This is a genomic window from Lysobacter sp., from assembly GCF_035655815.1.
Classification (GTDB): Bacteria; Pseudomonadota; Gammaproteobacteria; order Xanthomonadales; family Xanthomonadaceae; genus Lysobacter_J.
Window position 1 is genome coordinate 57,672 of record NZ_DASRTS010000078.1, and the last position, 81,395, is coordinate 139,066.

Annotated in this window: 68 protein-coding genes, 3 tRNA genes and 1 pseudogene (1 of these 72 only partly in view); 28 read left to right on the forward strand and 44 right to left on the reverse strand. The window is 67.6% G+C overall.

What is annotated here, in order from left to right; all coding sequences use genetic code 11:
• The 10 genes from VFE83_RS19075 to VFE83_RS19120 form a co-directional block, all read right to left on the reverse strand.
• Positions 1-434 carry the beginning of a calcineurin-like phosphoesterase family protein gene (locus VFE83_RS19075; protein ID WP_324909119.1) on the reverse strand. The gene continues 1,159 nt to the left of window position 1, outside the view, so only the first 434 of its 1,593 coding nucleotides appear in the window; its start codon is at positions 432-434; the stop codon falls past the left edge of the window.
• Positions 435-509: 75 nt separating this feature from the next.
• Positions 510-1,139: a bifunctional phosphoribosyl-AMP cyclohydrolase/phosphoribosyl-ATP diphosphatase HisIE gene (gene hisIE / locus VFE83_RS19080; RefSeq protein WP_324909121.1), complete on the reverse strand. Its 630-nt coding sequence runs from the start codon at positions 1,137-1,139 to the stop codon at positions 510-512.
• Positions 1,129-1,905, reverse strand: coding sequence for an imidazole glycerol phosphate synthase subunit HisF (gene hisF / locus VFE83_RS19085; RefSeq protein WP_324909123.1), 777 nt, complete (start codon positions 1,903-1,905; stop codon positions 1,129-1,131). The genes hisIE and hisF overlap by 11 nt, the downstream gene beginning before the upstream one ends.
• A complete protein-coding gene (hisA, locus tag VFE83_RS19090; protein ID WP_324909125.1) occupies positions 1,899-2,651 on the reverse strand; it encodes a 1-(5-phosphoribosyl)-5-[(5-phosphoribosylamino)methylideneamino]imidazole-4-carboxamide isomerase in 753 nt (250 codons plus the stop codon). The genes hisF and hisA overlap by 7 nt, the downstream gene beginning before the upstream one ends.
• A 29-nt stretch (positions 2,652-2,680) precedes the next feature.
• The gene (gene hisH, locus VFE83_RS19095; protein WP_324909127.1) at positions 2,681-3,280 is read right to left on the reverse strand and encodes an imidazole glycerol phosphate synthase subunit HisH; all 600 of its coding nucleotides are present in this window, start codon (positions 3,278-3,280) and stop codon (positions 2,681-2,683) included.
• 43 nt (positions 3,281-3,323) lie between these two features.
• Positions 3,324-4,403: a bifunctional histidinol-phosphatase/imidazoleglycerol-phosphate dehydratase HisB gene (hisB, locus tag VFE83_RS19100; protein WP_324909129.1), complete on the reverse strand. Its 1,080-nt coding sequence runs from the start codon at positions 4,401-4,403 to the stop codon at positions 3,324-3,326.
• Complete coding sequence (gene hisC / locus VFE83_RS19105) at positions 4,400-5,506, reverse strand: histidinol-phosphate transaminase (RefSeq protein ID WP_414674789.1); 1,107 nt, start codon at positions 5,504-5,506, stop codon at positions 4,400-4,402. Before hisC ends, hisB begins: the two co-directional genes overlap by 4 nt.
• The gene (gene hisD / locus VFE83_RS19110) at positions 5,503-6,804 is read right to left on the reverse strand and encodes a histidinol dehydrogenase (protein WP_324909246.1); all 1,302 of its coding nucleotides are present in this window, start codon (positions 6,802-6,804) and stop codon (positions 5,503-5,505) included. Before hisD ends, hisC begins: the two co-directional genes overlap by 4 nt.
• 26 nt (positions 6,805-6,830) lie before the next feature.
• A complete protein-coding gene (gene hisG, locus VFE83_RS19115) occupies positions 6,831-7,745 on the reverse strand; it encodes an ATP phosphoribosyltransferase (protein ID WP_324909131.1) in 915 nt (304 codons plus the stop codon).
• Between the two features lie 12 nt (positions 7,746-7,757).
• Positions 7,758-8,078, reverse strand: coding sequence for a YerC/YecD family TrpR-related protein (locus tag VFE83_RS19120; protein WP_324909133.1), 321 nt, complete (start codon positions 8,076-8,078; stop codon positions 7,758-7,760).
• A gap of 284 nt (positions 8,079-8,362) precedes the next feature.
• Here VFE83_RS19120 and VFE83_RS19125 point away from each other — a divergent pair, with 284 nt between their 5' ends.
• Positions 8,363-10,162: a diguanylate cyclase gene (locus VFE83_RS19125; protein WP_324909135.1), complete on the forward strand. Its 1,800-nt coding sequence runs from the start codon at positions 8,363-8,365 to the stop codon at positions 10,160-10,162.
• A 46-nt stretch (positions 10,163-10,208) separates the two neighbouring features.
• Here VFE83_RS19125 and VFE83_RS19130 read toward each other — a convergent pair whose 3' ends face one another.
• Together VFE83_RS19130 and hisS are read right to left on the reverse strand one after the other, a co-directional pair.
• On the reverse strand, positions 10,209-12,098 hold the full coding sequence (locus VFE83_RS19130; RefSeq protein ID WP_324909137.1) for an HAL/PAL/TAL family ammonia-lyase: 1,890 nt from the start codon (positions 12,096-12,098) through the stop codon (positions 10,209-10,211).
• A gap of 138 nt (positions 12,099-12,236) precedes the next feature.
• Complete coding sequence (gene hisS, locus VFE83_RS19135; protein WP_324909139.1) at positions 12,237-13,619, reverse strand: histidine--tRNA ligase; 1,383 nt, start codon at positions 13,617-13,619, stop codon at positions 12,237-12,239.
• A 184-nt stretch (positions 13,620-13,803) separates the two neighbouring features.
• Between hisS and VFE83_RS19140 the strand changes: the two genes are divergently transcribed.
• Both VFE83_RS19140 and VFE83_RS19145 read left to right on the forward strand, forming a co-directional pair.
• Positions 13,804-13,880 (forward strand) — tRNA-Pro (locus VFE83_RS19140).
• A 146-nt stretch (positions 13,881-14,026) separates the two neighbouring features.
• Positions 14,027-14,878 (forward strand): D-hexose-6-phosphate mutarotase, encoded by an 852-nt coding sequence (locus VFE83_RS19145; protein ID WP_324909141.1) that lies wholly within the window; start codon positions 14,027-14,029, stop codon positions 14,876-14,878.
• A gap of 254 nt (positions 14,879-15,132) precedes the next feature.
• Here the strand turns inward: VFE83_RS19145 and VFE83_RS19150 are convergent, their stop codons facing one another.
• The 10 genes from VFE83_RS19150 to VFE83_RS19195 form a co-directional block, all read right to left on the reverse strand.
• Entirely contained in the window at positions 15,133-16,410 is a 1,278-nt protein-coding gene (locus VFE83_RS19150; protein ID WP_324909143.1) for a glutamate-5-semialdehyde dehydrogenase, read from the reverse strand.
• Entirely contained in the window at positions 16,407-17,576 is a 1,170-nt protein-coding gene (proB, locus tag VFE83_RS19155) for a glutamate 5-kinase (protein ID WP_324909145.1), read from the reverse strand. The genes VFE83_RS19150 and proB overlap by 4 nt, the downstream gene beginning before the upstream one ends.
• Before the next feature lie 97 nt (positions 17,577-17,673).
• Positions 17,674-18,966 (reverse strand): argininosuccinate lyase, encoded by a 1,293-nt coding sequence (argH, locus tag VFE83_RS19160; protein ID WP_324909147.1) that lies wholly within the window; start codon positions 18,964-18,966, stop codon positions 17,674-17,676.
• Between the two features lie 111 nt (positions 18,967-19,077).
• On the reverse strand, positions 19,078-20,022 hold the full coding sequence (gene argC / locus VFE83_RS19165) for an N-acetyl-gamma-glutamyl-phosphate reductase (RefSeq protein WP_324909149.1): 945 nt from the start codon (positions 20,020-20,022) through the stop codon (positions 19,078-19,080).
• A complete protein-coding gene (locus VFE83_RS19170) occupies positions 20,015-20,647 on the reverse strand; it encodes a GNAT family N-acetyltransferase (protein WP_324909151.1) in 633 nt (210 codons plus the stop codon). Before VFE83_RS19170 ends, argC begins: the two co-directional genes overlap by 8 nt.
• 96 nt (positions 20,648-20,743) lie before the next feature.
• Entirely contained in the window at positions 20,744-22,072 is a 1,329-nt protein-coding gene (locus tag VFE83_RS19175) for an acetylglutamate kinase (RefSeq protein ID WP_324909153.1), read from the reverse strand.
• 161 nt (positions 22,073-22,233) lie between these two features.
• Positions 22,234-23,322 (reverse strand): acetylornithine deacetylase, encoded by a 1,089-nt coding sequence (locus tag VFE83_RS19180; protein ID WP_324909155.1) that lies wholly within the window; start codon positions 23,320-23,322, stop codon positions 22,234-22,236.
• An 81-nt stretch (positions 23,323-23,403) separates the two neighbouring features.
• Complete coding sequence (locus VFE83_RS19185) at positions 23,404-24,600, reverse strand: argininosuccinate synthase (RefSeq protein WP_324909157.1); 1,197 nt, start codon at positions 24,598-24,600, stop codon at positions 23,404-23,406.
• A 134-nt stretch (positions 24,601-24,734) separates the two neighbouring features.
• On the reverse strand, positions 24,735-25,742 hold the full coding sequence (locus VFE83_RS19190) for an N-acetylornithine carbamoyltransferase (protein ID WP_324909159.1): 1,008 nt from the start codon (positions 25,740-25,742) through the stop codon (positions 24,735-24,737).
• Between the two features lie 647 nt (positions 25,743-26,389).
• On the reverse strand, positions 26,390-26,854 hold the full coding sequence (locus tag VFE83_RS19195) for a hypothetical protein (RefSeq protein ID WP_324909161.1): 465 nt from the start codon (positions 26,852-26,854) through the stop codon (positions 26,390-26,392).
• Between the two features lie 162 nt (positions 26,855-27,016).
• On the opposite strand from VFE83_RS19195, the gene cysS reads away from it, so the two are divergent.
• From cysS to VFE83_RS19210, 3 genes are all read left to right on the forward strand, one after another.
• Entirely contained in the window at positions 27,017-28,567 is a 1,551-nt protein-coding gene (cysS, locus tag VFE83_RS19200; RefSeq protein WP_324909163.1) for a cysteine--tRNA ligase, read from the forward strand.
• Between the two features lie 103 nt (positions 28,568-28,670).
• Positions 28,671-29,123: a SufE family protein gene (locus VFE83_RS19205; RefSeq protein ID WP_324909165.1), complete on the forward strand. Its 453-nt coding sequence runs from the start codon at positions 28,671-28,673 to the stop codon at positions 29,121-29,123.
• Positions 29,124-29,133: 10 nt separating this feature from the next.
• Positions 29,134-30,408, forward strand: coding sequence for an MFS transporter (locus tag VFE83_RS19210; RefSeq protein ID WP_414674790.1), 1,275 nt, complete (start codon positions 29,134-29,136; stop codon positions 30,406-30,408).
• Between the two features lie 10 nt (positions 30,409-30,418).
• Here the strand turns inward: VFE83_RS19210 and VFE83_RS19215 are convergent, their stop codons facing one another.
• Together VFE83_RS19215 and dksA are read right to left on the reverse strand one after the other, a co-directional pair.
• Positions 30,419-33,289, reverse strand: a complete 2,871-nt coding sequence (locus tag VFE83_RS19215) for an ATP-binding protein (protein ID WP_324909167.1) — start codon at positions 33,287-33,289, stop codon at positions 30,419-30,421.
• A gap of 247 nt (positions 33,290-33,536) precedes the next feature.
• Complete coding sequence (gene dksA, locus VFE83_RS19220; protein WP_324909251.1) at positions 33,537-34,619, reverse strand: RNA polymerase-binding protein DksA; 1,083 nt, start codon at positions 34,617-34,619, stop codon at positions 33,537-33,539.
• A 264-nt stretch (positions 34,620-34,883) separates the two neighbouring features.
• Between dksA and yidD the strand changes: the two genes are divergently transcribed.
• Genes yidD through VFE83_RS19235 form a run of 3 tightly spaced genes read left to right on the forward strand, consistent with a single transcriptional unit; the run spans position 34,884 to position 37,332 of the window.
• Entirely contained in the window at positions 34,884-35,135 is a 252-nt protein-coding gene (yidD, locus tag VFE83_RS19225; protein WP_324909169.1) for a membrane protein insertion efficiency factor YidD, read from the forward strand.
• Positions 35,120-36,466 (forward strand): dihydroorotase, encoded by a 1,347-nt coding sequence (locus VFE83_RS19230; protein WP_324909171.1) that lies wholly within the window; start codon positions 35,120-35,122, stop codon positions 36,464-36,466. Before yidD ends, VFE83_RS19230 begins: the two co-directional genes overlap by 16 nt.
• Complete coding sequence (locus tag VFE83_RS19235) at positions 36,463-37,332, forward strand: M23 family metallopeptidase (protein WP_324909173.1); 870 nt, start codon at positions 36,463-36,465, stop codon at positions 37,330-37,332. Before VFE83_RS19230 ends, VFE83_RS19235 begins: the two co-directional genes overlap by 4 nt.
• A 793-nt stretch (positions 37,333-38,125) precedes the next feature.
• Here VFE83_RS19235 and VFE83_RS19240 read toward each other — a convergent pair.
• The 8 genes from VFE83_RS19240 to efp all read right to left on the reverse strand — a co-directional run bounded on the left by VFE83_RS19240 (position 38,126) and on the right by efp (position 45,496).
• The gene (locus VFE83_RS19240; protein WP_324909175.1) at positions 38,126-38,284 is read right to left on the reverse strand and encodes a hypothetical protein; all 159 of its coding nucleotides are present in this window, start codon (positions 38,282-38,284) and stop codon (positions 38,126-38,128) included.
• A gap of 88 nt (positions 38,285-38,372) precedes the next feature.
• A complete protein-coding gene (locus VFE83_RS19245) occupies positions 38,373-40,004 on the reverse strand; it encodes a diguanylate cyclase (protein ID WP_324909177.1) in 1,632 nt (543 codons plus the stop codon).
• Positions 40,005-40,144: 140 nt separating this feature from the next.
• On the reverse strand, positions 40,145-41,086 hold the full coding sequence (gene folE2, locus VFE83_RS19250; RefSeq protein WP_324909179.1) for a GTP cyclohydrolase FolE2: 942 nt from the start codon (positions 41,084-41,086) through the stop codon (positions 40,145-40,147).
• A 133-nt stretch (positions 41,087-41,219) separates the two neighbouring features.
• A complete protein-coding gene (locus VFE83_RS19255) occupies positions 41,220-41,930 on the reverse strand; it encodes a phytoene/squalene synthase family protein (RefSeq protein WP_324909181.1) in 711 nt (236 codons plus the stop codon).
• Positions 41,927-42,604: a phosphoglycolate phosphatase gene (locus tag VFE83_RS19260; RefSeq protein WP_324909183.1), complete on the reverse strand. Its 678-nt coding sequence runs from the start codon at positions 42,602-42,604 to the stop codon at positions 41,927-41,929. Before VFE83_RS19260 ends, VFE83_RS19255 begins: the two co-directional genes overlap by 4 nt.
• Before the next feature lie 37 nt (positions 42,605-42,641).
• The gene (gene ubiG / locus VFE83_RS19265) at positions 42,642-43,364 is read right to left on the reverse strand and encodes a bifunctional 2-polyprenyl-6-hydroxyphenol methylase/3-demethylubiquinol 3-O-methyltransferase UbiG (RefSeq protein ID WP_324909185.1); all 723 of its coding nucleotides are present in this window, start codon (positions 43,362-43,364) and stop codon (positions 42,642-42,644) included.
• Between the two features lie 64 nt (positions 43,365-43,428).
• On the reverse strand, positions 43,429-44,772 hold the full coding sequence (locus VFE83_RS19270; protein ID WP_324909187.1) for a TRZ/ATZ family hydrolase: 1,344 nt from the start codon (positions 44,770-44,772) through the stop codon (positions 43,429-43,431).
• A 157-nt stretch (positions 44,773-44,929) separates the two neighbouring features.
• Positions 44,930-45,496 carry an elongation factor P gene (gene efp, locus VFE83_RS19275; protein WP_324909189.1) on the reverse strand — a complete coding sequence of 189 codons (567 nt, stop codon included), beginning with the start codon at positions 45,494-45,496 and terminating at the stop codon, positions 44,930-44,932.
• Between the two features lie 124 nt (positions 45,497-45,620).
• On the opposite strand from efp, the gene epmB reads away from it, so the two are divergent.
• A complete protein-coding gene (gene epmB / locus VFE83_RS19280) occupies positions 45,621-46,649 on the forward strand; it encodes an EF-P beta-lysylation protein EpmB (protein WP_324909191.1) in 1,029 nt (342 codons plus the stop codon).
• Between the two features lie 140 nt (positions 46,650-46,789).
• Positions 46,790-48,862 (forward strand): EAL domain-containing response regulator, encoded by a 2,073-nt coding sequence (locus VFE83_RS19285; RefSeq protein ID WP_324909193.1) that lies wholly within the window; start codon positions 46,790-46,792, stop codon positions 48,860-48,862.
• 197 nt (positions 48,863-49,059) lie between these two features.
• Here VFE83_RS19285 and htpX read toward each other — a convergent pair whose 3' ends face one another.
• The gene (gene htpX / locus VFE83_RS19290) at positions 49,060-49,968 is read right to left on the reverse strand and encodes a protease HtpX (protein WP_324909195.1); all 909 of its coding nucleotides are present in this window, start codon (positions 49,966-49,968) and stop codon (positions 49,060-49,062) included.
• Between the two features lie 86 nt (positions 49,969-50,054).
• On the opposite strand from htpX, the gene gluQRS reads away from it, so the two are divergent.
• The 3 genes and pseudogenes from gluQRS to phaR form a co-directional block, all read left to right on the forward strand.
• Positions 50,055-50,984 carry a tRNA glutamyl-Q(34) synthetase GluQRS gene (gene gluQRS, locus VFE83_RS19295; protein WP_324909197.1) on the forward strand — a complete coding sequence of 310 codons (930 nt, stop codon included), beginning with the start codon at positions 50,055-50,057 and terminating at the stop codon, positions 50,982-50,984.
• A 63-nt stretch (positions 50,985-51,047) separates the two neighbouring features.
• On the forward strand, positions 51,048-51,788 hold the full coding sequence (gene phbB / locus VFE83_RS19300; protein ID WP_324909199.1) for an acetoacetyl-CoA reductase: 741 nt from the start codon (positions 51,048-51,050) through the stop codon (positions 51,786-51,788).
• 176 nt (positions 51,789-51,964) lie between these two features.
• A pseudogene (gene phaR, locus VFE83_RS19305) lies at positions 51,965-52,432 on the forward strand (polyhydroxyalkanoate synthesis repressor PhaR); the annotation flags it as partial.
• A 118-nt stretch (positions 52,433-52,550) separates the two neighbouring features.
• Here the strand turns inward: phaR and VFE83_RS19310 are convergent.
• Both VFE83_RS19310 and VFE83_RS19315 read right to left on the reverse strand, forming a co-directional pair.
• Positions 52,551-53,492, reverse strand: coding sequence for a M48 family metallopeptidase (locus tag VFE83_RS19310; protein WP_324909203.1), 942 nt, complete (start codon positions 53,490-53,492; stop codon positions 52,551-52,553).
• Positions 53,493-53,542: 50 nt separating this feature from the next.
• Complete coding sequence (locus VFE83_RS19315; RefSeq protein ID WP_324909205.1) at positions 53,543-55,402, reverse strand: formylglycine-generating enzyme family protein; 1,860 nt, start codon at positions 55,400-55,402, stop codon at positions 53,543-53,545.
• A gap of 100 nt (positions 55,403-55,502) precedes the next feature.
• Between VFE83_RS19315 and rnd the strand changes: the two genes are divergently transcribed.
• Positions 55,503-56,603 (forward strand): ribonuclease D, encoded by a 1,101-nt coding sequence (gene rnd, locus VFE83_RS19320; RefSeq protein ID WP_324909207.1) that lies wholly within the window; start codon positions 55,503-55,505, stop codon positions 56,601-56,603.
• Positions 56,604-56,611: 8 nt separating this feature from the next.
• Here the strand turns inward: rnd and ppk2 are convergent, their stop codons facing one another.
• Positions 56,612-57,580: a polyphosphate kinase 2 gene (gene ppk2, locus VFE83_RS19325; protein WP_324909209.1), complete on the reverse strand. Its 969-nt coding sequence runs from the start codon at positions 57,578-57,580 to the stop codon at positions 56,612-56,614.
• Between the two features lie 170 nt (positions 57,581-57,750).
• On the opposite strand from ppk2, the gene VFE83_RS19330 reads away from it, so the two are divergent.
• Positions 57,751-57,826, forward strand: a tRNA-Ala gene (locus tag VFE83_RS19330).
• Between the two features lie 126 nt (positions 57,827-57,952).
• Positions 57,953-59,011, forward strand: a complete 1,059-nt coding sequence (locus VFE83_RS19335) for a serine hydrolase domain-containing protein (protein WP_414674791.1) — start codon at positions 57,953-57,955, stop codon at positions 59,009-59,011.
• A gap of 11 nt (positions 59,012-59,022) precedes the next feature.
• Here the strand turns inward: VFE83_RS19335 and VFE83_RS19340 are convergent, their stop codons facing one another.
• From VFE83_RS19340 to VFE83_RS19360, 5 genes are all read right to left on the reverse strand, one after another.
• Positions 59,023-59,715, reverse strand: coding sequence for a M15 family metallopeptidase (locus tag VFE83_RS19340; RefSeq protein ID WP_324909253.1), 693 nt, complete (start codon positions 59,713-59,715; stop codon positions 59,023-59,025).
• A gap of 19 nt (positions 59,716-59,734) precedes the next feature.
• Positions 59,735-61,300, reverse strand: a complete 1,566-nt coding sequence (locus tag VFE83_RS19345; RefSeq protein ID WP_324909213.1) for a serine hydrolase — start codon at positions 61,298-61,300, stop codon at positions 59,735-59,737.
• Positions 61,290-62,522 (reverse strand): diaminopimelate decarboxylase, encoded by a 1,233-nt coding sequence (lysA, locus tag VFE83_RS19350; RefSeq protein ID WP_324909255.1) that lies wholly within the window; start codon positions 62,520-62,522, stop codon positions 61,290-61,292. Before lysA ends, VFE83_RS19345 begins: the two co-directional genes overlap by 11 nt.
• Before the next feature lie 136 nt (positions 62,523-62,658).
• Positions 62,659-65,736 (reverse strand): TonB-dependent receptor, encoded by a 3,078-nt coding sequence (locus VFE83_RS19355; RefSeq protein WP_324909216.1) that lies wholly within the window; start codon positions 65,734-65,736, stop codon positions 62,659-62,661.
• Positions 65,737-65,747: 11 nt separating this feature from the next.
• Positions 65,748-67,199 carry a transglutaminase-like domain-containing protein gene (locus VFE83_RS19360; protein WP_324909218.1) on the reverse strand — a complete coding sequence of 484 codons (1,452 nt, stop codon included), beginning with the start codon at positions 67,197-67,199 and terminating at the stop codon, positions 65,748-65,750.
• A 366-nt stretch (positions 67,200-67,565) separates the two neighbouring features.
• On the opposite strand from VFE83_RS19360, the gene VFE83_RS19365 reads away from it, so the two are divergent.
• From VFE83_RS19365 to VFE83_RS19410, 10 genes are all read left to right on the forward strand, one after another.
• Entirely contained in the window at positions 67,566-68,963 is a 1,398-nt protein-coding gene (locus VFE83_RS19365; RefSeq protein ID WP_324909220.1) for an SH3 domain-containing protein, read from the forward strand.
• Between the two features lie 94 nt (positions 68,964-69,057).
• On the forward strand, positions 69,058-70,155 hold the full coding sequence (locus VFE83_RS19370) for a dipeptide epimerase (RefSeq protein ID WP_324909222.1): 1,098 nt from the start codon (positions 69,058-69,060) through the stop codon (positions 70,153-70,155).
• A gap of 109 nt (positions 70,156-70,264) precedes the next feature.
• A complete protein-coding gene (locus tag VFE83_RS19375) occupies positions 70,265-71,113 on the forward strand; it encodes a MurR/RpiR family transcriptional regulator (protein ID WP_324909224.1) in 849 nt (282 codons plus the stop codon).
• A gap of 11 nt (positions 71,114-71,124) precedes the next feature.
• The gene (locus VFE83_RS19380; RefSeq protein ID WP_324909226.1) at positions 71,125-71,904 is read left to right on the forward strand and encodes a hypothetical protein; all 780 of its coding nucleotides are present in this window, start codon (positions 71,125-71,127) and stop codon (positions 71,902-71,904) included.
• A gap of 67 nt (positions 71,905-71,971) precedes the next feature.
• Complete coding sequence (locus tag VFE83_RS19385) at positions 71,972-73,237, forward strand: dicarboxylate/amino acid:cation symporter (protein WP_324909228.1); 1,266 nt, start codon at positions 71,972-71,974, stop codon at positions 73,235-73,237.
• 55 nt (positions 73,238-73,292) lie between these two features.
• Positions 73,293-73,369: transfer RNA gene (locus VFE83_RS19390), tRNA-Arg, on the forward strand.
• 76 nt (positions 73,370-73,445) lie between these two features.
• Positions 73,446-74,978, forward strand: a complete 1,533-nt coding sequence (locus VFE83_RS19395; protein WP_324909230.1) for an aldehyde dehydrogenase family protein — start codon at positions 73,446-73,448, stop codon at positions 74,976-74,978.
• A 157-nt stretch (positions 74,979-75,135) separates the two neighbouring features.
• Positions 75,136-76,194, forward strand: coding sequence for a quinone-dependent dihydroorotate dehydrogenase (locus VFE83_RS19400; RefSeq protein ID WP_324909232.1), 1,059 nt, complete (start codon positions 75,136-75,138; stop codon positions 76,192-76,194).
• 45 nt (positions 76,195-76,239) lie between these two features.
• A complete protein-coding gene (gene murB, locus VFE83_RS19405; RefSeq protein WP_324909234.1) occupies positions 76,240-77,280 on the forward strand; it encodes a UDP-N-acetylmuramate dehydrogenase in 1,041 nt (346 codons plus the stop codon).
• A 76-nt stretch (positions 77,281-77,356) separates the two neighbouring features.
• Positions 77,357-78,262 carry a DMT family transporter gene (locus tag VFE83_RS19410; RefSeq protein WP_324909236.1) on the forward strand — a complete coding sequence of 302 codons (906 nt, stop codon included), beginning with the start codon at positions 77,357-77,359 and terminating at the stop codon, positions 78,260-78,262.
• An 89-nt stretch (positions 78,263-78,351) separates the two neighbouring features.
• Here the strand turns inward: VFE83_RS19410 and VFE83_RS19415 are convergent, their stop codons facing one another.
• From VFE83_RS19415 to ispG, 3 genes are read right to left on the reverse strand one after another with little or no spacing between them, the layout of a single operon-like run.
• Positions 78,352-79,257 (reverse strand): hypothetical protein, encoded by a 906-nt coding sequence (locus tag VFE83_RS19415; protein WP_324909238.1) that lies wholly within the window; start codon positions 79,255-79,257, stop codon positions 78,352-78,354.
• Positions 79,155-79,868: a phosphatase PAP2 family protein gene (locus VFE83_RS19420; protein ID WP_324909240.1), complete on the reverse strand. Its 714-nt coding sequence runs from the start codon at positions 79,866-79,868 to the stop codon at positions 79,155-79,157. Before VFE83_RS19420 ends, VFE83_RS19415 begins: the two co-directional genes overlap by 103 nt.
• The gene (gene ispG / locus VFE83_RS19425; protein WP_324909242.1) at positions 79,861-81,138 is read right to left on the reverse strand and encodes a flavodoxin-dependent (E)-4-hydroxy-3-methylbut-2-enyl-diphosphate synthase; all 1,278 of its coding nucleotides are present in this window, start codon (positions 81,136-81,138) and stop codon (positions 79,861-79,863) included. Before ispG ends, VFE83_RS19420 begins: the two co-directional genes overlap by 8 nt.
• Before the next feature lie 108 nt (positions 81,139-81,246).
• On the opposite strand from ispG, the gene VFE83_RS19570 reads away from it, so the two are divergent.
• Positions 81,247-81,395 (forward strand): DUF2218 domain-containing protein (locus VFE83_RS19570; protein ID WP_414674792.1); only part of this gene is annotated, 149 nt, incomplete at its 3' end.

The following is an 81,395-nucleotide window of genomic DNA, read 5'->3' on the forward strand; positions in this document are numbered from 1 at the left end:
TCGCCGAACACCAGCATGCGCAGGTCGCCCTTGGTCATGCGCTGACCACGCAACGGAAAGTCATGGCTTGTCGCCGCAGGAGTTGCCGCGATGCCGCCATAGCGGAGCGACGGCGAGCCCTGCGGAAATACGTGATGCCAGAACTCCGGCAGGCCGTTCCGGCCGCTGGGGACGGCGTGCGTCGGCGGCTTGATCACGAACAGCGTGGTGCCCTGCGCCACAGGCAGCGTGTATCGGCCCTGCGGGTCGGTGATCGCCAGCTCGCGGCCGTTCGACACCTTGATTCCGGGAATGCCGCGCTCGCCTTGATCGCGCTGGCCGTTGCCGTTGCGATCCTCGAACACGACGCCCGTCGCCTGCGAAGGCGCTTGTGCGGATGCCGCAGCGGAGCAGACGAGCAGGCACAGCAAGGCCGGGGACAACAAGCGGTTCATGGCGGTTCGCGCGAGGATCGGTCGCGCGATTATCCGGAGCTTTCCTGACGATCGGAAGCGCGTGGGGAGGCGGGATCAGTGCCCCGCGTGGCGCTCCCGCAACAGCGACTCGATGTCCGCCAGCCCCAGGCCGCGCGCACGCAGCAATACCAGCAGGTGGTACAGCAGGTCGCCGGCCTCGCCGAGCAGTTCACGTTCGTCCTGCGCCACCGCGGCCAGTGCCGTTTCCACGCCCTCCTCACCCACCTTCTGCGCGATGCGGCGAATGCCGCCGTCGAACAGGCGCGTGGTGTAGCTGCCCGCCGGCCGTTCGCGTTCACGCGTGGCGATCAGCGCATCGAGATCCTGCAGGAATGACCCCTTGGCAACTTGCGCAGACGCGCCAGGAAAGCAGCTGTCCCGCCCGAGATGGCATGTGGGCCCGTGCGGACGGGCCAACACCAGCAGCGTGTCGGCGTCGCAATCGGCCTCCACCGAGACCAGGTCCAGGTAATGGCCCGACGTCTCGCCCTTGGTCCACAGACGCTGGCGGCTGCGGCTGTAGAAGGTCACGTGGCCGCTGCGTAGCGTGGTCTGCAATGCCTCGGCATTCATGTAGCCCAGCATCAGCACGCGCAGCGTGTCGGCGTCCTGCACCACGACCGGCAGCAGGCCGCCCTGCTTCTCCCAGGCGAGAGAGTCGAGCGACGTCAGTTCAGCCTGCATCGCGCACCTCGATACCCTGCGCACGCAGGTCGCGCTTGAGCTGCGGAATCGGAACGGCGCCGGAGTGGAACACGCTGGCGGCCAGCGCAGCGTCCACATCGGCTCGCATGAACACTTCGGCGAAATGCGCGATGGCGCCTGCGCCACCCGATGCCACCAGCGGCACTTCGCAACGCTCGCGTACCGAAGCAAGCTGCTCGATGTCGTAGCCGCTGCGCACGCCGTCGCTGCCCATGCAGTTGAGCACGATCTCGCCCGCGCCGCGCTGCTGCGCTTCGACCACCCAGTCGAGCGTGCGGCGCGCAAGGGCTCGCGTCCGCGTCGGATCGCCGGTGTACTGGCGCACGCGCCACTCACCGTCCTCATCGCGCAGGCTGTCGACGCCAACGACCACGCATTGCACGCCGAAGGCGTCGGCGATTTCGCCGATCAGTTCGGGCCGCTCCAGCGCAGGCGTGTTGATCGAAATCTTGTCCGCTCCCGCATGCAGCACGGCACGTGCGTCGTCCACCGAACGGATGCCGCCGGCCACGCAGAACGGAATGTCGATGGCGCGCGAAACGCGCTGCACCCACTCGCGATCGACACTTCGGCCTTCGGGACTGGCCGTGATGTCGTAGAACACCAGTTCATCGGCGCCCTCGTCGCGATAGCGCAAAGCCTTTTCGATGATGTCTCCCATGTCGACGTGGTCGCGGAATCGCACACCCTTCACCACGCGGCCATCGCGTACGTCCAGGCAGGGAATGATGCGGCGGCTCAGCATGCGCCCGCCTCCGCGAGTGCATCGCGCAGATCGAAGCGTCCGTCCAGCAACGCCTTGCCGAGTACGGCGCCGGCGCAGCCCGCCGCGCGCGCGGCGCGGACGTCGTCGATGTCGCGGATGCCACCGGACGCCTGCAGCGCGAGCTGTGGCGCGGTTTCGCGGACCAGGCAGTAGAGGTCCAGGTTGGGGCCGGACAACATGCCGTCACGCTCGATGTCGGTGCAAAGGAGGTGACGCAATCCGGCGTCAGCGTAGCGCCGGAGCATCGGGATCAGCTGGACGCCGCTGGCCTGCGTCCAGCCGGACACGGGCAACTGCCATTCACCGGCCGCATCCTTGCGCGCATCCAGCGCCACGGTGATCCGGTCCGCGCCGAAGGTTTCGATCCAGCCCGCGACGATGTCCGGTGCGCGCACGGCCAGCGACCCGACCACCACCCGCTGCGCACCTGCATCGAGGATCGCGGACACGTCATCCTGCGAGCGCACGCCGCCGCCGGTCTGTACGAGCAGGCCGGTCGTCTGCCGGATGCGCTGCAGCAACGGCGCCAGCGTATAGCCGCCCGCCCGCGCCGCATCCAGGTCGACCAGGTGCAGCCAGCGCGCGCCGGCCTCCGCATAGCGCTGTGCGAATTCGAGCGGATCGTCGCCGTAGCGCGTTTCCTGCGCGTAATCGCCCTGGCGCAGCCGCACCACGCGACCGTCGCGCACGTCGATGGCGGGATACGGTTCGAATGCGGTCGGCATGACGCGACGCGGGAGGTTCCAGCAACTGCTCATGCCAAACGCTCCGAAAGGAAGTTCCGCAACAGGCGCGCTCCCACAGATGCGGACCGTTCCGGGTGGAACTGTGCGCCCCAGCAGCGATCGCGCCGGACCACTGCGGCGAAACGCTCGCCATGCTCACTGGTGGCCAGGGTGTGCTCGCTGACCGGCGCGGCATAGCCATGCACGAAGTACGCGTGCTCGCCGTCCCCGATGTCCCTCAGCAGCGTGTCGTCGCGGCTGCGATGCAGGGTGTTCCAGCCCATGTGCGGCACGCGCAAACCGGGGCCACCGGCCATCTTGCGCACCTTTCCCGGAATCAGGCCGAGGCATTCCACATCGCCCTCTTCCGACGAATCGAACAGCAACTGCATGCCCAGGCAGATGCCCAGCAGCGGCTGGCGCAGCCCGCGGATCAGCTCGACCAGATTCAGCTCGCGCAGTCGCGCCATGCCGGCTGGCGCCGCACCCACGCCGGGGAGGATCACGCGATCGGCCGCACGGATCGCGTCGGGCTCCGCGGTAAGACGAGCGTCCACGCCGAGGCGTTCGAGGGCATAGCGCACAGAGCCGATGTTGGCACCGCCGGAATCGATCAGGACGACGTTCATCGTGGTGCTCCGGCGAAGCGCCTACGGAAACCTCGCACTCCCATCACAGCGTTCCCTTCGTGCTCGGCAGCTCTCGCCCTTCGCGTTTCACCGCCTGTCGCAGTGCGCGCGCTACGGCCTTGAAGCAGGCCTCGACCTTGTGATGGTCGTTGTCGCCCTGCACGCGCAGGTTGAGGTTGAGCCCGGCGCCGTCGCACAGCGAACGGAAGAAGTGCGGCACCAGTTCGGTCGGCAGGTCGCCGACGCGCTCGCGCGCGAACGCTCCGTCGAACACGAAGTACGGCCGGCCCGAGAAATCCAGCGCGGCACTGGCCAGCGATTCGTCCATCGGCAGCGTGAAGCCGTAGCGGCCGATGCCGCGCTTGTCGCCCAGCGCCTCGCGCAGGGCCTGGCCCAGCGCCAGCGCGCTGTCCTCTACGGTGTGGTGTTCGTCGATGTGCAGGTCGCCCTCGCAGCGCAGCTGCAGCGCGAGGCCGCCGTGCTTGCCGATCTGTTCGAGCATGTGATCGAAGAACCCCAGACCGGTGTGGACCTGCGGATCCGCCACGCGGTCCAGGTCGAGAACGACGCTGATGCGCGTCTCGCGCGTATTGCGGGTGACGTTGGCGGTGCGCGGCGCGTCGGCCAGTACGTGTGCAATGCCGTTCCAGTCCCAGTCGCCGCCGAACTGCTCGGTTCGCAGCTGGAATGCACGGATGCCGAGGTTGCGCGCGAACGCGTTGTCGGTTTCGCGATCGCCGACCATCGCCGAGCGCGACCAGTCGATGCCGCGATCCCGCAGCAGCGGCAGCGCCAGGCCGATGCCCGGCTTGCGGGTGGGCGCATTCTCCGCCGGCAGGCTGCTGTCGATGAGCACGTCGCGGAACGCGATGCCCTGGCTCTCGAACACCTGCATCATCAGCCGGTGCGGACCTTCGAAATCCGCCTGCGGGAAGGCATCGGTGCCCAGCCCGTCCTGGTTGGTCACCATGACGAACTGATAGCCGGCATCGCGAAGGCGCAGCATCGCGGGGATCACGCCAGGCACGAAGCGCAGTTTCTCGAAACGGTCGATCTGGAAGTCGGACGGTTCCTCGATCAGCGTTCCGTCGCGATCCACGAACAGGATGGGCGTGGCGCTCATGCCGCCTCCCCGCGCAACACGCGAAGCACGGCTGCGTTCTGTTCCGGCGTACCCAGGCTGATGCGCAGCGCATCGCCGAGCTGCGCGGCGGCGCGCATGTCGCGCACCACTACGCCCGCCGCAAGCAGCCGTTCGAACGCCGCCTGCGCATCGTCGAAGCGCACCAGGACGAAGTTCGCCTGCGATGCGTACACGCGCCTGATGCCGGGCAATGAGGGCAGCCGTTCGAGCAGGGCGTCGCGTTCGGCACGCACGGTTTGCACGCGTGTACGGGTGATCGCGGCGGAGGCAGGAGACAGCGCCTGCAGGGCCTGCTCGACGCAGCTGGCCGGCAGCGGATACGGCGCCTGGCAACGGCGCAGGACCTCGATCAGGTCCGCATCGGCGATCACGCTGCCGATGCGCGCGGCGGCCAATGCGTGCGCTTTGGACAGTGTCCGCAGCACGACGACGTTGCGGTGCCGGTCCAGCAGGCCGATGGCAGATGGCCCATCGGCGTATTCCACGTACGCCTCATCCACGACGACCAGTGCACGGCCGTCGAGCGTGCGCGCGAGCGACGCGATGTCATCCAGCGGCAGCAGCGCGCCGCTCGGATTGCCCGGCGAGCACAGGAACACCAGGCGTGCGCCCTGCCCGATCGCAGCGTCCGCGACAGCCGCGAAATCGCACTGCCATGCGCCGTCCCGCTCGCGCAGCGGCACATCGATCACGCGCGTGCCGTGCAGTCGCGCGCTCACCGCGTACATGCCGAAGGTGGGCGTGGTCACGACGATGGCATCGCCACCCGGCCGACACACGGCCCGCACCAGCAGGTCGATGCCTTCGTCGCTGCCGCGGCCGGCCAGGAGCTGCCCGGGCGCGCATCCGTAGAGCGCCGCCAGCGCGTCGCGCAGCGTCTGCGGCTGCGGGTCGGGATAGCGTCGCAGCGTGCCCGCGGCATCGGCGCCGTTGGGCCAGGGAGATTCGTTGGCGTTGAGCCAGATGCGGCCGTCCAGCTTCTCTGTGCGAGCCGAGCGATAGCCGGTGAAATCGCGCAAATCCTCGCGGACCAGCGAGAGCGGGCTGGTCGAGGCGGCGTCGGTGTCGAGCATCGCGTTCATGCCGCCACCGCCCGCAGTCGCAATGCGACCGCCTGCAGGTGCGCATCGAGGCCTTCGGCACGCGCCAGCTCAACCGCGCACGGACCGATCGCCCGGATGCCTTGCGGCTGCACTTCCTGCACGGTGATGGCGACCTGGAAACTGGCGACGTTGAGGCCGCCGCTGAAGCGGGCCGCACCGCTGGTCGGCAACACGTGATTGGTGCCGCTGCAGTAGTCGCCCAGCGCCTCCGGCGCCCAGTCGCCCAGGAAGACGGAACCGGCTGCCTGCACGCGCGGCAGCCATGCGCGCGCATCGCGCAGCGCGAGGATCAGGTGTTCGGGCGCATAGCGGTTGCTGACCTGCAAGGCCTGATCGATGGACTCCACCCGGATCGCGCTGGACGCCTGCAATGCGCGACGTGCGATGGCGGCGCGCGGCAACGCTTCCAGTTGCGCCGCGACCTGCTCCGTCACGGCGTCCAGCAGGGTGTCGTCGTCGCTGAGCAGGATCACCTGCGAGTCGGGACCGTGCTCGGCCTGCGACAGCAGATCGGCCGCCACGAACGCCGGGTTCGCACCCGCATCAGCGATGACCAGCACCTCCGACGGCCCGGCCGGCATGTCGATGGCGACACCATCCTGGTCCATCGCCACCTGGCGCTTGGCTTCGGTCACATAAGCATTTCCCGGCCCGAACAGCTTGTCGCAGCGGGGAACGCTGGCGGTGCCGTAGGCCATTGCGGCGATCGCCTGTGCGCCGCCGATCTTGAACACGCGCTCCATGCCGCAACGGCGTGCCGCGTACAGCACCGCCGGATCGGCCGTGCCGTCACGACGCGGCGGCGTGCACAGCACGATCTCGGGACAACCGGCCAGCTGAGCGGGCACGCCGAGCATCAGGGCGGTGGAGGGCAGCGGCGCGGAGCCGGCCGGCACGTACAGGCCCACGCGCTGGATCGGCCGCAGCACGCGTTCGCAACGCACGCCGGGCGCGGTATCGACCGCGTACGCGGCGGACATGCCGGCGCGGTGGAAGTCGGCGATGCGCTCGCCGGCCTCGTCGATGGCCTGGCGCAGCTCTGTCGACAATGCGGCGTCGGCCGCGGCGAATTCCTGTTCGCTCACCGCGAACTCGGCAAGCTCCAGGCCGTCGAAGCGCGCACCGTACGCACGCAGCGCGGCGTCGCCGCTGTCGCGTACCTCATCGATGATCGCGGCCACCGCGGTGGCGGTCGCGCTGGAAGTGATCTGCGCGGGTCGGCGCAGCAGTTGCGCCTGCGCCCGCGCATCGAGCGCGTTCCACTCGACACGGCGCATCAGCGTGGTCTCGGCGGCGGAGGCGCTCATGCCAGCATGCCCTCCACCGGCAGCACCATCAGCCCACGCGCGCCGGCGCGCTTGAGCTCCTCCAGGCGTTGCCAGGTCACCGCGCCGTGGCAGAGCGCCTGCAGCGCAAGGTCGTCGTTGTCGTCCAAGCGCATGACCGTCGGCGCCTCCGCGTCGGGCAGCAGCGGCAGCAGATCCGGCAGCACGCGCCGCGGTGCCTGGAACAGCAGCAGCTTGCTGTGGCGGATGCGCAACGCGCCATCGAGGCGGCGCAGCAGCAGTTCGGCGAGTTCGCCGCGCACGGAATCTAGCTCGTGCGCGGGTCCGGCCAGCACCGCCTCGCTCTCCAGGATGGTCTGCACGGGCTTGAGCTGGTTCGCCGCCAGCGTGGCACCGCTGGAGACCAGGTCGCAGATCGCGTCGGCCTGGCCCAGGCGCGGCGCGATCTCGACCGAGCCGGACAGCATCACGATGTCCGCGGCGATGCCCTGCTCCTGCAGCCACTGGCCGAGCAAGGCCGGATAGCTGGTCGCGATGCGGCGGCCGGCCAGCTGTTGCGCCCCTTGCCACTCCCAGCTGTCGGGCACGGCGATGGACAGCCGGCAGCCGCCAAAACCGAGTGCGCGCCATTCGCGGAACGTCGGTGCGGCGCCATTGCCGCCGCGCCCGCGATCCTGCTCGAGCAGCACGTTGCGGCCAACCACGCCTAGGTCGCATACGCCCTGGTCGATCAGGCCAGGGATGTCGTCGTCGCGCACCAGCAGCAGATCGATGGGCAGGCTCTCGCCGTAGCAGAACAGGCGGTCGCGGCTCTCGCGCCAGCTCAAGCCACAGGAGGCCAGCAGCGCACGGGCGGGCTCGGCCAGTCGGCCGGACTTCTGGATGGCGATGCGCAGGCGATCACGCGCCGGCGTGTTGGGGGACGGGCTCATTCGATGACTCGGTCAGTCGGCGGCGACGGGCTGGTCGCACACGCGGGAGGCAGCAATGCCGTAGCCGCCGGCGCCCCGTTCCAGGGTGCGGGCGACGCGGCCGATGGTGGTGACGCTGACCTGCGTCCGCTCGTGGATCTCGCGATACGGCACGCCCTCCTGCAGCAGGGGTACCACGCGCCAGCGGTCAGTCATGGCTTCCAGCTCAGCGGGCGTGCACAGGTCCTCGAGGAAGGCCTGGACCTCCTCCACCGTGCGCAGGCTCAGCAGCGCCGTAGCCAAGAAGGCAAGGTTGTCTTCGGCGCGTTCGGATTCGGCAGGGCGTCGCTTCATGGGCTACTGGCCAATGGGTTAATGTATTAACGTGCTAATACATTAAAGCAAGCCGCGTCGTCGGCCGTCAACCTGGCCCCGCCGCCGACCGCCCGCGTCCTGAACAAGCCGTTCACACCGTCTGGAGTGATAGTGGCGTCGACGTCACCGGCGCCCCGCGCGCCCTGGACGGTGCGCCACGAACCACGCAAGGACGCACCGCGGTCGGCGCGCGATGTCGGCCTGGATCGGTGATGCAAGGGGATGTGATGCGAAGCGGCCTGCGGTGGCTCTGCACATGGCTCGTGAGCGCCTGCCTGCTGTCGGCGGCCGCGACGGCGCGCGCGCAGGACGCCGCGCTTGTTGCCGGACCGTCGCAAACCCACCTGTCGCTGTCGCCGTCGCTGACGCATCTGTGCGACCGCGAGGCCACCCTCGATCTCGATGGCGCGGTGCAAGCCCTCGCGCAGCAGCGATTCGAGCCCCTGCCCGATGGTCGCACCACCCTCGGCTTCCGCCAGGGGGCGTGCTGGTTCCATGTGCGCGTGCTCAACCGCAACGCGGCCGAGACGCGCTGGCTGCTGATGCAGAACTTCGCACTCGCCGATCGCATGGACCTATACGTGCGGCACGCGGATGGACGGGTGGTGCACCAGGCCAGCGGCGACAGCCTGCCTTTCGAACAGCGCGCGGTCCGGTATCGCCATCCGAACTTCTGGCTGGAACTGCCGACAGGCCAGCCCGTCGATCTGTTCCTGCGCGTGCAGAGCCAGAACTCGATGCAGGTGCCGCTGACGCTGCACACGCCGCTGGCCTTCGCGGCAACGGTGCGAGATGGACAGCTGGGCATCGGCCTGTACTACGGCATCCTGATCGCGCTGTTCTTCTACAACCTCGCGCTGTGGCTGATCCTGCGCGACGCCAGCTACTTCTGGTACCTGTTCCACCTGTCGGCGTTCGGGCTGGTGCTGTTCACGCTCAACGGCCTCGGCTTCGAATACCTGTGGCCGCATTCGCCCTGGCTGGCCGACAAATCGGTACCGCTGTCGATCTGCCTGTCGCAGATCGGCGTGCAACAGTTCACCCGCGTGTTCCTGGGACTACGCCAACGCTGGCCAAGGGGCGACTTCATCAGCCGCGCGCTGATCGCGTTCTTCGTGCTGCTGGCCATCGTGTCGACCTGGCTGCCGTACCGGTTCACCTCGGCCATTACCACCACATCGGTACTGCTGAGCGTGGGCTGGATCGTCGTGGTGTCTGTGGCGGTGCTGCAGCGTGGCTACGCGCCGGCGCGCCTGTTCCTGATCGCCTGGTCGATGTTCCTGCTGGGCTCGGTGATGTTCGCGGCGATCGCCTTCGGCGCGCTGCCCAAGAACTTCTTCACCGAATACGGCGTGCAGATCGGCTCCGCGCTGGAGATGCTGCTGCTGTCGGTGGCGCTGGGACAGCGTTACGCCGCGCTTCGCAACGAGAACGAGCGGATCGTGAGCGAAGCCCGGGACCAGCTGGAACACAAGGTCGAACAGCGCACCGCCGAACTCCGCAGCGCGCTGGTGCAACTGGAGGACGCGCATGCGCGACTGCGCGAATCAAGCCAGCGCGACGCACTGACCGGCCTGCACAACCGCAGCCATTTCCGCGATCGCTTCGAAGCACTGCTGCGCCAGTCGCGCGAGCACCGGCGGCCGCTGTCGCTGCTGATGATCGACCTGGACAACTTCAAGCAGATCAACGACCGCTACGGCCATCTGATCGGCGACGAATGCCTGCGCTGGGCGGCGCGCACGCTGGGGCACGCGTTGCGCCCGCACCACGATGCGCTGCTGGCCCGATTCGGCGGCGAGGAGTTCGTCGTGGTACTGCCGGGCCTGGATCTGGCTGCCGCGACGCGCGTGGCCGAGGACCTGCGCCAGCATCTACGTGAGCAGCCGTTCCGCAGCGGGCCTCACGCCATCACGGTGACCGCCAGCATCGGCGTGCACGCCATCGAGACCGTCGCGGTGGCGGCGATCGATCCGCTGCTGCAACTGGCCGATCAGGCGCTGTATCGCGCGAAAGCAGACGGACGCGATTGCGTGCGCACGTCGCAGGTGGAGGCAGCCTGAGGTTGCCACTGACGATCGCGCCAACAGGCGGCGCGATCCGACGCGATCAGGCCCCGCGGGCAGCCGCCAGCACGGTCCCGTCGCGCACCAGCTGCACCGCCATCGCAACTTCGCCGTCGAGCGCGCGGTCGCGATCGAGGAACGGGATCGCAGCACGGATCGCGGCGTGCGCGGCGGCGATGGCGCGACCGGGCTGGAACTCATCCGCTGCGGCCAACTCGGCACGCAGGCCTTCGACCTCATCGAGGAAGGCGTCGTATTCCAGCGTTCCCGCCAGCGGACCGCCCTGCACCTTCGCGGCGAGCGCACGCGCGTCCGCGCGATCGGCCAGATCGCGTGCGGCGTTGATCATGTCGCGACGCAGGTCCAGCGCCTGCGCAGCGGTGTACAGCTCCAGCGCCAGCACCTTGCCCAGGTCCTCGGCCATCGCCAGCACATGGCGCGCCTCGTTGGCGCCCATGGACACGTGGTCCTCGGCGTTGGCGCTGGTCGGAATCGAATACACCGACGCAGGATGCGCACGGCTGGCCAGGTCGTTGACGATGGCCGCGGCGGTGTATTGCACGATCATGTGCCCGGACTCGGTGGAATCCTCGTTGCCGATCAGGAACGCCGGCAGACCGTCGTTGGTGGCCGGGTCGACCAGCTTGTTGAGGCGGCGCTCGGAAATGCTGGCCAGCACGGGAATGGCCGCCTTCACGTAGCTCATCGCCAGCGCCAGCGGCATGCCGTGGAAATGCCCGGCGGAGATCACCTGCTCCTCGACATGCGCCTTGCGCGCATCAGGGAACACGATGGGATTGTCGGTCAGCGCGTTGAGCTCGATCTCGAACACGCGCGCGGCCTGCGCCACCGCGTCGCGCACGGCGCCGTGCACCTGCGGGATGCAGCGCAGCGAATAGCTGTCCTGCGGCTGGTGCTTCTTGCCGCCGCGAAACGGACGGAAACGCGTGTAGAACTTCTCGCGACCGTGGCGCTGCGTCAGCGGCACCCAATCCCAGCCGATGTCGAAGCGCAATGTCTGCGCGGCGGGCGTATCCCAGCTGCCCGGCTGCCATGTGCGGAAACGTGGCACGAGGTGATACGGAATATCCGCCAGCGTCGAGCCTTCGAGCAACGCACGCAGGTTGGCGGCGCTGCGCACCTGGCCCGGATGCGGACGCAGCGCATGTACTTCTTCCGCGAATGCGCCCAGGCGTCCGGCGAAGGCGTCGATGGTCATGGCCGCGGCCAGGTCGGCCGTGTCGAGCAGGTCTTCCAGCTTCGCCAGCGCCAGCACGCCGCAGGCAAGCATCTGCGCAGTGCCGTTGTTGAGCGCCAGGCCTTCCTTGTACGACAGCGTGATCGGCGCCAGGCCGGCACGTCGCAGCGCTTCCGCGCCGGGCACGAGTTCGCCCTGGAAGAACGCTTCGCCACCGCCCAGCAACACGATGGCCAGGTGCGACAGCGGCGCGAGGTCGCCGGATGCACCGACCGAACCCAGCTGCGGCACCACCGGCACGATGCCGGCGTTGAGCATCGCGGTCAGCGCCTGCAACGTTTCGACCCGGATGCCGGAGTGGCCGCGCATCAGCGTGTTGATGCGGATGCACAGCATCGCGCGGACGACCTCGGGCGCGAACGGTTCGCCCACGCACACGGCATGGGTGACGATCAGGTTGCGCTGCAGTTCCTCATGCAGCGTCTCGCCGGACTTGGGCGTGCCGGGCAACTCTTCGCGCAGGCGATGGTTGCCCAGCAGACGGTCGGCGTTGCTGCCGAAGCCGGTCGAGACGCCGTAGATCGGCTCCTCGCGGCCGACCTGCTCGGCCAGGAACTCGGCCGCGCGCGCCACCGCGGGCAACTGTTCGGCGGCGAGCTCCACGTGCGCGCCATAGGCCACGTCCACCAGTTGCGCCCGCGTCAGCGAACGGCCATCGAGTCGGATCGGTTTCATCGTGTGTTCCGGTAAGTGCCTGACGCAGAGTTACGCAGATGACGCGGAAGGAGGCGCCGCACGGTCGGTATCGCGACCGGCCAGACCTTCATTGCTTGCTCGTCCGTGCCCATCTGCGGAACCTGTGTCCAAAAGAGTTCAGCGTCCCGCCAGCGCCTGTGCCTGCTCGAGCTCCACGCGCAGGGTGCCGGCCAGTTCCTCGCGCGCGACTTCGAACTGCTCCTCGCGCAGCAGGTCCTTCACCGCGACCACACCGCGGGCACGCTCGTCCTCGCCCGTCAGCACGACGAAGCGGATGCCGGCGCGCGAGGCGTACTGGAACTGCTTGCCGATCTTGCGCGGCTCCATCTGCATTTCGGTGTTGATGCCGGCCGAACGCAGGCGTCGCGCGATGTCCAGCGCATCCGGCAGCGAATCGGCATCCATCAATGCCACCATGGCCTGCACGGTGCTGCCGCTGGACTTGCCGAGCAGGCCCGCTTCGCGCAACTGCCAGAACAGGCGCGTCAGGCCGATGGAGATGCCCACGCCGGGCAGCTTCGACTTGGTGTAGTGGCTGGCGAGGTTCTCGTAACGGCCACCCGAGCAGATCGAGCCGATCTGCGGATAGTCGTTGAGCGTGGTCTCGTAGACCGTGCCGGTGTAATAGTCCAGGCCGCGCGCGATGGAGAAATTGAGCGCGTAGGCGGACTCGGGCACGCCGAGTGCACGCACCAGTTCCAGCACCTCGCGCAGTTCGGCAACGCCTTCGCGCAGCGCCTGGCTGCCCTCGCCCAGCGCATCGAGCTTCGCCATCGCATCGGCATGCGAGGTCGAACGCACCTTCACGAACTCGAGGATGCGCTCCACCGCCGCGGCATCGAGGTTGAAGCCCTCGCCCAGCAGCGTCTCGCGCACGTAGTCCTCGCCGCGCTTGTCGAGCTTGTCGACCTCGCGCAGGACCAGCGCCTGCAGCTCTCCGTCGGCCACGCCCTGCGCCTCGAAGAAGCCACGCATCAGCTTGCGGTTGTTGAGCTGGATGGTGAACGCGCCGATGTCCAGTTCGGAGAACACCGAGTGGATCACCGCCGGCAGTTCGGCGTCGAAGCGGACGCTCAGTGCGTCCTTGCCGATCACGTCGATATCGCACTGGTAGAACTCGCGGAACCGGCCGCGCTGGGCGCGCTCCCCACGGTACACGCGCTGCATCTGGTAACGGCGGAACGGGAATGCGAGTTCATGCTCGTGCTCGGCCACGAAACGGGCCAGCGGCACGGTCAGGTCGAAGCGCAGGGCCAGTTCCGGCATGCCGTCCGCGGCCTTCTCGAGCGCACCCGTGGACTGCACGAAATACACCTGGCGCTCGGTCTCGCCGCCCGACTTGGTCAGCAGCACTTCCGACAGTTCCATTACCGGCGTTTCCACCGGCAGGAAGCCGAATCGTTCGAAATTGCGGCGGATCGTGTCCAGCATGCGCTGGAAGGCGATCTGGTCCGGAGGCAACAGCTCCATGACCCCGGGCGGGGTGCGCGGCTTGATCAAGCGGAACTCCAGTGGCGACGGGTCGCAGGCGCGGCCCCGGCGCGGTCCGATGGGTGGAAAAACCGCGACAGTTTAGCGGCTGCGCCCCGGATTCCCCCAGCGACCGCTCCCGTGGCTGAAGGAAATTGCATGCGACCCCTTGCCTCGCCCCGGCCCGACTGACTAAAATTTGCGGCTCAGCAGTCGGGGTGTAGCTCAGCCTGGTAGAGCGCTACGTTCGGGACGTAGAAGTCGCAGGTTCAAATCCTGTCTCCCCGACCAACTTCCGCCGCATGCGGAACACGCTGTCACGACGACGCCGGCCTCAGCCGGCGTTTTTCGTTTCCGGGCCCGCGTCTTCACAGGTCGCCGTCGCACGGCGCGGTTCGTATCGGGCAAGATCGCGCCATCTCCAGCCGGCGACCCGCATGCCCCTGACCGTCGAACCCGTCCAGCGTAATGGCCACCCGTGCATGCGGCTGTCCGACCCCGAAGGCGCCAGCGCGGACATCAGCCTGCACGGCGCGCACGTACTGTCGTGGAAGCCTGCGCCCGCGCGCGAGTGCCTGTACCTCAGTCCCAACGCAAGCCAGGCGCCGGGTGCCGCGATCCGCGGCGGCATTCCAGTGATCTTTCCGCAGTTCGCCGGTCGCGGCCCGCTGGTCAAGCACGGTTTCGCGCGGCTGCTGGAGTGGCATTTCATTGGTGTCGAACCCACGTCCGGCAGCGATCCGGATGCCGCCGTGTTCGAACTGGGCGACAGCACGCGGACGGAAGCCTGGCCACATCGCTTCCGCGCGCGGCTGCATGTCGCGCTGGCCCCCGCCACACTGGAAGTGGGCCTGGAGCTCCTCAATCGCGACGAATCGACTTTCGGATTCACCGCCGCGCTGCACACCTACCTGCGTGTCGCGCGCCTCGCCGGCGTCGAGCTGCATGGGCTGGAGGGCACACCCTACGAAGACAGCGCGCGCAGCTCGGCCAGGATGCCGGCCAGCGCTGCGCCAGTGCGCTTCGAAGGCGAACTCGATCGCATCTACCCGCAGTCGCCGCGCGTGCTGTCGCTGCACGACGGCGAGCGGGTGCTCCAGATCGAATCCGATGGCTTCCGCGACGCCATCGTCTGGAATCCGGGCGCCACGCTCGCGGCGTCCATCGGCGACCTCGGCGCGGGTGAACACCTGCGCTTCGTCTGCGTGGAATCGGGCACGGTGATCGAGCCGGTGCAACTGGCACCGGGCGAGCGCTGGCTGGGCGTGCAGCGGTTGCGGGCCGGCTGAAAGGCGAATCCCCCTGTGTCCCCCTTTTTCAAAGGGGGAGAAAGCGGAAAGCGGCCGAGGCATCCGGCTGCCGACGCAACCGAGTCGCTGCGGGCGTTGGCCGAGCCATGACGCTCGGCATCTCCCGTTTGGGGGCTGAGCGCGGAGCCGTCTATCCATTACGGCCGCACGGCTGCCGTCAGGTCAAACCCGACATGCAGCTCGCGCGTTTGCTTTCTCCCCCTTTGAAAAAGGGGGACACAGGGGGATTGGCCTCAGCCGCGCGACTCCGCGTGCCTCACTTGCCCTTCCCCACGCACGACGAAGCGCTCGATCGTCAGCGACTCGGCGCCCATGGGGCCGTAGGCGTGCAGCCGCGTGGTGGAGATGCCGATCTCCGCGCCGAGCCCCAGTTCGCCGCCGTCGTTGAACCGCGACGACGCATTGACCATCACAGCCGAACTGCGCGTGCCACGTACGAAGGCGTCCGCGGCGGCGGCGTCCTCCGTCGCAATCACCTCAGTGTGATCCGATCCATAACGCGCGATGTGCAGCAAGGCATCGTCGAGGCTGTCGACCACGCGCACAGCGAGGATCAGGTCGAGGTACTCGGCCGCGTAGTCGGACTCCTCCACCGGCTGCACGTCCACGCCGGCGTAGGCGGACAGCAGGCGTGTGCGTTCGCATCCGCGTACCTCCACGCCGCGCTGCGCGAGTGCGGCCAACGCGCGCGGCAGAAACGATGGTGCGATATCGCGATGCACGAGCAACGTCTCCAGTGCATTGCACACACCCGGGCGCGACGTCTTGCCGTCGACCAGCAAGGCCAGCGCCCGGTCGATATCCGCCGCGGCATCGACATACAGATGGCACACACCCTTGTAGTGCTTGATGACCGGCACGCGCGCGTGCTCGGCGACGAAGCGGATCAGGCTCTCGCCGCCGCGCGGGATCGCCAGGTCGATCAGGTCCGACAGTTGCAGCAGTTCCAGCACGTGTTCGCGCGCGGGGTCGGACACCAGCGACACCGCGGCCTCCGGCAGTCCTTCCTCGCGCAGGGCCTGGTGCAGGCAGGCGGCGATCGCCGCATTGCTGGCGCGCGCTTCCGAGCCTCCACGCAACAGCACCACGTTGCCGGCCTTGAGGCACAGCGCCGCCGCATCCGCCGTCACGTTGGGACGGGCCTCGTAGATCATCGCGATCAGGCCAAGCGGAATACGCTGGCGCTCGATCACGACGCCATTGGGCCGCACCTCGCGACGCGTCACCTGCCCCAGCGCATCGGGCTGCGCAGCCACTTCCTTCAACGCGGACGCCATCGCGGCCACGCGCGACTCGTCCAGGCGCAACCGGTCCAGTACCGCGCCACCAAGCCCATCGGCACGGCCGCGTTCCATGTCCTGCTCGTTGGCGGCGAGCACCTCGAACTGGCGCTGCAGCAGCGCGTCGGCCATGCGCTCGATCAGGCGCGCACGCGCGGTGCCATCGAGCAGCGCGATCTGTACCGCGGCTTCGCGCGCGCGTTCGGCCAGATGGCGAACGTAACCGCTCATGGCATCACCTCCGTCGTTCCTGCCTGTGACGCGATCAGGACCAGGTCGTCGCGGTGCACGACCGATTCACCGTAGCGGAAGCCGAGGACGGATTCGATGTCCTGGCTGTGCCGGCGTGCGATGCGCCGGATCTCGGCCGCGCTGTACTGGGCAAGCCCGCGCGCGAACGCCGGGCCGTCGTGCACGGCAACGATCTCCACCACGTCGCCGCGCCGGAAATCTCCCTCCACTGCGACTACACCACCGGGCAACAGCGAGGCGCCCTGGCGGTGCAGCGCGGCGACCGCGCCCTCGTCCACCTGCAGGCGCCCGGACGCCGGCGCGTGGCGCAGCCACTGCTTGCGCGCGCGCAGGCGATCGCCCTGCGCGAGCACCAGCGTGCCACGCAGCCGTCCTTCGCCCAGTTCACGCACGACGGTCTCGTCGCGCCCACTGAACAGCACCGTGGCGATGCCCGCGGCACCGGCCTTGGCCGCCGCCTCCAACTTGGTGCGCATGCCGCCCGTGCCCAGTGCGCCCGCGCCGCCGCCGGCCGCCTCCAGCAGCTCGGGCGTGATCCGCTCCACGCGTTCGACCGGACGCGCGTGCGGGTCGCGCTGCGGATTGGCGCTGTAAAGGCCGCCGATGTCAGTGGCGATGAGCAGCAGGTCGGCATCGACCAGCGATGCCACGGCAGCCGCGAGGTTGTCGTTGTCGCCCAGCTTGAGTTCGTCCACCGCGACGGCGTCGTTCTCGTTGATGACCGGCAAGGCGCCCAGGCGCAGCAGCTCGCGCAGCGTCGCACGCGCGTTGAGGTAGCGGCGACGATTGCGCAGGTCGTCGTGCGTCAGCAGCACCTGCGCGACAGGCTGCGCGGTCAGCTGTTGCCAGAACCCGATGAGCGACGCCTGGCCCAGCGAGGCGAGCGCCTGCCGCAGCACCAGCCCGTCGCCCGCGGCGCCGATGCGTCCGCGCCCGGCCGCGACGGCGCCGGACGACACCAGCACCACTTCACGCCCCTGCGCGCGCGAACGCTCGATGAAACCGGCCAACGGCACCGCATACCCGGTGTGCAGGCCGGGATTCGCCGCGGCATCCGCGGAGCCCGCCAGCAGGCTGCTGCCCACCTTGAGCACCGCGCGTCGCCAGTTCGGCAAGGCCTGCGTCGCAAAGTCGGATGCGCTCATGCGTAGCTCCCGGTATCGGCGCTGTTGCACTGTCGTGTGGGTGGTGCCGGAACTGCAACTACACGAATATTCGGTGATGCACCACGGAGGCAGCACGTCACACGGAGCACTGCTCCAGCCGGGATCGGAGTTCATCCAGGCGAAGGTCGACGGCGGCGCCCGGTGACACCCGTGCTTTCAGACTCGCCTCCGGATCGCCCTGCGCCCAGCGCGACGGATCGGCGGCCTGGCGGTAGGCCTCGCGGAACGGCAGGCCCTGGCGCGCGAGATCGACGGCTAGGTCGGTTGCGTACATCGAAGGATCGAGCGCGGCGCGCATCGTCTCCGTCTTCCATTCCAGGTTGCGCAGCAGGTCTGGCAGCAGCTCCAGCGCGCCCAGTCCGCGACCGAAGGCGTGGAAGATCGCGCCCTTGGAGAACTGCAGGTCGCGGTGGTAACCCGACGGCAGCGACAGCAACTGCTCGATCTCGGTACGCGCGGCCGCGGCAGCGGAATAGCTGGCACGCATCAGTTCGATCACGTCCGGGTTGCGCTTGTTCGGCATGATCGAACTGCCGGTGGTGTACTGCGCCGGCAGCGCGACGAAGTTGAACTCGGCCGTGGTGAACAGGCTCAGGTCCCAAGCCAGGCGGCGCAGGTCCAGCAGCGCGGACGTCAACGCCTCGATGGCGGCCATCTCGAACTTGCCGCGCGACAGCTGCGCGTACGCGGCCGAGACCTGCATGCGTCCGAAGCCGAGCGCGGCGGTGGTGTGATCGCGGTCCAGCGGCAGGTTGACGCCGTAGCCGGCCGCGCTGCCCAGTGGATTCGCATCCACCCAGTCCAGGGTCTGGCGTGCGCGCGCGGCGTTGTCGATGAAGCCTTCGGCCCACGCCGCCCACCACATGCCCAGCGAGGACACCACGGCCCGCTGCAGGTGCGTGTAACCGGGCAGCGGCACGCTGCGCTCCGCGTCGGCCCGAGCCAATGCAACCTGCGCGCTTTCGCGGCACAGCGCGGCGACGCGCGACAGGCGGTCCTTCAGCCACAGGCGCGTGGCGACTAGGATCTGGTCGTTGCGGCTGCGGCCGGTGTGGATCTTCTTGCCCGCGTCGCCCAGGCGTTCCACCAGTCGCGATTCGATGGCCGAATGTCCGTCCTCGAACCGCTCGTCCAGCACGAAGCGGCCGGCGTTGAAATCCTCCGCCAGCACGTCGAGCTCCCGTTCCAGTCCCGACAGTTCATCGGCCGTGAGGATGCCGATGCGTTGCAGGCCCTGCGCATGCGCGCGGCTGGCCTGGATGTCGAAAACGAAGAATTCGCGGTCGAGGATCACGTCCTCGCCGGCCAGGAACTGCTGGATGCGCGCGTCGACCTGGACGCCCGGCTTTTGCCACAACAGATCGGACATAACGACCTCCGGAAAAACTCGATTCGTCATTCCCGCGAAAGCGGGAATCCAGTGCCTTGGCGCTGTGAGTAAAACCCACTGGGTTCCCGCCTTCGCGGAAACGACAGGAACTTACAACGGGATCCCCATCGTTTCGGAGAATCCGAACGCCATGTTGAGGTTCTGCAACGCCTGCGTCGCCGCACCCTTGAGCAGGTTGTCCTCCGTGGCGACGACCACCACGCGCTTTCCGTCCGGCGACAACGTGAAGCCACCCAGCTCGACGTGATGACGATTGGCGATGCGGCTGACCCACGGCGCCTCATCGAGCACCTGCACCAGCGGCTCGTCGGCATAGCGTTCGCGGTAGCGCGCGATGACATCCTCGCGTGCGAACTCGCGCGACAGCGTCAGGTTCGCCGTGATCGTCAGGCCGCGGAAATGCGGCGCGACATGCGGCATGAACTGCACGTCGACGCCCAACTGGCGCGTGACCTCGCGTTCGTGCACGTGGTTGGTCAGCGCGTACGGCATCAGGTTGTCGCGCAGCTTCCCGGGATCGTTCTTGTCCGACGGCGTGGTGCCGGCACCGGAATACCCGGAGACGCCGAAACACTGCACCGGTGCCGCCAGCGAATCGAGCATCGGCGCGACGGCCAGTTGCATCGCGGTCGCGTAGCAACCCGGGTTGCTGATGCGGCGCTGCCCCGCGTACCGGTCGCGGGTGAGCTCCGGAAGACCGTAGTACCAGCCGTCGTCGAAGCGGTAGTCCGCCGACAGGTCCACGATGACCGGATCCGCGCCGGCCGCATCGAAGGCCGCGACGCATGCGGCGGCCTTGCCGTTCGGCAGCGCCAGGATCACTGCGTCGGCGCGCAGGCCCGGCAGCTCGTCGTTGCTGGGCGAGCTGTAGCGCAGTTCGCCGGCGTATTCGCTGATGTGGTCCGCCACTCGCTGGCCGACCAGCTCGCGCGAGGACACGAACGCCAGGTCGAACTGCGGATGTGCGGCGATCAGCCGGATCAGCTCGGCGCCCACGTACCCGCGTGCGCCCACGATGCCCACGGACCTAGTCACGTCCGCCTTCTCCCTTGCCTGTGTCATGTCGTTCCAGCCGGTGCAGCAGGTTGCGCTTCACCGCCGGCCATTCGGATTCAATGATCGAGAACGCAACCGTGTCGCGCACACTGCCGTCGGCGTGACGACGGTGGCTGCGCAGCACGCCGTCCTGCTTAGCGCCCAGTCGCGCGATGGCGGCGCGCGAGGCGTGGTTGAACCAGCTGGTCTCGAAGCCCACGCAGATGCAGCCCATCGTCTCGAACGCGTGCGTGAGCAGCAACAGCTTTGCCTCGGTATTGAGACCGGTGCGCTGCACGCGCGTCGCGTAGAAGGTGTAACCGATCTGGAGACGCGGGACGGCGGCGTCGAGATCGTAGTACCGCGTGCAGCCGACGACCGCGCCGGCGGCGTCGCGTACGACGAACGCCAGCGCCCTGCCCTGCGCCTGCATGTCCAGCGCGGCGACGATGTATTCCTCTGCCTGGTCCGGTGCGGGAGCGTTGGTGAACCACAGGCGCGAGAGTTCGCCGTCGCCCAGGCTGTCGCGCAGTTCGCCGGCGTGCTCGACACGCAGCGGCTCCAGCGTGACGTGGCGGCCGCGCAGAGTTGGAACGGTTGTCCATGGAGCGGCAATGTCAGTCATACACCCTCATGCTTGTCCAGCAGTCATCCCCACGAAAACGGGGATCCATCCCGAAGCGACCTTGGCGCTGGATTCCCGCCTTCGCGGGAATGACAGCTACTGGTGATCCTTCAGCGTCGCCATGCGCGTCGCGCAGTGCTCCACGCAGCGTGCAATCTCGTCGAAGCTGTCTACGCCGTACCAGAACACCTTCCACTTCTCCTGCTTCAGGCAGCCATCGGACTCCGCGTAATAGAACGGATTGACCGGGTTGCCGTGGCGCGAGCGCCAGAACAGGCGCGGGTTCTGCTCGCGCATGACCTGCCACACCGCACGTCCGAGGCCTTCGCCCTGCGCCTCATCCAATACCGCGAACTTGTCGAGATACGTACCTGCGTCTTCCTCGGTCAGGATCACGGCCGCGCGGTAGTTCTCGCTCACGTACGCGCGATGCAGCGGCGTGCGTTCGAAGTAGTCTGGCAGCAGGCGACGCCCGAAGGCGGATTCGATCAGGCCGCGCAGGCGCTCCAGGTCCAGCTCATCCCATCGCGAGACCTGCAGCACGCGCTCGCCGCGACGCACCAGCGTGCCGGAACCCTTGTGGGTGAACAGCTCCTTCGCCAACTCGGACGGCTTGGTGATCGACACCGACGACGTCAGCGGCAGCTTGTCCAGCAGATCCTTGATCTGCTCGATCTTCACGCGCATGCCGCCGTTTATCCACGGCTGCTGGATTAGGTGTTCGTACTCGGTCGAGAGGTTGATCGAGTCGATGACCTTGCCGTTGTCGTCCAGCAGTCCGCCGGTGCCGGTGAGGAACACGATCTTGTACGGCTGCAGCTTCTGCACCAGTTCGTTGGCGGCGAAGTCGGCGTTGACGTTGAGGATCTGCCCGCCCCCGGTTTCGCCCAGGCTTGCGATCACCGGGATCGAGCCGGCACGCAGGCTGGCTTCGATCGGTGCCAGGTTCACGCGCTTCACTTCGCCGACCAGGCCGTAGGTATCGCGGTCGAGATAGTCGGCCTCGAACACGCCGGAGACGATGGACGTGGCACGCGCGTCGAAGGCCTGCAGCGACTCCACCAGCTTCAGGTTCTGCGTCTGGAACACGCGACGCACGATGGCCAGCCCTTCCGGCGAGGTCACGCGCAGGCCGTTGACCGTCTGCTTGACGATGCCCGCCGCGGAGAGTTCCTCGTCCAGCTGCGGGCCGGCACCGTGGATGACGATGGGTGTCAGTCCGACGTCCTGCAGGAAGGCCAGCGAAGAAGTCAGCGCCTCCAGGTCGTCGCGCAACACCGCGCCACCGACCTTGACCACGGCGAAGCGCTTGGCGTCGAGCTGCGAGAAGCGCTTGAGGTACTGCGAGATTTCCTTCGCGCTGGCCATGCTGGAAAGCAGGCGCACGATGGTCTGGCGGGTCTGGATGTCGCGTTGGTCGTTCATCTTTAAACGGAGTAGGCGTTTCTTTCCATCGACTTCGGGCTGGCGGCGCCGCGTAGCGACGCCTCAGGGTCTGGTGCCACATCCCCGCCTCGCCTTCGGCGAGGCCGCCCCCCTGACTCAAGGGGGCTCCAACAGCGGGGCCCTGGGGGCAGGTCAGGGCGTCATGCAGTTTCGAGGATGCGAGTTACCGATTCGGTGTAGCGCTGCAGTTGCTCCAGCGCGACCCATTCGTCGGCGGTGTGGGCCTGCGCGATGTCGCCCGGGCCATAGACGATCGCGGTGAGGCCGGCGGCGGAGAACAGCGAGGCCTCGGTCCAGAAATCCACCGCGTTGCCGATCGGCAGTTGCAATGCATCGGCAAGGTCGCGCGCTTCCAGCCGGCGCTGCTCCGCGTCGGCGATGTCGCCGGACGGCAACGACGGACCACGGAAGGTCTCCTCGTAACGTTCGACGGCGCCGGGTTCCACCAGCGTGCCGAAGCGCTCGTGCAGCGCATCGATCGACATCGACGGCAACGGACGGAAGCCGAAGCGCACCTCAGCGCTGGGCGCGATCATGTTCGCCTTGATGCCGCCTTCCACGCGGCCGATGTTGAAGCGCAGCCCGGTCAGGCCGCCGAAGCGCTGGTGCGCCTGGCTTTCGACGTAGTCCAGCGCATGGCCACCCCAGCGGATCGCCTGGTGCAGCGCGCTCGCCTGCATCGCGTTGGCGCCCGATGCGTGCCCGGCCACGCCGCGGAAGCGCAGCAGCACCGAACTGATGCCGCGATGCGCGAGCACCGCCTCGCACCGGGTCGGCTCGGCGACGATCGCTTCCTGGAACGGATGGTTGCTGCCCAGGAATGCGGCGATGCAGCGCGCGTCGTTGGCTTCCTCGTCGGTGGAGAACAGGAACGCAGCGTCGCCCCTGGTCACCGAAGCGGCCGTGAGCAGGCCAGCCGCGGCACCCTTGATGTCACATGCGCCCAGGCCGATCGCGCGGTCCTCGGTTACGCGCAGCACGTGCGGGTCGGCGCTCCATGCTTCCGACGAAGGCACCGTGTCCAGGTGCACGTTGAACACGCGGCGCGGGTTGCCGCGCACGGCCAGCATCGACACCGCACCGGCACCGTGGTCGGTGACCTCGATGCGGAAGCCGTCCAGCCGCGAACGCAGGTAGTCGAAGATGCCGCCGGTGCCGATGTCGCGCGGCGGATTGCGCGTGTCGAACGACACGAGCGCTTCGAGATGTTTGAGTGTCTTGGCGAGCATGACGTGTTCGTTGAATGGATGAAGGGGAACGGAGGCGCGCGGCGGCGCTTGCCCGTTCCCCCGTACCTCTTCCCTCGGTTCTCAGCCCTTGCGGTTGACCTCGGCCCAGAGCGTGCTGCTCATGCCGAACAGCTTGATGAAGCCTTCGGCCTCGGCCACACCCCAGTCCGCCGCCTGCGCATAGGTCGCGCCCTTCGCGTTGAGGATGTGCGCCGATTCGACGGCGACCGCGTTGACGATGCCGCCGTGGGTTTCCAGCACGACATCGCCGTTCACCGTCGACTGGCTCGATGCGAGGAAGGCTTCGAGGTCGGTCTTCAGCGGATCGTGGAAGAAGCCCTCGTACACCAGCTCCGCCCATTTGCGTGCCACGTCCGGCTTGAAGCGGTTCTGCTGCTTGCTCAGCACCGCTTCTTCCAGCGCGCGATGCGCGGTGAGCAGCGCGATCAGGCCCGGCGCTTCGAAAATGATGCGGCCCTTCAGGCCGATGGTGGTGTCGCCGGTGTACAGGCCGCGACCCACGCCGTACTGCGCGAACAGGCCGTTGAGCCTGGCCAGCAGCTTGTGGCCCTCGATCTTCTCGCCGTCCAGCGCCACGGCCTCGCCGTCCTTGAACGTCACGCGCACCCGCAACGGCTGCGACGGCCACTCGCTGCGCGGCTTGCACCAGCCGCGCGCACCTTCGCCCGGCGCCTGCCAGCGATCGATCTCGCCGCCGGACATGGTCACGCCCAGCAGGTTCTCGTTGATGGTGTAGGCCTTCTGCTTGGCGCGCACGCCGAAGCCGCGCTCCTCCAGGTACTTCTGCTCATAGGCGCGGACTTCGGTGTGTTCCTTCTGGATTTCGCGAATCGGCGCGACGATCTCGTAATCGCCCAGCGCCTTCACCGCCAGGTCGAAGCGCACCTGGTCGTTGCCCATGCCGGTGCAGCCGTGCGCGATGGCCTTGGTGCCCAGCTCGGCGCAGCGCTTGAGCGCCGCATCGACGATGAGGTAGCGATCGGACACCAGCAGCGGGTACTGCCCCTGGTACCCCTCGCCCGCCCACACGAACGGCTTGACGAAGCCTTCCCAGATCGCCGGGCCGCCATCGACGGTCACGTGCGAGGCCACGCCCAGCTCGGCCGCGCGCTGCTCGATGAAGGCACGCTCCTCCGCATCGACGCCGCCGGTGTCGGCGAACACGGTGTGCACGTTCCAGCCGCGCTCCTGCAGGTAAGGCACGCAGAAGCTGGTGTCGAGGCCGCCGGAGAAGGCGAGGACGATGTCTTTGCTCATTTCGCGAATCCTTGGTTTGACTCCCTCACCTGCTACTGCAGGGGAGGGTTGGGGAGGGGTGACGCATCGCTGGGAAGGCTCGGCGCTCGCGCCTCACACCCCTCCCAGCCCCCTGCAGGCAGGGGGAGGAGTTTTCAACGCACCAGGGCGGCCATGATCGCCTTCTGCACGTGCAGGCGGTTTTCGGCCTCGTCGATGGCGATGCACTGCGGCGAATCCATCACCGCGTCGGTGGCCTTGACGTTGCGGCGCAGCGGCAGGCAATGGCTGAAGACGCCGTGGTTGGTCAGCGCCATCTTGGCTTCGTCCACGATGAAGTGCCTGTACTGGTCGCGGATGGGCTTTTCCGGCTCCCAGTTGCCGAAGAACGGCAGCGCGCCCCAGCTCTTGGCGTACACCACGTCGGCGCCGCGGTAGGCGCTCTCGATGTCGTGGCTGACGGTGAACGAGCCGCCGCTCTCGGCGACGTTCTGCTCGGCCCAGCCCATGTAGCGCTCGTCCAGCAGGTACTGCTCGGTCGGGCAAAGCAGGGTCACGTCCATGCCCATGCGGGTGGCGATGGTCAGCGCGGAATTCGCCACCGCCGTATTGAGCGGCTTGGGATGGTAGGTCCAGGTCAGCACGTACTTCTTGCCGCGCAGGTCGCTGGTGCCGAAGTGCTCCTGCAGCGCGAGGATGTGCGCCAGTTCCTGGCACGGATGGGTGATCGTCTCCATGTTGATCACCGGCACCGGCGAGTACTTGGCGAAGCTGTTGAGCACGATGTCCTGGCGGTCGTACTGCCAGTCGACGAACTTCGGGAACGCTCGCACGCCGATCAGGTCGACATAGCGGCCCAGCACGCGCGCCACCTCGGCGATGTGCTCCTCGGTGTCGCCGTCCATGACCGTGCCCAGGTTGAACTCGATCGGCCACGCGTCCTTGCCCGGCTGCAGCACCACCGCGTGGCCGCCCAAGTGGAAGGCGCCCAGTTCGAAGCTGGTGCGGGTGCGCATGGACGGGTTGAAGAACACCAGCGCGATCGACTTGCCCTTGAGCTGGTCGCCGAGCCTGCTGCGCTTGAACTGCGCGGCCTGCGCCAGCAGCGCGTCGAGATCGCTGCGCGACCAGTCCTGGGTGTTGAGGAAGTGGCGTTGGTTCATCGGTGGCCTGCTTGGGTGAGGGGACCGCGTGTGAAGGTGCGGCTGCTGCGGTGGGGACGCACGAAACAAAAACAAAAAAGCCCAGCGCGTAGGCTGGGCTTTTCGTGTGTCACTTCGCCTGTTGCGAATGGCGCGTGCGACCGTTACCCAGCGGAATGTGGGGGGAACGGTCGGCGCGCGCGCGAGGTCATGCCCGCCGCCATGTAGGCGGAGGTCAGCACATCGGCGTCGGCGTAGTGGGCGTTCATCAGGCCGCGAATGCTCGCATGCACCCGCGGCGGGTGCAATAGCAATGCGGCCGCGCGTCGGCGGGTCCTCGTCTTCACGCGGCCGATGATCCAGCCAAGCCACTCGAAAGGGCCGGGAAACCTTCGCGGGGGACGATCCGGCAAAGCCGCGCGCCTCGCGCGGGCCGAGCAGCCTTCACGGGTTCCGCCTTCGCGGGGACGATGATCCGGCAAAGCCGCGCGCGCTTCGCGCGCACGGGCCAGGCAATCTGCTGTGGGTCCCCGCCTTCGCGGGGACAATGATCCGGCAAAGCCGCGCGCGCTTCGCGCGCACGGGCCGGGCAATCTGCTGTGGGTCCCCGCCTTCGCGGGCACGATGATCCGGCAAAGCCGCGCGCGCTTCGCGCGCACGGGCCGGATCTATCGGCTGCGGGGCGGCTGGACTACGGGGGTGACCGACACGCGGATGCGCAGGCGGTTTCCTGGGTCTTCCGGCAGGCGCGAGCGGAACTTGGCGCCCTTATAGACGTAGTCCACGTCGTAGGCGATGGGGCGGCGGAATTCGCGTTCGACTGTCACCGGCTTGCAGTTGGGGCTGGCCTGCTGCTCCTTCTCCTCGCGGCTCAAGGCGTCCTTGACGGCGCCCAGCGCGCGGGAGATGCGCGAGTCCGACTTGGCCTCGCTTTCGCACTGCTCTTCCACCGAGGTCGCGCGCAGGGTCTGGTAGACCGGCGTCACGCGCAGCACCTGGGCATAGTCGAAACGGACGTTCTCGGCCTGGATGACCGTGTTCTGCGCATGCGCCTGCCCGATGCCGGAAGCGGCGAGGACGAACCCGATCACGGGTGCGGCCAGAACGGGCAGGAACAGAGCTGGACGGGCCATCACACTCGCGGGTCGGAAATTCGTTCAGAAATTGTAAGCGGAACCCGCCGTGAGGGCCTGAACCCCGCCTTTAGACTCCGGCCGGCAACCGTCCGCACGATCTTCGCTGGGCAGCCGGCGTGGGCCTGCCGCTAGAATGAACGCACTTCCGGCGGTACCCCCATGAGCCTCCAACTCTTCAACAGCCTGACGCGACGGGTCGAGCCGTTCGTGCCCCTCGATCCCGCCCGCCCGACGATGTACGTGTGCGGGCCCACGGTCTACAACTACGTGCATATCGGCAACGCCCGTGGCCCGGTGCTGTTCGGGGTGCTGGCCGACCTGCTGCGCCGGCGCTACGGCGCGCTGGCCTACGCCCGCAACATCACGGACGTCGACGACAAGATCAACAACGCCGCGCGCGAGCAGGGCGTGCCGATCGGCCAGATCACCAGCCGGTTCGCCGCGGCCTACCGCGAGGACATGGCCGCGCTGGGCGTCAAGCCGCCGGACCTGGAGCCCGAGGCGACCGCACACATCAACCAGATCATCGCGATGATCGAGCGCCTGATCGCGGCCGGCCATGCCTACGCCGCCGAAGGCCATGCGCTGTTTTCCGTCGCCAGCTTCCCGGACTACGGCAAGCTGTCGCGGCGCGATCCCGAGGAACTGCTGGCCGGCGCGCGCATCGACGTGGCCCCCTACAAGCGCGATCCGGGCGATTTCGTGCTGTGGAAGCCGTCCACCGATGACCTTCCGGGCTGGGAATCGCCCTGGGGTCGCGGGCGTCCCGGCTGGCACATCGAGTGCTCGGCCATGGCGGCCGCGCATCTGGGCGACACCATCGACATCCACGCCGGCGGCGTGGACCTGCAGTTCCCGCACCACGAAAACGAGATCGCACAGAGCGAATGCGCGCACGGCGGCAAGGTCTTAGCGCGCTTCTGGCTGCACAACGGCATGCTGAACTTCGGCGGCGCCAAGATGGCCAAGTCGGTGGGGAACATCCAGCGCGTGCACGATCTGGTGCGCCAGCACCCGCCGGAAGCACTGCGCTACGCGCTGCTCAGCGCGCACTACCGCCAACCGCTGGATTGGTCGGATGGCCTGATCGAACAGAGCGTGCGCACCCTCGATCGTCTGTACGGCACCCTGCGCGACCTGGCCGACGTGGCGGTCGAAGCCGAAATCCCCGCGACCATCGAAGCCGCACTGGACGACGACCTCAACACCCCGCAGGCGCTGGCGGAGATCGCGCGCATCGCCGGCGAGGCGCGCAAGGCCGACTCCGAGCTGGAGAAGTCGCGGCTCAAGCGCGAGCTGCTCGGCGCAGGCCTGGCACTGGGCCTGCTGCAGCAGGATCCGGCGGCGTGGTTCGCACGCGGTGCGAGTAACGACGACGGCCGAATCTTAGCCCTAATTGAAGAACGTGCAGAGGCAAAAAAAGCACGCGATTTCGCCCGCGCAGACGCAATCCGACGCCATTTAGAAGGACTCGGCATTGGACTTAAGGACACCCCCACAAAAGTCGTGGTTCAAACGTTGGGCTTTGTGAGCATTGCGTACGATCCAAACACCCGGGTGTTAGAAGTCGAATTCGATAATGGAGCGGTTTATCGCTACATAGACGTTCCACCGGAAACTCACGAAGCCTTAATGGCGGCAAGTTCTCGGGGCGAGTATTTTGCGAACCGCATCCGGAATGAGTTTGAATTCATTCGCGTCGACTCGTAGCGCTTTCGCCCCATCACCTGCTGTCTCCTCTCATGGCGGGTCGAGGCCCGCCGCAGGCGGCTCTCACCGTACGTTGCGCAGCCGCGCGTAAAATCGCATGCACATGAACGCCGTTGCCGCACCTGTCAGTCCTTTCCCGATCGAAGCCACCGCGCGCGAAGCTCAGGCGGCGATCCGCGACGAGTTCGCCTTCTTCGGCGACTGGTCCGAGCGCTACCAGTACCTGATCGACCTGGGCCGCAAACTGCCGGACCTGCCGGCCGAGTGGAAGAGCGAGGAGAACCGGCTGCACGGCTGCCAGTCGATGGTGTGGATCGTCGCCGAGGGCGATGCCGACCGGCTCGACTTCCACGCGATCAGCGACTCGGCCATCGTCTCGGGCCTGATCTACCTGGCGCTGCGCGTGTACTCGGGACGCAGCGCGCGGGAGATCGCCGACACCGAAGCCGACTACATCGGCGACATCGGCCTGGCGAGGCATCTGTCGCCGACCCGCAGCAACGGCCTGGCCGCGCTGCTCGGGTTCATCCGCGACCGCGCACAACAGGCGCTGTGAGCCGCCGCCCGTGAGCGAAGCGGTCCCGGCCGAGCCCGCTGCCGACGCGAACGGGATCCCCGCCCTGCTGCGCAATCGCGGATTCACCGGCCTGCTGACCTATCGCCTGCTGGCGATGCTGTCGTACCAGATCGTCGCGGTGACGGTCGGCTGGCACGTGTACGAACTCACCCGCGACGCGTTCGCGCTGGGTCTGATCGGCCTGGCCGAGGTGATTCCCTACTTCTGCTTCGCCCTGTTCGCCGGCTATGCGGTCGATCACCTGCCCCGCCGCAAGCTGGGCATGGCGGCCTGCATCGGCTTGCTGCTGACCACGCTGACCCTGGCCGGCGTGGCGAGCGGCGTGCTGCCCGCAGGTGCCTTCGGCTTCGGCACGCTGACCATCTATGCGGCGATCGCGGTGAACGGCATCGTGCGCGCGTTCCTGGCGCCGGTGTACATGTCGCTGTTCGCGCGCGTGCTGCACCGCGAGCAGTTTGCCCGCGGCGCCGGCGTGAGCAGCGTGGTGATGCAGACCGGGCTGGTGTTCGGCCCGGCCATGGGCGGCCTGCTGGTGGCCTGGGGCGGAAAGACCGCGGCCTACCTCGTCGCCGCCGCGTTCGCCGCCGCCGCGGCCGTCGCGGTGATCACCCTGCGCGTGACCGAGCCGCCGATGCCGGCCGAGCGCGCGCCGGTCTTCAAGAGCATCGGCGAAGGCCTACGCTTCGTGTATAGGACGCAGGTCGTGCTGGGCGCGCAGGCGCTGGACATGTTCTCGGTGCTGTTCGGCGGCGCGGTCGCGCTGCTGCCGGCCTTCATCAACGAGATCCTGCATTACGGCCCGGAAGCGCTGGGCCTGCTGCGCGCTTCGCCGGCCGTGGGCGCGGTGCTGATGGGCATCTACCTGGCGAGGCGTCCGTTGCAGCGGCATGCCGGTCGCGTGCTGCTGATCGCGGTGGCGGGCTTCGGCCTGAGCATCATCGGATTCGCGTTGTCGCGGCATCTGTGGCTTTCGGCGGTGATGCTGATGCTGTCGGGCATGTGCGACGGCGTATCGGTGGTGCTGCGCTCGACCATCCTGCAACTCGCCACGCCCGACCACATGCGCGGACGCGTGTCGTCCATCAACGGCATCTTCATCGGCTCGTCGAACGAGTTGGGCGCGTTCGAATCCGGCGTGGCCGCGCGGCTGCTCGGCCTGGTGCCGTCGGTGATCTTCGGTGGTTGCATGACGCTGGCGGTGGTCGGCGTGACGGCGAAGCTCGCGCCGAAACTGCGCAGGCTGGACCTGCGCGACCTTCACTGAGGCGTCGCCGCTACTTCGAGCCCTGCGCCTGCAATTCCAGCTGCAAGGCCAGCAGTTCGGCCACGGCGCCGGGTTCCACCGGCTTCACCAGGTGCACGTCGAATCCGGCGTTGCGGCTCGCGGCCTTGTCCTCGGCACCGCCCCAGCCAGTCAACGCGACGACGAACATGGGCCGTCCGCTGGCATCGGCCCGCATCCGGCGGCAGGCCTCGTAGCCATTGAGGTCCGGCATGCCGATGTCCATCACCACCGCGTCAGGCCCCCATTCGCGCGCCTGCCGCACCGCCTCGCTGCCTTCGTAAGCCACGCGCACGTCGAAGCCGGACAACCTCAGCAGCAGGGCCAGCGTATCGGCGGACGCACGGTTGTCGTCGACCACCAGCACGCGGTTCGATGCCTGCGCCACGTCAAGTTGATCGACGGGGCGCGGTTGGCATGGTGAAGCCGGAGCGCCCGGACGCGCGTCGGCAGATGGCGGCGCCGCGGCATGTTCGTCCAAAGGCAGCCTTACGACAAACTCGCTGCCCTGCCCCAGCCCGGGACTACGCGCGCGGATGCTGCCGCCGTGCATCGCGACGAGTTCCTTCGCAACGGCCAGCCCCAGCCCAAGGCCGGTCTGCTTGCGCTCGATGGACGTATCCACCTGCATGAATGTGGCGAAGATCTGTTCGATGTGCGCGTCCGCGATGCCGATGCCGTCGTCGCGAACCCGGATCACCGCATGGTCGCCCTCGCGTTCCAGCGACAGTGCGATGTGGCCGCCTTCGCTGGTGAACTTGTAGGCGTTGCTGAGCAGGTTGCCCAGCACCTGCATCACCCGCGTCGCGTCGACGTGGCCCATCATTCGCGAGTCCGGCAGGTAGACCGATAGCCTGCGGCCGCCCGCCTCGCACGTTGCGCGCATCGCTTCAGCCGCGGTACGCACCTCCGCCACCAGATCGACGCAGCGCCGGTGCAGTTCGACCTTGCCGCGGCTGATGCGGCTGATGTCCAGCAGGTCGTCGACCATGCGCACCAGATGCTGCACCTGCGTGTCCATCATGCCGATCAGCGACTTCGCATCGGCCTCGGCGGCGCCATGCATGCGCCGCAGCAACTCCAGCCCGGTGCGGATCGGTGCAAGCGGATTGCGCAGTTCGTGTGCCAGTGTCGCCAGGAACTCGTCCTTGCGCCGGTCCGCGCGCAACAGCGCTTCCTCCATGCGCCTGCGGTCGGTGATGTCGGCGAACAGCGCCGCCACTCGTGGCGCATCATCGGTGCCGACGCGGAAGGCGTACACATCGAAATCGCGGTCAAGCGCCTCCGCGCGGCGCACGAAGCGCAACGGCTTGCCAGTGCGCTCGACTTCTCCATAGATGTCGTACCAGTCCTGCTCGTGCGCGGGCGCGAGTTCGCGGATCGTGCGCCCGACCGCGTTCACCAGTCCTGTCTGGCGCTCGAACGCCGGATTGACCTCGAGGAACCGGTAGTCCATCGGCCGCCCGCCCTCGTAGATCATCTCGAACAGGCAAAAGCCCTGGTCGATGGATTCGAACAGGGTGCGGTATTTCTCCTCGGACTGACGGAGCAGGCGCTCGGCCAGCTTCTCCTGGGTGATGTCCGCCGCCATGCCGGTGATCGCGCGAACGCTGCCGTCCTCGTTGCGGCTGGCCACCGTCGCCCGGTCGTGCACCCAGCGTTCCGAGCCGTCATCCAGCACGATGCGGTATTCGGTCTCGAACGAGCCCTCGCCGGCGAGGAACGCATCGAACAGCGCACGCACGCGCGCCGAATCGTCCGGATGCAGGCGGTCGAGCCAACCCTGGCGGCGTCGATGCAGCCGGGCCGGATCGAACTTCCACAGCCGGTAGTAGGCATCGTTGACGTAGACGACCCGGTTCTCCGTGGCGTCGATGACGTACAGCACGGCATCGACGGTGCGCGCGACCTGCTGGAAACGTTCCTCGCTCTGGCGCAGCGCCGCCTCGGCACGGGCACGTTCGACCGCGGCCCAGGTGCGCTCCGCGGTTTCGCGCACCAGCTCGATCTCGTCGGCGGACCACTTTCGCGGACGCACGTCGCTGATGCCCAGCACGGCGATCAGACGCCGGTTCTTCACCAGCGGAACGTTGATCAGCGAGCGGATCTCCAGCGCGCGATAGCGCTCGCGCTCCTCGGCGGTGATCTCTTCGTCGCTTTCCGCGTCGTTCAGCACGAAGTTCCGGGCCGAACGCAGCATGCCGATCTTGGAGGAGTTGTAGTCGTCCAGGCGATAACGCCCGTCCAGGCTGCGCACGCCGCGGTTGAAGCTGTTCTGGACCACGCAGTGCACGCCGTTGCGCTCGACCTCGCTGTAGTAGCAGCGGTTGACGTCCAGGTGCTGCGCGAGCCGATGCATCGCCTGGCGCATCACCTCGGCGGGGTCTTCGACAGGCCGCAGCGCGTCGCCCAGCGACACCAGGAAATTCTGCGAGCCCGCGACCGCACGCAGCTTCGCCTCGGCGTCCTTGCGTGCCGAAATGTCGATGACCACGCCATCCATCCGGACCGCCCGGGGCGGCATGCCTTCGAACGACGTGCGCGCGGTGACGGACACCCAGCGGCAGGCGCCATCCGGCAATACGACGCGGATGTCTTCCTGCAGCAGGCCCTCGCCTGCAGGATCCAGCGCCTGCGCGACCGCGCGCGCGTAGTCGTCGCGCTCCTCCGGGTGGATGACCGTCGCCAGCGCGATCGCCAGGCTCATCGGCGCATCGGGCGGAAGGCCCAGCATTGCGAGCAGGCGCGCATCCGGCTCGCCGCGATCTTCCTGCGGGTAGTAGGTGAAGCTGCCGATGCCCGCGGCGTCCAGCGCAAGCTGGATCCGCTGGTTGCCGGCGTCGTGATCGCCGGTCCTGTTCATGCTTCGACCCATCCGGCGCGCTCCCCGTCTGGCTGGAACCCGGCCATCCTGAGCCATGCACGCTGAGGACATCGTCAACGTGGCGAGGCGTCCTGCCCGGCGGACATTCCATCACTCACGCCCGCCTCGCAGGTACGGTCGAATGACGATCATGGAGCATGGCAGTACGGCTACCTGCTCCCGACTCCGCCAAAACGAAAGGCCCCGCCTGGAGCGGGGCCTTCGGTGGCGCTGCCGACAGTGGCGATCAGTCGCCCATCTGCTTCTGCAGGTGTTCCCAGCGCTCCTGCGCGTCGATGGTGCGCTCGGCGGTCAGGCGCGCCTCCAGGCGCTCCAGGCCGATCTCCTCGCCAGTGTCGACGCAGTAGCCGTAGTCACCGGAGTCGACGCGCTTGAGCGTGCTGTCGATCTTGCTGATCAGCTTGCGGTAGCGATCGCGGGTGCGCAGTTCGAGCGAGTTCTCGGTCTCGCGGGTGGCGCGCTCGGCTTCGTCGCCGACGTCGCGGACTTCGTCCTTGAGATTCTCGATGGTCTGCTTGGATTCCTCGACCAGATCCGTGCGCCACTGCAGCAGGCGCTGGCGGAAGTACTCGAGTTGCAGCGGGTTCATGTATTCCTCGTCGACGCCGGGCTTGTAGCCCTGCGGGACGATCGGACGGCCTGTAGCCTCATCTGTCTGGTACGGCACGACTTTGACCTTGCCCTTCGGCGCGGGAGCCTGCGGCTTCGAAACGACGGCCACGGCCACCTTGCCGGCCGGGCGGGATGCGGTCTTGGTCGCGGGTGTGCTGGCGGCCGCCGCTTTGGATGCAGGCGCCTTGTTGGATGCGGATTGCGTCACTGGATTCTTGGCAACTTCTGGCTTGCTGACGGGAGGCTGTGCCGGCGCGGGCGCAGCTGCCGTACTTTGCGGGGGTTTTTTGACAACAGGCTTGCTCTCCGCCTTTACGGCAGCGGGCTTGCCTTCCTTGACTGGTGCGGGCTTGGCGACCGGCGTCTTGGCCGGCGCTGCAGCCTTCTTGGCAGGCGCCGGAGCCTGCTTGGCGACCGGCTTCCTGGCGGGAGCCGCCGCCTTCTTGGCGAGGACCTTCTTGGTAGCGGCGGACTTGGTGGCGACCTTGGCCGGAGCCTTCTTCGCGACGGCCCTCTTCGGCGCCGGCTTGGCGGGAGCGGCCTTCTTTGCTGCGGGCTTGGTCACCGCCTTCTTCGCTGCCGGCTTGGCCGCGGACTTCTTTGCTGCGGGCTTGCTGGACGCGGCCTTCTTGGCGGCCGGCTTGACGGTCTTCTTGACGGCCTTTGCGGCCTTCTTCGCGGTTTTTTTCACTGCCACGAGCGACGTGTCCTTCTGTTCCCTGAGGACCCCCGGACGGGAATCCGGAGGCGGTGCGGAGCACAGCATGCCCCACTTTGCGTTACGGCATGCAAGTGCCGCAACGACTGATGCGGAACGGTCGATGACACCGGTTCCGCCAGATCCGGCCGACCTCTTCCGGTCGCCCGGACATGAAGCCTTGTGACGGGAAAGCGCGCTGTTATACCCTGCCCCGGCACCTGCGGCAACCGCACTTCTACTGCCCGGCCGCATTAAGGAACCGTGATCGACCGCCTGCTCATCGTCGCACTTCGCGGCTACAAGCGCTGGGTCAGCCCGCTGCTTGGTCCGCGCTGCCGATTCCATCCCACGTGCTCGGAATACGCCATGCAGGCGATCGCCCGCTTCGGCGCCATCAAGGGCGGCTGGCTGGCGGTTCGCCGCATAGCGCGCTGCCATCCCCTGCATCCCGGCGGGTTCGATCCCGTGCCCGATGCGTCTTCATCCGGAAAACACACATGCCCTCGACACTGATCGTCAACGCACGCCTGGTCAATGAAGGTCGCGAGTTCGAAGGCGACCTGCGCATGGACGCCGGCCGCATCACGCAGATCGGCAGCAGCCTGGACGCACATGCCGGCGAGCGCGTGGTCGATGCCGCGGGGCGGCGCCTGCTGCCGGGCATGATCGACGACCAGGTGCACTTCCGCGAACCCGGACTGGAATACAAGGCGGACATGGCGACCGAGTCCGCCGCCGCCGTTGCGGGTGGGCTGACCACCTTCATGGACATGCCCAACACCAGCCCGCCGACGCTGGATTCGGCGGCGCTGGAAGACAAATACCGCCGCGCCGAGGGCCGCGCATGGGGGAACTACGGCTTCTACCTGGGCGCGAGCAACGACAACCTCGCCGCGATCCGGGCGCTTGATCCGCGCAGCGCGCCTGGCATCAAGGTGTTCATGGGCGCATCCACAGGCAACATGCTGGTGGACAACCCGGAGATCCTCGACGGCATCTTCCGCGACGCGCCGACGCCGATCATCACGCATTGCGAAGACACGCCGATGATCGATGCCGAGCTCGCCCGCTACAAGGCGAAGTATGGCGACGACATCCCCGCCGCGTGCCATGCGGACATCCGTTCGCGCCAGGCATGCATGAAGTCCACGCAACTGGCGCTGTCGCTGGCGCGCAAGCACGACTCGCGCCTGCACGTGCTGCACATCAGCACCGCCGACGAACTGGCGCTGTTCGAACCGGGCCCGCTGGTGCGCGCCGACGGCAGCCGCAAGCGCATCACGGCCGAGACCTGCATCCATTTCCTGCGCTTCGATCGCGCCGACTACGAGCGGCTGGGCCACCTGATCAAGTGCAACCCGTCGATCAAGGACGCAAGCGACCGCGAAGCGCTGATCCAGGCGCTGGCCACGGACGTGATCGACGTGCTGGCCACCGATCACGCGCCGCACACCCTGGAAGAGAAATCGCGTCCGTACACCGGTGCGCCCAGCGGACTGCCGCTGGTGCAGTACGCACTGGTGGCGGCGCTGGAACTGGTCCACGAGGGACGCCTGACCACGGCGCAGGTGGTGCAGAAGTTCGCGCACGCGCCGGCGCAGCTGTTCGACGTGCACGGCCGCGGCTTTCTGCGCGAAGGCTATGCCGCCGACCTGGTGCTGGTGGACGACACGCCGTTCACCGTGCAGCGCGCCGATGTGCTGTCCAAGTGCGGCTGGTCGCCGTTCGAGGGCACGACCTTCCGCTCGCGGATCGCTTCGACCTGGGTCAACGGCGAGCTGGTCTGGGACGGCCGGCAACTGGTTGGCAAGCCGCAGGGCCAGCGCCTGGCCTTCGATCGATGACGGCGACGCGCGCGCTCGGATGCGCGCTCGCGTGCCTGCTCGTAGCGACCGGCAGCGCCTGCGCCGGCACGCCGGTTACCGCTGTCCAGGCCAGCGCGAATCCCAACACGGATCTTCGCGTGGTGTTTCCGTCTTCGGTGCAGCAGGGCTCGCTGGTGTTCGGCAAGGTGCCGGCTGGCAGCACGGTGCGCTACGAAGCGCGCACGCTGCGTGCCACGCCCTACGGCACGGTCGTGTTCGGTGTGGGCCGCGATGACACCGGTCCGGCCAGCGTGCAGGTCACAACGCCCGATGGGCGCCGACAGGACATCGCCATCGCGGTAACCCCGCGCGACTGGCCGATCGAGAACATCCGCGGCGTGCCGACGGCGACGGTGAATCCGCCGCCGGAGATCGCCGCACGCATCGAGCGCGAACAGGCGCAGGTCACCGCCGCGCGCCAACGCGACGACGACCGCACCGACTTCGCGCAGGCCTTCATCTGGCCGGTGCAGGGACGCATCAGCGGCCGCTTCGGCAACCAGCGCGTGTACAACGGCACGCCCAAGACGCCCCACTCGGGCATGGACATCGCAGCGCCGGACGGCACGCCCGTCCTCGCCCCCGCAGCTGGCGTGGTGACCTTTGCCGGGCCGGACCTCTACCTCACCGGCGGCACGCTGCTGATCGATCATGGTTACGGCGTGAGCTCGAACTTCCTGCACCTGTCGAGGATCGACGTGAAGGTCGGTGATCGCGTCACGCAGGGCCAGGTCATTGGTGCGGTAGGAGCTACGGGCCGCGCGACCGGGCCGCATCTGCACTGGGGAATGAACTGGTTCGACGTGCGCATCGATCCGTTGCTGGTGCTGGAGCGGACGCGCTAGTCCTGCGGAGTGTGAAAGCGCACGTGCGCGTTTGCGAAGCGCAGTCGATGGATCATGAGAGCAACGGGCATGGCCGACATTCCGCGTCTACTGCCGCCTTGATCGCGATCGTTTCTCGCTTTCTGCGCTATTGCTGTTGAACAGCCCAACATGTTCCTAGACCCCTAGGGCGCCGCACATGGACGTGTGGTGCTGAGCAAGGAGGCCCGGAGTGAGGGCGATGCGTGCTTGCGAGCCACTGGCTTGCGCATTGCCCGAACGCCCGCGCCGCAAGCGCGGGCCCGCGGACGTAGGCCGTACCGACTTGCGGGGCACCGACTCCTTCGCCGGCCGTAGGACTGCTTTGTCGGGGAAGACCCTTTCTTGGGGTTACGTTTGACGGAGGGAATCCGGTCGGACTTTGGGTCAGCAAAGAAAAGTGACGCGATCGGCTTTAGATGGAGGAAAGCTGTGCTCTTGCTCTTCAAACACAGCCGGGAAAGCGTGGAAAGTCCCTGGATCCCCGCCTTCGCGGGGATGACGAGCACCGGTCGGACTTTGGGTCAGCAAAGAAAAGTGACGCGATCGGCTTTAGATGGAGGAAAGCTGTGCTCTTGCTCTTCAAACACAGCCGGGAAAGCGTGGAAAGTCCCTGGATCCCCGCCTTCGCGGGGATGACGAGCAAAGGCAAGAGATCCCCTTCGCGGGGATGACGAGCAAAGGCGAGATCGCCTGCGCGGGGATGACGAGCAAGGCGAGCGCTTCTGCCGAGCGGGAAACGGCGCACATCCGATGTTGTGCGCCGCCAGCTCCATCAGCCCAGGATCGGCGAAGCCGCCGGCTTTACGCGACCCAGTGCGTAATGGCTCGGCGTCATTTCCAGATCGTGCGGGGTCACCATCTTCGGGTTCGGATTGGGAAACGGCAGCGCCATCGAGACGAACAGAACGAGTAGTTGCAGGAGATTTCGCATGGGCATCCATTCCCGAACGAACATGGTCAGCCGTCCGCGGCCATGGGCGGAGCCGCGCCAGCGTGCGCGTCGTGCCGGGTGCGCGGGCTCATGTGACCGTCGCGCTCACGCGAACACGCGCGGCGGTGTAGGCGGTGACGCGGTCGCGTCCGGCGTACTTGCTGGCATAGAGCGCGGCATCCGCGCGCTCGAGCAGCTTTTCCACGCTCTCGCCGTTATGGAGCTCCGCCACGCCCAGGCTTAGGGTGACGTTGAACAGCCGGTTGTCGATGGACAACGGCCGGCAATTCACCGCCGCACGCAGGTTCTCGGCCACGCATAGCGCTTCGCGCAGCTGCGTGTCGGGCAGCACCACCAGCACCTCGTCGCCGCCGTAGCGCGCGAACAGGTCGTAGGTACGCAGCCGGTTGCGCGCGCGCAGCGCGACGATGCGCAGGGTCTGGTCGCCGACGCGATGACCGTACTCGTCGTTGATGCGCTTGAAATGGTCGATGTCGAAGAACACGACCGACAGCGGTCGACGCGCGCTCTGCGCCGCGGCCGCCAGCGCATCCAGCCGCTCGGTAACGGCCGAGCGGGTCAGCGCGCCGGTGAGCGCGTCATAGGTGGCTAGGTGATTGGCGTGATCGCGGTCGCGACGCAACTGATGCATGTGATCGGTCAGGCCAATCATCAGCACCAGTCCGCCCATCGCGAAACCGATCGGGAAGGCGTATTCCATCCACTCCGGGTTGGTCCAGCCGCCGAGCAGTTCACCCACGCGCAGCACCACCAGCACCACCATTGGCGTCCACGACAGCAGCATGAAGTACGCCTCGCGCTGCCGCTGCAACGCACCGCGCACGCTGGCCACGAACACGGTCACGGCCGAAACCACCAGTACCAGGTTGGCGATGAGGGCGATCAGCGAAGCGGAACTGGCGAACGTCACCGCCAGCAAGGCGAGCACCGCCACGTTGCAGCCCACGATCATCTGCATCAGCCTGGGCTGCTGGTCGCGCAGGTTGAGGTAGAACGCGAAGAAGCTGTTGCTGGCCAGCACGGCCAGCAGGCCGAACATGCGTGGCGCGCGCGGGTCCGATCCGATCCACTGCGACAGCCACGGAACCAGCCGCACTTCGCCGCCCATGCACACCAGGTACAGCGACTGCGCAACCAGCGTGACGAACAGGAAGGCATAGCTGCGCTCGCCGATGCCGATCCAGAAGCCGAACGCGAGCATCGCCAGCACGCCCAGCGTTCCGAGCACCAGCGTCCGCAGGGCGACATGGCGCAGGTCGCGCCGGTGCACCTGCGCGAGTGGCTCCACCGAGATCGGCATCGGTGCCGGGCTGGTCATGTGCACGCGCAGGTAGATCGCCTCGCCCGCGGTGAGGCCCTCGGTCAACGGCACCACCAGCGCGCGGGTGGAAAACGAGAGATCCGCGTCATCGCCGATCAGGCCCCGGCGCACGGGCATCACGTCACCGGGGCGCCAGACCTCGACGTGGTTCAGAAAGGGGGTGCGCAGGACTAGATGCGGGTTTTCGCCCGCCGGTACGGACTGGCGCGCCGTGAGCCGCCACCAGCGGGGCTTCTTGACGGTCTCGAAGATGGATTGGCCGTCGACGCTGACGAAGTCGCGGGCATGCCCGCCAGCCAGCACCTGGGCCGGCACGGGATCGGCGTCGAGCCGGGCCACGTCGAACAGCTGTGCCGACGCGGACGCCGCCACGAGCATGCCGAACGAGGCCAAAATGGCCTGGCACCATCGACGTAAGGGTTTCCCCATAACCCGTCCGGCCCCCCAGCAAGGCCGGACAGGATAGCCCAACTGAGACGCGTGTCGCGGATTTGCCGACGAGGGGCGACCCGGCCCGGTCAGGCGGCCGGGTCGCGGGCGCCCTGCCCGCTCACGCGGGCGACCGCGTCATGGGCGTGAAGACTCTCGAAATGGGCGACGTGGGCATCGAAACGCTCGATGCGCGGGTCGGCCGACAGCGCGGCGGCGACGCGGCGGGCGGCGTCCTCGCAGAACATCAGGTTTTCGGCATTGAGCCGGGCGAAGGCCTGCTCGTCCTCGCGCTTGACGGCGGTCTGCACCGGCGTGCCCAAGGCGTGCTCCAAGGCGTCGATCAGGGCAGCGAGCGGCAGCTCGTCGAAAGCCGGACGCAGCTCCACCCGCACGTCAGCGCGGCTGCGCTGCGCGTGCGGAGTGGCGGCCAGGCCGCGTTCGGAAGCGAGCCACTCGCCGACCACCGCGGTCGAGAGCGGACGCGCGGCGGCGAAATCCTCGGCGAAGCGTTCGGCGTTGAGCTGGCGCGAGAGGGCCGCCGATGCCGGGCAGGTGCTGGAGTACTCGACGGCGAAGCGCAGCGCCAGATGCAGATGACCTTCGCGCAGGCTCGCGTCGATCTCGACGGGATAACGCTTCCAGCCGGCGTTGTTGCTGGCCAGCGCCGGTCGCAGCAGCAACTGCTCGTAACGCAGCACCAGGCGTGCGGCGCTGGAAATGCCGCCCTGGTTCTCGATCAGCGTCTGCAGCACGCGGCGCAGGCCGGCGGGCGTCACCGTCTCGCTGGCGAAGGCGTTCTGCAGTTGCAGGTACATGCGCGACATGTGGATACCGCGCGCGTTGGCGTCCTTCAGGTCGACCGACACGTCGACCGACGCGGCCACGGTGATCGGTTCGCCGTCGCCGGAAGGAATGCGCAGCGGCAGTGCGATGTTGGACATGCCGACCCAGTCGAGCGGTCGCGCCGCGGCGGCGGCGTCGAAGGCGACATCGGGAAGACGGCGCGGAGTGGTCGAGATCGTGGTCACGGCGATGAAGTGGGGACAGCGCGGGGGAGCGCAAGCCGGGCCATTGTAGCCGCCGGTTTCCGGCCGACCCCGGCCGGAGGCTGCAACAGTCAGTTGCGCCCCGCCGGTGCGGCTATCGGCGCGATAGGCCGGTTCAACCGCGGACGCCACGCCAGGCCGCCATCAGCGCGGTCCACGGCGGCAGAGGCAGGGCCGGATCGCCACGGCGCAGTCGTTGGCGCGCCAAAGCCGCCCACAGGCGCCGCGGGCGCGGAGCCGATCCGGCCGGCGGCCAATGCGCCAACAGCTCCTGGCTCCAGGCCCGGGTAGCGCCGTCACTTCCGGCGAGCGCGCTGAGCGGCACGCCCGCCTCGCCCAACTGGGCCAGCCGCACCTGCAGCAGCGACGCCTGCACGGCGGGAACCCCCGCCTCAGCCGTGCCACCGAACAGCGTCGCGTCCACTGCCGCGACGGCCTGCGCGAAAGGCAGCACTGCGCGCAGCGCGTCTTCGCGGTCGCGTGGTCGTTCGCGGCTCTCGCGCAACGATGGAATCGCCGCACCCAATGCCTGCCACGGCGCGGCCTGCCGCTGCAGCGCGCTGCCGAGCGGATGACGGCGAAGCCCACGCGACCAGCCCTGCAGTTCCTCCATCCACCAAGCGAGCTTGGCTTCGCCCGGACGTGCATCGCTGCCGCCCCAGGCAGCGTCGGTCAGTTCCTGCTGCAGCGCCGCCCATGCCAAGGCGAGCTCGCGTTGTTGCGCCGGCACGAACACCTGCACCACGTTCCATTCCGGCCAGCGCGTGCGCCACTTGTCGAGGAAGCTCTCGAGGGCGTCGTCGTGGTGGAGTTCGGAAGGGCTCATCGCGGGCCCGGCCACGCCGCGGGAAAGGCGAGTTCGGCCGGCTCGTCGATCATCACGTCGCCCTGCCAGGCGATCGGGTCGTCCTCGTCCAGCCGATATCCCCACAGCGCCACGACCGACGGCATCCCGGCCGCCCGCGCCGCGAGGATGTCGCGCTCGTCGTCGCCGACGTAGATGCACTCGCGCTGCTCGACGCCGATACGTTCGGCCGCTACCAGAAGCGGCAGCGGATCGGGCTTGCGCGCACTGAGCGTGTCGCCACCGATCAGCACCGCACAACGCTGCTCCCACCCCAGCACCGGCATCAGCTGGCGCGCGAGGTATTCGGGCTTGTTGGTGACGATGCCCCACACCGTGCCGGCCTGCTCCAGCGCGGCGAGCATCGCTTCGATGCCATCGAACGGCGCGCCATGGCGGCCGAGTTCGCGCTGGTAGTGATCCAGGAACTCCGGGATCCAGCGCTCGCGTTCTGCAGCGTCGACCTGCGGAAACGCCGCCGCCACCATCGCGCGTGCACCCTTGGATACGTACGGACGCAGGTCCGCCAGCGGCATCGGCGGCTGTCCGCGCGCGGCGCGCATGGCGTCGATCGCGGCGGCCATGTCCGGCGCACTGTCGAGCAGCGTGCCGTCCAGATCGAACAGGACGGCCTTGGGGAAATTGCGGGAAGTCATGCTGCTTCAGTACGAAAGGGAAATGGGTGCGGGAGCGTCACGCCTGCGGCTTCGCCGCGCACGCCAGGTAGTTCACGTCGGTGCGAGCGATCACGCGCGCGCTGTTGCGCCACGGCTCGTACATCAGGCCGCTGACGTCTTCCAGCTGCAGGCCCGCTTCGCGCAGCCACGCGGCCAGCTCGTGCGGACGGATGAAGTCGCGATACTGGTGCGTGCCCTTGGGCAACAGGCGCGCGATGTACTCCGCGCCCACGATGGCCAGCGCGAAGGCGGCAGGGGTGCGGTTGAGCGTGGACAGGAACAGGCGCCCGCCCGGACGCAGCAGCGTCGCGCAGGCGCGGATGATCGAACCCGGGTCGGGCACGTGTTCCAGCATCTCCATACACGTCACTGCATCGAACTGGCCGGGCATTTCCTCGGCCAGCGATTCGACGGACTGCAACCGGTAATCGACCTTCACACCGCTTTCCAGGCCGTGCAGCCGGGCCACCTTGACCAGCTCGGGTGCCAGGTCGAGCGCGGTGACCTGCGCACCCTCGCGCGCCAGCGCTTCGCTCAGCAGGCCCGCGCCGCAGCCCACGTCGAGCACGCGCGCGCCCTGCAGCGACGTGCGCTGCACGACATAGCCCAACCGCGCCGGATTCAACGCGTGCAACGGCTTCTGCGGGCCTTCCGGATCCCACCAGCGCTGCGCCAGCGCGCCGAACTTGTCGAGCTCGGCCTGGTTGAAATTGGTGTCGCTGGAAGTCTGCGTGGTCATGCGGGTTCTCCGGGTCGCCGCTTGTATGCGGTGACGACGAACGAAAGCATCAAAAACGGACGGATCACGTCAGGCGGATCGCCGCGATCCGCGCGCGCCACTGCTTGGCATTGGCGACCAGTTCGTCCAGGTCCATGTCGACCAGCACGCGCTGGCGCAGTTTGGCGTGGCCGGCAATCCACACATCGGTCACCTGGTGGCGGCCGGTCGCGTAGATCAGTTGCGAGATGACGTGATGCAGCGGCTGCGTTTCCAGCTGGCCGAGGTCCACGCAGACCAGATCGGCCTGCTTGCCGGCCACGATGGAGCCGACCAGCGACTCGAAGCCCATCGCACGGGCGCCGCCCAGCGTCGCCGCGTGCAATGCCGTGGCCGCGTCGAACGCCGAGGCGTCCTGTGCCACGGCCTTGGCCAGCAGTGCCGCGGTGCGCGTCTCGCCGAACATGTCCAGGTCGTTGTTGCTTGCGCAGCCGTCGGTGCCGATGGCGATGGTGACGCCGGCCTTCTGCAGCTTGCCGACCGGGCAGAAACCGGACGCGAGCTTGAGGTTGGATTCCGGGCAATGCACCACGCTGACGCCGCGCTGCGCGCACAACGCGATCTCCGCGTCGGTCAGCTGGGTCATGTGCACGGCGATCAGGCGGTCGTTGACCAGGCCGAGGCGGTCCAGGCGCGCGAGCGGGCGCTGGCCCAGCTTGTCGTGGGACTCGACCACCTCCTGTGCCGTCTCGTGTGTATGCAGGTGCACCGGCACGTCGAGCTGGTCCGACAGCATGCGGATGCGCTCGAAGTTCGCGTCCGACACGGTGTAGGGCGCATGCGGCGCGAAGGTGGTCGCGACCAGCGGATCGTCGCGCCACTGGTCATGGACCTCACCGGCGCGGTCGAAGTATTCGTCCGCCGACTTGGCCCACGCGGTCGGGAAATCGATCACCGGCAGGCCAACGCGCGCACGGAAGCCGTGGCGCTTGTACACGGCGGCCTGCACGTCGGGAAAAAAGTAGTTCTCATTGGCGCAGGTGGTGCCGCCGCGCAGCATCTCGGCGATGCCCAACGCGATGCCGTCCGCCACGAATTCCGGCCCCATCACCGCGCCTTCGACCGGCCAGATGTGGCCCTGCAGCCACTCCATCAGCGGCAGGTCGTCGGCGATGCCGCGCAGCAGCGTCATCGGGTTATGCGTATGTGCATTGACCAGGCCCGGGATCAGCGCAGCCTCGGGACGGGAGATGGTTTCCTTCGCATCGAACCGGGCGCGCGCCTCGCGGGTCGGCAGCAGGGCGACGATTACGCCATCACGAACGGCAACGGCGTGATCCTCCAGGACCACGCCGTGCGGTTCCACCGGCACCACCCATCCGGCTTCGATCAACAGGTCGCAGGCTTCGGGGCGGGTGTCGGGGGTCATTCGGTTTCCTTGGCTCGTCATTCCCGCGAAGGCGGGAATCCAGTGTCTCTGGCGTTCGCTGCGTCTCGAAGTCAAGGGCAAAGGCGCTGGATCCCGGCCTACGCCGGATGACGCAAACGGCAGGGGCGTCCGCGCAACGCGCGAACGCGCCGTTGCGTCACTTCACGCGGCTGACGTACTCGCCGGAGCGGGTGTCGACCTTGATGATCTCTTCCTGGTTCACGAACAGCGGCACGCGCACGACCGCGCCGGTTTCCAGCGTGGCCGGCTTGCCGCCGCCACCGGAGGTGTCGCCACGCAGGCCCGGATCGGTCTCGACGATCTTCAACTCGACGAAGTTCGGCGGCTGCACGGCGATGGGCGTGCCGTTCCACAGCGTCACCACGCACTCTTCCTCGCCCTTGAGCCACTTCTCGGCGCCGCCCATGCCGGCCTTGTCGGCCTGCACCTGCTCGAACGATTCCTGGTTCATGAAGTGCCAGTACTCGCCGTCGGAGTACAGGTACTGCATGTCGGTATCGACGACGTCCGCCTGCTCCACGCTGTCGGTGGCCTTCATGGTCATTTCGACCACGCGGCCCGACTTGATGCTGCGGTACTTCACGCGCGTGAACGCCTGGCCCTTGCCCGGCTTGACGTACTCGGTCTCGGTGATGATGCACGGGTCGTTGTTGACCAGGATCTTCTGTCCGGTCTTGACGTCGTTCATGCCCAGGCTGGCCATGGTGGAACTCCTGCTTGCTAAGTGAATAGGTAACGGGCGCCGGCCGCGCGAGGGCAGCGAAGGCTAGAATGTCGGGCTGTTGTGCCCGGCCTGAAGGCCGCGGCGCAAGGAAAACCGGTCCGACATGATACCCGCTGCCCCCATTCCCCAGCACGCCCCCGTCTCCGCCACCCCTCGCTGGCAGCAGTTGTGGCGCGATGCCGTGCGCGACCCGCGCGAACTGCTGGCAGTGCTGGGACTGGAATCGGCCGGGCTGGCGATCTCCGACGATGCGGCCGCGCAGTTCCCGCTGCGCGTCCCGCGCGGCTTCGTCGCCCGCATGCGCCCGAACGACCCGAACGATCCGCTGCTGCGCCAGGTCCTGCCGCTGGACGCGGAAATGCAGCCGATGCCGGGCTTCAGCCTGGACGCGGTCGGCGATTCGCAGGCCAAGGCCGGCCATGGCGTCATCCGCAAATACCGCGGGCGCGCCCTGCTGATCGCCACGGGCAGCTGCGCGATCCATTGCCGATACTGCTTCCGCCGACATTTCCCGTACGCGGAGGAAACCGCCGCGGCGGCCGGGTGGCGCGAAGCGGTGGAGGCAATCCGCGCGGACCCGGCCATCGACGAGGTGATCCTGTCCGGCGGCGACCCCTGGTCGCTGGCCACGCCCAAGCTGGCCGAACTCACCGACGCCCTCGCGTCGATCCCGCACCTCAAGCGCCTGCGTGTGCACACGCGCCTGCCGGTGGTGCTGCCCGAGCGCGTCGACGATGCGCTGGTGGACTGGCTCGATGCCCTGCCCTGGCCGGTCACGGTGGTCCTGCACGCCAACCACGCCAGCGAGTTCGACGACAGCGTCGACGCCGCCCTGCAACGCCTGCGCGGCACCGGCGCGCTGCTGCTCAACCAGGCCGTGCTGCTGCGCGGAGTCAACGACTCGGTGGACGCCCTGGCCGAGCTGAGCGAACGCGGCCACGCGGCGGGCGTGTTGCCCTATTACCTGCACCAGCTCGACCGCGTGCAGGGGGCGGCGCATTTCGAGGTCCCGGACGAGGTGGCGCTGCGCCTGCATCGCGATCTGGCCGCGCGCCTGTCCGGCTACCTGGTGCCGCGCCTGGTGCGCGAGGTCGCCGGCGACCCGGGCAAGCGTCCGATCCACTCCGCGTAGCGTTCGTCGTCGTTTGCGCGACCATCGTCTCAAGTTCGTGCCCGATCGGTCGCTAATTCGTCATATCCCCCAGTTCAAGTCCCTGCGCATGGACTGAACAGCCCGTTCATGTCATAAAACGCGCTTGGGGAGGTGACGCAATGCAATTCGGCAAAGACACGGCGCTGCGCCTGCTGATCGTCGACGACAGCGTTGAAGCGGCCGAGGCCATCGTGAGTGCGCTACGCAACAGCGGTATCGCGGTACGCCCGTCGCGGCCCGAGAGCGAGGCCGAACTCGGCACCCTGATCACTTCCCAGCCGCCCGACCTGGTGCTGGCCGCGCGCGAGGCCGGCCTGGTGCCCATCACCAAGGTGATGCAGGCGGTGGACGCCAGCGGCAAGGACCTGCCGGTGCTCATGCTGCTGGATACCGTGGACGACACCCGCCTGCTGGAAACCATCACCCTCGGCGCGCGTGGCGTGCTGCTGCGCAACCGCAACGACCACCTGATCACCACCGTCCGCAAGGAATGGGCCGACCTGGAAGCGCGCCGCTCGCAGCGCCGCCTGGAAGCCCACATCCGCGAGACGGAGCGCCGCTGCGACGCGCTGATCGACTCCTCGCGCGAGCCCATCGCCTACATCCACGAAGGCATGCACATCCGCGCCAACGGCGCGTATCTGGAAGTGTTCGGCTTCGAGTCCTTCGACGAGATCGAGGGCATGTCGCTGCTCGACCTGATCGCCCCGGGCAAGGTCGAAGGCTTCAAGCAGCTGCTCAAGCAGATTAGCCGCGGCGAGGCGCCACCGCGCCACGAGACCGAAGCGCGCACGCTGGACGGCAACCAGTTCCCGGCAGTGATGGAGTTCACGCCCGCCACGTACGAGGGCGAGAACTGCCTGCAGGTCATCCTGCGCCGGCAGGAGGTGGACCCGGAGCTCGCGCGCGAGGTCGAGGAACTGCGCCAGCGCGACCAGGTCACCGGTCTGCTCAACCGCGCCACCTTCCTGCGCTCACTCGAGGACGCCGTGGCCGCCGCCGCACAGGACGGCGCGCACCACGGCCTGCTGCTGGTCGAGCCAGACCACTTCAACCGCCTGCTGCAGGACATCGGCCTGGATGCTGCCGACACGCTGGTAGCCGCCATGGCCGACCGCCTGCGCACCGCTCTCGGCCCCAGGGACGTCGCCGCGCGTTTCGGCGAACACCAGTTCGCGATCCTGACGCCCGGCAGCGACCACCGTCGCACCACGCAGCTGGCCGAAACCCTGCGCAACGCGTTCGCCAACGCCGTACTGGAGACCGACCACCGCTCGCTCAGCACCACCGTCAGCATCGGCGGCGTGCAGATCGGCGAGAAGATCGCCAGCATCACCGCCGTGCTGGGCAAGGCCAGCCAGTGCCTGCAGTCGGCCAGTGGCGTCGGGGGCAACCGCACCGAACTGTTCGACCCGGGCGCAGCCGATCGCGCCGAGGAGGAGCGTGTCGAGGCCTGGGTCGCCCGCATCCGCGACGCGCTGGATGCCGACCGCTTCGTCATGGAATACCAGCCGCTCATCGCCCTGCACGGCGAGGCGGTGGAGATGTACGAGGCCTACCTGCGACTGCAGGGCGAGCACGGCGAGCTGGTGCCGCCGATGGCGTTCCTGCAGATCGCCGAGGAGCACGGCCTGCTGTGGGAGATTGACCGCTGGGTGGTGGGCAAGGCCATTGCCGTCATCGGCGAGCGCATGCGCAACGGTCGGCAGACCACGGTGCTGGTGAAGATCACCCAGGCCTCGCTGCAGGACGACACCCTGCGCCAGTACATCCAGGAAAAGCTGGCCAAGCACGGTGCCGACGGCCGACAGCTGGTCCTGCAGCTGCCCGAGTCAAAGGTGTTCACGCACCTGCGTGCGGCGCAGGAATTCCAGGCGCAGGTCTCGCAGTACGGCGTGCGCGTGGGCCTGGAGCAGTTCGGCGTGGGCCTCAACTCGTTCCAGCTGCTGACCCACTTCAATGCCGACGTGCTGAAGATCGACCGCAGCTTCATGCAGGAGCTGTCCGGCAATCCGGACCACCAGCAGCGCGTTCGCGAGATCGCCGAGAAGGCACGCGAACTGGGCAAGACGACCATCGCCGAATTCGTACAGGACGCAGGCAGCATGAGCATCCTGTTCGGCGCGGGGATCGACTACGCCCAGGGCAACTTCCTGGCACCGCCCGGACCGGCGATGGACTACGAGTTCTGATCGGGGGTCCGGAGGTCGGAGGACCGTTCCACCGTTCGTCCTGAGCGTAGGCGCGAAGCGCCGAAGTCGAAGGATGAAGGGGCGATGGCCCGCACCAAGCCAGTGCCGTCCAGAGTGGCCCGAAACCGACGCCACGCGCCAAAGAAAAAGCCCGCCATACGGCGGGCTTTTTCTTTGCTTCGGCAGCGCTCGTGCGATCAGCCGACCACCGTGCCGCGCACCTGTTCCACCGGCGCATTGCGCAGGGTCTGGATACGCTCCTCCAGCGGCGGGTGGCTCATCAGCAGGCGACGCAGGCCGTGGCCTACCGCGCCGCTGATGCCGAAAGCCTGCACCGTCTTGGGCAGGGTGCTTTCACCGTAGGTCTGCGACAGACGCTGCAGCGCGGCGATCATCTTCTCGCGGCCGGCGAGGCGGGCACCGCCGGCGTCGGCGCGGAACTCGCGGTGACGCGAGAACCACATCGCGATCATGCTGGCGAACAGTCCGAAGATCATGTCCAGCACGAACACGATGACGAAGTAGCCAAGGCCCGGGCCACCCTCGCGGTTGCCATTGAGATAGCCATCGATGACGCGGCCGACCACGCGTGCCAGCACGATGACGAACGTGTTGAGCACGCCCTGGATCAGCGCCATGGTGACCATGTCGCCGTTGGCGACGTGGCTGACCTCGTGGCCCAGCACGGCCTCCGCCTCGTCGCGGTTCATCGCCCTCAGCAGGCCGGTCGACACCGCGACCAGCGAGTTGTTGCGACTGGGGCCCGTGGCGAACGCGTTGATCTCCGGCGCGTCATAGATCGCGACTTCCGGCATTTTGATGCCGGCGGCTTCGGCCTGGCGACGAACCGTGTTGACCAGCCACTGCTCGGACTCGTTGCGCGGCTGCTCGATGACGTAGGCACCGGTGGAGCGCTTGGCAACCCACTTGGACATCATCAGCGAGATCAGCGAGCCGCCGAAGCCGAACACGGTGGCCATGACCAGCAGGCCACCCTGCCCGCGCAGCTGGATGCCGAAGAAGTTCTGCAGCACCGCCATGACGATGCTGAGCAGGGCCAGTACGGCCAGATTGGTGGCCAGGAACAGGGCGATGCGTTTGAACATGACGAAAACCTTCCGCGCACCATGCGCGTCGTATCGGGAAAATGTGGCACGCTGCCGTTGAATTCAAGTGAAACCAGTAACTTGCCGTGCCCGAGCAAGCCAGTGACCTGATTGCACCAAAGGCGACCCGCTACCGCGGCCGGTTCGCTCCTTCTCCGACCGGCGATCTGCACGCAGGTTCCCTGCTGGCGGCGTTCGGCAGCTGGTTGCTCGCGCGCCATGCCGGCGGTGAATGGCTGGTGCGGATCGAGGACCTCGACCCGCCCCGCGAGGTGGCCGGGGCGGCGCACCGCCAGCTCGCCGCGCTAGAGGCGTTCGGGCTCATTTCCGACGGTCCTGTGGTCTGGCAGAGCACACGATCCCACCTGTACCAGGAGGCACTCGACCGTCTACTGGCCGAAGGGCTGGCGTTCGAATGCCATTGCAGCCGTACCGACCTCGCCGCGGTGCATGGCATTCACCGGTCCTGCGTGGCGCGATCGTCGCGACCGGACCCGGCCGTGCGGCTGCGTGTGCCCGACGGCAGCGTGCTCGCGTTCGACGACGCGATCCAGGGCCGGGTCGAACAGGACGTGGCGCAGGAGGTCGGCGACTTCGTGCTGCGTCGCGCGGACGGGTTCTGGGCCTACCAGCTGGCGGTCGTCGTGGACGATGCCGCGCAGGGCATTACCGACGTGGTGCGCGGTGCCGACCTGCTGGACTCCACGCCGCGGCAGATCCTCCTGCAGCGCGCGCTTGGACTGCCGACGCCGAGGTACGCACACCTGCCGCTGGTGCTGGGCCCCGATGGACGCAAGCTGTCCAAGTCGGACGCCTCGCAGCCCGTGGATCCCGGCGATCCCCTGCCCGCTCTGCGCGCGGCTTGGGCCCGGCTGGGTCAGGCCCCCTCCGCCCTGGCCGATGCGACCGGCCCCGCGGACCTGCTCGAACGTGCGTTGCGCGCTTTCGATCCGGCCGCCATCCGCGCCGCTGATCCGCACGAAACGTCATCGTTGCTACGCATGATCGCCGACTAGGATTGGCGCATAGAATCGAAACCGGCCGCGTGCGACGCGGCTCCCCATCCGGAGAAAAGAACGATGCAGTCTCGCGTGGCCCTGGTCACCGGCGGCACCGGTGGTATCGGCACTTCCATCATCCAGCGTCTGGCGAAGATGGGCCATCGCGTGGCCACCAACTATCGCGACGAGGAACGCGCCGGCGCGTGGCAGGCCCGCATGCGCGAGAACGGCGTCGATGTCGTGCTGGCCAAGGGCGACGTGTCGTGCCCGGTACAGGCCGAGCAGCTGGTGCGCGATGTCGAGCAGCAGCTTGGCCCCATCGAGATCCTCGTCAACAACGCCGGCATCACCCGCGACTCCACCTTCCACCGGATGACGCCGGTGCAGTGGAACGAGGTGATCGGCACCAACCTCAATTCCTGCTTCAACGTCACCCGGCCGGTGATCGAGGGCATGCGCGAGCGCAAGTGGGGCCGCATCGTGCAGATCAGTTCCATCAATGGCCTCAAAGGCCAGTACGGTCAGGCGAACTACGCCGCGGCCAAGGCTGGCATGCACGGCTTCACCATTTCGCTGGCACGCGAGAACGCGCGGTTCGGCGTCACCGTCAACACGGTGTCCCCGGGTTACGTCGCCACCGACATGGTGATGGCGGTGCCAGAGGACGTGCGCGCCAAGATCGTCGCCGAGATTCCCACGGGCCGGCTGGGCACTCCGGACGAGATCGCGTACGCCGTGTCCTTCCTGGTCGCCGACGAGGCCGCCTGGATCACCGGCTCGAACCTCGACATCAACGGCGGCCACCACATGGGCTGGTGAGCCCGCATCGCCTCTGCCGATCTGCTCGCTGCCCGGCGCGCGCCGGCTTCCCTATTCACGTGCGCGGCGCGGTTTGTCGGATGCCACCGGTGTCGGCCGCGCCTGCAAGTCACCAGTTGCAAGGCCCCGCGGGCTGCGCCATGCTGCGAAGCATCACGATTTAGAGCCGAAGCTCAATGGCCTCGATGCGCGTCATCAAGAAGTATCCGAACCGACGGCTCTACGACACCGAGATTTCCAGTTACATCACCATCGAGGACGTCCGGCAGCTCATCGTCGACGGCGAGGAGTTCGAAGTGCGCGATGCGCGCAGCGGCGAAGACCTCACCCGGCAGGTGTTGCTGCAGATCATTGCCGAGCACGAGCAGGACGGTGAGCCGGTCCTGTCCACCCAGCTGCTCAGCCAGATCATCCGCTTCTACGGCGATTCGCTGCAGGGTTTCATGGGCAGCTACCTGGAGCGCTCGATGCAGGTCTTCCTGGACCAGCAGCAGCAGTTCCGCAACCAGATGGGCGGCATCCTCGGCCAGACGCCTTGGGCGCTGATGAACCAGCTCACCGAACGCAACCTGGCGATGTGGAACGAGTTCCAGCGCAACCTGTCCGGGAGTGTCGGCCAGAGCACCACGCCGGGGGCCAAGCCCAAGGGCACCGAAACCAAGCGCTGAACCCGACGCTCCACGACCGCATTCATGAGGCCCGCCCACCCGGCGGGCCTCGTCTTTTGGGGCAGGCCGCTCCGAGCCGCCACCGGCCCTCAGCTCAGTGCAGGGCCGCCGTCGCGTTCGCCCCTGGCCCGCAGAACTGCTGCCGGTATTGCTCCGCCTGCGGCATCAGCGACTGCAGCACCTGGATGCGGTTGGCCGGGTCGGGATGGGTCGAGGCGAATTCGGGCGGCCGCTCGCCACCGCCCAACTCGGACATGCGTTGCCACAGCGGAATCGCTTCCTGCGGGTTGTAGCAGGCCGCGGCGGCCAGCATCAGGCCCACCTTGTCGGCCTGGGTCTCGTGGTTGCGCCCGTACGGCAGGATGAACCCGTACTGCGCGCCGGCACCCAGCGCCGCCATCACCGCCTGTTGCTGTTGCGGATCCATTCCGCCCACGGCCATGCCCGCGGCGATCTGCCCCATCTGCACCAGCTTCTGCTGCGCCATGCGCTGGCTGCCATGTCGCAGCAGTGCGTGGGCGATCTCGTGCCCCATCACCACCGCCATCGCATCGCGGTTCTGCGCCACCGGAATCAGGCCGGTGTAGACCGCCATCTTTCCGCCGGGCAGGCAGAAGGCGTTGGCCTGTTCGGACTGGATCACGGCCACGTCCCACTGGAAGTTCTGGTGATCGGTCGGCGTCTGCTGCCCGTGCTGCTGGGCGAGCGCGGCGGTGACCTGCGGCACGCGCTGCACGAGGCGCTGCGCGATCTCGCGGATTTCCTGGCTCTGCTGCGCGTCAGACGGCAACAAAGCGCCCTGGGCGTTCGCGTCCCCGAGCACCTGCTGGAAAGCCTGCGCGCCGAGCTGCACTTCCTCTTCGGCGGTCGTGCCGTAATGCGCCTTTTCGCCCGTGTAGGGATCCACGCGCGCGCTGCCGAACCACTGCCACGCCGCATAACCGGCGAACAGGATCAGGATCCACCAGCGAATGCCGCCAAAGCCGCGGCGCGGCCTGGCCTGCCGGGAACTACCGCCAAACGGGTCGATCCGCATCTGTGTTCTCTCCTGTTCCGTCCGTTGGAACTGCCGTTTTCGTCCGGGTTTCAGATTTCGCGTACTACGCGGAACCCTATCCGGGCACTCGTCGTGTTGGCGTCACTGCCCTGGCGCCACGCCGAACGTGTCTGCGCGGGCGAACTGGCCCATGAACCGCCCCGCACCACACGCGAACGGCAGCCGGGGTTGAGCCAGGCCGCGCCATCGCGCGGCGCGCGCCGGAAGCTGTCGTGCCAGCAGTCGGCGACCCATTCGCTCACGTTGCCGGCCAGGTCGTGGATGCCGAAGGCGTTCGGCCGATAGCTGCCGACCGGAGCCGGACCCCAGGCGCGGTCGCCATAGCCCGCGAAGGCGTTGCGCCAGCGCCGGCCGCTGGGCGAGACGTCCAGTCCGCCAGTGAAATTGCCCGCCCCTACCGGCGGCGCGCCGTCGCCCCACGGGTAACGACCGCGCCCGCCCGCACGCAGCGCGTATTCGAACTCGGCCTCGCTGGCCAGCCGATAGCGCTGTCCGGTCTGGCCGGACAACCACTCGGCGTAGGCCAGCGCGTCCTTGGCGCTGACGTGCAGCACCGGCATGTTGTCGGCCGCGGGCTTACCGGCATAGCCGGACTGCCAGTCGACATTGCCACGCCGGACCAGGCTGCCGGCGCGCTCGTCATAGGCGGTGGAATAGCCGCGCCGCGTCGCGCGTGCGCGGTGGCGCGTGGCCTGCATGAAGCGTCGGAATTCGCCCACCGTGATTTCGGTGCGCGACATGGCCAGGCCGCGATCGAAACGGATGTTGCGGGCGGGACGTTCGTTCTCCTCGCCTTCGTTTTCCTCCGATCCCATCCGGAACGCACCGTGCGGGATCACGACCATCTGCGGCCCGCGCCCGCCGCCCTTCATCGCATCGGTGAACACCTGCCCCGGACGGAACAGGCCGTAGTGCGTGGCCAGATCGATGCGCTGGCGCAGTTCGGCCGTCGCCGGGTCCGCGGCCGGCGCGATGCGCAGCATCACCGCGAGCTGCCGCCGCGCTTCGTCGATACCGTCCTCGCGCAGCAGCGCGGCCAGACCTGCGTCGCGCAGTGCATTGACGCGGACGATGCGCTGCATCGCCATGCGCGCGCGCGCATCCTCCACCGTCGCGGAGGGCGGACGCACCTTCGCGGCAACGTCGAGCTCGCGCTGCGCACCGGCGAAATCGTCGCGATCGGCCGCCAGTTCCGCGCGCCGGATCAGGCCACTCTCCACGGCCGCGATGCCCTGCCATGCGCGCATATCGCCCGGCCGCAGCTCCAGCGCCTGGCGGAAATAAGTCAACGCATCGCCCTGCCCGCCACCCACGCCCAGGCGGCCGGCGTTGAGGGCCTCCTCGCCCAGGCGGTTGGCTTCCTGCGCTTCGTCGGTGCGATCGAGGCGGGCCAGATAGTCGACGACGTCCAGATGGCCCGGAGCGATCGCGCGCATCACCGCGGCGAGTTCGTGCGCACGACGCAGCGACAGCGGGTCCTGGTCCAGTGCGGACAGGGCCTCGTCGCCCTGTTTGACCAGCATCGCCAGCGACAGGTCGAAGCCGCGATTGGCGGCGGCGTCTTCCGGGTCGTAGCGACGCAGCGCGAAGTACAGCGGCACGGCGTCGGCGGGCCCGCCGAACAGGCGCCCTTCCGCCAACGCTTTCGCCGCCTGCCCCTTGAGTTCCTTCACGTTCTCGTCGGTCACCTGCACCGTCGGCACGCGCCACGGCGGAACGGGCGAGACGGCCTGGTCTTCGCTGATGGTGACGATGGGCGTACGCGCCGCGCGTTCGGTGTCCCGCGATGGCGTGGAGGGCTCGCGCGAGCAGCCGGCGACCAATGCCAGCGTCACGATTCCGGCCAACAGCAATGCGCGCAATCGTCCTCCTCGCCTCACATCGGGCATGCGTCACGACTTCCCGGATTCATCCACGCGGCGCCGGGAGCGTCGAAAGTAGGCTATTGTCGCCCGCCCCGGCAACCTCGCCGCCTGCATCGCCCAGCACATGCCCGTCGACTGGATCACCGACCCCGCCGAACTCCGCAATCGCATGGCCGCACGGCCGCGACGGATCGGCCTGGACACGGAGTTCATCCGCGAGCGCACCTACTGGCCGCAGCTGGCGCTGGTGCAGATCGCGCTGGACGACGCCTCGGGCGAGCCGCAGATCCTGCTGGTCGACCCGCTCAAGCCCGGCATGTTCGAGGCCATCGCCGAGATCCTGGCGGACGAGTCGATCCTGAAGATCATGCACAGCCCCAGCGAAGACCTGGTGGCCTTCCGGCACGCCTGCGGCGTGGTGCCGCGGCCGCTGTTCGACACCCAGCTGGCCGCCGCGCTGGCCGGAATCGGCGGCGGACTGGGCTACCAGAAGCTGGTCGAACAGGTCACCGGCGTGGCCCTGCCCAAGGGCGAGACGCGCTCCGACTGGCTGCGCCGTCCGCTGTCTCCGGCGCAGCTGGAATACGCGGCCGACGACGTGCGCCACCTTTTCGAACTGCACGACCACCTCGACCAGCGCCTGGGTGAACTCGACCGGCGCGAATGGCTGGCCGAAGACGCCTCGCGCACCGTCTACAGCGCCGAGAACGAAGCACCCGAGCGCTGGCCGCACGCATCTATGCGCAGCGCGCAGTTCCTCGAACGCGACGCGCAGCTGCGCCTGCTGCGACTGTTGCGCTGGCGCGATGTCTACGCGCGCGACAACGACCGTCCGCGCAGCTGGATCCTGGACAACGAACTGGCTGTGAACCTGGCGCGCAACCCGCCGATCGATCGCGCCGGGCTGCAGCGCACGCTCGACGCGCATCCCAAGGCGCCGCGACGCCTGACCGACACGGTCTGGCATGCGCTGACGACGCCGCTGCCCGACGAAAACGACGCTCCCGATGCGACCCAGGCGGAGACCCGCGACAAGCAGCGCCTGCGCAAGCTCCAGGATGCGGTGGCCGCGCGCAGTGCCGAGCTGGGCCTGCCCGACGGCGTGCTCGCGTCGCGCCGCTGGCTGGAAGTGCTGATGGACCAGGGCGAATGGCCCGATGCGCTGGGCGGTTGGCGTCGTCGTGCGCTGGAACCGCGACTGGCTCCGTTGCTTGGCAGTCGCTGATCAGGCCGTCAGGCCCCGGCCAGTTCGGCAGGATGGATTCCAACGGCATCGTTCGCAGTTCCCGCGCCTTCGCCGTCTTCATAAGCGCGTGACGCCGGCCTGACGATCAGCGGATCGGGCGTGGCGACCACGCTGCGATCCTTGGCCGTGTAGTGGAAAGCGCTGAGCACCACGCGCCTCGCGTTAAGGCGCGCGCGCTTCTTGTCGTCGGAGCGGATCACCGTCCACGGCGCTTCCGGCGTGTCGGTGGCGATAAACATGGCCTCCTTGGCGCGCGTGTACTCGGCCCACTTGTCCAGCGACGCCAGGTCAACCGGCGACAGCTTCCATTGCTTGAGCGGGTCCTTCCTGCGGCGCGAGAAGCGACGCAACTGCTCTTCGCGGCTGACCGAAAACCAGAACTTGAACAGCCGCACGCCACTGCGCACGAGCATGCGTTCGAAGTTCGGGCACTGGTGGATGAACTCCAGGTACTCGTCGGTGCTGCAGAAGCCCATCACCCGCTCCACGCCGGCGCGGTTGTACCAGGACCGGTCGAACATCACGATCTCGCCAGCGGCCGGCAGGTGTTCGACGTAGCGCTGGAAATACCACTGCGTGCGTTCGGTCTCGGAGGGTTTCTCCAGTGCCACGACCCGTGCCCCGCGAGGGTTGAGGTGCTCCATGAAGCGCTTGATGGTGCCGCCCTTGCCGGCCGCGTCGCGCCCTTCGAACACGATCACCACCCGCTGCCCGGTCTCCTTGACCCAGGCCTGGAACTTCAGCAGCTCGATCTGGAGCTGGCGCTTTTCCCGCTCGTACCGGCGACGCGAGATGCGGCCGTTCGAAACGTCCTCGGGGTGCTGCGTCTCGAGCGGCCTGCCTGCGGCGCTCCGGGAAGGTTCGCCGTCATCCGACCCCGCGGCCGTGTCGTCCGGGGCATCGGCGTGGTGCGGGACGGCGGCATCGGAAGGGGAACGGGTATCGACAACTGACATGGCGGCGTCCTGCAGGAAAAACGCCACTGTCCCGCCCCTCGTCGCCCGCACGCTTGACCCCGGTCAATGAGCGCCAGCCCGGCCCTCGGGATCAGCGCCAGCAGACGGAGGCGTGCATGCCCGGGGCTAGCGCCCGGCCCGATCGGCCGCTAAACTTTGCAACCTTACGTGGGGCGGTAGCTCAGCTGGGAGAGCGTCGCGTTCGCAATGCGAAGGTCGGGAGTTCGATCCTCCTCCGCTCCACCACTCATTCCAGACACGAAGCCCCGCTTGCCGGGGCTTTCGTGCGTCTGGGGCCCTGCCCGGCAACGTATTCCAGGCAAACGGCGACCTGGCCGGACACAATTGAACGGCGGCAGCTACCATGCGCAGATGCGCACATTGGCTTGGCTTGCCGTTCCCGTCCTGCTCGCCAGCTGCGCGAGCGGAGGATCCCGGATGCAGAATCAGATCGACGCGCTGATGCGCGACTACGACGGTGCGGTGCCCGGCGCCTGCGTGCTGGTGGTGCGCGATGGCACGGCTGTGGTGCGCCATTGCTACGGCCTGGCCGATCTGGAACAAGGCACCGCGACTGCGCCGTCCACGAACTTTCGCCTGGCGTCGGTGAGCAAGCAGTTCACCGCGGCTTCGGTGCTGTTGCTGGCCGAAGACGGAAAGCTGTCGCTGGACGATCGCGCCAGGCGCTGGCTGCCCTCCCTGCCCGCGGCCGCCGATGACGTGACGATTCGCCAGTTGCTCACCCACACCTCGGGCGTGGTCGATTACGAAGACGTCATGGACCCGGCCGATACGCGCCAGGTGCATGACGCGGACGTGTTGCACCTGCTCGAAGGGCAGGACCGAACCTACTTCACTCCCGGCAGCGACTACCGTTACAGCAACAGCGGTTACGCGCTGCTGGCGCTGATCGTTGAGCGGGCTTCCGGCCAGCGGTATGCAGAGTTCCTGCGTTCACGCATCTTCGGGCCATTCGGGATGAACGGGACGGTGGCGTACGAAGCAGGCGTATCGGAAGCCGCGAACCGTGCGTACGGATACAGCTTCGAGAGCGGTCGCTGGCAGCGTACCGACCAGAGCACCACCAGCGCGGTGCTCGGCGACGGCGGCATCTACTCGTCCATCGACGACCTGGCACGCTGGGATGCTGCGCTGTACGACCAGCGTTTGCTCAAGCCGGAATCGTTGCGGCAGGCGTTCGCTCCGGCGACCAGGACCGACGATCCATCGGTGGAGTACGGTTTCGGCTGGCGAATCACCGGCGATTCGCTCTGGCATTCCGGCGAGACGATCGGCTTCCGCAACGTCATCATGCGCTATCCGCAGCGGCAGCTGACCGTGGTGGTGCTGACCAACCGGAACGATCCGGAGCCCTACGAAATGGCGAAGAAGATCGCGGCGCTGGCGATGCAGGAAGTCACCGCACCCTGACACCCCGGGATTCAGCGCACGGGCACGTCGTAGAACACCTTCGGGGCGGGTTCCGGATCCAGCGTGTAGTGCCACCATTCCATCGGATAGTTGCGGAAGCCCGCCTGTCGCATCGCGTTGCGCAGGCGATTTCGATTGGCGCGCTGTTCCGGCGTCGCCTCGGGCGAATCCGTGTTGGCCAGCGGATCGAAGAAGTCGAACGGCGTGCCCATGTCGAGCGGCGAGCACGCTCCATCCCCACCGCATTGCATCAGCGTCAGATCGATGGTTGCGCCACGGCTGTGGCCCGACGTGGGCGAGATATAGCCGCCCAGCAGCTTGCCCTTGTCGAGATTCGGGTAGAACTCGGGCTTGGTTCGCTGATCGCCTGGATCATGCGCCCAGGCGACGAAATGACGGACCGCGCGCGCGGGCCGGTAGCAATCGAAGATCCGCAAGCGCATGCCTTCGGCACGCAGTGCGTGCTCGGCACGCGCGAGTGCCTGCGCCGCCGGCACCAACAGCAGGCACCGTGGCGCTTCGTACCCGTCGACCGGTCGGCCGACGAAGTTGTGTTCGCCCGCGTAGCGGATATCGAGATCGATATCGGGCACCAGCGACCGGATGTCCACCAACCCAGCCGCCTCCGTCGTTGCGGCCGGTGCGATAGCCATCCGCTCCGGTGACGAAGCGCAGCCTGTCGCGAAGAGAAGGACCGCAAGCATCGAGCGCTTCACGACCGGGTCACTCGCATCCGCCGACACGTTCGAACGCAAGGTCCTCATAGTCGTAGCTGAAATCCGCCTGCGGATCGACCTTCGACATGCGCATGGTGCTCGATGCGGGAAAATCCAGCCATGCCTCCGCGTCAACGCTGGCGTCGTCCCAGTCCACCAGGTAACGCTGGCCGACGCGTTGCACGATGCCCGTCAGCATGGGCGATTTGCGTGCGCGCAGTCGAACGGCGTCGCCATCGCGGCACAGCGACACATCGCCGAACCACGGGTCGCGATACGTACCAAGGTGCGCCTTCAAATCGGAACTCGTAGCCCTGAAACGAGAGGAGGTGTCAGGCGCCTTTTCCGCCGCGGGACGCGCCGCGTCTTCACGCTTGAGCAACTCCGCATAGTGCGCGACCGTCAACGCGGGATCCCTGGCCGTGTAGTGCTTGACGAGCACCTGGTTGAGCACCGTGCGCGCCTGGTCGCCCTCGCCGTTGATGAGCATGACGAAGCCGGCCTTCTTGTCCGGCAGCAGCGTCACGGCCGAATACATGCCCATCAGCGTGCCGGTGTGCGACACCTTGAACGCGCCGTCCACGTCGGCCAGGCGCCAACCGTAGCCGTACGCGGAGAAATGGCTGTTGTCCCACTCGCGCATGCGCCTGGACAACGGCATCGGCATCTGCGGCGCCCACACGGCCTGACGTTGCTCCGGCGACAGCCAGCCTGCGGCCTCACCCTCGGGCTGCAGCCATGCCTTCGCCCAGCGCAGCATGTCGTCCAGGCTGCAGCGCACGCCACCTGCCGGGTCCATGGTGGTCGCGCGGATCAGGTCGCCGTCCTCGCGCACGGGCACGTTGCGGCCTTCCTGGCGCATGTGCGGCTGCGCGACGTTGCCCACCTCCGCGCGATTCCACTGTCCCACGCGGCAGCGCGTCATGCCAAGCGGGTTGAAGACTTCACGCCGAACCAGTTCTTCATACGGAGCGCCGCCCGCCGCAGCCGCCGCTACTTCACCCGCCACGATGTACAGCAGGTTGTCGTAGTCGTATCCGGAGCGGAAGCTGCGCTGCGGCTTCAGGTAAGCCAGGCCGTGGATGATGTCCGCGCGGGTGAACGAGTTCGGCTCCGGCCACAGCATCAGGTCGCCGGCGCCGGCGCGCAGGCCGCTGTTGTGGATGAGCAGGTCGCGCACCTGCATCTCGCGCCCCACCCAGGGGTCGTGCATGCGGAACTGCGGCAGCCATTTCACCACCGGATCGTCCCAGCGCAGCTTTCCCGCATCGACGAGCCGCGCCAGCGTCGCAGTGGTCATCGATTTGGTGTTCGACGCGACCTTGAAAATCGTCTGCTCATCGATGGGCTGTCCCTCACCGGCCACCAGTTCGCCGGCCGTGCGCATGTAGACGACACGGCCGTCTTCCACGATACCGAGCGCCAGCCCGGGCAACTGGTAGCGCGCCATGACCTGCTCGAACGCGGCATCGACGGCCTTGCGATCGGTCAGCGCCGCCGCCTGCGCCCAGATCGGCGCGAGCAGTAATAGTGTCGTGACAAGACGTAGGCGATACCGGCGATCAGGTTTCATTCCATGCCTGCGGCAGTTGCTCGCCCGCCATCATTTCCGCAAGGGTCTGGCGTCGACGGACGACCGCATAGCGGCCGTCGTCCAGCAGGACCTCCGCGGCCAGCGGGCGGGAGTTGTAGGTGGACGACATGGACGCACCGTACGCGCCTGCACCGGTGATCATCAACAGATCGCCGGCCCGGCAGCGCGGCAGGGCACGGTCACGCGCGAACGTGTCGCCCGTTTCGCAGACCGGGCCGACCACGTCGTAGCGCACGGTCTCCCGACCTTCGTGCAGCGGCACGATGTCGTGCCATGCATCGTAGAGCGAAGGCCGCAGCAGGTCGTTCATCGCCGCGTCCAGCACGAGGAAATGGCGCCCCTCACCTTCCTTCACGCGAACCACCCGCGTCAGCAGCACTCCGGCCTCGCCGACGAGATAGCGGCCCGGTTCAAGCACGACGGTGCCGCGGAAATCGGCGAAGGTCTCCCGCACCAGGGCGGCGTAATCCTGCACCGGTATGGGGCGGTCCAGGCCGGGCCGATACGCCACGCCGAGGCCGCCGCCGATGTCGATGCTGCCGATCACATGACCCGAATCGACCAGCTCGCGGCGAAAATCCTCGACCCGACGCAATGCACGGCGGAATGGATCGAGACTGAGTATCTGCGAGCCGATATGCGCATGCAGGCCATCCAGCCGCACATGGCTCATGCCCGCAGCCTCGTCGAACCAGCGCCGTGCTTCGTCGATGGAAACGCCGAACTTGTTCTCGGCCTTGCCGGTGGAGATCTTGGCGTGCGTCTGTGCGTCCACGTCCGGGTTGATGCGCACTGCTGCGCGCGCACACACGCCATGCATGGCAGCGCGCTGCTGCAGCACGTGAAGCTCGTCGTGCGACTCCACGTTGAAACGCCATACGCCGGCGGTCAGCGCCGCGTCGACCTCCTCGGCCGTCTTGCCCACTCCGGAGAACACGATGCGCTCGGCGGGAATGCCGGCGCGGAGGCTGCGATGAAGCTCGCCCGCGGACACGATGTCGGCCCCGACGTCGTGTTGTGCCATCAATTGCAGAATGGCGAGGTTGGAGTTGGCCTTCACCGCGTAACAGATGCGGTGGTCCAGCCCCTTGAAGGCCGCCTGCAATCCCGCGATACGTTGCCGGATCGCAGTGGCGGAGTACGCGTAACACGGCGTCTGCACTGCCGACGCGAGTGCGTGCAGGTCCACGCCGTCGAACATCGCTGCCGCGCCTTGCGTCTGGTCGCCCTGCGACGGCGAGCCGCCCTCCCGATCCATAGCGTCCGCTTTCGCCAGCATGCTTTCTCCAAAAAATGAGGGCGGCCCGCACGCACGACGGGCCACCCTTCGAGGGCGATCAGAAATTCACGGATACGACCAGCTGCGCGTAACGGGGAGCCTGGAAGCCGAAACCCTGTCCGAAGAAGTCGTTGAAGTCGCCGATACTCGGCTGCAGCTCCTGGTCGACGCGCACTTCACGCTGCTGGTCGAACAGGTTGTACACCGCGAACTTCACTCGCAGGTCGGTTTCACCGAACGAACGCAGGTACGTCAGGCTCGCCCCCACCTCATAGGTCCAGGGCATGCTGCCGTAGGCGCCACGCGCGGAGTGCTCGTACACACGCTCGCTCGTGTTCCAGGTATCGCCCAGCTGCGCCGTGTCGGCCGACGGCGGCGCGCAGTTCTCAACGCAGATGTAATAGCTGTGATAGCTCTGCGCATCAAACGGATTGCCCACGCCGAAGCCGGTGATCGGCCCGCCCGACTGCACGTCCAGGGTGGCGCCCACCTGCCAGTTCTCGTTGAACGCATACGTGCCGCGCAACTTGAGCTGGTGCTCGCGATCGTTGGCCAGGCGGCCGTATCCATTGAGGTTCACCCACGGATCGTCGAAATTCTCGGTGCGGCCGGTGTCGCCGAAGTTGGTGTCGGAGTTGACCGGGCCTTCGGCGTTGCCCTCACTCTTGGACCAGGTGTAGGAGACGTTCATCGCCCACTTCTCGTCCCAGGCGCGGTCGAGCTGCAGCTCGATGGCCTTGTAGGTGCGCTTGGGCTTCACCCAGCCGCGCTGGCCGAGGTAGGTGCTGCCCGTGCGCTCCCAGGTCGGATTGCCGTCGTCGTCCAGACCCAGGGTGTAGGTGTCGTTGTACATTGCCCAACCTTCGCGGGCGGTATCCACCGTCACCCAGCCGTCGGCGTCGCCGTCGCAGTTGGTATCTCCCCACACCGTGACCTTCTGGCCCGGATTGGCCATGACCCAACCGATGTAGCCGTCCTCGCCGCACTGGCCTGTAGCGCTGATCTCCATGTCGTCGATGGCATCGTTGAGCTTGCGGTAGATGCCACGCACGCCCCACGACCACTTCTCGTCGATCATCTGCTGGAAGCCCAGGATCGCCTCGTCCTGGTAGACCGGATCCATGTCCCGGTCGACTTCGGCGCGCAGGTCGCCCACTGTGCCATCGCCTTGCGAGACGTCCACGTCGCCCACCTGCGGGCCGAGGCGCGGAACGGCGTACTGCACGCCGTTGAGTTCGCGGATTTCCCAGCCGTTGTCGAAGTCGAAGGCGTAATAGGTGCGCTGGTCGAGCAGCGCGCCCGCCTGCTTGATGTTGATGACGTTGGCGACCGGCAGGAAGTAGCGGCCGACGTTGCCGAAGACCTTGGCGCGCCCTTCACCCGTGAAGTCCCACGAGAAGCCCAGGCGCGGCGCCCACATGTCGTCCATCTTGATGTAGGTACGGCCCTCGGCGTCCTTGTTGTCGAAAGCCTCGTTGCGGATGCCGATGTTCAGCAGCAGGTTGTCGGTAATCGACCAGTTGTCTTCAAGGTAGAAGGCCGTGTTGGTGCTTTCGAAGACGCCGAAGATCTCGTTGCGGCGTGCGCGGACATATCCCTCGTAGCCCGCGGGAACCACGCCGCCCGGCGGGTTCGGGATGGAGGTGCCGCGGTACACGTTGTAGAAGATGGCGCCTGGGCCGGCGTAGTACTGGATATGGTCGGACGTATTCACTTCGTGGTCGACACCGAAGCGCAGCAGGTGATCGCCCAGCGACCATTCGAAGTCGACGCGCGACTGCTCGCGCGTGTCCGTACGATCGAACACGGTGGAATTGGTACTGCAGCCCAGCTGTACGCCGCCAGGCGGGGCGGGTACGGCGCTTTCCTTGACCACGCGGTTGCACAGCAGGTCCAGCTGCGAGCGCGTGAAGGCATCGCGCTTGTTCTCGCCGTACATCGCCTTCATGGACAGGTTCGGCGTGAAGTTCGAGGTCCAGGTCAGCGCCCAGTTGTCGCCGCCCGTGTCGGTGTAGACCTGGTTCTGCTCGCTGCCAGCCAGGCCCGTGTCGTAATCGAAGCCGTACACCCTGCCGACCTGTTCGTTCTTGTCGGAAAACGCCATCAGGCTGAGGATGTTGTTGTCGGTGATGTACCAGTCGAGCGTGCCACCCCAGAAGCCGTCCGAGGCGTTGTTCCGGGTCAGCACCGTGCCTTCGTCGTTGGTGTTGGTCGGCTCGTAATCGCGCATTTCGTACAACGCGAAGAAGAACAGGCGATCCTTGATCAGCGGGCCGGATGCCCACAGGTCGAGCGTGGTCGACGAATAGTCGTCCTGGCTGAAGGTGAGATATCGCTCGCCGTCGAAGTAGCGGTCTTTGGCCGAGGACTGCCAGGCGCGCGGCTCGAAGGACAGCTCGGCGCCGGCCTCGAACTCGTTGCCGCCCGAACGCGCGACGGTGTTGATCACGCCGCCGGTGGTTCGGCCGAATTCAACGGAGTAACCGCCGGTCTTGACCTGGAATTCCTTGTAGAACGCGAACGGCGCCTCGGAGAAGCCGTTGCGGTTGTAGAAATCGGTGACGTTGAGGCCATTGATGTAGAAGGCGTTCTCGGCGACGGACGAACCGCCGAAGGAAATGCCGCCAAAGGAAGATTCACCCTTGGTGACGCCTGGCGCCAACAGCGCGACCGAGGCGAGGTCACGATCGACCGGCAGGCGCTCCACGTCCTCCATGGTGAGGGTCAGCGCGGATTCGGTGGACGTCACGTCCACCATCGGGACGATGCGCGATCCAACCACCTGCACGGCCGCCAGGTTCACCGCGCCTTCGCCGCTCAGGTTCACCGTCGTCGCACTGCCCAGCGACACCGCAACCTGTACCGATTCACCGACCGGCTGGCCGCCGCGTATCACCTGCAGCGTGTAGTTGCCGACCGGCAACTGGGAGATGCGGTAGTTGCCGTTCGCGTCGACCGTGGTGGTACGCGACAGGCCTGTCTGCGTGTTGACCACCGTGATCTGGTCGCCGGCAGTGGCGTTGCCGGCTACCGCGCCGTTGACGGCCTGTGCCGATGCCACCATCGGCACCATCGACGCGATGCACGCGCCCAGCGCGAGTCCCAACGTCGCCTTGCGGAATGCCCTGCGATTCATCCCTCTCTCCCCTACTGTTTTGTTGTGTTGGTTGCATCCGCGCGTGCGGCCGCGGATGTGCCCGGCAATACCTGCGCCTCAAAGCGGTAATCCCACTGGTCGAAGTAGAGGTTGCCCCCTGCCCACTCCACTTCGCCGCGTTGCGAGTCCACGGTTTCCGACCGGAAGTGCTGCTTCGGCGGAACGAGGTCCGTTCCGTAGTCGTCGTTGAACGCGATGCGATAGGCGTCCAGCCCGCCGAGGTAGAACCACTCCACCTCGGGATCGCGTGCATCCTTGAACTGGCCGGTGGTCACGTCCATCGGCACCCAGCCGTAAGGCGCCAGGTACAGCGCGCCCCAGTCGTGCAGGTTGTCGTAACTGCCATCGGAATAGACCATGCCGGACTGCCACTTCGACGGGATCCCGTTGAGGCGCAGCAGCGTCATCAGCAGCAGCGTCTGCTGGCCGCAGTCGGCGTGACCGGCGTGCAGCGCGTAGTCGCTGATGTTGGTGATGGTCGAGTACTCGCGCGCACCGGCCCACGGAATGCGGTCGACGGCTTCGAACAACTTGCGCGCGATGCGGTACGGGTTGGTCTCGTCGCCCACCACACGCTTGGAGAACGCTCGGATGTCGTCGGTGAACACGATGTGCGGCGGGCGCTCGGCCAGGTACGGCGCAAGTTCCGGATGGTGACCCAGCGGCTTCACCTTGTCGGCGTCGATGCGGTGGTGCTGGCCGAAGATCGTCAGCTCATAGGTGATCGAGAACGTCGTCGGCTTGCCGGCCGTAGCGGGCTGCTCCAGGTATACCGTGCGCTGCAGCGTCTGCTCGGGCGCGATCGCGTGGCGCGACGGCGAGCTGGCGAGGAAGCGGATGTCTTCCTGCTGTCCGGGCAACGCGCGCGGATAAGGGATCCAGGCACGGACGGTTTCGCCGGCGGGCACGGCATCGGCATTCACTTCGATCGACTGCGTCACGCGCACTCGACGCGGCGCCACGCTGGTGCGCCCGGTGTTGCGGGCCTCGGCCACGGCTTCATCGTGATAGGCGTTGGCGCTTTCCATCGGTCCGGCGTTGGACTTGCCCGGCGATGCACGCCGCGCCGCCGCCTCCGGACTCAGCAGGAACAGGTTGGACACCGAGCGATTGAAGTAGAGCGGTTCGCCGCCGATGACCATGTGTTCGAGCAGGTTGGCCTGCTTCCAGCGCGCGAACTCCTCCTCGCGCAGGTCGGGGATGCGCTCGCGCACCTTCGCCTTGGCCTGCGCTTCGGTCAGGTTGAAATCCAGGCGGATGCGTCGCATGCGTTCGCGCTGGAACTCCAGTTCCCTGCGCGTGGCAGGATCCGTATTGGCCTGCGCAAGCGCCTGGTCGATCCGGGCTTGGGCGTCCGCGAAGTGCCCCGCATCGATCTGATCGATGATGGTGGCGGCGATACGGGGCTGGTCGGTGGATGCGGCCAGGACGGTGAACGCCACGGCGGCAAGGACGGCGACAGCCAGAGCACGCCGGACGCGTATCCGGGACCTGGGCGAATCGAGCGGTAGCAGAGGACCGTTCACGTCGCAGCCGACTCACTGGGATGTCGTTAACCGCTGTGTAACATGACGGGTGTAGCAGGTCAATAATTTATTCTTGACTTCACAAAAGAAAGAAGTATCTATTCTGACCCGGCTGGCTGCCTCCTCCTGGCGGCCCGAGGGGGGAACGATGATCCAGGCGGCATGGCGCCTCGATGCGACCCGCTGGTGCGGGCCCGGTGCATCGTCATCGACAATCCCGACTTCAACCTGCGCGATCTCCGGGCCATGCCAAGCCCTGCGCGCCCGATGACGGACCTGCCAATGCGCCTGATCGCTTCGCTTGCCGCTGCTGCCCTGCTCTGCCTCGCTTCGTTGCCGGGCCTGGCGTTCGAACGCGCCTGGACCATTCCCGACACCGGCATCATCGGCGTTGAGCGCGCGCAGCTCGATCCGGCGTTCTGGGTCGCGCGCCAGCCGGAGGCCGATCGCGTCATCCTCGATACCGCCGCCATCCAGGCGCAGAACCGGCGCCTGATGGAGCTGGACCGCAGCATGCACGACCTGGAAAAGCTGCCGCGCGTGCTGCAGCGCGAACAGGTCGCCGGGTGGATCCAGGGTCTTTCGAGGCGCCCGACCAAGCCGCTGTTCGACGAGCGCGGCCAGCCGGTGGCGTCGGATGCGCTGGATGCAGTGGTCGCCAACCTCAACCTCGACGCAGTGCCGGTCCGCCAGGACACGCGCTTCGGACTGGTGGTGAAGCGCGCGGACCTGCGCACGTTCCCGACGCGGCTACGCGTGTTCAGTTCGAACGACGACCACGACATCGACCGCTTCCAGGAAAGCGGCCTGTTTCCGGGCGATCCCGTGGCGATCGTGCACGAGAGCCGCGACGGCGAGTGGTGGTTCGTGGTCAATACCCGCTATGCGGCGTGGATCGAGAAGCGGCACGTGGCCGAAGGCACGGCCGAACAGGTGCTCGGCTACCTGCACAGATCGCCGTACCGCATCGTGACCGGCGCGCGTGCGACGACCGTGTTCACGCCCGAGGAGCCGCGCGTCTCCGAGCTGCAGTTGGACATGGGCGTACGCGTGCCGGTACTCGCGGATTGGCCGCGGGACAAGCCCGTCAACGGACAGCACGCCTACACCTCGCACGTGATCGAACTGCCGGTGCGGGATGCCGATGGCCGCCTGCGCTTCGCACCCGCGCTGCTGCCGATCCGCGAGCCCACCGCGTCGGAGCCACTGGCACTGACCAAACGCCACCTCATCGAGCAGGGCTTCAAGTTCCTGGGCGAACGCTACGGTTGGGGCCACAGCTACAACGCACGCGACTGCAGCGGGTTCGTATCCGAGATCTACCGCAGCATGGGCGTGCAACTGCCGCGCAACACCAGCGACCAGGCGGTGAGCCCGGCGCTCAACCGCATCGCCTTCGACCCGAAGGACAGCCGCGAGAAGCGCATGCAGGCGGTGCGCGAACTGCAGGTGGGCGACCTGGTCTACATCCCCGGCCACGTGATGATGGTCATCGGCCAGATCAATGGCGAGCCGTACGTGATCCACGACACCACCGGCCTGACGTTCTCCGATGGCAAGGGCGGCGTGGTGCGGGCCAAGACCAATGGCGTGACGGTATCGCCGCTGACGCCGCTGCTGGCCGGCGAAGGGCGCACGTTCGTCGATCGCATCACCAACATCCAGCGGGTCCGGCCGTGACCGGAGCGATGAAGCGCGGGAACCCTTCCGCCGCTCACGTGCCGGCCACGCGCCGCCAGCCTTTCCCCATCTTCCATTTCCCGCTCCAGAGCCAATGAAAATCACCGACATCCGTTTCGGCATGCTGCGCGTTCCGTTGAAGACGCCGTTCAAGACCGCGCTGCGCACCGTGGAGGCGGTGGAGGACATCGTGGTCTGCGTGCACACTGACACCGGGCACGTCGGGTATGGCGAGGCACCGGCGACGGCCGTCATCACCGGCGACACGCACGGCTCGATCCTGGAGGCGATCTCGCGCTTCATCGCCCCGCGCCTGATCGGCCAGGAAATCGCCAACCTCAACCGCATCACCCACCTCATCCAGACCGCGCTGGAGAAGAACACCAGCGCCAAGGCGGCGGTGGAAATCGCGGTGTACGACCTGTTCGGGCAGCTCTACGGTGCGCCGCTGTACAAGATGCTCGGCGGCGGCGATCCGGTGATCACCACCGACATCACCATCAGCGTCGACTACATCGACAAGATGGTCGCCGACTCGATCAGCGCGGTGGATCGTGGCTTCGAATCGCTGAAGATCAAGGTCGGCAAGGACATGGGCGTGGACATCGAGCGCGTGAAGGCGATCTACGCCGCCGTCGAGGGACGCGCCCTGCTCCGCCTGGACGCCAACCAGGGCTGGACGGCCAAGCAGGCGGTGTACGCGATCCGCATGCTGGAGGACGCCGGCGTTCGCCTGGAACTGGTCGAGCAGCCGGTCAAGGCGCAGGACCTGGACGGCATGAAGTACGTCACCGAGCGCGTGCACACGCCGATCATGGCCGACGAAAGCGTGTTCGGCCCTACCGAGGTGATCGACCTGATCCGCATGCGCGCGGCCGACATCATCAACATCAAGCTGATGAAGACCGGCGGCATCTCCAACGCCATCCGTATCGCCGACATCGCCGCGCTGTACGGCGTGGAGTGCATGATCGGCTGCATGCTGGAAACCAGCATCAGCGTGGCGGCCGCGGTGCACGTGGCAGTTGCCAAGGCCAACGTGATCACCAAGATCGACCTGGACGGTCCCTCGCTGTGCGCCTTCAATCCGGTGGACGGCGGTGTCATCTTCAACGAGTCCGAGATCACGGTGACCGACGCGCCGGGCCTGGGCATCAGCAAGATCCGCGGGTACGAGTCGCTGGCGGCCTGAGCTGAGCAGCGGCGACCCATGACGGCGAGGCGCGCGTGATCCAATCGACCGATCGGACGCTACGCTTCACCCAACTTCCCGCCACCGGGGAGCACGGGGAGACCTGCGCTTGTCGCCATTGCTGAAAATTCGCGCCGAACGCGACCAGATGTCGGCCATCGAGCGACGCATCGCCGACTTCCTGCTGGAAAACGCGCACCTGTTGCGCGACTACTCCTCGCAGCAGCTCGCCAACGCGCTGGGCATCAGCCAGTCCAGCGTGGTCAAGTTCAGCCAGAAGCTGGGCTACAAGGGCTATCCGGACCTCAAGTACTCCATCGGGCAGGCGGTCGCGCGCGGCGACGGGCATGACGAGAACGGCAACGGCGAGCCGCGCGAGGACGACCCGCATGCGGCGCTGGCACAGGACCTGTGGCAGCTGAAGGCGCAGGCCGAGGCCGAGACGCGGCTGATCAATCCGCCCGAGCGCATCGACGCGATCGCGCACGACATCCTGCAGGCCGGCAAGGTGTTCATCATCGGCCTGGGCGAGGACGGCATCCCGGCGCGCGCGTTCGCCACGCGGCTGTCGATGCTGGGCATCCTCACCGTGCATTACGTGGACGCGATGCTGATGCAGGCGGGTGTATCCACCGCCACGCGCGGCGATGTGCTGATGGTGTTTTCCGAGCATGGACGCCAGCCTGCGCTGTGCCAGATCAGCCACGTGTTCCGCGAGCGTTTCGGCAAGGTGGTATCCGTCACCCGGCACACGCCCAACCCGCTGCGCGCGCATGCCGACGTCGCGCTGCTGGTCTCGGCGCACGACGAGCGCCGCCACATCGAGCCCCTGCTCTACCAGTCCGCGCTGCAGCACCTGCTCGACCTGATCTTCATCCTCCTGTGCGATACCAGCGAGGACCGTCGCCTGCAGCTGGACTTCAATTTCGAGCGCATGCAGGACCTGCTGGACAGCTGACGACACGACCCATGCCGAAGACCACCCTGTTGCCGCGCCTGCTGATCCTGCTTTCGATCGTGCTGCTGTCCGCCTGCGCGAGCACGCACGGCGACAAGGCATCCGCGTGGGGCGATGCCCGGCAACTCGTGCTGGTCACCACGGCGGACTGGAATGCCACCAGCGGCACGCTGCGTCGCTTCGAGCGGTTTGGCACGGCGTGGCGTGAAGTCGGCGAGCCAGCACCGATCACCGTTGGCCGCAACGGTTCGGCCTGGGGCATCGGCCTGCACGCACCGCAAGCAAACGGCCCGATCAAGCAGGAGGGCGACGGCCGTGCGCCGGCCGGTGTCTTCCGCATCGGCACGGCATTCGGCTACGCCGACCGCGCCGCGACGTCCTGGCCGTACCAGGGAATGAGCGCCTCGGACTGGTGCATCGACGTCAACGCCTCGCCGCTCTACAACCGCATCGTCGATGCACGGCAGGTCGGCGAGTCGGCGGTGGCTGGATCGACCGAGCCGATGCGCCGCGACCTGCACGCCAATGGCGACCAACGCTACAAGCTCGGTTTCGTCATCGAGCACAACCCGGTCAACCGCAGCGGCGCCGGCAGCTGCATCTTCGCGCACCTGTGGAAGGCGCCCGGAGAAACCACGGCCGGCTGCACCGCCATGGCCGAACCGGTCATGCAGGAACTGCTCGCGTGGCTGAAGCCGGAAGACCAGCCCGTCTTCGCGTTATTGCCCCATGACGAACTGGAACGCCTTACGGGCGCCTGGGACCTGCCACGTCCCTCGCCGCATCGCTGACAATCCCGCGACCATGCTTGCACGAACGCAACGCCTACCGGCATCCACCCACTGAAACGGATACCCGATGTCGAACACCGCCCGCGTACTGCTCGCCCTCTTCCTCGGTGCCACCGTCGGCCTGTTGCTGGCTTGGGGCGATCCGGCGCTGGCGGTGAAGGTGGCAGACCTGGTGCAGCCGGTCGGGCGGTTGTGGCTCAACGCCTTGCAGATGACCGTGGTGCCGCTGGTGGCGGCGCTGGTGGTGATCGGCGTGAACAACGCCACCGATGCCGCGGCCTCGGGGCGCACCGCGCGAAAGGCGATCGTCACCTTCGTGGTGATCCTGTCCATCTGCGCGACGTTCGCCGCCACGCTCGCGCCCATCCTGTTCTCGTTCGTGCCGCGCCAGGAAGGCCTGGCCGATTCGCTGCGCGCCGCCACCGCCGGTGCTGCCCAGTTGTCGCTGCCCAGCTCGCTGGGCGAATGGTTCGCCGGCATCATCCCGGCCAATGCACTCGCCGCGGCCGCGGCCAGCGCGATGCTGCCGCTGGTGGTGTTCGCACTGTTCTTCGGATTCGCGCTGACGCGTATCGAGGCCGGACGCCGCGCGCGCCTGCTCGAACTGGTGCAGGGCATCGCGGACGTGATGATCGTGATCGTCCACTGGGTGCTGTGGGTCGCGCCGATCGGCGTGTTCGCACTGGTGCTCGCCGTGTGCGCCCGCGTGGGTCACGGCATGATCGGTGCGTTCGGCTGGTACATCGCCATCCTGTGCACGATGTACCTGTGCGCGACCGCGCTGATGTACCCCATCGCGGTGATTGCCGGGCGCGAGCGCCTGCACCGTTTCGCCACAGCCATCGCGCCGGCCCAGGTGGTGGCCGCCAGCACCCAGTCCTCGCTGGCCTCGCTGCCGGCCATGATTGAATCCTCGCGCGAACGCCTGGGCCATCCGCTCAGCGTGACCTCGCTGGTGCTGCCGATGGCGGTGTCGCTGTTCCGCATCACCAGCCCGATCCAGTACCTCGGCGTGGCGGCATTCATCGCGTGGGCCTATGGCGTGGACCTGAGCGTGGCGCAATGGGCCGCCGCCGCCGCGCTGGCGGTGGTCATCAGCATGGGATCGGTGGGCCTGCCGGGCCAGGTCAGCTTCATGGCGACCAACATGCCGGTGACCCAGGCCCTCGGGCTGCCGGTGGAACCCCTTGGCGTGCTGCTGGCACTGGACACCATCCCGGACGTTTTCGCCACGCTCGGCAATGTCACCGGTGATCTCACCGCGACCGCGGTCGTCGCCAAGGGCCAGCACGAACCCGTCGATCCGGGTTCACCGCTCGAACCCGAGACCTGAACCGCGTTCCGGCAGGCCCCGTTCCGGCGCGTTCATGCGAAAATGCCGGGCTCATGGCCCCGTAGCTCAGCTGGATAGAGCGGTCCCCTCCTAAGGGACAGGTCGCACGTTCGAATCGTGTCGGGGCCGCCATTGCGGCAAGCGCCATCCGCGGCAGTCGAAGCTCCCGCTTCACGCCGGTGCGCCGCGCAGACCAAAGGAGCCCTCGATGACCCACCCCGTCCTTTCTGCCCTCGGCCTGGCCGACAGCGAATCCGGCACCTACCTGGGCAGTGGACAGTGGTCCTCCACCCGCGACGCGGGCGTGCTGGAACCGGTCAACCCGGCCAACGGCGAGGTGCTGGCCAAGGTGTACGCATCGTCGCAGGACGACTACGACACCATCGTCGAGCGCGCCCAGGCCGCCTACAAGGTGTGGCGTACCACGCCCGCCCCGCGCCGCGGCGAAGCCATCCGCCTGTGCGCCGATGCACTTCGCACCCACAAGGATGCGCTGGGCTCGCTGGTCGCACTGGAGATGGGCAAGTCCAAGCCGGAAGGCGACGGCGAAGTGCAGGAAATGATCGACATCGGCGATTTCGCCGTCGGCCTGTCGCGCCAGTTGTACGGCCTGACCATGCACTCGGAGCGTCCCGGCCACCGCATGTACGAGCAGTGGCATCCAATCGGTCTGGTCGGCGTGATCTCGGCGTTCAACTTCCCGGTCGCCGTGTGGGCCTGGAACAGCTTCATCGCTGCCATCTGCGGCGACATCACCATCTGGAAGCCGTCGCCCAAGACGCCGTTGTCGGCCATCGCGTCGATGAAGATCTGCAACGAGGCGCTGAAGGCCGGCGGCTTCCCGGATATCTTCTTCCTGTTCAACGACGCGGGCACCGAGCTGGCCTCGACCTTCGTCGACGACAAGCGCATCCCGCTGATCAGCTTCACCGGTTCGACCAGGGTCGGCCGCATCGTCGGCGAGCGCGTCGCGCGCCGCATGGGCCGCTCCCTGCTGGAACTGGGCGGCAACAACGCGATCATCGTCGACCCCTCGGCCGACCTGAAGCTGGCGATTCCGGCGATCGTGTTCGGCGCAGTCGGTACCGCCGGCCAGCGCTGCACCACCACGCGCCGCCTGTTCGTGCACGAGTCCATCTACGACGACGTGCTGGCCAAGCTGGTCACTGCGTACAAGCAGGTGGAGAAGAAGATCGGCGACCCGACCGACCCGGCCAACCTGATGGGCCCGCTCAACAGCCGCGACGCGGTGCAGGCCTACCTGGACGCCGTGACGAAGGCCAAGGCCAGCGGCGGCAAGGTCGAGACCGGCGGTGCCGCGATCGACCGGGCCGGCAACTTCGTGCTGCCGACCATCGTCACCGGTCTGACCAACGACGCGGAGGTCGTGCAGACCGAAACCTTCGCGCCGATCCTGTACGTGATGAAGTACAAGGACCTGGACGAGGCCATCCACCTGCAGAACGACGTGCCGCAGGGCCTGTCTTCGGCGATCTTCACGCAGAACCTCAAGGCGGCCGAGGCGTTCCTGTCGGCGGCCGGTTCGGACTGCGGCATCGCCAACGTCAACATCGGCACCTCGGGTGCGGAGATCGGCGGGGCGTTCGGCGGCGAGAAGGAAACCGGCGGCGGCCGCGAGTCCGGCTCGGACGCGTGGAAGGCCTACATGCGCCGCCAGACCAACACCATCAACTACTCCGACGCATTGCCGCTGGCCCAGGGCATCAAGTTCGATCTTTGAGAGTGTTCCGACGCCCATGCCACGGATGAACACAGACAAGGCGGGATGCGGGACGGATGACGGGGTGTCGCGCCGCGCAGCCAGCCGCCATTCGCAGCGCTTCGCCTTGTCCGTGTACTCCGCGTCGATCCGCGTCCAAAGCCCGGGACTGCACTGAATGTACGGACTCGTCCGCCCGTTCCTGTTCGGACTGGACGCCGAAACCGCGCACGGCGCTACGCTCAACGCGCTTGAGGTGGCTTACCGCACCGGTGCCGGCGCGCTGCTCGCGCGTCGTCCGGCGCCGCTGCCGACGCGCGCGTTCGGACTGACCTTCCCCAACCCGGTCGGCCTGGCCGCCGGGCTGGACAAGAACGGCGCGCACATCGATGCCCTGCTCGCGCTGGGCTTCGGTTTCGTCGAAGTGGGGACCGTCACGCCGCGACCGCAGGCGGGCAACCCGAAGCCGCGCATGTTCCGCCTGCCGGAGCACCAAGCGGTCATCAACCGCCTGGGTTTCAACAACGGCGGCGTCGATGCGCTGGTGCGCAACGTGGAGCGCGCCCACCGGCGCCACGGCCTGCTGGGCATCAACATCGGCAAGAACAAGGACACCCCCAACGAGTCGGCCGAGAGCGACTACCTGCTCTGCCTGGAGCGCGTGTACCCGCTGGCCGACTACGTGACGGTCAACATCTCCTCGCCCAACACCGCCGGCCTACGCGAGCTGCAGGAAGAACAGGCACTGCGGCGGCTGGTCGGAACGCTGCGCGAAGCGCAGGAGCGCCTGGGTGCGCTGCACGGCAAGCGCGTGCCGATGCTGGTGAAGATCGCACCGGACCTCAGCGACAACGACGTCGAAGCCGCCGCGCGCGTGCTCGGCGACCTGCAGGTGGACGGCGTCATCGCCACCAACACCACGATCTCGCGCACCGGCGTGGAGAACTCCCCGCACGCGCAGGAAGCCGGTGGACTGTCGGGCAAGCCGCTGCTGGGCCAGGCCACCGCGGTGCTTCGCATGATGCGCACGCGTCTGCCGGAAGCCATCCCCATGATCGGCGTCGGCGGCATCCTTTCGGGCGCCGACGCGGCCGCAAAGATGGCCGCCGGCGCGACGCTGGTACAGACCTACACCGGACTGGTCTATCGCGGCCCGGCGCTGATACACGAATGCGTCGAAGCCATGCGCCGACGCAAGGAAGCCCCGAGCCGCGGCAACATGCCGCCGGTCGTATGAGGCCAGCACACCGGATGCGTTGCGAGCGCGACACGCGTGAATGACATGAGCGATGCGATCCGCGTTCTGCGCGACGCGCCACTGCAGTTACGCAACACCTTCGGCGTCGCCGCCACTGCCCCGCTGCTGGCGGAAGTGCGCGATGCGGCTGCATTGCCCGACCTGCTCGCGCATCCCGGTTTCGCAGGACAGGCGCCGCTGGTGCTGGGCGGCGGCAGCAACCTGCTGTTCGCGGCCGATCCACAGATGCCGCTGGTGGCGCTTACCGGGCAGGACGTGCGTATCGTGCGCGACGAAGGCGACGTGGCCATCGTGCGCGCCGACGCGGGCGTGCAATGGCACGGCTTCGTGATGCACATGCTCGGGCAGGGCCTGGCCGGGCTCGAGAACCTCGCCCTGATCCCGGGCACCGTCGGCGCCGCGCCCATCCAGAATATCGGCGCGTACGGCGTCGAGGTCCGCGAGTTCGTCCATGCGGTGGAAGCCTACGAGCCCGCCACCGGCCGCACGCATCGGCTGGATGCCGCGAGCTGCGCGTTCGCCTATCGCGACAGCGTGTTCAAGCACCAGCCCGATCGCTATATCGTCACCGCGGTCGAGTTCGCCCTGCCGCGCACGCCGTCGCTGAAGCTGGACTACGCCGGCATCGGCGACGAGATCGCCGCGATGGGCATCGCCTCGCCCACGCCGCTCGACGTGGCGCAGGCGGTCATCGCCATCCGCCGCCGCAAGCTGCCGGACCCGGCCGTGCTCGGCAACGCGGGCAGCTTCTTCAAGAATCCCATCGTACCCGTCGCACTGGCCGAGGCACTGCACGCTCAGCACCCGACCATGCCAGTGTTCCGCGGCAACGATGCGGACACGCGCAAGCTGTCGGCCGCCTGGTTCATCGACGCCTGCGGCTGGAAGGGGCATCGCGACGGCGATGCCGGCGTGGCGCCGTCGCACGCGCTGGTGCTGGTCAACCATGCCAATGCGAGCGGCACGCAGCTGCTCGACCTCGCGCGCCGCATCGCAGACTCCGTGCACACACGCTTTGGTGTACCGATCGAACCGGAGCCACGCATCATCGGAGCGCATTGGTGACAGTCCCCTTCCCCGCCACACCCGAGTCCGCTTCCGCCCATCGCGAGAAGCCATCCGCAGGCGGGGAACGCAGCGCATGAGCATGCACCCGCACGCGCGCGCCGCCGGCCTGATGCTGGCCAGCACGCTGTGCTTCGGCGTCATGGCCATCGCGATCCGCCTGGCCTCGCAGACGCTGAACACGCTGGAGATCGCGTTCTTCCGCAACCTGTTCGGGCTGCTCGCGGTGTTGCCGCTGGTGCTGCGCGTCGATCCGGCCGCACTACGCACGCAGCAGTTGCCGCGCTACTTCATCCGCTGCGTGATCGGCATCTTCTCGATGCTGGCCGGCTTCTGGGCCATCGGCCACCTACCGCTGGCGCAGGCGATCTCGCTGTCGTACTCCTCGCCGGTGTTCGTCACCATCCTCGCAGCGCTGATGCTCAACGAGAAGGTGCACGCACGACGCTGGAGCGCGGTGGCGCTGGGTTTCGTCGGCGTGCTGGTGATCGTGCGGCCCGGCTCGACGGAGTTCTCGGCCGGAACGCTGGTGGCCCTGGCCGCGGCGGTGTTGAGCGGCGTGGTCGCGATCCAGATCAAGCAGCTCTCGCGCGCGGACGCGGCCAACACCATCGTGCTGTACACGTACCTGTTCTGGGTGCCGATGTCGTTCGTTCCCGCCCTGTTCGTGTGGGAGTGGCCGCAGGGCATCGTGTGGCTGTGGGTGATCGGCGCGGGCCTGTTCGGCACCGGCGGCCAGGTGCTGTGGACGCATGCACTGAAGCTGGGCGAAGTCTCGGCGCTCACGCCGATCAGCTTCATCCAGCTGCCGCTGGTCGCGCTGGTGGGCTGGGTCTGGTTCAACGAAACGGTGGACGTGTGGACCTGGGTCGGCGCCGGCATCATCCTCGCGTCCAACGCCTACATCGCCCATCGCGAGGCGGTCCTGCTGCGCCGCCACGCCACCAATGCGCCGGTCGAGGCGGCCAAGCCGGGCGAGTGAAGCGAAGGTTCCGGCGCGCTGCCCGCCACTCCCAGCGGACTGAGTCGCGACGAATACCTGTGCCCGCAACTGCAACGCGAGCGAATCGCCTACGGCTTGCGCTGATCCGCGGCACCTGCGGATGCCGGCGAGGCCTTGGCGGTCGCGCCTTGTCCGCCCGTCGAAGCTTCGAACCGGCGCCGGGCGATGTCGAGCATGGCCTGCCGGTTCTCCTCGTCCATGGCCGCCCACTTCTCCTGCGGGACGGTGATCTCGTCGACGCCGTCCGGCTGGCCTTCCTGTGCCGACAACGCGCTCTGGACGGCGCGCATCCCATGCAGGGACAGCCAGCGGCGATCGTACTGGACGGGATGCGCTCGGTCCCATTCCACCGCGCGCTGCGTCTGCGCCCATTCCACATCGGGATGCGCGATCAGGTAGGCCTTGAGCGGCTGGCCAAAAACAGCCCGCAACGTCATCAGTCCAGGCACGGCCGTGCGATCGGTGAGGATCTGAGCATCGGCGACGGCCCGGGTATTGCCGAGGATGTACCAGAACGTGCCCTGCTCCTGCTTGCCCTGTTCGAACACCGCGGCGGACATCGCCATCAACACGGCCGGGTTGTAACGCGACGGCTGTGCGAGGACTTCGTCGATGACGCGCGAGCGTTCGGCAGCGTCGGGCGAGCGCAGCCGCTCCATCGCCGAACGCGACGGTTCGACTTCTATCTGCGCGTATTCGTCCTGCGCGTCGATGGCGACCGTCTTGCCAAGTGTCTGCGCGCGCGACGCGCCTGGCATCGCGCAGATCGCCAGACCCGCCGCGCAGAAGAACATCAGACCCGCTTTTCGCAATTCCATTGCCGTTTCCCCTTCGTGTCCCCACCGCACAATGGAGAGGCGGGTCGCCGTCGTCAACGATGCGGCGACCGGCGGTCGTGACTTAGCCACGGCCGACGACTGGGCCGGAACAGCAGCAAATAGACGCCCGCCACCCACGCGCTGGCCACTGCCCATCCGGCGAGGATGTCCGAGGGGTAATGCACGCCCAGGTAGACGCGTGACAGGCCCACCAGCACCACGAAGGGCGCCATCAGGCCGATCAGGGGCCAGCGCCAGCGCGTTCGCCACGCCAGCAGGACCAACACCCATGCCAATGTCATCGAACCCATCGCGTGGCCGCTGGGAAAGCTGTAGGTGGTCTCCGGGGCGATCGAGTCCCACAGCGACGGCCGCTCGCGCGCGAAGATCGCCTTGGCGGCCATGTTCAGCAGCGCGGAACCGCCCAGCGCGATCGCAGCGAACGTCGCTTCGCGATACCGCCGCAGCACGGTGAGCAGCAGCACGAACGCGATGTCGAACGGCACCACGCCCCAGGCGTAGCCCAGCCGTGATATCAGCACGAAGAAACGATCGAAGCCCTCGCGCGCCATCGTGTGCGCGAACTGCAGGATCGGCTCGTCGAAGGCGATGGCTTCCTGCTCGTGGATCTCGTCGGCCAGCTCGCCGAACAGCCACAACGGCAACAGCAGGCCGGCGAACACCAGAACCAGGCGCCCACCGTGGCGGCGCAGGATCTCCGCGAGGTAGCGGAATTCGAAGCCGAAGCGGCTGTCGTCCTCAGGCACCACGCGCAGCGTCGACCCCGGCGCCGAACTTGCGCTCGACGTAACGATCGATCAGCGACACGAATTCGTCGGCGATGTGCTCGCCGCGCAGCGTCACCGTCTTCTCGCCGTCCTCGAACACCGGCGCCGAGGGCGCCTCGCCCGTGCCGGGCAGCGAGATGCCGATGTTGGCGTGGCGCGATTCGCCCGGGCCGTTGACCACGCAGCCCATCACCGCAAGCGTCAGGTTTTCCGCGCCCGGGTGGCTGATCTTCCATTCCGGCATCTTCGCGCGCACGTGCTCCTGCACGCGCTTGGCCAGTTCCTGGAAGAAGGTGCTGGTGGTGCGGCCGCAGCCCGGGCACGCGGTGACCATCGGCGTGAACGCGCGCAGGCCCATGGTCTGCAGCAGCTCCTGCGCCACCACCACTTCATTGGTGCGCGGCTGGCCGGGTTCGGGCGTGAGCGAGATGCGGATGGTGTCGCCGATGCCTTCCTGCAGCAGGACGCCGAGCGCGGCGCTCGACGCCACGATGCCCTTGCTGCCGATGCCGGCTTCGGTCAGGCCCAGGTGCAAAGCATAGTCGCCGCGCGTGGCCAGCTCGCGGTACACGGCGATGAGTTCCTGCACGCCGCTGACCTTCGCGCTCAGCACGATACGCTCGCGCGCGAGGCCCAGTTCCTCGGCGCGCGCGGCCGAGTCGAGCGCGCTGCGGATCAGCGCCTCGCGCAGCACGCGGCCGGCGTCCCACGGCGTCGCGCGCTGCGCGTTCTCGTCCATCAGCGTGGCGGCGAGCGACTGGTCCAGCGAGCCCCAGTTGGCGCCGATGCGCACCGGCTTGCCGTAGCGGATCGCGAACTCGATCAGCTGCGCGAACTGCGTGTCCTTCTTCTTGCCGAAGCCGACGTTGCCCGGGTTGATGCGGTACTTCGCGAGCGCCTCGGCGCATGCGGGCTCGTTCGCGAGCAGCTGGTGCCCGTTGTAGTGGAAGTCGCCGATCAGCGGCACCGCCGCGTTCATCATCGCGAGCCGGTCGCGGATGCGCGGCACCGCGGCCGCGGCCTCGGGCGTGTTGACGGTCAGGCGCACGAGCTCCGAGCCGGCCCGCCAGAGCTCGGCCACCTGCTTCGCGGTGCCCACGATGTCGGCGGTGTCGGTGTTGGTCATCGACTGCACGACGACGGGCGCACCGCCCCCGAGCCGCACGCCGCCGATATCGACGGCCCGGGTCGTGCGACGGGGCGAGGGGCCGAATGCGGAAGGGTCGTGCGGGATGGAAGGCGGTTTCATGCCCGAATTGTAAGGCGCCCGGCGCGCCGAGATTGAACGGTGCGTTGCACCGCATCCCTTGCCCTCACGCCGGGCGGGCCTATGCTTGCCCGTTCCCCGAGGTGCCCCATGCCCGTCGCCCACGCCCGCATCGCCACCGACGACGCCAGCCGCCTGATCAAGCGGCTGTGCACGCACTGGCGCCACAAGTTCCCGGTCGAATTCGATTCCGAGCGCGGCCGCGTGCCGTTCGACGACGCGACCGTGGCCACGCTGCA

Bases quoted from the DNA above. Each gene is read 5' to 3' on its own strand.
- VFE83_RS19230 (WP_324909171.1), top strand. From the start codon at position 35,120: ATGCCCTCGACACTGATCGTCAACGCACGCCTGGTCAATGAAGGTCGC.
- VFE83_RS19315 (WP_324909205.1), bottom strand. From the start codon at position 55,402: ATGCCCGATGTGAGGCGAGGAGGACGATTGCGCGCATTGCTGTTGGCC.
- VFE83_RS19355 (WP_324909216.1), bottom strand. From the start codon at position 65,736: ATGAATCGCAGGGCATTCCGCAAGGCGACGTTGGGACTCGCGCTGGGC.
- VFE83_RS19340 (WP_324909253.1), bottom strand. From the start codon at position 59,715: ATGCTTGCGGTCCTTCTCTTCGCGACAGGCTGCGCTTCGTCACCGGAG.
- VFE83_RS19410 (WP_324909236.1), top strand. From the start codon at position 77,357: ATGAGCATGCACCCGCACGCGCGCGCCGCCGGCCTGATGCTGGCCAGC.
- VFE83_RS19310 (WP_324909203.1), bottom strand. From the start codon at position 53,492: ATGCGGATCGACCCGTTTGGCGGTAGTTCCCGGCAGGCCAGGCCGCGC.
- hisIE (WP_324909121.1), bottom strand. From the start codon at position 1,139: ATGCAGGCTGAACTGACGTCGCTCGACTCTCTCGCCTGGGAGAAGCAG.
- lysA (WP_324909255.1), bottom strand. From the start codon at position 62,522: ATGTTCGACGGCGTGGACCTGCACGCACTCGCGTCGGCAGTGCAGACG.
- htpX (WP_324909195.1), bottom strand. From the start codon at position 49,968: ATGTTCAAACGCATCGCCCTGTTCCTGGCCACCAATCTGGCCGTACTG.
- phbB (WP_324909199.1), top strand. From the start codon at position 51,048: ATGCAGTCTCGCGTGGCCCTGGTCACCGGCGGCACCGGTGGTATCGGC.
- VFE83_RS19270 (WP_324909187.1), bottom strand. From the start codon at position 44,772: ATGACCCCCGACACCCGCCCCGAAGCCTGCGACCTGTTGATCGAAGCC.
- hisD (WP_324909246.1), bottom strand. From the start codon at position 6,804: ATGCGCCGTGTCGAGTGGAACGCGCTCGATGCGCGGGCGCAGGCGCAA.
- VFE83_RS19145 (WP_324909141.1), top strand. From the start codon at position 14,027: ATGCCCCTGACCGTCGAACCCGTCCAGCGTAATGGCCACCCGTGCATG.
- VFE83_RS19150 (WP_324909143.1), bottom strand. From the start codon at position 16,410: ATGAGCGGTTACGTTCGCCATCTGGCCGAACGCGCGCGCGAAGCCGCG.
- VFE83_RS19245 (WP_324909177.1), bottom strand. From the start codon at position 40,004: ATGCTCGTGGCGGCGTCCGCGTCGGCACAGCTGTTCGACGTGGCCCGG.
- ubiG (WP_324909185.1), bottom strand. From the start codon at position 43,364: ATGACCACGCAGACTTCCAGCGACACCAATTTCAACCAGGCCGAGCTC.
- VFE83_RS19395 (WP_324909230.1), top strand. From the start codon at position 73,446: ATGACCCACCCCGTCCTTTCTGCCCTCGGCCTGGCCGACAGCGAATCC.
- VFE83_RS19385 (WP_324909228.1), top strand. From the start codon at position 71,972: ATGTCGAACACCGCCCGCGTACTGCTCGCCCTCTTCCTCGGTGCCACC.
- VFE83_RS19240 (WP_324909175.1), bottom strand. From the start codon at position 38,284: ATGCGAAATCTCCTGCAACTACTCGTTCTGTTCGTCTCGATGGCGCTG.
- VFE83_RS19185 (WP_324909157.1), bottom strand. From the start codon at position 24,600: ATGAGCAAAGACATCGTCCTCGCCTTCTCCGGCGGCCTCGACACCAGC.
- VFE83_RS19195 (WP_324909161.1), bottom strand. From the start codon at position 26,854: ATGGCCCGTCCAGCTCTGTTCCTGCCCGTTCTGGCCGCACCCGTGATC.
- ppk2 (WP_324909209.1), bottom strand. From the start codon at position 57,580: ATGTCAGTTGTCGATACCCGTTCCCCTTCCGATGCCGCCGTCCCGCAC.
- murB (WP_324909234.1), top strand. From the start codon at position 76,240: ATGAGCGATGCGATCCGCGTTCTGCGCGACGCGCCACTGCAGTTACGC.
- VFE83_RS19235 (WP_324909173.1), top strand. From the start codon at position 36,463: ATGACGGCGACGCGCGCGCTCGGATGCGCGCTCGCGTGCCTGCTCGTA.
- VFE83_RS19345 (WP_324909213.1), bottom strand. From the start codon at position 61,300: ATGAAACCTGATCGCCGGTATCGCCTACGTCTTGTCACGACACTATTA.
- VFE83_RS19130 (WP_324909137.1), bottom strand. From the start codon at position 12,098: ATGAAACCGATCCGACTCGATGGCCGTTCGCTGACGCGGGCGCAACTG.
- VFE83_RS19255 (WP_324909181.1), bottom strand. From the start codon at position 41,930: ATGAGCCCTTCCGAACTCCACCACGACGACGCCCTCGAGAGCTTCCTC.
- epmB (WP_324909191.1), top strand. From the start codon at position 45,621: ATGATACCCGCTGCCCCCATTCCCCAGCACGCCCCCGTCTCCGCCACC.
- VFE83_RS19205 (WP_324909165.1), top strand. From the start codon at position 28,671: ATGAACGCCGTTGCCGCACCTGTCAGTCCTTTCCCGATCGAAGCCACC.
- VFE83_RS19180 (WP_324909155.1), bottom strand. From the start codon at position 23,322: ATGCTCGCCAAGACACTCAAACATCTCGAAGCGCTCGTGTCGTTCGAC.
- VFE83_RS19215 (WP_324909167.1), bottom strand. From the start codon at position 33,289: ATGAACAGGACCGGCGATCACGACGCCGGCAACCAGCGGATCCAGCTT.
- hisH (WP_324909127.1), bottom strand. From the start codon at position 3,280: ATGAACGTCGTCCTGATCGATTCCGGCGGTGCCAACATCGGCTCTGTG.
- hisB (WP_324909129.1), bottom strand. From the start codon at position 4,403: ATGAGCGCCACGCCCATCCTGTTCGTGGATCGCGACGGAACGCTGATC.
- hisG (WP_324909131.1), bottom strand. From the start codon at position 7,745: ATGAGCCCGTCCCCCAACACGCCGGCGCGTGATCGCCTGCGCATCGCC.
- VFE83_RS19370 (WP_324909222.1), top strand. From the start codon at position 69,058: ATGAAAATCACCGACATCCGTTTCGGCATGCTGCGCGTTCCGTTGAAG.
- VFE83_RS19190 (WP_324909159.1), bottom strand. From the start codon at position 25,742: ATGAACCAACGCCACTTCCTCAACACCCAGGACTGGTCGCGCAGCGAT.
- VFE83_RS19120 (WP_324909133.1), bottom strand. From the start codon at position 8,078: ATGAAGCGACGCCCTGCCGAATCCGAACGCGCCGAAGACAACCTTGCC.
- hisF (WP_324909123.1), bottom strand. From the start codon at position 1,905: ATGCTGAGCCGCCGCATCATTCCCTGCCTGGACGTACGCGATGGCCGC.
- rnd (WP_324909207.1), top strand. From the start codon at position 55,503: ATGCCCGTCGACTGGATCACCGACCCCGCCGAACTCCGCAATCGCATG.
- VFE83_RS19365 (WP_324909220.1), top strand. From the start codon at position 67,566: ATGCGCCTGATCGCTTCGCTTGCCGCTGCTGCCCTGCTCTGCCTCGCT.
- VFE83_RS19260 (WP_324909183.1), bottom strand. From the start codon at position 42,604: ATGACTTCCCGCAATTTCCCCAAGGCCGTCCTGTTCGATCTGGACGGC.
- cysS (WP_324909163.1), top strand. From the start codon at position 27,017: ATGAGCCTCCAACTCTTCAACAGCCTGACGCGACGGGTCGAGCCGTTC.
- VFE83_RS19170 (WP_324909151.1), bottom strand. From the start codon at position 20,647: ATGACTGACATTGCCGCTCCATGGACAACCGTTCCAACTCTGCGCGGC.
- VFE83_RS19335 (WP_414674791.1), top strand. From the start codon at position 57,953: ATGCGCACATTGGCTTGGCTTGCCGTTCCCGTCCTGCTCGCCAGCTGC.
- argH (WP_324909147.1), bottom strand. From the start codon at position 18,966: ATGTCCGATCTGTTGTGGCAAAAGCCGGGCGTCCAGGTCGACGCGCGC.
- ispG (WP_324909242.1), bottom strand. From the start codon at position 81,138: ATGAAACCGCCTTCCATCCCGCACGACCCTTCCGCATTCGGCCCCTCG.
- hisC (WP_414674789.1), bottom strand. From the start codon at position 5,506: ATGAACGCGATGCTCGACACCGACGCCGCCTCGACCAGCCCGCTCTCG.
- VFE83_RS19415 (WP_324909238.1), bottom strand. From the start codon at position 79,257: ATGGGCAGTGGCCAGCGCGTGGGTGGCGGGCGTCTATTTGCTGCTGTT.
- VFE83_RS19285 (WP_324909193.1), top strand. From the start codon at position 46,790: ATGCAATTCGGCAAAGACACGGCGCTGCGCCTGCTGATCGTCGACGAC.
- efp (WP_324909189.1), bottom strand. From the start codon at position 45,496: ATGGCCAGCCTGGGCATGAACGACGTCAAGACCGGACAGAAGATCCTG.
- VFE83_RS19380 (WP_324909226.1), top strand. From the start codon at position 71,125: ATGCCGAAGACCACCCTGTTGCCGCGCCTGCTGATCCTGCTTTCGATC.
- VFE83_RS19400 (WP_324909232.1), top strand. From the start codon at position 75,136: ATGTACGGACTCGTCCGCCCGTTCCTGTTCGGACTGGACGCCGAAACC.
- proB (WP_324909145.1), bottom strand. From the start codon at position 17,576: ATGAGCGCATCCGACTTTGCGACGCAGGCCTTGCCGAACTGGCGACGC.
- hisA (WP_324909125.1), bottom strand. From the start codon at position 2,651: ATGCCGACCGCATTCGAACCGTATCCCGCCATCGACGTGCGCGACGGT.
- VFE83_RS19175 (WP_324909153.1), bottom strand. From the start codon at position 22,072: ATGAACGACCAACGCGACATCCAGACCCGCCAGACCATCGTGCGCCTG.